Origin of the sequence: Burkholderia diffusa (assembly GCF_001718315.1) — a bacterium.
Lineage (GTDB): Bacteria > Pseudomonadota > Gammaproteobacteria > Burkholderiales > Burkholderiaceae > Burkholderia > Burkholderia diffusa_B.
On sequence record NZ_CP013363.1, the window covers coordinates 1598837 to 1713010 of the forward strand.

Sequence of the window (114174 nt, forward strand, 5' to 3'; positions counted from 1 at the left end):
GCGCCGCGACGAGCCACGCGCCGCGCACCCGCTGCTCGCCGTGACCGAGCGTGGCGAGCACCCACGCGCGCTTGATCGCGGCTTCGATGTGCCAGGAAAAATCGTTGATCGAACTTGCGCCTGCCGGCAGCTCGGCAAGTGCACGCGCGAAATCGCGTTCGAGCGCTTCGCGCTCGATGCCCGCGTGCCGCAAGATCCGGTGAAAATCGCCGTCGGGTTGCTGCAGCAATTGGTGCAGCCAGTGGACAAGCTCGACGAACGGATTGCCGCGCAACTTGCAATAGCTTGTCGCCGATTCGATGCCGCGGTAAAGGTGAACCCCGAGCTTGCCGAACAGCTTCTGGCGTGAAATGGTCATGATGGTCTTGGTTCTTCTTCGTTTCGGCGATGCATGGAATGCGATACCTTTTCAGGACTCCTATCACGCGACAGCGCCTGAATCGATCGAAAATTTCCCCGCATCATTCTCTCGCCAATTCAATTTATTCGGCAAATTCGAATTGGAGCCGAATTATCAGCACGAATACCAGCAATCGTCAATAACAAAAGACAGCAATCGACTATCTCAAATTAATCGGCGCTCGATACGCATCACCATTGCCGTCCGCGCGCCACCGCGCGGCCACCACATCGGAGGAGTTCATCACCAGACACTCGCGCACCCTCCACGCAACATGTTGTTTTTATTTGCAAAAATAGGATGCACACCTCGTCACCGCACAATCTCAAAAAGATAAGCCATTGATAACAATGAAATACAACGACTTACTACAAATAAAATTAAACAATTTAACACTTCGTATTTATCTCAAAACAGACCACTCCGCACACCCCCTTTTCACTAACAATGGACGAACCACTCAAACTCATGGTTAAAATGCGTCTTTATCGCCCGATTTCTTTTCCATGCGCTCAATTTCCCTGCCATGGCATCGCCAGACCAATAAGCCCGACAACGAGCCCGCGCTGCGTGGTCCGCCGAAGCGGGCCGCCGACCGCGAATCGACGATCGACGAATTGCTTCGTCCCACATCGATCAGCAGTCCGGATGGAATCTCGCCGATACTCGACCTGATCGGTGATGACGGCCTTCACGGGCGTCTTGCCTCGGCGACGAACCGCGGCGGCGAGTCGACGGATGCCGTAATTACAATGGGCAGTGTCGAACACGAACGCGACATCATAGGCGTGCTCCACGCCCAATACTGGCGCGCGCTCGCCGATCCCGAGACATCCCTCGCCGACGCGTGTGCGACACAAACGGACGAGGCGTCGCAGCAGCCGCCCACACTCGAGATGCTCGGTGAGCGGCACGCCGACACAGATCACGACGCGTCCGATTCGATCGAAGTCCTGCTTTCCGGAGAGCGCTCGCTCGAGGATCTGTTCGATCGTCTCGACGGCGGCGAACCCGAGTTCGGAGAAGAGCCGGTTCCGGAAATCCTGCGCCTTTTCGCGCCGCCCGAGTTTCATGCGGTCACCGCGCAACGGCCCCCGGCGCAGCCTCCCGCGCTCACCCGCCGCGAACATCACATGCTGTCCATGGACAGCCCGCTGCCCACCCCATCGCGCACGGATCAATGATGACCCGATCGACCGCCGCGGAAGTGCTCCCGGCCCATCGCCTGAGCCAGGCACCACTCGACGAACAGATTGCGCGAACGGAAGCGCGCGTACGTGCGCAGCCAACCACTCCGCCACACCGGTGGGCGCTGTTCCAGTCGATGTGCGTGACCGGGCAATGGGCCAGGGCCATCCAGCAATTGCAGGTCTGGGGCAGACTCGTGCCGGACCAGGCGCAGACCGCACAGGTCTTTCGCGATCTGATCCGCGCGGAGCGTCATCGCGCACGGGTGGTCCACGGACGCGCGCGGCCGGGGTTCGTGTTCGACCCGCCGCCGTGGATCGACGGCCTGCTCGGCGCGCTACGTGCCGCCGCTGAGGGACAGCTCGAGGTAGCCGACGGGCTGCGCTCGGCCGCATTCGACGCCGCGCCCGATGTCGCCACCAGCATTCCCGACGGGACAGCCGCGTGGATCGTCGACAGCGACTCGCGGCTCGGTCCCGTCTGCGAATTCATCAGTGCCGGCCACTATCGCTGGGTGCCGATTGCCGACTTGGCGGGTTGGCGTGTGTCGACACCGACGACGCTCGTCGACCTGGTTTGGGCGCCATGCACGCTCACACTCGTCGACGGCAATACCCTCCACGGTTTCATGCCGGCGCGGTACCCCGGCTCGGAAGCCGGCAGCGACGCCGTGCGCGTCGGCCGCGAAACCGTCTGGCGGCACGAAGGCCGTACCGCCGCCATCGCGCTCGGGCAAAAGACCTGGATGACGGAACAAGGCGACTTCAGCCTGTTCGAGTTGGCCGATGCCACATTCGGCTCGCATGTCGCACGACACGCGACCGACAGGAAGCAGCTCGATGACTGACCGCAAGACACCTCCGCGATCCGCTGGCGCACCGGGCCGACGCACGCCCCGACGCGCCAGCGCACATCTGATGCCGACTCTGCTGGACCGCCTGCGCGACGACGCGCCGCATCGTCAAACCGAGGCACCCGAGGAATACACGGTGACGCGCAAGCAGATGCGCGATATCGTGCAGCGCGATCTGGCCTATCTGCTCAACACGACGAGCATCGCCGACCGGATCGACCGCGAACGCTACCCGCAGGCGGCCGCCTCGACGGTCAATTTCGGCGTGCCGCCGCTTGCCGGCACGTTTCTCGCATCGCGCCAGTGGAATGACATCGAGCGGATGATTCGCCGCGCCATTACCGATTTCGAGCCGCGACTTATGCCCGATACGCTGACGGTGTCGCCGCGCCAGTCGATCGACGCGGGCGAGCATCACAACATCCTCGCGTTCGAAGTACGCGGGATGATCCACATGGATCCATATCCGCTCGAATTCATGGTTCAGAGCTCACTCGACCTCGAAACGAGCGAGATACACATTACCGGCATGCGGCGCAACTGAGCCTCCCGACGACAACGACAACGAGACTTTTCGATGGATCCGCGACTGCTCGACTACTACAACCAGGAACTCGTCTACATGCGCGAACTCGCCACCGAGTTCGCGCATATCCACCCGAAGATCGCGCGCCGGCTCGGCATGCAAGCGGGCGACGTGGCCGACCCGTACGTCGAACGACTGATCGAATCGTTCTGTTTCATGGCCGCGCGCATGCAGCTCAAACTCGACGCGGAGTTTCCGCGCTTCACCGGGCGGCTGCTCGAAGTGACCTATCCGAACTATGTCGCGCCGACGCCGTCGATATCCATCGCGCGTCTGTATCCGGGACGCTCGGAGGGCAATCTTGCCGAAGGGCATTGCATCCCGCGCGGCACGGCATTCACGGCACGCGTTCCCGATGGCGAGCAAACCGCGTGTCGGTTTACGAGCGGCCAGGACGTGACGCTGTGGCCACTCACGATCACCGACGCGCGCCTGACGGGCGTTCCTCCGGACATCCCGGCACTCGATCGCCATGTCCCGCCCGATACTCAGGTGCGCGGCGCGCTGCGCTTGCGGCTGGCGACCAACGGCGAGATACGGGTCGCCGATCTGAAAGGGCTCGACCGATTACCGGTCTATTTGCCGGGCGACGAGCAAGTCGCGTCGCACCTGTTCGAACTGCTGCACGCGTCGAACATCGCTACGGTGATCGCGGCGCCAGGCGAGTTCGGCGCGCCGGGCCGCCCATGCGCGGCCGTCACCCGCAACGCGGTCGAACACGAGGGGTTGCGGCCCGACCAGAACCTGCTGCCGCTCAACTGGACGAAATTCCACGGACACAACCTGCTGCACGAATACTTTGCATGCCCCGCGCGGTTCTGGTTCTTTGCACTGAACGGCCTGGCCGAAGGCTTCTCCCGCATACCCGGTCGCGAAGTCGAGATCGTCGTGCTGCTCGACCGGGCGCCGGGCTCGCTCGCCACCCTGGTCGACGCGTCGCGCTTCGCATTGTTCTGCACGCCCGTCGTCAATCTCTTCAGGAAGCACACTGACCGCATCGAGATCTCGCCGCGCGAAACCGAATTCCATCTGGTGCCGGCGCGTCTCGCACCGCTCGATTACGAAGTGTTCTCCGTCGAGACGGTCTACGGACAAGTGGCGGCCACGTCGGCCGAACTGGAATTTCGCCCGCTCTATCAAACGCTGAACAACGACGAAGGCAATCACGGTCGCTATTTCTCGGCACGCCGCGAACGGCGGCTCGTGTCCAATTCGGCGCGGCGCTATGGCACGCGCACGCCCTACGTCGGCACCGAAGTGTTCCTGTCGCTGGTCGACCAGAACGACGCACCTTACGGCGAGGACATGCGCTTCCTGTCGGTCGATGCGCTGCTGACGAACAGGGATCTCGCGACGCTCGTGCCGCGCGACGGCGTGCGCGACCTCGACACCGCGCGATCCGCACCCGTCGAGAGCATCGGTCTGATCCGGCCGCCGAGCCCACCGTTGCCCCCTATGCCGAGCGTGAGATGGCGTGGCGCCTGATCCGCCAGCTCAATTTCAACTACCTGCCTCTCGAGGAACTCGATCATCGCGAGGGCGGCCAGGGCCTGCGCGATCTGCTGCGCTTGTATGTGGCGAACGGCAACACCGAACACGGCCGACAGGTTGAAAGCCTCGTCGGCGTGCAGACGCGCCCCGTGACGCGCAAGCTGCCCGGCACCGGCCCGATGACATTCGGGCGCGGCATCGAATGCGCATTGACGATCGACGAGACTGGCTTCTCCGGCGTCAGCCCCTATCTGTTCGGCGCAATCCTCGAACACTGGCTGGCCCGACATGTGTCGCTCAATAGCTTTACGCAGACCGAACTGCACTCGATGCAGCGCGGGCGCATCGCGCGGTGGCCCGTGCGCACCGGCACACGCGGAGTGCTGTGATGAAGCACGCAACGCTTGACGCACGTGTGCGCGACCACACGCTGTCGCCTGAACTGCTCGACCGTCTGCATACCGAACCGTGGCGCTTCGGATTCCTGTCGCTGCTGCGGCGCATCGGCGCGGACGCGGAAATCGATCGGGTGGGCACCGCGCGCAGGCCGCGGGCGGAACCATTCCGGCTCGGACAACAGCCGACCCTCGCCTTCGCACCGCGTGAAATCGCGAGCGTGAATGAAACCGCGGGTCGTCTCAAGGTGCGCCTGTTCGGACTGGGCATGCTCGGGCCGAACGGACCGTTGCCGATCCACGTCACCGAGATGGCAAAGGATCGCGAAGACAGTCGTCGCGACACAACGACTGTCGATTTCCTCGATCTTTTTCATCACCGTTTCCTGGCGCTGTTCTACCGCGCGTGGGCGTCGGCACAGGCGACGGCAGGGCTCGACCGCCGGGACGACGAACACTTCTCTTTCTACGTCGCGACCCTCGCGGGGCGGGACACCGCGGAAATCGGCCGACGCCCGCTACCGTCGCATGCGCGACTCGCAGCCTCGGCGCACCTCGTACGCGAATCGCGCAATCCGGACGGATTGCGCGCCACGCTCGAACACTACTTCGGCGTGCCGGTCGCGATCGAGGAGAACGTATTCCACTGGATCGAAATTGATTCAGCCGATCGGGGAAGAATGGGACAGCCGGGGCCGGCCGCGACGATGGGTCACGGCGCGATCCTCGGCCGCGTCGCGCCGGACCGCCAGCACCGTTTCCGCATCGTGATCGGACCTGTCGATCTCGAGGCTTATCTACGCTTTACGCCACAGGGCGAGGATTTGCCGCAACTGATCGAATGGGTGCGCGCCTTCGTCGGTCATGAACTCGAATGGGAACTCGAACTGCGCATCAGGCCCGACAGTGCGCCACCGGCCGTGATGGGCGGTGCCCAGCGCATCGGGTGGTCGGGATGGCTCGGCTGCCCGGGTCCGCACGAACCGATTACCGGCATGCGGTTCGAACCGGAGCGGCACGCACGGCGTGCCACGCGCCAGCCCACCGACTCCCGAAATTGACCATGAGCAAGAAACAGAACGCAAAACAGACCGCACCCGACCATGCTTCCGCCAAGGGTGCCGCGCCCCACGACTGGCTCGCGCCGATCAGCGACGGCGCGCCCTGCGGCCCCGATCTCGAATACGACCACGATTTCGTCGTGATATTTGCCAGCGCCGCGCCGAAGCAGGACGTGCAGTACGGGGCATTCGTCGGCTCCCCCGATCCGGTCAACTGGAGTGAGATCGAGCGCGACTGCCTGCGACTGATGGCGCGCACGAAGGATATTCGCGTGGCCGTGCTTTACACGCGGTGCCGTACGCGGCTCGGCGGCGCGGCCGGCCTCGCGGAGGGTGTCGGATTGCTGGCCGCCTGGCTGCTGGCGTTCGCGGAACATATCCATCCGCAGTCCGATACCGGGAACGAACGCGACGCTGCGCTCGACATGCGAATGAATGCGCTGCAGGCGCTGGCCGATCCCGATGGGCTGCTCGCCGATGTACGGGAAATCGTCCTCGCGAAATCGACACTGGCCCGGCTGCAGGTTCGCGATGTCGAACGCGCATTTGCCGTTCCGCGGTCGGTCGACGCGCTTGCGCTCGAGTCCGTTGCGCAGCAGTTGCGGGATCTGCGTGCCCGGCAACCGGCTGTCATGTCGGGATTCGACAACGCAATCGCCAGCCTCGATGCGATCGACGCGTGGAGCGCCAGACATCTCGAAGCGTACCGTCCCGATCTGTCGCTGCTGACCGGGTTGCTCGCCAAGCTGGGCGTGCGGGCAGAGACAGCAGCGCCCGAACCCATTGGCGAACCCGTCGAAGCCGCCCCGCCAATGGAAACGGCAACGAAACACGATGCGACGGAGACGCCAGCCGCTGCAAGCCCCGACCCGGCCAGCGTGTTCGACGCCGCTCCGGCCCGGCCCACGTCAGAACCTGTCGACCGCGAGGCAGCGCTTGCGTTGATCCGCATGGCCCGGACCTGGTTCGACGCGCATGAACCGAGCAGCCCGATTCCCGTGTTGCTCAATCGCGCGGAACGGTTCGCGGGCAAACGTTACGCCGAAATCGTCAAAGCAATTCCTCACGACTTGCTCGTGCAATGGGAAGAAACAGACGACGCGTGATGGCGGTGCGATGTTCCTTCCAGTTGAATACCCGCATCCATGCGCCGAACGCTCAGCGGGCCTGAGACGGTAGCGAATGCGCATCATGCGCTCGGGCGCTGGCAGTGCGACTGGTGAGCCCGGATATTCGCGCGGTCATACGTGAAACTGACGTTTGTATCCGCTTAGAGTACGAAACCTGCGGCACTATCGTCCGTCGTCGATGCGTGCCCGCGCTCGACCGGCGCGTGGAGCCGTCGCATTCGTGCCGTCACGGCGTGCGCGCCGCCACGTCCGACGCCGGCGCACCGGCCGCCGCGTCCGGATTCGGCATCAACCTCAACCGCACCCGCAACGGCTGCAGCATGTCCGGCGGCGGGGCTTCGTTGATCGGACTCTCGGTCAGCAACTGTCGCAGCGTCGCATCGGCATCGGCCGAGCCGAGCGACGCGAATTCGACACGTGTCACCGCACCGTTTGCCCCGATCCACGCGCGCACGACGATCGCCGGCGGCGGCGCATCGGCACGCGCGCTCAGCACGCGCTCTTCCAGATACCGATGCAGCCGGTCGGCCGCGTCGCCGTCCGCTTCGAGCCACGCCTGGAACTGGCGGCCGACGAGCTGCGCATAGCTGATCCACGGCTGCGGCACGTCGGCTGTCTGTGCGGCAACCGGCACGCATACGGCCAGCACGCATGCGCAAAGGCAGACGCGCAGCCACCCGGATACTGCCCCTTCCCACCTTCGCGCCATCATGCCTCCCGTTTCCCGTGTGTCGCCCACGCTCCCGAACAAACCACGCGTGCCGCACCGTCGCGCATCGCGCCCGATCGCCCGCCATCGCTCATCCGATTTCGATCGGCACATACAGCCGCGAGCCGCCGCGTTGCACGAGCAGCGCGACGTTGCCGTGCGCGGCGTCGATCTCGGCCATCAGCGCACCGATGTTCGCGACCGGCGTGCCGTTGACCGACAGCACGATGTCGCCGGGCTGCAGGCCCGCACGCGCCGCCTGACCGCTCGCCTGTTCGACGACGAGCGCGTGGTTCACGCCAAGCCGCTGCCGTTCCTGCTCGGTCGCGGCGCGCAGCGCGAGCCCGAATCGCGCCGGCCCTTGCGCGCCGCCAGCCGACACCACCCCGCTGTCGAACGCGCCGACCGTCGCGTTGACGTGCATCGTCCGTCCCGCGCGCCACACGAGCAGGTCGGCCTGCCGCCCCGCACGCATGCCCGCGATCGTGCCGAGCAGGTCCGCCGATTCGGCGACCGGCTTGCCATCGACCGCAAGCACGACGTCGCCTGCCCGAAGCCCCGCATGCGCGGCCGGGCCATCGGGTTCGACCATCGTGATCAGCGCGCCGTCGGCGTTCTGGAGACCGAACGAACGCGCGAGCGCCTGGCTCACTTCCTGCACGGCCACGCCGAGCCGGCCGCGCGTGACCTTGCCGGTGCGCAGCAGCTGATCCTTCACGTCGAGCGCGATGTCGATCGGAATCGCGAACGCAAGCCCCTGATAGCCGCCCGTCTTGGAGAAGATCATCGAGTTGATCGCGATCACGCGGCCGTCGAGATCGAACAGCGGCCCGCCCGAGTTGCCGGGATTGATCGGCACGTCGGTCTGGATGAACGGAATCGCACGCTCGCCGGGCAACGAACGCGATTTCGCGCTGACGATGCCTTGCGTGACGGTGTTCGCGAACCCGTACGGCGAACCGATCGCCATCACCCAGTCCCCGACCTCGGTGCGCGCGGCGTCGCCCGTCGCGACGACCGGGAGGTTGCGCGCGTCGATGCGGATCACCGCGACGTCGGACACCGGATCGCTGCCGATCACGCGCCCCCTGAACTCGCGCTTGTCGGTGAGCTTCACGTCGACGGCGGCCGCGCCGCCGACCACGTGCCGGTTCGTCAGGATCACGCCGTCCTCGCTCACGATGAAGCCCGAGCCGAGGCTCACCTCCTCGCGGTTGCCGATCACGCGCCGCGCGAGAAACGGCGCGAGCGGATGATCGGGGGCAATGCCCGGCGGCAGCTGGATGCCCATCTGCGTGACTTCGCGCGTGACGCTGATGTTGACGACGGCCGGGCCCACACGCCGCACGAGCGCCGCAAAGTTCGGCAGCGCGACGGTTGCGGCAACGGGACGGTCCGCTGCCGATGCGGCCCGTTCGGCGGCCGATGTCGCGGCCGATGTGGCCGCCATCGCGGCCGTCGTCGCGATGCACGCGCATGCGATGACCAACGCGCTTATCGTCATTCGCGGCAGCACTGTCCGCCCGATGTTCATGCAGACGTTCACGTCGTGGCTCCTCGTCTGTTCCCGATGCCGCGCGCCATCATGGCTTCGGCGGCACCGCGACCGGTGCGTCAGGCCGTTGCGGCGTCACCGAGCGGCCCCAGTTCGAGCCGAAGCGGTTCCGCTCTGTCGACAAGTTGAACGTGCCGAGACGATTCGACGGCTGCTTCGACAACCGCTCCGAATCCGTCTGGGACGCCGCGCCGGGTTGCGCATCGGCGGTCGGTTTCAGTTGCTGGCTCAGGCAGTCGTACGACAGCGCGCGCTTGCCGTCGACTTCCGCGTCGACGCACACGGGCTTCGCAGCGGAACCGGGCTCGGCTGCCGCCGTGCGACCGCCCTGTGCAAGCGCGCCGGCAACCGGCAGCACGCAGGCGATCGTCACCAGCATCTTCAGTCGCATCTTCATCCACGCTTCCCCTCGAACACGGTCTGTTGATCCCCGTGCGTTCGTCCGTTCATGCGAGCGCGCCGTGCGCCCTCGGCCGCGCGAGAAAGCGCTCGAACGCAGCGCGCTCGGCCGCTTCGACCGCAGGCGCGAGCACGTCGGCGCTCCGCGCCCATGCGTCGCGCATCCCGTCGACCGGTTGCCACGCCTGCACCTGCGCGCCGGTCGGATACGGCGTGATGACCGGTTCCCGATAGTCGACGCGAAAGAGTCGCGGCGCATCGCTGCCCGCCTTCCACAGGTCGCCGACGTCGCGCACGCTCGCATCGAACCAGAACCGCACCCAGCGCACCGTCGGCGCGAGCACCGCAACCCCGGACGCGACAGCGGCCGGCTCGTCGCCGACGGGTGCATCCGGCACGCGCAGGAAGCCGGCCAGCACAAGCAGCACGGCCGCGAGATCGGCGTCGCGCAGCGTCCGGTACGACCAGAGATCCGCGACGTCCATGCACGCGATCACCGCGATGAAACGCTCGATCGTCAGCGACGGCCACGCATGTCGCATCAACGCGTAATGACGTGCCCATTGCACGACGAACCCCTCGCGATGACGTGCCGCCACCCGCGCGTCGCGCGAGCCGCGGATCGTGAGCTCGTCCGGCTGGTATTGCCGCGTCGTCAGCACGCACTGGGCCGAACAGCGCGCGCTGCGGTGCCGTGCGTGGCCGCCCGCGCCGGGCAGCGGTTCGAGCGCGCCGAAGCACAGCGGGCAATGCGTCGGCCATTCGCCGGGCCGCCCCGGCCACGGGTTCGCCTTCGGCAGACGCGGACGATCGGGCGCGGCAGCCGCGCGCCGCCGCCCCGGCTTGCGTGCATCGGGCGCCATGGCGCGCGGCGTCGAATGGACAGGTGCCATGGGCGCCTACCGCGCAGCCGCGAGCGCTTTCTTCAGCGCGTCTTCGTTGATCGGCGCATTCGCGGCGAGCTTCGCGAGATACGCCCGTGCGTTCTGTTGCGTGCGCTGCGCGCGCAGCATCGTGCGCACCTGTTCCTTCACGTCGGCGAGCGGGCGCGGCGCGGCCGCGCGCACCTCGAGCAGCTTCACGACATGGAAACCCGACGGGGTGCGGACAGGCGCCGACACCTGGCCCGGTTTCAGCGCATCGGCCGCCTGCCGCACGGCCGGCAGCATCACCGAATCCGGCACGAAGCCGAGATCGCCGCCGTTCGCCGCACTCGTCTTGTCCTGCGAATTCGCCTTCGCGAGCGCCGCGAAATCGCCGGTGCGTGCGCGGTTCGCGAGATCGGTCGCCTGCTTGCGTGCGGCATCGAGCGTCGCGGCATCGGCATCGGGCGGCACGGCAATGTAGATCTGCGCGACGTGCAGCGCGCGCGGTGCGGTGAATGCGGCACGATTGCGCTCGTAAGCCGACTGAATCTCGGCGTCCGACGGATAGTCGGCCGGCGGTGCGCTCACCGACGCGAGATAGCTGCGCGCGACGATGTCGCGCCGCGCCTGCTCGATCGCCGTCTGCACCTGCGCGTCTTTCTCCCAGCCCTTCGATTTCGCCTCGGCGAGCACCGCCTTCTGCGCGAGCGTCGAGCGCACGATCTGGTCCAGCGCCGCCGGATCGGCGGCGAGCCGCTCCCGCCCTTCGGGGCTCACCGCCTTCAGCAGGCTCGCGATATCGGACTGCGTGACCGACGCCTGCGCGGCGTTTGCAATCACGTCGTCCTGCGCGTGCGCGGCGAGCGGCGCGGCCAGCATCAGACCGCCGACCATCAGCGCCAGCGTCTTCATCTTCGTCATCATGGTTCGACTGCCCTCTCGATTGCGTTGAATCGCGCACGCCGCAGCTCGCGCGACCTACGCGTCGTTACGTTCGTCGCCGCATCTGCTAGCGCAGGCTCGACAGCGCCATGCGCAGCACGATCGGCTGGGTCATCCCGTGCGGCGGTGCCGTGCCGACCGCGCAGCCGACGAGCGCGTCGCGCAGCGCCGCATCGACCGCAGGATCGCCGGCTGGCGCGCTGTCCACGCGCATCACGTGACCGCGCCGGTCGAGCCACGCGCGCACCGGCAGCATCAGCCGGTCGTCACCGGTATCCGCCAGCCGGTCGGCCCAGCGCACGACGTCCGCGCGCAACCGGCATGCGGCCGCGTCGTCGCCGTCGATCGCAGCCTGCAACCGCCGCGCGACACCGTCCGCATACGCGAGCCATGCGGCCGGCGCGTCGGCGGCGGCCGTCGTGCGCGCGGCGGGTTGCGCGCGCTCCCGCAGCAGCGCGCGCAGCGCGGCGCCGATCCAATGGCCGGCGCGCCGGCTCGCTGCGATCATGACTGCGCCGCGACCTCGGGCGGTGCCGCGACCGCGGCCGGTACAGCCGTGTCGCCGCCCGTCGTCTCGCGGGCCGCCGCTTCCTGCTCGGCCATCGCCGGACGGTTGCGCAGGTGCAGCAGGAATTCCTGGATCAACCGGTCCCACAGCTCGACCGTCGAGCGCAGGTGGCGCTCCGACACGCCGCCCGCGACCACCACGTCCATCTCCAGCGCGAGAAACGCGCCGTGGCTCGCGAGGCGCGCGAAGCGCTTGGTGCGGTTCCAGTTCGCGACGAGTTCCGCCGGCAAGTCGCCCTGCACCTGCAGCACGCATGACAGCGTGTAGTCGATGTACGGGATCGCCGCGGCATCGGCGCCCTGCGGCGCGAGCGCGACGGCCGGATTGCCGAAGCGCACCGCAAAGCCGACACCCTGGCTCGCGCTCATCAACTGCATCGCGCCGTTCTGTTCGGCGATGGTCACGCGGTAGCCCGCGCGGCGCAGGATGTCGGCGAGGTGTTCCGCGCTGATCGCCTCGATCGGCGCATCATGTGCGGCGCGCGCGTCGGCGGTATTCGATTGCGTGTCTTGCATGTCTGTCTTCCCGGTGTTCAACGAATCGATCGGTTCAAGGCCTTGCTGCGGCCAGGTCACTGCGCACTGACGGATGCGGCCGATGCGGCGGCCGCCGATGCGGGCGTCGCGGCCGGCACGCGTGCGGCCGGATCGTACTTGCCCGCATACAGCGCATCGCCGTAGCGTTGCGCGATATCGTCGTACTTCACGCGCGCCGACTGCGCGAACGGCTGCCGCGACGCGAAGAACGTGCCGATCCCGACATGCTCGTATGCGTCGAGGATCTCGTGGCCGACGCGATACAGCTCCGCATTGTGTGCCTGGCAGGTTTTCAGTTGCGTGTCACGCGCGGCGATGTCCTTCTGCGCCTGTGCATGCTGCGCATCGCGCGCATGCGACACGGCAAGCAGGTCCTCGTACGACGCCTTGTATTTCGCCAGCGCGCGCGCATCCTGCTCGCGGCCCGCCCGCTCCGCCGCGAGCGCGCGTTTCGCGGCCGCTCCGGCGCCGGAATCGCCGCGCGCCGACGCGAGCTGCGCCTGCGCCGTCTTGAGCTGTGCGAGCGCGTCGTCGCGCTGCTTCTCCGCGGTGGTCTTGTCGGCCTGCAATTGCGCCTGGTTGTCCTGCAGCTGGCGCAGCTCCTGCACGGTCGAGCGCAACTGGCTGCGCAACTTTTCCTCGATGCTCTGCGCGTGCGCGCCGCCGGCCGCGAGCAGCAGCGCAGCCGCGAGCATCGTGCGATAGGTCGTGTTCATCCGCGGCTCCGGTCAGAAGCGAGCGTTGAGCTCGAGCTGCAGCACGTCGATCGAAACCGGCGGCCCGTACACTTCCTTCGAGCTCAGGTAGCGGGCCGATACCCACGTGTCGCGCGCGACCGCATACGCGGCGCCGATCACGTAGCCGCGCGCGTTGGTGCCGCCGAGGTGGAAGTCCGGATCGTTGAACGCGTCGAGCACGGCGTCCGGCTGCAGGTACTTGTAGGCGATCGAGAAATTCCACTGGCCCTTCTCGCGCGGCTCCGGCTCGCCGATCGTCGCCTTCGCGAGGAAGCCGTTCGGACCGCTGCGGTAATCGGCGCGCGTCGCATTCACCGACGTCGATTCGTAATTGTTGACCGGCAGCGACGCGGCCGCGAACGCCTTGTTGTCGTTGTACGCAAGGTTGCGCACGTATTCGCCGTCCAGACGCAGCTTGATGCGATCGGCGACGATGGTGTCCCACTGCGCCTTCAGGTCGAGCAGCCGGTAGTTGTACGCGAGGCCGAACAGTTGCGGCTGCGGCGTCATCCCCGGGGCGAGATTCGGGTTCTGCACGATGTTGCGCAGCGCGATCAGCGTGTTGCCGCCCTGCATGAACGCCGGCGCCTCGTTGTCCGTGCTGCAGCTGGTCGCGCCGAGGTACAGCGCGCACGGCGACGACAGCGTGCCGCGCATGTTCTGGAAGTCGTAATACGCGACCGCGCCGCGCAGCCGGTTCTTCGCGTCGATCTTCCAGTCGGCGCCGAACTGCGCGCCGAACATCCATTTCGTGTCGCTGCCGGCCTTGTCGGTGCTGTTGGACGGGAAGTTCTCGCTCGTGTACTGGATCGGAAACACGCCGAGCGTGCCGAACAGCGTGACGTCCGGATTCCACGGCAGCGCGTGACGCAGGTTCGCGGCCAGGCCGTCCATCATCAGGTCGTCGGAAAACACCAGGTCCGATTTGAAGAACGGGTTGTCGAAGCGGCCTGCCGTCAGGTTCAGCCACGGCGTCGCCCGATACGCGAAGAACGCCTTGTTCAGCCAGATGTTCTTCTTGCCCCAGCCGCCACCGGCCGTACCCGTGGTGGAAACCGGGCCATTGTCGTTGCCGCTCGCGAGCTGGAGACCGGCGATCATGTCGTCCGACAGCGTCGCCGTCACGCCGAGCCGCGCGCGATAGCGCAGCAGGTTGTTGCGGTTCTGCGTGGTGTTCTGCGTCGGCAGCTGCGTCGTGTTGGTGTTCGGATTGATGTCGAATCCGCCGCCCTGGTTGATCGCCGCGAAGTTCGTCACGTTGTTCGCGTTGCGGCTGCCATAGAAGTGGTATTCGTCGCGCACGCGCATGTCGCCGTCGAGCTTGATGCGCGACACCCAGTCGGGGAACGTGTTCGGCTGCGCCCAGTTCTCGGCCTTCGCCTGCGCGATCACCTCCTGCTTCACCTGGTCGCGAATCTGGTCGCGCACGAGCTGCGGCACGTACGGCACCGCGACGTCGCCCGGCTGCGTCGGCGGATTGACCACGCCCGCGCCGGCCACGACCGCCGCGCCCGAGCCGCGCGCGGCGCGCGCCTGCACGGCTTCGGTGCGCGCCTCGCTGATCAGCTCGTTCGCGTTCTGCTGCGTGAGCACGCCACGCTTGACGAGCAGGTTGATCAGGTTGATCACCACGCTCTCCGTCGGCGCGGCCTTGCCCGACGCGGCCTGCGCCTCGAGCGACTGGGCGTGCGCGGCGGACGCGCACGCGAGCCCGAGCGTCAGCACCGCCGCGCCGACGCGCGACAGGCGCGCGGGCAGCGCCCCGCTGCGGGGCAGCGCCCCCCGTCCGTTCATCTTGTGAATCATCGAAGCACTCCGAACAATTTCCGTTTCTTTTCCGGCAGCATCCGTGCGACGGACCTGCCCCGTGGATTCATTCGCCATTCGCGCGCGGTGCGTCATGCCGGCTTGCGACCCTGAAGCCTGACGAGCACCGGGTACGCGGTCGCGGGCGGCGGCGCCTCGTCGACCCGGCCGAGCGACTCGACCGCCGCGATCACCGCCGCATCGATCTTCGCGTCGCCGGTCGATTGCGCAACCGTCACCCTCGTGATGCGTCCGGACGCGTCCATCCACAGGTTCAGGCTGCCCACGAAACGCGCGCCGCCGGCTTCCTGCACGCCCTTGTCCTGCTCGATCGCGCGCTGCAGCACGTACACCATGTACTGCGCGTAGCTCGCATTGCCGAACTTGCCGCCTCCGCCGCTGCCGACCATCCCCGAGCCGTCGCCCGCGCCGATGTTGAAGCTGTCGGTGCCGGCCTGCGCCGGCGCGTTCATCGTCATCTGCTTCGGCTGGTTGTCCGACGGTTTCGGCGCTTCGGACGGCTTCGGTGCGATCGTCGGCCGCTCGACCGGCGTCTTGACCTCTTCCTTCACCTTCTCGGGCGGCGGCTTCCGCGGCGGCGGCGGAGGCGGCGGCGGCAGCGGAATCACCGTCGTCACCTGCGGCGCGCTCGCGCGCTTCACGCCCGCCGTATCGCCCGCGAAATGCCAGATCAGCGCGGCGAGCGCCGCCAGCACGAGCGCGATCGCGACGGGTTTCACGTAGCGGCCGGGCCCCTTGTCCGGCGGGCCGCCGTTGTAGGTCATTTCCATCGCGCTAGCCGCCCTGCTTCGCCTTGCCGGTCACGAGGCCGACTTGCGACAGATCGAGGCGGCGCAGCAGGTCGAGCACGTCCATGACCTTCTGGTACTGCACGGCCGCGTCGCCCTTCAGCACGATCGGGAATTCCGGGTTGGTCGCCTTCTCGGTGCGCAGCCGGCTCTCGAGTTCGTCCATCGTCACCGGGTACGCGTCGAGGAACACCTGGCCCGAATCGGCCACGGTGATCGCCTTCGTCTTCGGCTTCGCGAGGCTCGCGGACGAGCTCGCCTTCGGCAGATCGACCTTGATGCCCTGCACCGACGCGGTCGTCATGATGATGAAGATGATCAGCAACACGTACGCGAGGTCGAGCATTGGCGTGATGTTGATGTCGTCGTACGGCTTGTCGTCGTCCTGAACCTGCATGGTGGTCTCCTGCGTGCGTTCAGTCGGCCAGCACCGCGTGATCCGGCGTGCGATGCGCTTCGGCGAGGCGCGTGACGAATTCGTCGACGAACACCTGCATGTTCGCGGTCACGTTCTTGTTGCGGATCAGCAGGTAGTTGTAGCCGAACAGCGCGGGAATCGCGACGAACAGGCCGGTGACGGTCGCAAGCAGCGCGGCCGCGATACCCGGCGCGATCGCGTTCACGTTCACGTCGCCGGCCGCGGCGATCGCCGCGAACGTGATCATCACGCCGACCACGGTGCCGAGCAGGCCGAGGAACGGGCCGCCCGAGATCGCGATGGTCAGCAGCACCATCGATTTCGACAGGCGCTGGTTCTCGCGCACGAGCGTCGCGTCCATCGACGCGCGGATCGCCTCGATCGACTCGCTCGTGATCACGGTGCGGCCGTTTCCGTCCACGCGGCTGTGGATTTCATGCACGCCGGCCTTGTAGAGCCGGTAAAGCGACGACTCGTAAAGCCGGCGCCCTTCGGTGCTGGCCTCGTCGACGTGCGCGAGCCCGACCAGGTGGCGCCCCGCCACTTCGCGAAAGCGCTGCACGAAATACTGGTTCGCCTTGTCGACCGTGCCGACGTAGCGGGCCTTGGTCCACATCACGATCCACGACACGAGCGCCATGCCGAGCAGGATCGTGATCACGACCCACGCGTCGACGGTCACCGACTGCACGATCACGCCGAAGTAACCGAAGCCGAAGCCCGATTGCTTTTCGTCGGCGCCGTACGCGACCAGCTTCGATTCCGAGCCCTGGGCCAGCGCATCGACCGCGAGCGCGGCGGGCGAACGCGCGATCTTCGACAGCCGCAACTCGTCGAGCGTGCCCGTGTACGCGGCGAAGCCCGCCGGTGCGCCGGCCGCATCCGCGCCGACCGTCGCCACGCCATTCAGCGCGGGCAGTGCCGCCGCGACCTGCGCGGCCTGCTTGCCGTTTATGTAGACGGTCAGGTTCTTGCCGTCGGCCGTCACCGCGACGTACGTCCACTGGTTCGCCGCGACCGGTGACGTGGCCGGCGTGCGCACCGGCGCCGCGCTGCCGGCCGCGCCGTCGACTTGCGCGAACGGTACGCCGTTGTCGAGGCCGATCAGCAGCGCGTTCGCGCCGTCGCGGCGGCTGTAGAGCAGCGCATTCGGTGCGAGCACCGCAGGTTTGACCCACGCGCTGAACGTGAAGCCGCCGCCCGCCGGCAGGTTCAGCGACGGGCTCGCGGGCAGCGTCAGCGATGCATTGCCATCGAAGCGCGCGCCCTTGCCGACGATGCCGTCCTCGACCGTGCGGAACGTCGCGTTCTGAGCGTTGTTCGCATACGCGGTCACGTCCTTCGGCGGCGCGCCCGACGCGCCGTTGAAGTGATAGACGAGCGTGTAGTCTGGATCGAACGTTTCGGCCGGCTTGCCGCCGTCCGGCGCCTTCTTGTTGCCGTAATACATCCAGATCGATTCCGCTGCGCCCCCCGGCATCTTCGGCACGTCGACCCAGATCAGCGCGACGCCGAGCACCGGGTCGTACTGTTCGACGTGGTAGTTCAGCGGCGTTTTGTCATCCGCCGCGACGAAGCGGATATCGGCGCCGTTGTCGGCCAGCCCGTCGAACTGGAAGTTGCCCGAATGCAGGCGGATCAGCAGCGGCACGCGGCCAGCCGAATCCGCGAGGTTCGCGCCTTTCGGGCTCGCGTCGATCGTGATCGCCTTTCGGTACGACCAGTCGTTCTGCCACCATGCGTTCGCAATGCCGGGCAACACGCCCAGCATCACCGCCAACAGGAAAAACAAGACTCGCTTCACGATCCACTCCCCGAATGTGCGGGCGCGCCGCTCGTCGCATCGCCCCGGCACGGTCAAAAAAAATCCGTCAGAACCCCAGCCGTACGTAGAAATCGAAACGCGGGCTGTACTGCCGCGTATAGACACCCGCCTTCAGTGGCCAGCCGGCCTCGAAATCCGCGCTGGCGTACTTCATCAGCTGCAACCGCGTGCCGACGCCGACGCTCATCAGGTTGAAGCGCGACGTCTGCTCCGGCAGCGGGCTCAGCAGCCACAGGTGTGCTGCATCGAAGAACGCGTGGAAGCGCCACTCGTTCACGCGGCTGCCGACCGCGCCGCCGAGCCACTTCGACAGCGACGGGCTGCGCAGCTCGAGCGACGCGATCACGCCGCTGTCGGCCGTGTCTTCCGCCTGCATGTAGCCGCGCACGCTGTTCATCCCGCCAGCGGCGAACTGCTCGCTCGACACGAGCGGCGAGTTCGAGATCTGAGCGCTCACGTGCGCGTTGGCCTGCATGTCGTTCGCGAAACGCTGCGTATGGTTCACGTCGAACTTGCCGTACACGAAATCCGGCGTCGCGTTGTAGCGCTTGTTGTCCCAGGCGCCCCAGTCGCTGCCGAGGCCGCGGATGTTGGTGGTCAGCGACGCGGAGAACGACGTCTGCGAGTTTTTCAGGCTCAGCTGGCCGTTGTACGAGAACGTCACCGGCACGTAGGTCAGCGGCGCGGTGGACGTCTGGCCCACCAGGCTCACGTTCTCGTCGTAATGCTTGCGGTCGATCTCGATGCTGACCGAGTGCGCGTAGGTGTCCGACGCGGGCAGCGCGTAGATCGCGGTGAAGCCGTAGGTCGTGCCCTTGCCGAGCACGTTGGTGCCGCCGACCGACGCGACGTTGCTGTCCGAGTGCACGACGGTGGCGAGGAAGCTCCAGCGCGTGTCCTTGATCGGCGCGAGATACGAGAACGCGTACACGCGCGCATCGTTCGGATGCTGCGGCGCAATCACATAGGTGCCGGAAATCACGTGACCGAGCTGCCAGAGATTCGAATAGCTGAGGCTTGCGCTCGTGCGCAGCGTCGACGTGCCGGGGCTGTTGTCGTTGTTCAGTTCGAGCGTGCCGTGCAGCGGGCTGTGATCGTCGACCTTGAGATCGACGTCGACCGTCTGCGGCATCGCGCCCGGCTTGAGCACCGGAATCACCTGCCGGTCCGCCGAGCGGTTCAGGTCGGTAAGCTGCTGCTGCGCCTGGTTGAAGTCGGGCACCTTGCCTTCGGCGAGCGCGGGCACCGCGTCGCGGATGTTTTGCGGCGAGTTGTATTGCGCGCCCTCGACGCGCAGCCGGCCCACCTTCGCCTCGGTCACCTGCAGCAGGATCACGCCGTTCTTCACCTGTTGCTGCGGCAGCTCGACGACGACCGACTGGTAGCCGCGCTCCTGATAGGCCTTTTGCAGTGCATCGCGCGCGGCATTTACGTCGGCGAGCGTGCGGCCCGGCCCTTCGAACGGATAGACGGCCTTTTCGATCTCGAGCGTCGGCAGCGTCGTGTTGCCGCGCACGACGAAAGCGTTCAAGTCGAACGTCTGCGGCGCCGACGATCCCGACGCCGCGGTATTTGCGGCCGGCGTCGCGGAGGCTCCCTGCGCGCGAACGCCCGATGCGATACACAGCCCTCCGGCCAGCACGGCACCGGCCAGGCATCGGCATTTCAGCCGCCATCGTTCGCGTGACTTGCGGTCTACTCTCGGCGGCATGCGCCATTCCCCTTTGTTGTTCCGGATCGCCGAACGGCCGCGCTGCCCAAGCCGCCCGCCCCGCTATCAAATGCCTGTTTCACTTTGATGACTATTTATTCGCCATCCTTATCATGATCCGCGTGATGCATTGTTCGAATTTGCATCACCGGCATCCGTCGATACGATCGATGCACCGTTCGCGTGTTCGCCGTCATCCCGCGAGAGCAGGAGCCCTGTTCGAACGGGCCTGACCGTGCCTACCGGAAAGGACGAAACGTCGTCGGAAAACCCGCAACTGCCGACGCGGCCGTGTCGGACGCAAACACGCGGCAAATCGCGCGGCACACCAGCTTGCCGCTCTCACCTACCTAGACGGAACGAAGCACGCATTGCCGCAAACTTTTTACGCGGACCGTCCGGCGCGACGCCAAGGGCGTGCACCCGGCCGGTCGGCTCGCGTGTACACGCGGTCGGCGACGCCGACCGCGTACGGCCTGCAATGCGCGCACGGCGGAAACCCGCGCGCGCTCGCGCGGGATGCCGTACAGGAATGTGCGTGGCCCCCGTTTCGTATGGATCTCGCCTGCCCGGCCATAACGGCTCTACGACGTTGCGCTTGCGTGCGTCGCCGGCAAACGAGTTCGCCTCCGGACGGGTATCGCGCGAATCGCGATGCACTTGCGTGCGGCCCGACAATCGTCGGGTTTCTACCGGGAAGTTTTTGTGACATTCCGCTGAAGATATTCACGAAACCGAGCGCGACCGCGCGCCCGATATCGTTTACGCGGGACCACCGACACCTTGGCCGCACGGCACGCGCACGGACACCACGAAAATCTGCGGTTTCGCGCGGCCCGATCCGTCCTAACTAATGAGAAAAACACGTCGACGACGGGGTCCGATCCATGTCATTCGCCACGATGCTCGTACGCTGGCTCGCTGGAAGACTGTCCGGCGCCACCGTGCCGCCGAACCCGCTGCACGCCGCCGCCGGTCACGCCGTGCCGCGCCGCCCGTTGCGCTGGCGCGCGCCATGGCTCGGGTGGCAACTGCTGTCGTGGTGCGTGCTCACGCTGCTGGCGCCGCCGATCTGGATGATCGGCACGCTGCTGATGATCAATGCGTCGAGCGATCAGCCACTGTTCTGGACGCTCGCGATGGCAATCGTGCCGGTCGCGAACGGCGTGGCGATCGTCGCGACGAACCAGCGTCATCACCGCGTACCGTTCACGCGACGCTCGACGGTCGCGCTGTTCATGTTCTTCGTTGCGATGGCGATGGGCTGCACGCTGTTCGTGCTGCTGCTGTGGCGCTCGCATTCGATCGCCGCGCTGGTCGGCCCGCTCGCGGTCGACGGCGACGACGCACGCCCTGCGATGCTCGCGTTCTGGGTCGCGGGGCTCGCCGCGATGTTCGGCGTCACGTCATCCGCGCATGCGAGCATCGCGCATGCGTGGCTGGCGTTCGAGGCCTGAATGCGGCTGCGCCCACACAGCGGGGGCACACGAATGCATCGATACGGAAGATCCGGCGCGACACGGGCGCCACGCGCACGCGGCATCGCGATCGTGACGGTGCTGCTCGTCGTCGCGCTGGCGGCCACGCTTGCGGCCAGCGTGCTGTGGCGCCAGCAGGTCGCGACGCGCGACGTCGAGAACCAGCGGCTCGCAACGCAGACGATGTGGGTCGAGCGCGCCGCGGTCGAATGGGCGCGGGCGACGCTGCGCGCGCAGAACGCGACGTCCAACGTCACCTTCGTGGGCCAGCCGTGGTCGGCGCCGTTCGCCGACGTGCCGCTATCCGACCTGCTGCCGCCGGATGCGGTCGCGGTCAACGCGGAGCTTGCACGCGCATCGATCTCCGGAAACGTCGAGGACGCGCAAGCGCGCTTCAACCTGACGAACCTCGTGTCGCGCATCGCGCCGGGCAAGCCCTGGCAGGCGAACGCGGAAGGCGTGCTCGCCTACCGGCGCCTGCTCGGCGAACTCGCGCTGGACCCGGCGCTCGCTCAACAGACGGCCGACTACATGCTGCGCTCGCTACGCGAGACGAACGGCCCCGACGGCTGGCCGCTGCAGCTCGTGACAGTCGACGATCTCGCGCGTATTCCCGGCTACGACACGCGCGCAATCGAAGCACTCGCGCCATACGTGACGGTGCTGCCCGACCTCACGGTGGTGAACGCGAACACGGCGGCCGAGCCCGTGCTGGTCGCCGCGATTCCGACACTGTCGAAGAGCCAGGCGAAGCGGCTCGTCGATCGGCGCGGCGCCGCGTATTTCGTCAGCACGGGAGACATCGCCGAGTATCTGCTGCCCGCGCAGGGCGGCAATCCGACGCTGCCGGACGGCTCGGCGGTGGGCGTCAGCAGCGGCTATTTCATCGTGCATTGCCGCGTGCATTCGGCTCGAATCAACGCGCGCGTCGACACGCTCATCGCGCGCTACGGCAGCGGCAACTTCACGTGGACGTCGGTGATCTGGGCGCGGCGGCCGACGAGTTGAAGACTGGTACGCGCGGCGCCTGCGCGTTCACGTCGATGCAGCGCCGTGCGCATAGGCAATCTAGGCCAACGATGACTCGCTCAACCCGACCGCGCGCGTACTCTGCGGCGTCATCGCGCAATCGAACGTCAGCCGCGTGAGGCTCGTCTCGCGCACTTCACCGAGCAGCCGGTTCCAGTCGTCGATCGACACGAGCAGCGCGATCGGCCGGTTGTATTTCGTGACCATCACCAGCGCCTCGCCAGCGTGCCGCAGCGCCTTCGACGGATTGCTGCTGAAGTCGCGCGTTGCCATCGCGATCGTGCGCAGGCTGAACACGTTCGTGGCCGCATCGTCACCGTCGTCGTGCAGCAGCCGCTCGAGCGTCGCCGCGCGCAACAGCGCCTGTGATTTCGCGGACAGCCGGTTGTCGCGGCGCCTGCGCCGCTCGCTGCGCGGATCGACATGAACGGCCAAGAGCCGCACGATCTGTCCGAGGGTGGTTGCGGGCAACTGATCGTAGCGTCGCCACCAGTCGGGCGGCAGCGCGATCATCATCCCGGCGTAGATCGACGCGACGCCATCGGCGATATGCGAAGGAAGACGCTCGGCGTCGCGCACATCGAGATCGAGCGCCGCGCCGACCACCTGCATCATCACGCTGAACGCGTTATACGCGAGTGCCGCGATTCCGCACGCGAGCAGCGACGCACGCGCCGGCGCGTCGCCGAATGGCGCGCCTTCCAGCACCGGTTCGAGCGGCAACGACAATGCGTCGCGCCAGCGGCGGCACGACAGCTGCACGATCCGCACCGCGTCGAACTGCGCGGGCGGCAAGTCGGTCAGCAGCGTCACCGTGTCACCCGGTTCGCCGTCAATCGCCGCGCGGCGCCATTCGATCCGCCGCAACACGTCGTGCGTTCCGCCGTCGCCGGTCATGCCAACCGGTTGTTCACGCACGACCCCGCCGTCGAACATGCCTGCGCGATGCCATTCACCGAGCGGCCGGTACACGCTCGCGCGAGCGTACTCGCGCAGGATCAACGCACCGCCGCGACGCGGCCAGCTCGACAGCATCGCATCCGTATCGAAGCGCCCGTCGATGATCCACAGCTCGCCGGGCCGCACCGTTTCGAGCAGTGCAGCAACGAGTGCGCGCGCATGTTGCCGGCCGCGCTCGACCGGCAGCAGGTCGACGATCAAGCCGAGATCGGGATCGAAGACCGGCAACACGCGTGTGCCGGCACCGACGGCACCGACGCCCCCATCGCGCACCGGATCGTCGCAATCCCGCCCGCAATCGCAAGCCGCCAGCCCGGGCGCGCATGCATCGACCGCGCCGTCGAGCACGCGCAACCGCATCTCGCCGAGCCCGCGTTCGTCGGCACGCACCGTCGCGATCGGCAGCAGCAGTTCCGCGCTGTCCCTCACGAGCGCACGCCCCCAGCCGGCGCGAAGCCGGCTCATCCCGTCGTGCAGCGCGGCGACGGCGGCCCCGACGCCCGTCGGCGCGACGCCCGACGTGTCGGATCGTGTGCGCGCGCGTGCGGCAATCGCCGCGAGCGCATCGACCGCGAGCGCGAACAGCGCCTCGCGGATCGGCTCGTCGCCAGGTTCGCCGTCGGTGTCGACGGCCGTGTCGAGCCAGTCGTCGTGCAGCGCGCATTGCAGCACGAGTCGCGTCATGATCGCCATCGGACTCCGCTCGACGAAGCGTTCCACCACCGCGCGCATCATCGGGACACCCCGTACTGCTTGCAACGACCCGTCTGCAATCGGCCGTCACCGCGCGATCGCACTTGACGCGCCACGGTTGACGCCGCAGCATCGTGGGCAACCGGGCGCGCACGGCGGCATGCCGTCGCGGCGCTCCGTCCGCAATCGATGCACGAGGCCCCGGCATGTATGTAGATCCACGCGTGGCGCATGGCCGCGCCCGGTTCGATCTGAGCCGTTCGCCGCGCCTGCTCGCCGACGAACGCCGCTGGGAGATCAGCGACCTCGTCACGCGCAGCCTCGACGATTTCACCGGCATGCGCAACCGCCGCAATCTGATGCGGCTGCTTGCGCGCCAGATCGCGCCCAGGCTCGCACGCCTCGGCCTCGATCCGTTCGTCGGCGTGCTCGGCCGTGCCGAAGGCCTGTTCGTCAACTTCTCGACGATGAGCGCCGAGCACGGGCTGCGTGAATTCCAGTTGCAGCTGACGGTTCCCGACCTCGTGCTGCGCAGCTTCGCATCGAACGCGATCCGGCCGCATGCGGTCGCGCGCTGCATGCAGCGCAACGGCGTGATGACGCTGGCGGACATCGAGCACGAGACCCGCATCGCGTTCGTCACGGCGCGCGTGATGCGCTCGCTCGCGATCGCCGAACACTGGCAGCAGATCGGCGTACCGACACCCCGCGGGCTGTTCGTCGGCACGCTCACCGACGCGAACGACGTCGCGATGAACACCTATTTCCGGCCCGGCGACAACGATCGCCCGTCGCGCTGGAGCGGCTTCGCGGCCCTCTTCGCAACGATGCCGGACTGGCGCCCGGAACAGGTCCGGCACGGCGGCGAGCTGCTGCAATGGATGATCAACCATATCGTGGCCTTGCAAGAATCCGCACCGTTCTACGAACGCTTTCCGTTTCTGCGTGAACCGCTGCGCGACGCCGACGACCCGCTCGACGCCGCCTGGCGCGGCGCGCGTGCCGGCCGCGACAGCGACGCGACGCCCTGATCGCCGGCCGTCGCCGCACGCCGGCGGCAATCCGGAGGCCGGCTTCGGCCCCCGGTTCCGCTACACGGCCCCCTCGCTCTCTCGTATACAAGGTCGAAGCGGGCGCGCGTAACCCGCAGAATTTCTTGCGACACCGGATGCGCGCGGATGAAAACGATTTCGTCGCGCGCCGCGACGCCCGCGTCGTTCGGCCGCTCAATGCGTGCGCGGCGGCCCGCCCGGTTCCTGGCGCCCGACCGTCTCCAGCACCGCCCACATCCACATCAGCTCGCGGACGGTGCGCGCATGCTCGTCGCTCTGCGCGCGCCAGCACCGGAACGCGTCGAGTTCGCGCTCCGTCGTATCGCCGGCGCGCAGCCACAACAACCAGCGCACCGCGCCTTCGCGGATCGCGTCGGCGCGCGTGTTCGCGTCGCCGGAATCCGCATCCCGTTGCGATTCGTTCATGTCACGCCACCGCCCGAAGCTCCCTCGACACCCATCCCCCGCACCGCTGCGCGGCCGGGGCGCTTGCCACCCACGCCTCGGATCCGACGACGCTCCACCGGGCCGCCGCGAACGGCAGCCCGGTGTTTGCCGGCCCTCATTGATCAGGTCGTATCGGAGGGGCGTAACCCGCAGCGCGCGAGCAGCCCGCGGCCGCGCGAACGGATCGCCGGCGGGAAAAGGGAGAAGAAAGAGAGGAAAAAACCGGTCAGCTCAGCAGCACGATATTGCCGGGCAGGCGCGTGATGTGCGCGCCGTACAGGCGGCCGACCATGTCGATCACGTCGTCGAGCCGCGTGATCGGAAACTGCGCCTGCATCCGGTTCGCGCCGAGCGCGGCACGCCGCAGCACGACCCGGCCCGGACGATAGCGGTTGATCTCGTCGATGACGTCCGACAGCGGCACGCCGTTGAATACCAGCATCCCGCGCCGCCATGCGCTGATCGCGGCGGGATCGGTTCGCGTCACCGGCTGCACGCCGCGATCGTCGTAGACGACCTGATCGTCGGCCTTCAGCGTGCGTGCGCCGCGCGGATGCGCGAGCGCGACCGTGCCGGACAAGCAGGTCACGCACACCTGCGAGCCGGTACGCCGCACGTTGAAGCGCGCGACCGTCGCCTGCATGCGGCCGTCGCCCGCCACGACGGTAACGGGCTGGATCGGCGTCGCGCGGCCGGCCGGCGGCGTGGCCGCGTCGATTTCCGCCTCGCCGGCGACGACTTCGATGCCGTGCGCCGCATCGCTCGCGGGCAGCACGTCGACGCGTGTCTGCGTGTTCATCGCCACCGTCACGCGCGACGACAGCGCGACGCTGCGCTGCTCGCCGGTGCCCGTGTGGTAATCGGCGGCCAGGTCGCCGAGCGACGGCCACAGCTGCAGCGGCGGACGCACCGCGAGCCACGACGCGCCGGCCGCCACCGCGAAGCCGATGAACGCGCGGCGGCCCGTGCGCATCCTGCGCTCGCGCCTTGCCACGTCTGCCCAGGCAGCGGCCGTGCGCTCTTCGTGCGCGAGTTCGGTTGCCGCCGTGCGCAGCGAGCCCCAGGTGTCGCGCAACAGCGCGGCCGCCTGCGGACGGTCGGCGCACCAGCGCGCGAATGCGTCGGCCTCGGCCTGGCTTGCCTCGCCCGAGCGCAGACGCAGCAGCCACGCGCTCGCTTCGTCGAGTGCGTCGTGGGCGGGTTCTGCCTGGGCTTTCGTCATCGTCCGGGTACTCAAAATTTACGCGGCCCGCCTCGCGAGCCCGTGTACGCATCGCCATCTTCCTGCATGCGCTGCAGACAGTACTTCATCGCCGCGCTCAGCTCGCTTTCGACGAGCCGCAGCGAAATGCCGAACTGCTCGGCGATCTCGCGGTTCAGCAGGCCGTCCACGCGCGCGGCCAGCAGGATCGCGCGGCGCCGCGGCGGCAGGCCGCGCAGCACGTCCTTCAGCGTATCGACCTTGCGGCGCGCCGCGACGATCCGCTCGGGATCAGCCAGTTCGTCGGGCGTCTCGAGCAGCGTCTCGACATCGTCGTCGTGCAGATGGCGGCGCTCGCGGCGATGCTGGTCGATCGCGACATTGTTCGCCATCCCGAGTATATAGGCGTCCGCATTCGTCACCTGCGTGGACACGTTCGCGTTCTCGAGGCGCAGCCAGGTCTCGTGCAGCGCATCGGCCGCGCCGTCCTTCGACCCCGTCACGCGTTCGAGACGCCTGACCAGATACGCATAGCGCGTCGCCAGCAGCTTCCTGAGCCCGGTGCGGTTGGTGTCGGACATGGCGGGCTAGCCTCGCGACGCCGTCGGCGGACAGCGGAAGTGCACGCCGCTGCCGGCCGGCCGCAACAGGATCGTGACCGGCTGCGGCAGGTCCGCCGGCGGCGCATCGTCCAGCTTCAGCGCGCGCAGCGCGCGCATCACCGCCGCGTCGCGGGCGGCCGAACCGCTCGATGCCACCATGTTGACCGCCACCACCGCCCCCCTGTTGTCGATGCGCACCTGCGCGACGAGTCGATAGCTGCCCGGCACCGCCACCGGCTGCGCGCACAGCGCATCGATCAGATGCGCCTGCAGCACGCCCGCGAACGTGCGCCGCTCGCCGGAATCGCCGATCCCGTCGATCGGCAGCGCGGCGTCCGCCGGCGTGTCGGCCGTGGCGGGTGCCGCGTCGGCGGCCGGCTGCGCGACGATGATCGCTTCGTCCGGCCGCGAGAATTCCGCACGCAACCCCGTTCCGGCCAACATGTGCTCGAGCGCGTCGCGCGGCACGTAGTCGCCCTGCACGGGCGCGCTCGTGCGCGCGTCGAGCAGCGGCGCCGGCGCCAGCACGATCAGCTCGGTGAGCCGCGCGAAGTCCTGCAAGGCCTTCGCGAGCGGCTGCGCGGGCAGATCGAAATGCACGACGCTGCCCGGCGAGCGGCCGGTGGAACTGGTCTCCTGCGCGTATGCGTCGCGCATGCAGAGCACGACGAATACGAGCCACGCGACGAGCGCCAGGACACCAGTCGGCGCCCGTGAACGAGTCATGAATCCCTGATCGGAAGTGGAGTTGCACGCTGCGTGCCGGAACGCGCACCCCCGTGAGCGGTTCGGTCGCAAGCGAACGTCAGATTGTGAGCGGGCACTGTGACAGTCAGGTGAAGCATGCAGCGCTACGAATCAATGCACGGCCGAGGCATCGCATCGCTCACGGCCGGCGCACGACGAAGTTGCCGATGCCCGTGCCGACGACCGCCATCCGCACGTCGCCCGACCATAGCGTGATCGTCACCGGCACGTCGATGCTTTCATTGCCGAGCACGACGCGCGACGGTGCGTCGCCGCCGCCGGTGTAGCGCACCGACACGGCCGTCACTTCGGCGCCCCAGCGGCGCGCGCGATACAGGTCGTCGGTCATCGGCGCCCACGCGCCGTTCGCGGTGCGCTGCACGAACCGGTAGCCGCCGCCGACCGGCTGCCATGCGACCGGCATCGAGCGCACCTGCGCCTCGTCGCCGGCCGATTCGAGCAGGTTCGCGAGACGCTGCGCTTCCTCGGCGAGATCGGTGCGGCGATTGCGCGACGGCGCGAGCGTGACGACCGCGACCAGCAACCCGACGATCACGAGCACGACCAGCATCTCGAGCAGCGTGAAGCCGCGTTGCGGGCGACGATGCACGTTTTCCCGCACGCGTGCCGCATCCGATGTTCGTGTTTCCTCATGCCCCGTCATCATGCATTCACCCTTGCGTCGAAGAATGGAAAGCGTCTTCCGTCATCCGAACCGATCGATCGTCATGAAACTGCCCGCCCTGCTCCGCACCGTGGCGTCCCGCGCCGATCTCGTGCCGCTCGCCGAGACGCTCGCCGCCGCGGGCGCGCTCGTTGCCGTGTCGCTGTGGGCCGTGCGCGTGCTGACCGCGGCCGATACGCCCGTTGCGACACCCGCATCACCCGTGCCGATCGACGTCACCGCTGGCACGCGACTTTTCGGCGCGAAACCCGACAACGGCCACGACGCGATCCAGCTGCTCGGCGTGCTCGCGTTCGACGCGCGTCGCGCGGCCGCGATCGTCAGCGTCGGCGGCGATGCGTCGCGCGTGGTATCGCTTGGCGCCGCGATCGGCGAAGCCGCGAAGCTCGCCGAGGTGCGCGCGCGCTCGATCGTCGTCGACCGCAACGGGCTGCAACGCGAAATCGCGCTGCCCGCCACCGAGAAGGCCAACGCGTTCGTGCGCTGAAGCGCGCATCACTGCACCATGTTGTTCAGCTCGATGATCGGCATCATCACAGCCAGCACGATCACGAGCACCATGCCGCCCATCGCGAGGATCAGCAGCGGTTCGAGCAGGCTCGTCAGAAACATCGTGCGCCGCTCCAGCTCGCGCGACTCGCCGTCCGATGCACGATCCAGCATCGTCGTCACGTCGCCGGTGGCCTCGCCAGAGCGGATCAGGTGCACGAGCACCGGCGGGAACGTCTTCGTATGGGCGAGCGCGCGCGACAGCGCGGAGCCTTCCCGCACGCGCACGATCGCATCGTCGACGTTCGCGCGCATTGCGCGGTTCGACAGCGTCTCGCCGGCCGCCTGCAACGCGCGCAGGATCGGCACGCCGGCGGCAGTGAGAATGCCGAGCGTGCTCGCGAAGCGCACCGTGTTGTAGCCGCGCACCAGCTTGCCCGCGAGCGGCGCGCCCAGCAGCCATTGGTCGAAGCGCATGCGCGGCCCGTCGCGCGACAGCACCTTGCCGATCGCATAGCCGATCGCGATCGTCGCCGCGAGCGACGCCCACCACCAGTGACGCACGAAATCCGACAGCGCCATCATCACGACCGTCAGCGTCGGCAACTGCTGCTTCGTGCTGGTGAACACGTTCGCCACCTGCGGCACCACGTAGCTCAGCAGGAACGTGACGATGCCGAATGCGATCAGCGTGACGATGCCCGGGTACGTGAACGCGAGCAGGATCTTCTGCTTCAGCGCGTTGCTCTGCTCGATGTAATCGGCGAGGCGCGACAGCACGACGCCGAGCTTGCCCGTGTGCTCGCCGGCCGCGACGAGCGCGCGATAGATGTCGGGGAAATCGCGCGGATGCTGGGTCAGCGCGTTCGCGAACGAATGGCCGCCGACGACTTCCGCACGGATCGACGCCATCAGTTCGCGCACGTATTCGCGTTCTGCCTGTTCGCTCAGCACCGACAGCGATTCGTCGAGCGGCAGCCCCGCGACGAGCAGGCTCGCGAGCTGGCGCGTGATGATCGCCTGCTCGCGCTGCGACAGATTGCGGCCGAGCGACAGGCGCTGATGGCGCTCGCCGTGCAGCCGCTGCGCGGCCAGCTCGACGACGAGCGGCGTGAGTCCTTGCGTACGCAACTGACTGCGGCCGGAGCGCGCGCTGTCGGCTTCGAGCACGCCTTTCAGCGTGCGGCCGGTGGGATCGATCGCTTCGTAGCGGAATGCCGACATGCCGGAATTCTCCTGTCACGTGCGTGACTGCTTCCTTCGATGACTGCGCGCGGCGTGGCGGATGGAGTCGCCCGGGAAAGACTAAGGATCGAACCGGCGCAAATTTGTGACGGATGTTGGGCTACCTTTTTGCGCGGGCTTTATTACTCACGGATATTTCTCATACGACGCCGAAACGATTTCATCGTTGATGACATTTGCATCCGTTCAAACATTAACCGTTCGATAAACATTTCCTTGATTACCCGATGCGAATACACGACCCATTTCAACAAGGCGACAAAAACATCATCCAATGAATAACGTGCGAATGTTCCGTAGCATCCGCCACGAAACTGACTTGGAGTTGGGCTAGGACGATTCGCCTCGCACGGCCGGCCTGCTCCAGGCACCACCCATGGCTCCCGCTGCACCCAAGCACCATCCCAATATCCGGGATGCCCGATGAGCGTTGAATATTCCCCGAATATCGGATTTGCTAATTTCAATAACGCAATGACCGTTCCGATCGAAATGTTACGCACCATTCGTTATGAAAAATTCACACGCGTCATTCGGAATTCCACCTACATTTACCCGGCGGTCCAAAAGTATTCCAACCGCAGTAGCAGGGGTTCCCGTTTATCTTCGTCCAAGGAAATTTCTCATGAAATCCAGCAAGCGCAAGATCTGTCAGGTCCTGGCTCTCGTCGTTTCGGGCATGGGCGCATCGCTCGCGATGGCCGCAGGCCCGGTGATTCAAGGTGGCGGTTCGTCGCTCGTCGCGCCGACGATCGGTGCTGCTTCGCCGGCTTCCGGCGAAATCGGCCTGTATGGCACCGCGAACGGCACGTTCACGTACTACTCGGTCGGCTCGGGCGCCGGCCAGAACGCGTTCCTGAACAACCAGCCGACGTACTTCGGCTCGGGTGTCACGGGCACGGTCCACTTCGCGAACAGCGATGCCGCGCTCACGACCGCGCAAGTCACGTCGTATAACGCAAGCACGGTCGGCTCGAACAGCGGCCCGCTGATCCAGATCCCGTACATCGTGACCGCGATCACGGTGCCGGTCGTCAACGGCCCGGCCGTGACGAGCACGACCACGCCGCAAACGACGCCGGGGCAGGCACACAGCATCGCGCTGAACGACGACGATCTGTGCGGCATCTTCTCGGGCAAGCTGACGAACTGGAACCAGGTGACCAACCCCGAAACGAAGAGCTTCTATACGGCAAATGCGCCGATCAAGGTCGTCTATCGCGCAGACGGCAGCGGCACGACCGAACTGCTGACCCGCCACCTCGCCGCAGTCTGCACGACCACCAACACGGCTTCGGGTGTCAAGTTCATCGATTCGCTGACCTTCGCGAACACGTCGGCATTCCCGACCGGTGTGCCGTCGAACTTCATCGCGGCATCGGGCAGCGGCGGCGTCCGCGGTTCGCTCACGTCGCTGTCGTCGGCCGGCACGGCCGCCGTCGCGTACCTGAGCCCGGATTACACGAACACGTACATCGCATCGCAAAGCGCGGTCGTGACGTCGTCGGGCGCGCTGCAGCTTCCGCTCGCAAGCCTTTACAACACGAAGGCCAACGCGTACTACGCTCCGACGTACGCGAACGCGACGACGGCAATCGGCACGATCTCGGCACCGTCGACCTCGACCGCTGCAGCAGATCCGACGCAGTGGGTACCGGTTTCCGGCACTGCTTACACCGCCCTGGCCAACCCGTCTGCCGGCTACCCGGTTTCGGGCACGAGCCAGATCATCCTGAGCCAGTGCTATGCGAACGCCACGGTGGCATCGAACGTCCAGAGCTTCCTGAATAATCACTACACGAACGCCAGCTACGCATCGGTCGTGCACGGCAATGGTTTCGACACCGTCCCGTCGGGCTTCAAGACCGCGATTGTTGCCGATTTCCTGAGCAACAGCAGCGGGTATGGGCTCGATATCAACGACGCGTCGACCTGTGCCGTCGTCACCGGCCGATAGTCAGCAACAAACTCTCTGACTCGCAGCAATACCGCCCACCGGCCTCGAGCAATCGAGGCCGGTTTTTATGCAGCGCCACCATCGCGCGGCCCGTCGCCGACAATCGCAACACTATCCAGAACCTGTTCGATCCGGAAACCTGAAACGAAAATCCCCCGCTTCGTACACAAGAAAGCGAGGGATTTCCATTCGACGCAATCGAATCAGCCGCTTTCAGAACCTGTTCAACTTCCCAAGCTCCTCCTTGCTGAGCAACGTCCGCTGGGTCGGCCCCGCCGCGCCGAACCCCAGTAGCGACACCGAATTCGACGAGTCGTAGCCGACCTGTTCCGACTTGCGCCGCTTCGATCCACCGTCCGGGCCGCTATCCCCGAAACCCTCGACCTGCACGCTGATCGTCCAGCGACGTGGCGCGACGCCCGATGCGTTGTTCTTCGCGATATCCTGCGCGACCTGGCTCGCCGCCGATGCCGCCGAGCTCGCGGCCGTCAGCGCGCCGGTGTTCACCGCCTGCACGAGCGGAATGCCGGTTGCCTTGCCCGTCACCTGGATATTGTCCGCGTTCACGACACGCAACGCGGCAACGTTGAGGTTGCCGGCACGAATGCCGGCGTCCCCCGCATCGACGGTACCACGCGGCGCGATCAAATTGACCGTGCCTTTCGGCGCGCCCGGTATGCTCTGCAGCGTCGCGATGCCCGCCCCCGTCACTTGACCACGCGAATCGACCGTACAGTAATGGTTGGCATCGCAAACATACTGCGGCGCCGGCGTATCGGCCGACGTCTTTGCGCCCTTGCCGGCGTTGATGTCGCCGTTCGAACTCCAGATCGTCATGTCGCCGCCCTGCTCGGTGAAGATCCGGCTTTGCGCGAGCAGCACGCTTTGATCCGTGAATATGTCGACATTGCCTTTTTCGAGCGTCAGAATCCCCATCGTGCCCGGGCCTGCTACAACATTGCCGCTGCTGTCCACGATCTGCGGCGGCGCCGTCGTGCTGCCCACGAGCGCCTGCCCGCCCGGCCCGAGGATCGTGACATCGCCGCCCTGCTGCGTCTGAATCGTCGTGCTGCGGATGTCGAGATCACCCGTGCTGACCGACTTGTTCGCGCCGTTTGAACCGCCACCGAGATTGTTCGCGGTATAGCCGTAGGACGCGGGGAACAGCGTATCGAGTGCCTGATAGCCTCTTGCGTACTGGCCGCGGTACGGGCTCGATGCATCGTTGAAGTCCGCGCCCACTTGTGCCAGTACGCCGAACAGAACCTTTTCCGCAAAGCGTTGCTGGACGTAGGACGGCAACGCCTGGAATTGCTTCCATGCTTCATCGGCCGTCAACGGGCCGACCTTCGCCAGAGCGCTGTCCTTGTCCACTTGCAATCCGGTATCGACGCCAAGCCCCGCGTCGTACTGCTCCATGAACGCGATCAATGCAGGCGCCGCGCTCGGCACGCCGGCAACCGCACTGCCCGGCGCGATATAAGTCGCGATGAATCGCGGCAGATCGACACCCGGCCCGACACCGAACAGCACATTGACGTTCGCGCTCTCGTGCGGCAGGTTCGGATTGTTTGCGTTGCCAACTGCGTCGATGCCCGTGAAAACGTGTGCGATACCGCCGGTATTGGCTTGCTGGTTGTACAACTCGGCCTGGCTCGTCAGCGGGCCAATGTTGCGTCCCGCCTGCACGTCGAACCAGCCTGGGCCGCCGACCGACAACACCGGCACTGCACCACCTGCGGCGTGGGGAATCGGCGTGTCATAAATGTCTCGCCCCGCCACGATACGCGTTGCGTCCGAGCTGCGCAGGTTCTGCCCCCAGAACGCCAGGTTGACGATGTCCTGCCCGGCTTGCATGAACGCCGGCTTGTCGATCGACAGCGTGACAAGGCTCTGGTAAAAGCCGTCACTATCGACGGCGCCGTTGACGATGCTTCCGTTCAGGCTGTAGATGCGCGCGGGCTGCACGTCACCATCATGGAGCGCAGTTAGCGCATGTGCCGCGAGCGTCGTGTCCGTCAACGACGGAATCGTGGCTTGCGGATTCGTCGGCGAAGGCATCTGCGACGGATCGGCGTCGGACAGGCCAAATGTTTTTGGCAATGTGACGTTGGTCCCATTGGACGATACATTGGAAAGGGACACCGACTGATCCGCAACCAGATTCAACTGGCCGACGGCCGACGGATAGAGCACGCCTCCGGATGAAACATCAATTGCGCCGTTGAACGCGGTCAAATTGATGCTGGCGGGAAGCACGCCGTTCGCGCCGATCAACATGCCGCCGAGCGTGCCAATTCGGATGTCTCCAGTTGTGGATAGCACATTCACTGCGGAAGTCGATGAGTAGCCCTGACTGTCGGCGTACTGTCCGTAATTAAACAGGTTGACAGAGGTGGTAGGTTGCCCGCCGGGCGGCGCGAAACTGCTTGCATAAGACGGATTCAACACTGCGCCGATGTCCGCGCCTTGACGCGCCGTGACATCGAATATTCCATTCTGCGTCGCAAGCACCGTCGATACGGAAATCGGAGCCATCCCATTCTGTGGAGACGGCACGGCAATATCCGACCCGATGCTCCCGCCTGCCGATATGGTCCCCGTTCCCTTGGCGACGAAGTAGTCGCCGCTCAGAATATCGCCGCCGGCGTGCACCGTCAGATTTCCGCCGCCGACGGTGACGGGTTTGTTGTTTCCGTCCAGGTACCACGTGGTCGGCAACGACACGGCCAGATCCGAGATATTGCCGCCGGCACTGATCGACACGTTGCCGCCGACGCTCATCACACCTTGGTCAAACGCGCCGAAATCAATCGAAGACTGGGTCAACGGAGCAACGATGGTGCCAGTACCACCAACGTCGGCAGTTATTCCCGGCGTGATCTGCATCCACTGCCACCAATACTGGCTGATGCTGTTGCCTGCCCCTCCCGTCACGACGCCCGTCGCATCGGTCACACTCTGGACACCGTTGATATCGCCCTGCACGTGGAGCGAAATATCGCCGGCCGAATCAGGATTCACGGTCGGCGTAACCAGAATGTCTTGCCGTCCCGACCCGCCCCCCATGACCGCCGTGGCAAGACCCAACACAGGATTTCCCCGCGTGGGCGCACCCGCCGTATACACGACGCCCGGTGCAGTCGTATCCGCCAGCGTGAAGTTATTGCCGGCCGCGATATCGATCGACCCGGTGCCGGTTCGGATCGTTGTCGGTTGCAACAACGTCAATCCGTTCGAATCGACGTAAGCGGTGTGCTGGTTCAACGTCACGTTGCCGGCCGGCGCACTGCCGGCGGCGAATGCAGCGACAGGCTGCACGGCAAGCGGATTCGCGCTGGCGAGATCGGCGCCGCCGACGATGCGATACGACGAACTCTGGCCACCCAACAGTGCCGCAAAGCTGATCGGCAATGGATTATTTACCATGGCAATGTTAGCGGGCAGATTACCGGGCAACACCCCAATATTCACCCCGGAAAATGGAATCGACAACGGTGCCGTGGGTGCAAAGAAGAAACTGTAAACTCCCTGTGGTTGCAAGAGAGGAGAAGTCATGGTCGTCGTATGAGCTACCCGATCAAGGTAGCCGTTATATATGCTTATATAGGCGCTGTAGTCTTCCGCATGTGTCGATGCAATTGGCGGCGTCGGCGTTCCAAATTTTGGAATAACCGTCACACCATTTTTGACGAATCCAACGATAGAAAGTTTGGTATAGCCAGCCAACCACCCAGAAAAAGGAAGAGGCGTCAGATATGCATCAAGATATTGCTGATACGACGAATAGTCCGAAACAACTGGCGCAGACTTATTTAACGGACTGTAAGGCAAGACATGAGACGTGTAGGTTCCACTCGCCCAATCTCCGTAATACGTCCCCCACGAATTCGCATACTGAATATAGTTGGAATAATACTGAGCCGCCTGATTCGTCAACGGCGCACTCAACGAGACGTTGGGGTCATACAGCGGATCGTTTTGATCGCCGGCGGATGAGGCCAGCGGCCGACTCGTCCCGTTGTAGAACTGCACGGTTACCGATGCAGGATCATCAAGCGACATCAGGTTGTTATACAACGCCAGCGCGCCCGCATACGTCCCCGTAGCCGTCGCACTCCCCGCCGCCCCCAGAATCGTCGCGACCTGATTCTGGAAAAATCCGTCGGTAATACTCGCTTCCGCATCGAAATTGTTCGTCGACCTGAACGTCAGCATCGGCGCGACCGTGCCGTTGTACCGATACGAAGGCACGATCGTCCCGCTGTTGTTCGGCAGCCCCGCGCCGAGATTCCAGTTCGACAGGATCGAGATATTGCCGCCGTTGATCGCCGCGCTCGGGTTGTCGAATTCCACACCGGGCGCGACGCGGAAATTCGCGATGTTCGCCGTCGATCCCTGCAGCGTCGGCCCGTTTGCGCCGAGGCCGCTCTGGATGAATCCCATCAGCGTGCCCGGCGTCATCGACAGCGTGCCGTCGCTCGCCTTGACGACCTGGCCGCCGTAGAACGTCTGGTGATCGGCGTTCGCCGTGGTCGGCACGAAGTACGCGCTGTCCATGCCCGGGAAGCCGATCGATGAAATCCCCGTGTACAGCGAAGCAAGATCGCTCTGACTGCCCGTCAGCGTCGCCTGCTCGCCGGTCGCATTGTTCGTCAGCGTACCGCCGCCGTCGCCGTTTGCATCCGGCGCGAACGTGAAGGTCGGCGGATTGGTGCCTTGCGCGGTGAACGTGCCGGCCAGCAAATGCCCGTTGCCGTCGTACCAGCCGGCCGGATCGACGATGCCGTCGAAATGCTGCCCGCCCGGTGACGCGTCGGTCGTGCTCCACACCGCATACGCTTCGAGCATCGTCGCGCGCGAACCGACGATGCCCTTGCCGTTGTTGAATGCAGTCGGGAACTGGACGTCGACGCTGCCGTCCGCAAGCAGCGGCGCACGGAAATTCACCGTGCCGCCCGACAATCCGCCTGCCGTGCCGCCCGATACGTCGATCAGCGCATTCGCGCCGACCCGGATCGCGCCCGAACGCGACGGATCGATGTTCTCGTAGCCGTAGGTCGCGTTGTACGGATTCGCGACGGTCGGATCGAACACCGCGCTCGTGCCGATGTTCACCTTGCCGCCGCGCTGCGTCGTATCGGAGCCGCGCGCGAGCAGCGTGCCCTCCACGTCGACGCCGCTGCGGCCATACAGGTCGATCTCGCCGCCCGCCTTGCCCGACGCGTCGATCGTCCCCAGCACGTTCACGTTGCCGTTCGCCGTATCCCGCGCATTGCCCGCGCCGCCGTCGGCGGTCAGCGATACCGAGCGTGCGGTCAGCGCATTGCCGGCCGACAGCGTCAGGTTGCCCGACTTCGTATGAACCGCAATCGACTGGTTGACGCCGCTCGATGCGAGCGTCTTCGCGAGCGAATCCAGATCGGTCGCGCCGGCCGTGTCGAGCGACAGCGAACCGCCCGCGTAGCCGTTCGCCGCACCGCCCTTGATCGTGCCGTTCAGATTCACGACCTGCTTCGGCGCCGACAACGTCAGGCTGCCTGCCGCACCGCCACCGCTCGCGCCCGAGAAGTCGAGCGTCGTGCCCGGCTGCACATCGACCGTCCCCGCATCGGCGGTCAGGACGATCGAGCCGGCCGGCGCGTACTCCGTCACGTCGAAGAACTGCTTCGACACGCCGGCCGAGCTCACCGTCGAGCCGCTGCCGATCGTCAGGTTGCCTCCCTTCGCGTCGAGGCTCACGTTGCCGGCCGGTGCGGCGATCGTCGCGCCGTTGTCGGCCAGCGTGCCGCCGACGAATTTCCACGCGCCGCCGACCGCCGTTTTCGTCAATGCGGTGCCCGCTGCGCCGTTCAGCGTCAGCGTGCCGGTCGTCTTCACGGTCGATGCGGAACTCGTATCGGCGAGATACACGGGCGCACTCAGCGTCACCGGCAGCGCGCCGAAATCGAACGTCCCCGTACCCTGTCCGACGATGCCGCCGCTCGCGGTCAGGTTCACCGACGAGAATCCGTTCAGCGTCTTCGTGCCAGTGCCGAAGTCGATCTCCTGCGCGTTGACCGTCAGCGTGCCGTTGCCCGATGCGGACGGGCTGCTGGGCGCGCCCGTCTCGTTCGTCAACGCAATCTGCTGACCGCTCAGCACGACGTGGCCGCCATCGCTCGTGAACGTGCCCGCGCTCAGATCGACGCGCTTGCCGAACGTCGCATTCACGTCGCCGACGAAGCCGATCGCGCCGTAGCTGCGCAGCGTGACGAGGTCCGCATTGGCAAACTGCGCGAGGCCGGCAGGATCGATCACGAAGCCCGGCAGGTTCGCCGCGGCGGCGCCGCTCGCATTGGTGAACGTGATCGCCGAACCGTCGGCCGTGACCGCCTTGCCCGACAGCACCGCACTCGGGTCGACCTTCAGGTCGCCCGACGAATCAAGCATCAGCGCCTGGCCGCCCGTGAGCGTCGCACCGGCGCCGACCGTCAGCAACCCGGTACCGGTGCCGCCCGTGCGCGCGAGCGGCGCCACCGCGCCGTTCGACACGCGCAGCAGCGCGCCATCGCCGGCGATCGCGATCGGCTGGTCTTTCGCGGCCGGATAATCGCCCGCCGCCGCGATCGACGCGCCTGCGTCCACGCGCAGGCCGTTCGCCGCATTCGGATCGGTGCCGCTCGCGTCGGTCTTCGTCACGAGCAGGATCTCGGGCCCCTTGAGCGACGTGTTCGCGTCGTTCGACACCACCACACTGTTTGCGATGGGCGTGATCGTCACGCCCTTCGCCGTCGCCGCGCGCGTGCCGCCGATCAGCAGGCTGCCCGCGTTCAGCGAATCGAGTGCATCGCCGCCGATCTGCAGATAGCCGGGCAGTGCCGCGCTACCGTTTCCGGTGATCTGGATGTCCTGCGACGCGATGTCGACTTCGGCCGGCGCGCCGCCCGCACCCGCCGCCGCGTTCAGCGTCGCGCCCAGCGTGAGCGCCTTCGTCGCGGCCAGCACGAGCTGACCGCCGTCCACCGGCAGCGGCGGCGTCACGGCGCCCTGCTTCGCGGCCTGCGCGGTGAAGAAGTCGTTCGCGCCCTTCAGCGTGTATTGCGAGTATTGCTGCCACACCTTGCCCGACTGCACGTTGAAGAGCGTCGGCGTCGCGCTGCGGCCACCCGTCACCGCGTCGGCGAAGTAGCCGGCCGTCATCACCGTGCCGTCCGGCAGCACCTGCGACGCGCCCGGCACGACGTTGCCGCCCGTGCTCGACACCGTCACGCGATACGCGCCCGGCAGCGTCGCGTATTTGCCGGGCAGCAGCGTGTAGTAGCCGGCCGCGAGGCCGGGCACGCCGGACAGGTAGACGGCCTTGCCGATCGCGTCGATCATCCCGGCCTGGCCGACGCCGAGCGTCGCGGTCGTGGTGGTTGCCGTGCCGTTGCCCGCGACGGCCGGCTGCACCGTCTGCGCGAACGACGGGTCGTAAGCGGCGACCGGCGATTGCTTGCCCGGCACGATCGCGTAGACGCTGCCGGCCCCCGCATTGACCGGCACCGCCGTCGCACCCTTGCCGTTCGCGTAGCTCACGTTGTATTGCGACAGCACGTCGCGCGTGCCGCCCGTGCCCGGCACCCATTCGGCCGCCTGCAGGTCGCCGCCGCCGGACAGGTCGATCGTCGCGCCCGGGTTCAGCGCGACGCGCGTGCCGTTCACGCCAATGTATTTCGCCGGCGGCGCATTGAGGTTGGAAGCCGTCGCGCCCGCGAGCGGATTGAACTGCCATTGGACGCCATCGACCGTCGTGCCGTATGGAATGATCGAGCCGCCGTTCGAAACCGACGTCACGCTGCCGTTCGCGAACGTCACCGAGTCGGTCGCGACGAGCGGCAGGTTGCCGAACTGCTTCTGCGTCGCGCTGTTCGCCGGATCGCCGACGCCGAACACGAGCGAGCCGGACGGCGCACGCACGTTGCCGCCCTGCACGATGTTCGTCGCATCGACGAGCAGCGCGCCGCCGGCCGACAGCGGCGTGCCGGACGACCCGGTCGAACCGAACGTGACGGTGGTCGGAGCGAGTTTGCCCGTCACCGCATCGGCGGGGCCGACCGCGTCGATGATGAACGTGCTGCCGGTGGCAGGGTACAAGCTGGCCGCGTTGAACGTGACGTTGCCGGGCGTATACAGCACGCCCGGCGACAGCACATTGCTCGTCGGCGACACACTCGTCGAACTCAGGCGGATATCGCCTCGACTGTTCAGGTTTGCTTGACCGAAGTTGTTGAGCTGGAACTGATTGCGCAGATCAAGGAACGACGCATTCACGTTCAGCGTCGCGTCCGAGCGCGTCGCCACCGGCGCGAACGCGGGCGTCAACGTCGTTGCAACCGGTCCCGCCAGCGCGACATATGGCGCGTTGATCGTCACCTTCGTGCCGAGCGGATGGGCCGGCGGCTGCGACAGAAGGGTGTCGAGCGCGGAAGGGCCGCCGCTCGGCTGGGCGGGCGTCGACAGGAGCGTCGCCAACTGGTCCATGCCGATCGCGGCGATGCGTCCGGTATTCAGCGTTACCGACTCGGGCAGCGCGAGGTTCACGTTACCGGCGAATGCGATCGTCGGTACCGGCGCCGGAATCGGGGATGGCGTGCTGTCGCCGAGCACGAGATTCGCGATCCCCGAACCATTCAGGCGATCGGCGGAGAACTGGATCACGCCGGTCGGCTGACCGCTCGGCAACCCGGTGGCCGGATCGACCGGCGTCGGGAAATCCTCGCCCGGCGCAAGGCCGGCGGGCACGAGCGCACCGCTCTGCCGGACGACGAGCGCGGTCGCGCCGGACGCACTGCCGTTCTGATGCGGCAGAACCGTCAGCGTGCCGCCGCGCGCCTGCGATGCACCGCCATGGCCGCTGAGCGTCCCGTCCGCGAAAAGCCCGTACGCGGCCGACAGCGTGATCGAACCGGCGTCGCTCCATACCGGGTGCGATGCATACGTGCCGTTCGCCTGCAATCGATCGAAGTTCGCCGATGCGCCCGATACGTCGATCTTCGAGCCGGCTTGCGCGACCACGTAGCCCGTATCGCTCGACAGCGTCACCGAACCGCCCGGCAGCACCTTGCCGGTATTCGGCATGGCGGTCGTTGCGCCGATCTTCACCGGTGCGGCAAGCGGGTTGGCAAGCGCGACGCCCGATACGTCGAGCGTCGCGTCGGCCCCGAGCCATACCGAGCGGCTGTTGCTCGGCGTGAACACATTGAATTGCCCCGGCTGGGCGGTCGTGGCTCCGGTATCCGCACTCAGCACGATCGACCCGCCCGGCGCGACCACCGAGCCGAGCACGGTCACCTGTTTCGGCGACGCGAGCACGATACTTGCACCGGCGTCCGCATCGATCGACGCACCGGCCGAAAGCGTGACCGCGCCGGTCACGCCCGGATACGACGGAATCACGCCGTTACTCGCCGCCGTCAGCCACGATACGGCGTTACCGCCGGTCAGCTCGAGCCCTGCGGGTTGCCGGTGATATGCATCGAGCTGGCCAACCATCGTCAGACCGCCGGCAGACAGGTTCGCACCCGAGCTCGTCCGCTGAAGTGCCAGCACATCGGGAAGCAGGTTCTTCTGCGTGAGCGCAACCGTTGCGCCCGGCGCGATGGTCGAATCGTAGTACGCGTTCAACACGTATTTGCCGAAGCCCTGCTGCGAGAAGAAGCTTTCAGGCAGATACACATCCCACGGTGCCGCCGCCGCGCGATCTCCCCCGATCCGGAAGCCGAGCGCATTCAGCGTCAGCGTGCCGCCGCCCGAGAAGCCTTCGCTCAGGATCGTGCCGCCCATTGCAATCGTGCCGGCGGTCGGCTGAGTGCCGGGCAGGTTCGCACCACCGTCGGTCGTATGACCGAATTGCGCACCGCCCGCAGGTACCGCATAGGTCTGCAACGCCACGTTGCCCGCGCGCCCTGCCGGCACGCCGTTCTGCATCAGCAACTGGCCGTTCGCGAGCATTTCGCCGCCGCTCGATACATCGAGCACGCTTCCCGGTTGCAGCAGGATCGAACCCGTCGCGTCCACGGCGCTGCCGTCGACGAACGTCGATCCCTGCGTCGCAGACAGCGAAATGCTGCCGCCGTTGATGAACTGGCTGTTGCCGGGCGCCGTGCCCGGCGCGGCCTGCACGTCGTTGTTCACCCACTGGCCGGCCGCGCTCAGCGCGCCCTGCGGCCCGACGACGACATTGCCGCCGCTCGTGATCGAAATCGAACCCGACGGTGCGGACAACCGCCCCGCGACATTCACGTCGGCGCCGACGGCCGGGCTGTTCAGCGAGATCGCACCGCCCGGCTGAAGGTTCAGCTGCGTGCCCTGCGCGACCACGATGCCCTTGCCCGCGTTCTTGTCCTCGGTCACGTTCAGCTTCGCGAAGCCGCCGTTGTTCAGCGTCGCGACCGGCACGACCCGCGTCGTCAGCAGATTGTTCGGATCGTTGGCGGCAAGCGTCGCCGAAGCGTTCTTGTCCAGCGGCGTATCGATCGAGAAGCCCGGCATCAACGCGCCTAGCTGCGGTGCGTCGTCCTGCAGAATCGTCAGTCCCGAGATCGCGCTGATCGGAAGCAGCGGATTGGCGGCGGCATTCCAGGCCATCCCGGCCAGCGTGCCGCCGGCCAGCTTCGGGTCCGCGCCCAGGTTGAACGCGCCGCCCGACGGCAGGCTGTTGCCCTGCATCTGCTTCGCGCCGCCAAACGCCTGCGCACTGATATCGCCATCGAGCACCAGCGCCTGCGACGCGAACAGGTCGAGCGTGCCCGCATTGCCGCCGACGATGTAATCGGACTGGTAGGTGCCGCCCGTTTGCAGCGGGTTGTACCAGGACTTCGTCACGTTCCAGCGCGGATGGCTCTCGACGAACTGGCCGGCGATGCCGACATAGTTGTTGTACGGGCTCGCCTGCCCGATCGGCACGATCGCGCCGTTGGCATCGACGAGCCGCGTCGTGTTGACCATCCCGCCGTTGTAATGCACGTACCCGCCGTTCAGGTTCATCGACGAACCGGCCGCGGTCATCACCTCGTTGCCCGACAGCGTGATCGTGCCGCCGTTGGTCAGCAACTGGTCGACCGTGCGCGGGATCAGGTTCACGTAGCCCGACAGGTTCAGGATCGGGCTGCCGACCCACTGCACGCCGTCGCTGCGCGTGCCCGTCAGCGTGCTGTCGACGACGACGCCCTTCAGCCCGAACAGGAAACTGTTGCGCAGCAGCGGCGAATCGGCCAGTTCGTTCTGGCCGATCCGGTCGATCGTCACGAGCGTCTGCGAGATCGGCGTCTGGACATCCGCGAGCCCCGACACGTCGATCGTCGCGCCGTCATCCACGTAGATCCGGCCCGGCACCGCGGTCTGGCCGGCTGCCTGGTTCGTCACCACCGACGGCACGTAGGCCGTCACCGACACGTTCGAGCCCGGCGCCTCGATCAGCGAGCCGCCCTGGAACCAGACGGAGCCGGCCGTCATCGTGATGCCGCCCGGCGTGAAGGTCGTACCGGGCGTGGAGGTCGCGGTCTGGCCGTTGTTGTCGGGCAGCACCATCGTGACCGATCCCGGGCCAAAGCTCAGCAGGCCGGCACGATTGACGTTGTCGCCTCCGCCGCCGTTGCCCGTGACCGGCGTCGAGCCGGTATACGGATTGCCCAGCGGATTGTTCGACGCATACTCGTCGGCCGTCGAAATCGTGATCGTGCCCGGCGTGTTCACGCTCGTCGTGACGCCCACCACGCCGTTCTGCGCGACGCGGCTGCCGAGCAGGTTCACGTTGCCGCGCGCAGCCTGGACGATGCCGGTATTGGTCAGGGTGCCGGCCGGCGTGACGTCGATCGTTTTGCCGGTCTGCAGATCCGTCGTGACGATCTGCCCGCTCAGCTCCGGCAACAGCACCTGCGGATTGCCCGTCGCCCCGTTTCCGTTGGGTCGCAGGCTCACGCCCACGCCCGCCGCAAGCACCACCTGCCCCGCCGTCGCCGAAATGCTGCCCGCGTTCGTCACGTTCGGCGCCGCGACCAGCACGAATCCGCCGTCGCTCGCCGTGCCGTTCGTGTGCGTCGTGATCGATGCGCCTTGCTCGATCGTGACGTCGCCCGGCGCCTGGTACGAACCAGTCAGCAGCGCCGGGCTCCCTAGCCCGAGCACCTCGTTCGGGCGCCCGACCGCGCCCGCCACGCCGCCCGAACTCCCCGACTCCGGATAAGCCAGCCCGCCTGTCGTCCCCGCCCGCAGGCTCAGGAACTGCTGGTTGCTCGCGACGATGCCGTCCGCCGTCGGCACGAGCTGGTTCTTCATGTCGAGCAGGTTCAGCGACGACGCGACCAGCGAATGCACGTTGACCTGCGACCCCGCGCCGAACAGCACGCCGTTGCGGTTGATCACGTACACCGCGCCCTGCGCGGTGACGTTGCCGAGTATCTGGCTCGGCCGCCCGCTTGGATCGTTGATCCGGTTCAGCACGGCCCAGTTGTTCGCGCCGTTCGTCTGCGTGCCGGCCGACTGATCGAAGTTCAGCGTCGTCTGCCGGCCGACGTTCATCGTCTGCCACGTGAGCACCGCGTTCTGGCCGGTCTGCTTGACGTCGACGTTCACGCGGCCGCTGTTGTCGACCGTCTGCTGCGGCGCATTCGCGTTGACCCACAGCAGCGGATTGCCCGTGTCGGTATTCTGGCTGACGAGATTACCGTTGCCGTCCTTCGCGAAGGTGATGCCCGGCGCCACCTCCAGCCCGCCCGGCGCGATCCCGTTCGGCACGGTCGAAGGCAGCTTCGCCGCCGCCGCGGCCGCGTTCTGCTGCGCGGCGATCTGCGCGGCGATCGCATGGGCGGCGTAGCCGAGGTTGCGGATCGACGGCTGGCTCGCCTGCGCCGCCTGCTGCGGCGACACGCCGAGATTCGGCATGCCCGGCACACCGGCACCGCCCGCGCCGCCGCCGGACGCGCGCGCGGTGGCCGCACCGAGGTTCATGATGCCGGCCGCATGCGCATGCGCGGACGCCGCCGCGAGCAACATCAGCGCGACGGCACGCACCAGCGGCCGCAGTTCCGATTTCAGGACCGAGCGCGACCCCGTCGCGTCAGGTTGTCGTGCGATGCGTGCGCGTGCTGCCATTCTTCACCCCGAATCCTATGAAATGGCGTTCGGCGACGATCGCGCCGCAAGCGACGCCGATCCGTTGCCGCGCCTGATCGTTGCGCGTTGGCCGAAACCCGGCCACGGGAATCTCGAGAACATACGAAGGCCCGATGGCAGCGACGTGGCGAGTGTTACGGACCATTCCGGGCGCGTGCGAATGGTCCGTAGCTTTTGTCACAGTCGGCGGCTCACGCCGTCTCGCGGTGCGCGCGGATGCGAGCCGCGAGCGCCTGCGCGACGCGTTCGACCAACGCCGGCCAGTCGCCCGGCCGCCCTTGCCGGAACAGCGTCGCCGTCGGATACCACGGGCTGTCGTCGCGCTCGAGCAGCCAGCGCCAGTCCGGCACGCGCGGCAGCAGCACCCACACCGGCCGGCCGAGCGCGCCGGCCAGATGCACGACCGACGTATCGACGGCGATCACCAGATCCAGCGTGTCGACGAGCGCGGCCGTCTCCGCGAAATCGGTCAGCGCTGCCTCGAACGACAGCACGCCGCTGGCCGCGAACGCGTCGGCGTCGCGCGCACGCACGCCGACTTGCAGGCTGACGAACGTCGCGTCGAGCGCGACGAGCGGCGCGAGCGCGGCAAACGTCATCGACCGGTTCTCGTCGTTCGCGTGATGCGGGTTGCCGGACCACACGACGCCCACGCGCAGGCGCCCCGGCGGCGCAGCCGCATCGAGCCGTTCGAGCCATGCCGCGCGCCGCCGCGCGTCGGCATGCAGGTACGGCACGTCGGCCGGCACCGTATCGAGCGTCGTGCGGAACGCGAACGGCAGGCTCATCATCGGGCAATGCAGATCGAACGCCGGCAACGCCTGGCCGTCGGCGACGACCCGGCTCACACCGCGCAATGTGCCGAGCAGTTCGGCCAGCGGAGCAGGCGCGTCGATCGTCACGATCGCGCCGCGATCGTGCGCCAGGCTCGCGTAGCGGCAGAACTGCAGCGTGTCGCCGAAACCCTGCTCCGCATGCAGCAGCAGCGTGCGGCCCGCCAGCGGTTCGTCGCCGGTCCATTGCGGGCGGTCCGCATGACGGCGGTGCAGCATCACGTCGGCGGCATCCCAGCGCGCCTCGTGCTGCCGCCAGCCAGTGCCGAAGTCGCCCGTCAACAGGCGGCAGAACGCCTCGGAGCGGCGCGCGATGCCGTGATTCGCGTCGTGCCGGCAGGCCAGCGCGAAATCGGCGAGCGCGCCCGCGTAATCGCCGACCTGCTGGCGCGCGACCGCACGCGCGTAGATCTCCTGCGCGGTACCGCACGGCGCGACGGTGGCGGCCGCGTAGCTCGCGAGCGCGTCGTCGTAACGGCCGAGCAGTTGCTGCGCGATCGCGCGGTTGCACAGCACTTCCGCATGCGAGCCGCGCGCGGCGAGTGCCCGGTCGTAATCCGCAACGGCGTCGTCGCAGGCGCCGAGCGCCCGCAGCGCGCCGGCGCGATTGCGCAGCGCATCGAAATCGGCCGGCGCGCGCGCCAGCGCTTCGCCATAGGCGCGCACGGCTTCGTCGTGACGCCTCAGCCCCAGCAGCGCGTTGCCGCGACCGATCCATGCGCCGACGTTGTCGCGGTCGAGCGCGAGCAGGCGATCGGCGCGCTTCAGCAATTCGTCGCGCAGATGCAGCAGGTCGAGCGCGACGCAACTGACGAACAACAGTTGCGCATCGTCCGGCGTGCGCGCCAGCGCTTCGTCGATGCACGCGAGCGCTTCGGCCGGGCGGCCCAGCTCGATCAACGCATAGCCGCACGCATAGACGAGCTCGGGAGTCTTGCCGCGCACCACCATCGCGAGCCGGAAACAATGCACGGCCTCGTCGCCGCGCCCCAGCGCGCGCAGCGCATGGCCGCGTTCCGTGAGCGCGAGCGCATCGTTCGAATCGATCCGCAGTGCGCGCTCGATGCTGATCAACGCGTCGGCTGGCCGGCCCATCGCGCGCAGCGCAGCGCCGCGACGCGCCCACGTCGCGGCGCGCCCTGGCTCGCGCGCGAGCGCGAGATCGTACGCGCCGACCGCCTCGCCGTGCCGACCGAGCGCATGCAGCGCGTCGCCGCGCGCCGCATGCGCGGGCGCATGGCCGGAATCGCGTGCGAGCGCCTGCGCCGCCGCGTCGAGCGCCTCGCGATGGCGGCCCGTGCCGGTCAGCGCCGCCGCATGGTTGGCGAAATTCCACGGCTGATCGAGTCCGAACCGCATCGATCGCGCGATCAGCGGCTCCGCGCGCGACGCGTCGCCGCGCGCCAGATGCACGACGCCAAGCAGGTGCAGTGCTTCGACGTGATCGGGCATCATCGCCAGCACGCCTTCGTAGAGCCGCGCCGCGCCGGCAAAATCGCGCTGCTCGAGCTTCGCACGCGCCTGGCGCAGCGCATCGTCGACGGCCGCCCGCAGCGGCAGCGCATGCACCGTGCTCATCGCGACGCGCTCGCCACGAGCGCCGGCAGCGCGTCGCGCACGCGCTCGACCACCGGCGCCCACTGGCCGCCCTGCGGCTGGCGGAACAGCGTCGCCCGCGGATACCACGGGCTGTCGTCGCGATCGAGCAGCCAGCGGAAATCCGGCGTGTGCGGCAGCAGCACCGCGAGCGGACAACCGAGCGCACCGGCCAGGTGCGCGACCGACGTATCGACGCTGATCACCGCGTCCAGTGCGCCGATCAACGCGGCCGTCTCCGCGAAATCGGTCAGGTCGTCGCCGACGAAGCGGATCGGGCTCGCCTGGAGCGCCGCACGATCGTCGTCGCGGATCACCTTCTGCACGCTGATCCACTCGTAGCGATCGTCGAGCAGCGGCAACAGGTCGGTCAGCGTCATCGAACGGTTGCGGTCGTTCAGGTGCAGCGGATTGCCCGTCCAGACGAGGCCGATGCGCGGCCGGCCCGTCGCGCCGAGACGCGCGCGCCAGCGTTCGACCCGCTCGGGATCGGCACGCAGGTACGGCGCGCCCGCCGGAATCGACGACAGGTCCGTGCGGAATTCCAGCGGCAGGCTCAGCAGCGGGCAATGCAGGTCGAACGGCGGCAGCGGATCGCCGCGCGCGACGAGCACGTCCACGCCGTCGAGCGTCGCGAACAGCGACTTCAATTCGACGGGCGCCTCCAGCACGACGCGTGCGCCGAGCGCCTTGACCAGCGGCACGTAGCGGCAGAACTGCAGCGTGTCGCCAAGCCCCTGCTCCGGATACAGCAGGATCGTGCGACCGTCGAGCGGCGTGCCATGCGTCCAGCGCGGCTGCGCGAAATCGCGCCGGCTGCCGTCGAGCTGGCTGTCGCGCCAGCGCCATTCGTACTCGGCCCAGCCGGCTTCAAAATCGCCGGTCGACAGGCACAGGAAGGCGCGCATGCAGTGCGCGGGCGCGTCGTCCGGGTCGATGTCGAGCACGCGCGCATAGGCATCCAGCGCTTCGTCGTGGCGGCGCAGCGCGCGCAACGCGTTCCCCCGATGAAAGTGCGCAAGCTTGTCGCGCGGCGTTGTGTCGATCACGCGCGCAAGATCGGCGAGCGCGTCGTCGTAACGATGCGTTTCGAGCCTGACAACGGCACGCGTGAACGACGCCGCGGTGCAGTGCGCATCGACCGCAAGCGCCCGGTCGCACATCGCGTGCGCGTCGTCGTGGCGACCGACGTGCATCAGCGCACTTGCGAAGTTGCACAGCACGGCGGTGTTGTCCGGCTCGACGTCGAGCGCGCGCGCATAGCTGTCCACCGCCTCCGCGTAGCGCCCGACGTGGCTCGCCGCGTTGCCGCGATTCGCGAGCGCGCGCGCATGACGCGAATCGAGCGCGATCGCACGATCGCAGCGCACCAGCGCTTCGTCGTGCCGCCCAAGCTGCTCGAGCGCGATAGAGCTGTTGACGATCGCATCGACGAACGCCGGGCTTGCGGCGATCGCCGCATTGAAATCCGCGAGCGCGCGCTCGGGCTCGTGCAGATCGAGATACGCGACGCCGCGCAGGAACAGCACTTCGGCGCTGCCGGGCGCGAGCGCGAGCGCATGGTCGTAACTGAGTGCCGCGTCGCGGAAGCGGCCGAGCTCGCGCAGCGCGAGACCGCGAGCGCGCATCGCATCGAACGAGCGGCCCGCGAGCGCGACCGCCCTGTCGCAATCGGCGAGCGCCGCGTCGTGGCGACCGAGCGCGCGCTGCGTGTCGCTGCGCTTCACGTAGCCGTCGGCGAAACCCGGCGTCAGTTCGAGCAGCCGGTCGTAGGACGCGCACGCTTCGTCGTGCCGCCCGAGTTGCGCGAGCAGGCCGGCCCGCTGGAACAGCGCGCGCTGATGTGCGGGGTTGATCGCGAGCGCATCGTCGAGTCGAGCGAGCGCGTCGTGCGTGCGGCCGAGTCCGGCGAGCACCGCCGAGTAGTTCGCCAGCGCGAGCGGTACCGGCTGGCGCTCGATCGAGCGCCGCATCAGCGGCTCGGCATCGTCGAGACGGCCCTGCTGGAATCGCAATGCGCCGAGCAGGTGCAGCGCTTCCGGATGGTCGGGATCGAGTGCGAGCAGTTCCGCGTACGCGTGTTCCGCATCCTGCAGCGCGCCGTCGCGATGTGCGATGCGCGCACGCGCGAGCAGCCGCTCGAGCTGCGCGGCGTCGGGCGGACGGCGATCCGGCGATCTTGATGCGGCCGGCGTGCTCGCGAGCGTCGTCCCTTCCCCGTTCAATGTCATCGTGTGGCCCCTGGTTGGTCGTTCTGATTCGTTTCGTCGCGTCTAACGCGTCATCGCCGCGATCGCATCGCGCACCGCGTCGATCACGGGGGCCCAGTGCCCCGGCGACGACTGGCGAAACAGCCGCGCGGACGGATACCAGGGGCTGTCGCCGCGCGCCCGCATCCAGCGCCATTCCGGCGGGTCGGGCAACAATACCCAGACCGGGAAGCCAAGCGCGCCCGCGAGATGCGCGACCGCGGAATCGACCGCGATCACGACATCCAGTGTGCCCATCAACGCGGCCGTATCCGAGAAATCGCCGAGCGCGTCGTCCACGCGGCGCAGCGGCGAATCCGCCAGTTGGCCGAGGTCGCGTTCACGAACCGGCTTCTGCAGGCTGACCCAGTCGACGTCGAGATCGAACAGCGGCGCGAACCGCGCCAGATCGATCGACCGATGGTGGTCGTTGCGGTGTTCCGGATTGCCGGCCCACGCGAGCCCGATGCGCGGGCGGCCTCGTGTGCCGAGCAGCGCTTCCCATTCGCGCACGCGGTGCGGGTCCGCATGCAGATAGGCGGCAGCAGACGGAATCGTCCGCGCATCGGTGCGAAACGCATACGGCAGGCTCGGCAGCGGCACGTGACAGTCGAACGCGGGTAGCGGCTCGCCGCGCGAGACCACCGCGGCGGTGCCGTCGAGCGATGCCATCAGCGCGCGCAACGACGGCTGCACCTCCAGCACGACGCGTGCGCCGCGCGCGGCGACGAGCGGTACGTAGCGGCAGAACTGCAGCGTGTCGCCGAAACCCTGCTCCGCGTGAATCAGGATCGTCCTGCCGTCGAGCGGTTCGTCGCCACGCCAGGCCGGCTGCGTGAACTGACGCACCTGCCGCGCGAGTTGCGCGTCGCGCAGCCGCCATTCGTACGCGGGCCAGCCGCGCTCGAAATCGCCTTCCATCAGATGCAGCGATGCGCAGGCGACGTGTGCGTCGACATAGTCGGGACGCAGCGCGAGCGCACGCTCGTAAGCGGCGAGCGCGTCGTCCGCCTGAGCCTGGTCGGCATGCAGGTTGCCGCGATTGAGCCAGTTCGTCGCATGCTCCGGACGCAGTGCGAGCGCGCGATCGAGCGATGCGGCCGCTTCGTCGCGGCGGTGCAGGTCCTGCAGCACGCTGCTGCGATTCGTCCAGGCTTCGGCGAAATGCGGGTCGAGCGCAAGCGCCGCATCGTACGAGGACAGCGCTTCGTCGAAGCGCTTCAGGTGCCGGAGCGCGGTGCCGCGATTGCACAGGATGTCGGTGGACCGAGGCTCGATGGCGAGCGCACGCGCGTAGCTGTCGAGCGCGTCGTCGTAGCGGCGCAACTGCAGCAACGCGTTGCCGCGGCTCGCCAGCGCGGGCACGTGGTTCGCGTCGAGCGCCAGCACGCGTTCGCAGCGAAGCAGCGCTTCGTCCGCGCGGCCGAGCCGGTCGAGTGCGACCGCGCTGTCGTGAAGCACGTCGAGCCGTGCGGGATCGGCCGCGATCGCGTCGTTGAAGGCCGCGAGCGCTTCGTTCACGCGGTCGAGATCGGCGAGCGCGCGGCCGCGCTCGGCCTGGATCGTGGCCACGCCGGGCCGAAGGCCGTTCGCGCGGTCGAAGCAGTGCAGCGCATCGGTCGGCCGCTGAAGCGTGCGCAGCACGAGACCGCGGTTGAACCACGATTCGCACGATTGCGGATCGACCATCAGCGCGCGATCGTAGGTGTCGAGCGCTTCGTCGAGGCGGCCGAGCGCCCGCAGCGCACCGCCGCGATTGCACAGTGCATCGAGCACGAGCGGCGACACCGCGAGCGCGCGGTCGAACGACGCCAGCGCGTCGTCGTAGCGGTGCAGCGCGATCAGCGTGTTACCGCGACGCACGAGCGTCTGCACGTCGTCGGGCGCCGCACGCAGCGCCGCCCCGAAATGGTCGAGCGCCTCGTCGACGCGCCCGCGCTCGCCGACGACTGCACCGAGATCAGACAACGCCCGCACGCTCGCGTCGATCGAGATCGAACGACGCAGCAGCGCCTCGGCCTCACCGGCCGCGCCGCGCTGGAACTGCAGCACGCCGTACAGATGCAGCGCCTGCGGGTGATCGGGCTCGTTCGCGAGCACGGCGAGATAGTCGCGCGCCGCGTCGTCGAAGCGCCCGGCGCCATGCGATTGCTGCGCACGGCCGAGGATCGCCGCCGATTGCCATTGCCCGGGCGCGCCGTTCCCCGATGCGCCCGCGTGTGCATCATGCCGGTGCTCGACCGTCACGTTCGCCCCCTTCCCGTTTGCCGATGCGCCGCTGAGCAGGCCGAAGCGGCCCATCGCGGCACTCATGCTCGGCACGAGACTAACGGACGCCCAATAACAGACGTATGACGAAAGTTACGGACCATTTTGTGCCGGGCGGCAAAGCGCTTGTCTCGGCGAGACCGGGCCGGCTCGCCGGCGCCTGCGCGGGCCGCCGCCGTCACTGGCCGATCGGGATCGTCCGCACGTATTCGACCGGCGGTGCGCCGAGCGTCACCGCGAACCGTACCCCGCGCGGCAGCGGCATCCCGAGCGACGTCGAATTGCTGATGCCGTGCTGCGCGAGAAACTGCGCATAGGCCTGCTCGATCGCCGTCTGGCTGCTCGTCCAGCCTCCCGGCGCAATCCATACGGCAAGCTGCATCGACCGTGCATCGTTGCTGACGACCACGCGCGGGAACGCGTCCATCTGCTGCAGCGCCGCCTCGACCTCGGCCAGCGACGCGAGCGGCTGCGACGCGCTGCGTTCGAGCTCGCGCCCCTTCAGCCGGTAACGCACGACCTGCACGTGCGCCGGGCCGCCGCCGACGCCCAGATGCCGCACCATCACGAGATCGTTCGGCCGGATCCGCAGCGGCGGCCCGAACACTTCGTCGGCCGTCACCAGGTTCATCAGGTCGAACTGCAGCTGGGAAAAATAGCGGCCGAGCAGACGCGTTTGCGCCAGATTCGACGCGATATCGTCGCGGCCGCGGATCGTCGCATCGAGGCCGCGCCAAGACAGCAGCGCGATCACGGCCAGCAGCGTGATCGCGACCAGCATCTCGATCAGCGTGAAGCCCCGCGCGCGCGGCGGCGCGCGCCGGTCAGCGCCGCGCTTCATTCTGGATCACCGTCACGACTTCGGCGAGCACGTTGCGGCTCGATGCCGACGGGTAGACGCTGACCGTCACGCGCCGCACGAGCGGGCTCGGCAGCGCGGCCACGGACTGCCGGCACACGAACCGGTAACGCCCCTGCGGGCACGCGAACGTCTGCGTGCCGGCGTCCGGCCAGCTCGACGCGATGCGGATCTCGCCGAGCGCGTTGTCGGCGCTCCAGAGCGCGAGCAGGCGCATGCGGGCCGTATCGGTGTCCGACGCGAGCGCGCCGATCGCACGCATCACCGCGCCGAGCGCCACCGCGACGATCGCCAGCGCGATCAGCACCTCGATCAGCGTGAATCCCCGTAGCGGCGCCCGTGCGGCGCGGTGAGTGTCGGTTCTGTCGTCGCACATGAGCTGCGTTCTTGTCGATGAATCGGCGCCGTTCGTCGTGCGCCGGCCGCGCGACGCCATTGCGCATCGCCCACGGCGGACGCCGCGCATGCACGTTAAGCGGCGCGTATGGCAGGTGCGTGTCGAAAGGTACGGACCATTCGTCGCGATCGACGCATGGCGCGGCCACGCCGGTGCGTCACGCGATGCGCGACAGCGAGGCGGGGGAAACGGAGGAAAACGGGAAGGAAGAGGAAAAGCGATAGGGAACGGACGACCGCGCCGATCCGCGCACGGAATCGGCGCGACGCGACGTCAGGCCGTCACGGCGTCGTCATACTCGGCGCGGGCAAGCTGGCCGGCGGCATACGCGTCGGCTTCGCCGGGGAAGCCGTCCGTGCTGAATGCGACGACTTTCACACCGACGCCGGATGCCCGCTTCACCGTCAGCGCCCATTGCCATGCGCCGTCTTGTTCGAAGACGTGCAGCGAGGGTTCGAGGGATGAGTCCAGTACGGTCAAGGGTTATGCTCCTGCGCTACGCGTCGCATCGGCAACGCGTCGGGCATGTCGAAAAGATGCGCCGTTTCACGGCGCGTTTCAGCCATTCGACAGTCTAGTCAATGAATGTTGCGACGCACCATCAGGGCTTACACCTGCCTATCAGAACCGGGTGGTCGATGAAATCCACCTGAAACCCTGATGGCGCGGGCCTCGCGGGGCCATTCCCGCAGCACGCACACCGCATGTGCGGCAACGTGCCGCATGGACGACCGAACGACTGGATCGGGTCAGAAATCGGGGCGCGACCCCGGAATGGCGAACCATCCGACCGGAGCGGCTACGCGGCCGCCTCCGCCGTCATCACCCGCCGGAACGTCAGATTGATCCGCTCGCCCTGCACCGCCGGCGCCTTGGGCACGCGGTGCTGCCATTCGGCTTGCGTGCGGCCGCGCATCACAAGCAGGCTGCCGTGCGTCAGCCGGTACGCATGCACGACCCCGGTGGCACGATGACGCAAGTCGAACACGCGCATCGCGCCCAGGCTCACGGACGCGATCACCGGCGCGTCGCCGAGCTCCGGCTCGTTGTCCGCATGCCAGCCGAGACTGTCCTGCCCGTTGCGATAACGATTGAGCAGCACGCTGTTGAAACGCGCGCCGCAGGTCGCCTCGACCGCACGCTTCAGGCCGAGCACGGCCGGCGTCCACGGTGCGGGCACGTTGCGGATTCCCGAATACACATAGACGGCGTCGGGCTCGCCCTGCCATGCGGTGAGCCGCGGCAGCGGAATGCGCCCGCGTGGCGTGCGGATCGTGTCTTGCCGCCACGCAACCTCGTCGATCAGCGCGGCCAGCACACGATCGGCCTCGGCCGGCGCGAGCCAGTCCGGGTACCAGTCCACGTCGGGCGCGGGCGTATCGGCGAAAAGATCGGGCGTCGACATGTCGGAATCAGGCATGGGTGAACGATGCGGGCGAACCATGTCTGCATGGTAGCCAACGGCGACGCGCGCCGCCATGCGCTGTCATTCCGGCGCGTCACACGCCCGCGCGCCCGAATCGCCGGTCGCGAGGCCGGTGCGTTTTCGCGCGCCACGCTATCATCGCGGCGTGGCGCAGCGCGCCCTTATCCAGGGCGCGGCGTTCTTCCGCAATGCCGGCCGGCGCGACCCGGCCGCTTTCTTCCCGGACCCACCATGACGCTCTCCGATTCCGCCCTCGACCAGCTGTTCCTCACCGCGCGCACCCACAACGCATGGCAGGACAAACCCGTCGACGACGCGCTGTTGCACCGGCTGATCGACCTGGCGAAATTCGGCCCGACGTCGGCCAATTCGAGCCCCGCGCGCTTCGTGTTCGTCAAGTCGCCCGAAGCGAAGGCGCGCCTGAAACCGGCGCTGTCCGAAGGCAATCTCGCGAAGACGATGGCCGCGCCCGTCACCGTGATCGTCGGCATGGACTTCGCGTTCCACGAGCACCTGCCACGCCTGTTCCCGCACGCCGACGCGCGCAGCTGGTTCGCCGGCAACGACGCGCTGATCGAAGCCACGGCGTTCCGCAACTCGTCGCTGCAGGGCGCATACCTGATCCTCGCCGCGCGCGCGCTCGGCCTCGACGCGGGCCCGATGTCGGGCTTCGATGCCGCCAAGGTCGATGCCGAATTCTTCGCGGGCACCACGATCCGTGCGAACTTCCTCGTGAATCTCGGCTACGGTGATCCGGCAGGCCTGTTCCCGCGCAGCCCGCGCTTCGATTTCGACGATATCGCGCGCATCGTCTGACGCGCGCTAGCGGCCGCGTGCCAGCCGGATCAGCGTGATTTCGGACGGCACGCCGAAACGGTTCGGCGGCCCCCAGTAGCCGGTGCCGCGGCTGGTGTAGAGCCACATCGCGCCGAACCGGTTCAGCCCGCCGATCACCGGCTGCTGCAGGCGCACGAATGGCGGCCACGGCAGGAACTGGCCGCCGTGCGTATGGCCGGACAACTGCACCGTGAAACCGGCGCGGCTCGCCGCTTCCGCACTGCGCGGCTGGTGCGCGAGCAGGATCTTCGTGGCGACGTCGGGCGGCGCACCCGCCAGCGCCTGCTCGGGGTCGCTGCGATGCGCGGGATCGAACCCGCCCGCCGTGAAATCGGTGACGCCCGCGAGCACCGCGCGCGCGCCGTCGTGCTCGATCAGCACGTGCTCGTTGAGCAGCACCGTCAATCCGATCCGCCGGAACTCGTCGATCCATGCGTGCGCGCCGGCGTAGTACTCGTGGTTGCCCGTCACGAGGAAGCTGCCGTGCCGCGACTGCATGCGGCCGAGCGGCGCCGTGTGCTCGCGCAGCCGCTTGACCGAGCCGTCGACCACGTCGCCCGTCACGACGACGAGGTCGGCCTCGAGCGCATTGACCGCGCGCACGATCCGTTCGATATAAGGCCGCTTGATCGTCGGCCCGACGTGAATATCCGACAGTTGCACGATCGTCAGCCCGTCGAGCGCGGCCGGGAGCCCGTCGACCGGAATCGACACGCGCTTGACCGCCGCCGTGCGGCGCGCGCCGACGAATCCGATCGCGCTGATCAGCACGGCGCCCGCCAGCACGCCGAGCGCCGTGTCGGATGCCGCGCCGCTCCAGGCGCCGTCATGCCCCAGATGCCGCCATGCAACGACGCCGAGCAGTACCGGCTCGCGCAGGAACGTCAGCACCAGCAACGACGAAAAGAAACCCATCGCGAGCGAGCCGGCCCAGCCGGCCAGCGTCGCGGCCCAGCCTTCGTCGAAGCGGCGCGAGAACATGCCGACCGGAATCAGCACGACGAAGCTCGCCAGCACGAGGGCCGCGATCGTGCGCGCGAGCGGCGACGCGAAGGCGTCGGGAATGATTCGCAGCCCGACGTACAAGTGGAACAGCACGCCGATCGCAATGAACCGGACAAAGAAACTTCGCATGGAACATTCATCCTCGTTGCGGTACCGCTTGCGCACCGCGCAGCGGACGAAACCGGCCGTCGGGTCTCGTCACGCGTCGCGTTATTCGCACGATGGTACACAGATACCGGTCGGCGCGATGGATCGCGGCCACGGCAAACGCACGGCGCGACCGGAATGCGGATTCATCCACGTTTCCGCTGCAATCCGGCATTCGACTCGGCGATTCGCGTTGCATCGGCGTGCAAACGGCATCGCCCCGGATTCATCTGACGATGTTTTGCAGTCGGTCGACCACCCTGCGAGCGCAGGCGCTGGCAGAATCGCGATCGTCATCGACCATCCCGAAGCGCCGGCCGCGCGCCCGGTACGAGCCGCCCGCACGCGGGGCATCGCTGGCGGTCCGCATCACGCTGTTTTATGATCGGCTCCGTATCGCGGAATCGTCGTCGCGGCGACGGACCGCATTGCGCCGCGCCCGGCATTCACCTCCAACGTCGAGCTCGTCACACATGAGAAAAACAACGTCGCGCGCGCCCCTGCGTGCCGCCGCCACACTAGCGCCAGCCCTGCCGCTCGCGGGCTGCACGTCGCGCGGCGCACCGTCGTACGTCCTGTTCGGCGCGTATTTCCCGCTCTGGCTCGTCAGCGCGATCGTCGGCATCGTCGGCGCGATCGTCGCGCACCGCGTGTTCGTCGCGACCGGCTGGGCCGCCACCGTCCCCTACCAGCTCGCGGTCTGCACCGCGATCGGGCTCGTGGTGGCCGTGATCGTGTGGCTCGCCGGCACGGGGCCATTCGCATGAAGGCCGCCGGCATCGCCCGCCCCTCCACGAAAGGCCGCGTGATCGCGCTGGCGATCGTCGCGCTCGGCATCGCGGCGCTCGCGTACGCGTACCACCGCACGACGGCCTACCCGTCCACCGACGACGCGTCGATCGACGCCGACGTCGTGCACGTCGCGTCGCCCGTCGGCGGACGCATCGTGCGGCTCGCGGTCCACGAAAACCAGCGCGTCGCGAAAGGCGACCTGCTGTATGAAATCGATCCGGTGCCGTACCGGCTGACCGTCGCGCAAGCGCAGGCCGATCTCGAGCTCGCGCGCGCGTCGCTCGACACGCGGCGCCGGTCGCTGATCGGCGAGCGCTCGAATGCGGCCGTGGCCGCCGAGCAGGTCAAGCGTGCCTCGCAGAACTACGATCTCGCCACGCGCGACGTGAACCGGCTCGCGCCGCTCGCGGCGCAAGGCTACGTCAGCGCGCAGCAGTTCGACCAGGCGAAGGTTCGGCAGCGCGACGCGGCCGTGTCGCTCGCGCAGGCGCAGGAACAGCAGCGCGCGTCAGCGCAGACGATCGGCGACGACGCCGACGCGATCGCCACGCTCCATGCGCGCGAAGCCGCGCTGGCACGCGCGCAGCACGCGCTCGACGATACGGTCGTGCGCGCGCCGCACGACGGGCTCGTGACGGGCCTGACCGTGCTCGCGGGCGAAACGCTCACGCCGAACCAGTCGATCTTCACGCTGATCGATGCGAGCGAATGGTTCGCCGTCGGCAATTTCCGCGAGACGTCCTTGAACCGCATCGCGGTCGGCGACTGCGCGACGGTCTATTCGATGATCGACCGCAGCCGCCCGCTGACGGGCAAGGTCGTCGGCATCGGTGCCGGCATCGCGGACAGCGATCGCATCAACCTGCCGCGTGCGCTGCCGATCGTGCAGCGCTCGGTGAACTGGGTGCACGTCGCGCAGCGCTTTCCGGTGCGCGTGAAGCTCGACGAACCCGACGGCAAGCTCGTGCGAGTCGGCGCGAGCGCGATCGTCGAGGTCCGGCATGGCTCAGCCTGCCGCTGAAGTCCGCGCGCCCGGCCCGCGCGAAGTCCTGCGACTGCTCGCGCCGTTTCCTGGCCGAGCCGCGATGGCCGTGCGGGTCGCGCTGATCTGCGCGCTCGTCGTGCTTGTGACGAGCGGCTACGGCACGCCGGAAGCCGCGATCTCCGCCTACGTCGTGTTCTTCCTGAACCGCGCCGATCGCGCGACGAGCGTCGTGCTGGCGGCCGCGATGCTGCTGCTCGTCACGCTCGTGATCGCGCTCGTGGTCGGCGTCGCGATCTTCAGCATCGAGTATTCGGTGCTGCGCGTCGCGTGCATGGCCGTGCTGTCGGTCGGGCTGCTGTATCTCACGTCGGCCAGCAAGCTGCGTCCGATCGGCGCGATCCTCGCGATGATCGTCGGCTTCGGCCTCGACGAGCTCGGCCTCGCACCGGTCGGCGAAGCCGCGACGCGCGCGCTGCTCTACGCATGGCTGATGGTCGCGATTCCCGTCGGCGTCGCGATCGTCGTCAACCTGTTGATCGCGCCGTCGCCGCGCAAGCTCGCACTCGCGCAGCTCGCGAAACGGCTGCGGCTCGCCGCGCGGCGGCTGCGCGGCGACGAAAACGCACGCGCGGCCTTCGACGCGAGCCTGCGTGAAGGCGACAAGCAGATGCTCACGTGGCTCAAGCTGTCGACGCTCGAAGGATCGACTCGGGCCACCGACACGCCCGCGCTGCGACAAGCCATCGCATCGAGCACCGCGCTGCTCGTCGCGGTTGCGCTCGCCGACCGCGAGCCCGACGCACGCCTGCCCGCCGCATTTGCGGAACCGGCCGCGGCGACGCTCGACGAGATGGCCGGCATCCTCGAGCAAGGCGGCTATCCGGTCGACGTGGCGCTTGCACTGCCGCCGACCGATACGCTGGCGCCGCTCGCGCGCGTCGTCGCTACCGACCTGCACGCGGCCATCACGTATTTCGCGGAGCCGCCACCGCTGGCGACACCGGCTACACCAGCTGCACCGGCCGCGGCACCGACCGACGCAGCCGCTTCGCCGACGAAGACGCACGCCGCACCGCCCGCGCCAAGCAGCGGCTTCTTCCTGCCGGATGCCCGCACCAATCCAGACCACATCCGCTACGCGCTGAAGACGACCGTCGCGGCGATGTTCTGTTACCTGCTGTATTCGCAGCTCGACTGGTCGGGCATCCACACCTGCTTCATCACCTGCTACATGGTGTCGCTCGGCTCCACGGCCGAGACGGTCGAAAAACTCACGCTGCGGATCGCCGGCTGCATCGTCGGCGCGCTGATCGGCACCGCGGCGCTCGTGTTCGTCGTGCCGGCGCTGTCGTCGATCGGCGAGCTGATGGCGCTCGTGTTCGCCGGCGCATGGCTGTCCGCGTGGGTCGCATTCGGTTCGCCGCGCATCGCGTACGCGGGCTTCCAGGTCGCGTTCGCGTTCTTCCTGTGCGTGATCCAGGGCGCAGGCCCGGGCTTCGACCTGACGCTCGCGCGCGACCGCGCGATCGGCATCCTGCTCGGCAACATCGTCGTGTATCTCGTGTTCACGCGCATCTGGCCGGTCAGCATCGGCAAGCAGATCGACGTCGCGCTCGCCGCGCTGCGCGACCAGTGGCGCCGTATCGCGCAGGTCGCGCAGCCGGCCGAACGCCGCACGCTCGCCGCAGAAGCCTTTGCGCGCCACGGCGCGATCGCGCAGGAGCTCGGGCTGATCCATTACGAACCGTCCTGGGTCCGCCCGGCCGCCACGTGGCTCGCGACCCGGCGGCGCGCACTTGCGGAATTCGGCGCGCTCGAAGGCCCGCTGTTCCTGCTCGCCGAACGCACGCCGGGCGATGCGGCGATCGATGCGCGGCTCGCCCGCGTGGTCGAGCCGCACGATGGCGAGCCGGTTGCCGACGCCGCTTCGACGCCACCATCGTCGACTGCAGGCGCAGCGACCGTACCGGCCGTCACCCCCACCGATCCTGCACGCGACGCGCTGCTGAACCTGATCGACACGCGGCTCGCGCACATTGCCGAAGCCGCGCGTCAAGCCACACCGAAGGAGCCTGCCCCTCATGCGCGTCCCTGAACCGCCGGCCGCGTCGATCGCCGCCGCCGCGCTCGCGACCGCGATCGCGCTGACCGGTTGCGCCACGTCCTCGGTCGACCTCGCGCCAGAGGCGCCCGATCGTCCGTGGCAGCCGCAAACGTCGGCCGCCGGCGACATCGTGCCGGCCCCGCCGCTTGCGTCCGCGCAGCGCGCGCCGCACGACTACACGTTGCCGGCCTCGCCCGCGCTCGCGTCGGTGTCGCCGCCCGCCGCGCTCGATGCCACGCATCCGTACACGCTGCCCGAGTTGATCGATCTCGCCGAATCGACGAATCCGCTGACCCGCATCGCCTGGAACGACGCGCGCAACGCGGCGCTCGTGGTCGGCATCGCGAAGGCCGCGTACCTGCCGAACCTGTCTGCGACCGCGATGGGCGCATATCAGGCGAAGCACGGCTCGACGTCGACGATCCTCGGCGACTCGTCGAGCAACACGACCGCGCACGGCACGATCTCGGCGCTGTCGCTGCAATGGTTGCTGTTCGATTTCGGTGGCCGTGCGGCGCGTGTCGAGGCGGCCGAGCAGGCGTCCGTCGCGTCGAATGTCGCGTTCACGGCCGTGCACCAGCAGGTGATTCACGACGTGACCGTCGCGTACTACCGGTACGAAGCCGCCCGCTCGCGCGCGGCCAGCGCGCGGCAGGGCCTGGCGAACGCCGACGCGATCCTCGCGGCGTCGCGCGCGCGGCTCAGGCAAGGCGTCGGCACCGTCGTCGAACTCGCGCAGGCGACGCAGAATCGCGCGCAGGCGAATCTTGCACTCGTGCAGGCGAACGGCGCGGAAAGCGACGGCTACCTCGCGCTCGTCTCCGCACTGGGCATCTCGCCGCTGTCGAAGCCGTCGATCGCCCCGCTGCCCAAGCGCCCGCTGCCGCCCGCGCTCGCTTCGTCGGTGGACGCGATCGTGTCGGACGCGATCGCGCGCCGCCCCGACCTGCAGGGCGCGTATGCGCTCGAGCAAGCCAACCGCGCGAAGATCAAGGCCGCGGAAGCCGCGTTCATGCCGAAAATTTTCCTGTCGGCGTCGACGTCCTATGCCAGCGGCGGCACGGCGATCACCGCGCTGCCCGCGATCGGCGACCAGGCGGCGACCGTGAACCTGAACGGCAGCCGCTACGGCGGCGGCGTGTTCGTCGGCGTGACGATCCCGTTGTACGACGGCGGCTTGCGCTCGGCGGTGCTGATGCAGGCGCGCAACGATGCGCAAAGCGCATCCGCACGCCTCACGCGGACCAAGGAGGAAGCCGTCCGCCAGGTCGTGGCCGCGCAGAACGCGGTGCAGACGAGCCTCGCGTCGCACGACGCGGCGACGGCGCTCGTCGATGCCGCACAGACGAGCTACGACGCGGCGCTCACCGCATACCGCAACGGCGTCGGCTCGGTCACCGATGCGACGATCGCGCAAAGCCAGCTGCTCGCGGCCCGCAACGCGGAAGTCGACAGCTACGCGGGCGCGCTGTCGGCCGCCGCTGCGCTCGCGCTCGCGACAGGGACGATCGGCGCGTCGCAGTAACCGTCGCGGCGTCGCGCACCGACCGTTCGCGGCCGGCAACCGGACGGGTTGACGCCTGCGCGGGCGGCCCACTAGAATGCCGCCCATTCTTCCTTCAGGAACCATCGTGGACAGTTGCAGCACTCCGTTGCGTGCGCCGCTTGCCGCCTGAACGCCTGTCCGACGCAGTTCTCCTGCCGAGGCTCGCGTTCCGCGAGCCCGCACGCCCCCCGTTTCACACTGAATGACGCATTCGCGCGGTACAGTACCGCGCGATGACGGCCATCGTGCAGCGTTCGGCCTCGCGCCGCCGCGACGCGGGCCAGCATGCGCCCTTGGCACGGCAGGACAACCATGACTCTCGATTTCGCACTCCGTCTTTTCACTGCGTTCGCCTGCGGCGTCGCGATCGGCCTCGAACGCCAGATGCGGCAACGCACGGCGGGCCTGCGCACGATCACGCTCGTCGCGAGCGGCGCCTGCCTGTTCGTCACGCTCGGCGTGCTGACCGGCAACGGCGTGGCCGGTGTCACGCAGATCGCCGCTTACGTCGTGTCGGGCGTCGGCTTTCTCGGCGGCGGCGTGATCATGCGCGACAAGGGCTCGATCCAGGGCATCAACACGGCCGCGACGCTGTGGTGCTCGGCCGCCGTCGGCGTGCTGGCCGGCTCCGGCCATTACGTGCCGGCGCTCGCCGGCACGGGCGTCGTGTTGCTCACCAACACGGTGCTGCGCGGCGTCAGCCAGGCGATCAACGCGACCCCCGTGTCGAATGCCGACCTCGTGCGCGAATACCAGATCACCGTGATCTGCCTGGCCGCGGATGAAGTACACATCCGCACGCTCCTGTCGAACTCGATGTACGCGAAACCGCTGTCGTTCCAGAGCCTGACGAGCGAGGACGTGCCCGAGCAGCCGGACCGCCTGAAGGTGACCGCGACGCTGAAGCTGCACCCGAAGGATCAGCAGAAGCTCGAGCAGATCGCGAGCCGGATGAGCATGGAGAAAAGCATTTCCAGCGTGAGCTGGACCGCCCGGGAAGCCGAGCCGATGATGGAATGAGCGACGGCGGCCGGCGCGGCACGATCGCCCCGCCGTCAGCGCCGGATCAGGGTGTATCGATGAGTCCCGCCGCGATCGCCTTCACGACCGCCTGGACCTTGTTGGTCGCGCCGAGCTTCTCGAGGATGTTGTTCACGTGGAAGTTGACCGTGCGCTCCGAGATGCTGAGAATCTGGCCGATCTCGCACGCGGTCTTGCCTTCGGCCGTCCAGCACATCACCTCGCGCTCGCGCGCGGTCAGCGTGACGCTCGACTCGGGCGACAGCTTCGGCACCATGAAACGGCTCATCAACGAATGCGAGAGATTCGCGAGCCAGTTGGTCTGCAGCGTCAGCATGTTGATCTCGGCCGGCGTGAGCCGGTCCGCGTGACGCGCGATGCTCAACAGCCCGAACGCGCCGCGTGCCGCCCAGCTCGACTGCGCGACACCCACCGACAGCCCGTAGTCGCGCGCGTCCTGCCACAACGGGCATGGATCGATCCGGTCGACGTCCGGCCAGACGATCATGTTGGTGCTGAGCGCGCCGTCGCGAACCGTCGAGTCGATCTCGATGTAGTTCTGCGCCTGATAGTGCGCCATCCAGCCGTCCGGATAAGTATTGAAGATCGCGACGGCCGGCTTCGACACCGGCAGCGGCACGCGAATGCCGTAACAGCAATATTCGAAGCCGAGGCGTTTAGAATAAGCGGCGATCCGCTGGAAGAGCTGCTGCTCGTCTTCCGCGGCGCTGAATTGTTGGTAGGCATCCTGCCAGCGCAGTTCCATTCGTTCTCCGACAACGTTACGCTGTCATACCTGTCAGGTGCCAGCACCGGTTCGGGGCTGATACATTCCGCGCATGACTTCACCTTTGTTGCATCCGGTCCGCGGCCCGTCTCCGGACGGCTACGTGCGCCTGTCCGAAAGCGCACTGGCCGCGCTCGTGCTCGACCACGTCGCGAGCGGCCTCGATGCTTCGCTGCTCGCTGAACTCCGCGACAGCGCCATCGACGCGCGTCTGGCCGGCTACACCGAATGGCATCGCCCGGCCAGTGCCGGCGTCGCATACCTGACGGTCGGCTGGGACTGGTATCTCGAGCGCGCGACGGGCACGTTCGTGATCGCGGGCGGCGACGTTCGCAGCAACATCATGGCCGTCGACGCCGCCGGCGCCGATCTCGGCATGTTCCGCACTGCTGCCACGCTCGCTGCGCGGCTCGCACATATCGACTGGCCGGCCGCGGTCGCGTCGTCGCTGCTCGATCGCAACGACGCCTATCATGCCGGTCCCACGCTCCAGTGACAACCGGCCGCGCTTTCCTCTGACATTTCCGCAAGACTGGCGCTCTTTATAAGCAAAAGCCGCCCACATTTCAATCCCGCCGATCAAGAAACCGATACCACCGGTCAAATGGAATCGGGCCGCCCTCACCCTGTAAGAGTTACTAGTTACCGCCCCCTCGGGACGCGCGATGTAATGCGTGCATACCAAAGTACCGATCCGAGGACACCATGCGGACCTTCGTTCACGAGGAAGGGCGGTTGCCACACGAACTTGCAGCGGATCTCGGGCGCTATCGGCGCCGCGTTTTCGTCGAACAGCTCGGTTGGGCGCTCCCGTCGGCGAACGAAAGTTTCGAGCGCGACCAGTTCGATCGCGACGACACCGTCTACGTGTTCGCGAGAAACACTGGCGGCGAAGTGTGCGGATGTGCGCGCCTGTTGCCGACCACACGCCCGTATCTGCTGAAGTCGCTGTTCGCCGACCTGCTCGCCGAGGACGTCGCGCTGCCGCAATCGGCAGCTGTCTGGGAGCTGTCGCGGTTCGCGGCGACCGGCGACGAAAGCGGCGCAGGCAATGCCGAGTGGGCCGTCCGCCCGATGCTCGCTGCGGTCGTCGAATGCGCGGCGCAGCTGGGCGCGCGGCAGTTGATCGGCGTGACGTTCGCGAGCATGGAGAGGCTGTTCCGCCGGATCGGCGTGCACGCGCACCGGGCAGGCCCCCCGAAACAGGTGGATGGCCGTCTGGTTGTCGCGTGCTGGATCGACATCGATCCGCAAACGTTTGCTTCACTTGGAATTGAGCCGGGACGGGCCGCCCGGCAGGCCATCGCCGCCTGAGCCGGAACGCGCGTAGTCCGGCCGGGCGGCATCGTAACGAAGGAGAACCACCGTGGACCAGTCTCAGGTCTTTCGCGCGATGATGCCCGGGTTGACGGGTGACGGCAGCGCCCGCATTACAGTTACCTACCCGTCGTTTCCGCGGCCGCTGCCGCTCGTGCGGCTCGATCGCCACGGGCTCGTGTTCCGGGCGGCCGGCGCCGCACCGCTCGTGTGCGGGTTGCCGCGCGCGGCGACGCTGCTGGTTGCGGACGAGCCGCTCTGCTCGTTGCGCCTCGTGGTACGCGAGGTCGCCGCTGTCGGCGACGGCCGGCATGACCTGACGATGCAGCCGTCCGGAGCCGCCGGCGACGAACTGCTGTGGCACGCGCTGCGCGAGCGCGAACCATACCGGCAGATCGGGCAGCCGCTTGCCCCCGTCGATGCGGCCCTGGCGCCGACCGGCGAGCCGCAGGCCGTCGGCGGCGCCGTGCCGCGTCCGTCGCGCAGTGCGGCGTTCCGTCTGCGCTGCCACAGCGACGCGCTGTTCTTCGCCGATTGGCTCGAATATCACTTCGACGAGCTGCGCGCGCTGTCGCAACGGCACGGGCCGCAATTGCAGCTCAACCAGTTGCAGCGGCTAGTCGCTGACGACGAGGTGGGTGTGCGCTTCGTCTACGCCATCGACGGACACGCGACGCGGCACGCGCTGACCGACTGCGCGCGCGAGGCCTGCGCGTGGATCGAGACGGAAATGCGCGACAAGTACGCAGTACCCGTTGCGCAGGAGCGGTTCGGCGCGCTTGCCGCGCACGCGCGGGCGGGTGGAATGTGAAAGCGCCGGCGGCTCCCCGGTCACGCGACGGCCGCCGCCCCGGGGAACGCCGCTTTTTTGGCAGGACACTGTGAGGCGCCTGCGAGCGCTGGATGGCACGGTGCTTCACTTTTGTCAGGAAAGCGCCGGTTGCGCTGCGTTGCACAATTACAACTAGGGCTTGCCAGCCCTCGGGTTTTCCCTTAAAGTTACATCCGTCTCCTCCATGTCTCCAAACATGGATTCAGCCCGCTCCAGTAGCGGGCTTTTTCTTGCCTGCGTGATTTGTAAGGGCCGCATCAAGGCCCCTGCCATCCGTTCACAGCACGCGCGGCCTGTCTCGGTGGCTCATCATCGACGCACCGCTCACGCGTAGCCGATGGCGTCAATGCCCGGCCTGCGCATCGCGCGCCCCTTCGCCAGCCTCGCCAGAGCCGAACGTATCTACCAAGACGCATTCGAGCTTTCGCTACTCACACGCTTCCACGATCACGACGGTTTCTCCGGCGCGAGGCTGGAACCCGAAGGACCCGACCGTCACTTCGAATGCACGCACTGTCTGGCGGGTCCGGTCGCCCCGTCGCCGGCTGAAGATCTGATCGTCTGCTATCTATCCGACCGCCTGGCATCGAAAACCGCATGCGCACGCGCCGCCGCACACGGCTTCTTGCGTGTGACGTCGATCAATTCGTATGGGATGCATCCGGAGTGGCGTTGACTTGGCAAGCGTGGCCACGCCGTTACGTGCTGACGTGGCCGGGCAGCATACCGTCAGCATCCGCTCGCCAGCGACGCAACGTCGAACGTTCAGTTTCGATCTTCAATGGGGGGCAACCGTGACCATGACGCGCAGGGGCACGGGATACGCCGGGCCATGCGCACGCAATCTCGCAGCGAAGGAACAAGCCCGAAAGCGGCGCGCAGAGACGAGTCGATCGCGATCGCCAACTGCGCTGCCGAGAGGCGTCGATGGTCGCAAGAACCGACGACAGAAATTGAACACGGCGTGACGCGTCGGCCCGCCCGCCGCTCTCCAAAGGAGCGCACGGTGCCCGGACTCGGGCGCCGCGCGTCAAATGCGATTACTCGTTTTCCTCGAAGTAGGAGATTTCCCCACCACATATAGCCATTGAGAAAAAGCTACGCCAAAACTTACGCCCAGTCAGTCGACCGGCGCCCCACTATTGAGCTTCGGCCCAGTTCTCGTGGCACAATCGAAACGTCACCTGCGATCGTCAGGTTAACGTGATGATAGTCGGCTAGGTACGATACAAGGCGAACACAATTTGACGGGGTGCGAAATGGCGTGGGTCGAGCCGGAATTTTCACGTGAGCGAGTCAATGCTGCAGGTCGTCGGCTCGTCGAAGGTGTTGTATTTCGCGAAGATCGCGAACACATCCAATTCGCGGATCTCAATGAATACCTTGATGCAACCATGATCATGTCCAACTGGCGCGCCTCGCACCAGTTCCCCCTCAATACATTCAAGATAAATCTGCGAGATCGCGCAATTAGGATCGACGACGCAGCATTTGTCGCACAGCGCCTTAAGCGTGCAACGTCGATTATAGATAAATTGAAACGATTTCCTCGCATGCGACTCTCTCAAATGCAGGACATCGGTGGGTGCAGAGCCGTTTTATCATCACTGGAACAAGTCAATCAACTGCGCGCATCGATAAAAGGAAGCCGAATTAAGCATCGACTGGTGAATGAAAAAGACTACATAATCACACCAAAAGAAGACGGATATCGCGGAATACATTTGATTTATCGCTATGTCAGCGACAAGAAGGAGACATACAACAATCATTCGATTGAAATTTAGATCCGAACTAAGCGTCAGCATGCCTGGGCGACAGCTGTGGAGACGGTGGGATCCCTGATCAATCAAAAGCTGAAAGCAGATCAAGGGGAACAAGCATGGCTGGAATACTTCTCGTTAATTTCCGCCGCGTTCGCACATCGGGAAGGAGTTCCAGGCGATGGAGATTTTGAAGTAATTCGCGAAAGACTCAAAATATTCGAGATAGAGCTTCATGTAGTGGAACGACTAACCGCCTTTCAAGCCATGATGAAAGAAGTCATTGCTGACCCTGACCGGCGGAAGTCTGCCTACTTCTTAATGAAACTAGATCTCGCCAACAAAGAAACACTTGTTGTTTCATATTCTCAAGACCAATTCGCAGCGGCGACTTCCGATTATAAGAAAATCGAGGAAGAAAATAAACCGGGGGTTGATGCCGTCTTGGTCATGGCAGATTCCGTTCACGCCCTGAAAATCGCGTATCCCAACTATTTCGGCGACACCACGCTTTTCATTGCCGAATTAAAGGAAATATTAGAACTGGAGGCGTAGAAGTGGAGCGCGCCTCCCCCGATCGAGTGACGTTTCCTGTCGGGAGGACCAGCGACACCCAATCCCGCCCTATCCAGCAAGCCTCTGCGCCAAGTTTTGCGTAGCGCCGAATCACTTCGGCTCGGCCACCATCTAGCCGACTGGATAAAGCTGGAGCATCGCGTGCGCCACCTCGACATTCGGCGTCATCAGCCATTCCTCTTAGTCGTCCGACCGCTTCTCGTCGCCAGACTTGTGCATTCGAGAAACGATCGGGTGATGTGATTCGAACCCACGACGACAGGAATCACAATCCTTACACATTAGACCGAAAAATCAAGGAGATGCACGAAAACATTGGAAGATTGTGTGCTTTCCGAGCCTTGTGTACAGCCAAGCCGCGCCTCATGTTCCAGAGAAATTCCGGTCAAAGTGCACGCTCCCTACTTCTTCTCGTTCTGAGGATTTGGCTCATCAGCCGTAACCTTGAATTCTGGGAACTGATCCAAGAAAGCCTGAAATTGGGCAGACATTTGGTTGGAGCCCGACACAAGAGCGTCCCTCGATTCCGCAGCACCCTTCAGTATATTGAGGGCGAACTCAAGAAGACTGCCTGTCGGAATCACTAAGCGAACCACTGCCTCCCGGACCTCAACTGCGGGCTGCTCTTGCACTTCTGGCGGCCTGTTCGTATGGAGCATGACCTTGCTTAGCGGATACCCCATCGAGACATTGGAAATGCCATCCACATAAGTCTCAGTCAGAGTCTCCTCGATCAGCAAGTCAAAGGTGGCAGCAGGAGTGCGAACTTCCACTTTACGCGTCATGAATTGTCCTCAGGTATTGCAGTTATGCGTGACATGTCTGCTCAGGACGGGCAGGATGCATGTAAACATTGGAGCGAAAGCTCGAAGGGGCGGCAGACGCCGCCCACGTCGAATTTGTAGCCGTGGCGCTCGCCGTCCCGCGGACAGTGCCGACTCCACAACGAACAAACTTCGCTTCCGGTCGAGCAATCACGATATTGACCGTATGACGATCATTTGAGTGCTCGTGCGAAGCTAGCCAGCGCGAACATTGGAGGGACGCGGCCAGTGCCTCAGGAACTCTGGGGCTTGTGTTTCCGGCGAGTACGATTTCGACCCAAGGTTGCGGTTCAACTGTCGATTGCGGCTCACCCGTCGATTGCGGCAACTGGGCGACAAGCCGTAACGATCCTCCTAGTGCTGCAACATACTCACGAGCGGTCGAAACAAGCATGTCTCCCCGCTTCTCAAGTTTCGCAACAGCTGGCTGATTGACGCTCAGCGCGGCGGCAACGTCTTTTTGAGAAAGGCCGACTAGCTGCCGTGCTTCTGCAAGCCTGATTTCGCGCAGCATCTCACCCGCCCGCTTATCAGCGCGCGCCCTTGCAGCGGGCGACATCTTGGCGCGCAATTCATCAAATTTACGAGCCATGTTTCATACGTCCTTGTTTCATTTCAGGGGCAATCTCGGCCATATGAGTGTCGTACAGTTTGTCAGCCAACGGCACAAATTTGTTATACCAATCATCCTGGCCGGTCTTATCACCGCCGATAAGCAAAATTGCCGCTCGTCGCGTATCGAAGGCATATAAGATTCGCAGCGGCCGCCCCTGATGTTGCACTCGCAGCTCTCGCATGTGCCCGTGCCTAGACGTCTTAATCCCAGAGCAGTACGGAAACTTCAGATCTGTCCCCTGTTGCTCCAGCAACTTTACGTAGGCGGCCACGGACTCTTGCTCGTCCTCATCGAGGCCAAGCCACCATGCCTCAAACTCATCGGTGAACTCAACCTCGGTGGTCATTTGATGGTAGGAGTGGGAAGCGCATTCCGTCAAGGGAATATACCCGACGGATCATAACACGCATGTATCGAAAGTAACATTTACGGTCGGCTACTCTAAACCCGCCGGCTCCGCAGCCATGTCGTCCGCCGAGTACAGCTGCAGCATCGACCGTGCGGCCTCGACGTTCGGCGTCGTCAGCCATTCCTCCCAGTCGCCTGGCCGCAAGATCACAACGGCCCGCTTCTCGTCGCCGGGTTTGTGCATTCGGGAAAAGATCCGATGCCCTTCCCCGCTAACCGTGATCATAGACATTGTGTGATGCTCGGTGCCGTCTGGGCCCTGTAGAGTTCGCCAAATACCGGCGACGCACAGCTGGCGCCAACCGGCTAGGCCGATCCGATGCCACACGTTCGCCCCTGTCTCGTAACAAGGCTCATAGATCCAGTCAGCCGGAATCAGGCAGCGTCGGCCGGCGCGCCACGCCGGACCGTATAGCGGCGACTTGCCGAGGTTGTCGTCGCGCACGTTCATCGTGCTGCGGATGATTGGGGGCTTCTTGCCCTGCTCCTTCGCCTTCTCGACATTGGCCTTCTGCAGCGCGCGCGGCCAAAAGCCGAAGCCCGCGATCAGCGGCTTGAATTGCCCGCCGACGTAGCCGACGATCGGCGCGTCATAGTCTTGGTAGATCTCGGGCTTCCACGGAAAGCGACGATACAGGTCGCTGAATGGTTCGATATGGAGTTCGCGAATCTCGAAGTCCTCATGCGGTGCCCGGTCGTTCGTACACATTGCCCCATCCCCACTTTTTGAGACTTGACGAGCCTATCCTACCGCGAGATATACTGTATATCCATACAGCATTACATCACGTCATGAAACCGCGCTGGGCATACACGTGGGAGTACACACACCTCGAGTCAGGGGAGCGCCGTCGCACGTATGTCCCGGTCACCGCTAGCGAGTTCCAGTGCCTCGCCGGACAGTTTCTCGATGAGTCGGACGCACGTCCGATCGAGGAAACGAAAGTCGATCGTAACGTCGTGCCGCTTACGGATCCGTACCGAAACCACGTACCGGCGATGCCGGAGTTCGTAGCGCCGACCGAGACTGAACTGCGCGAACTCTGGCGGGCCAACCACGACCAGGAAATCCGACGCCTCATCCTCGAAATTGTGACGCTCCGGAAGTCACTTCAGAAGGTCATGGACTGGTGGGAAGGCGCAAATCGTGACTCCACGGATTATGGTGACCTCGGCGGTCCGTTCGGCCCCTTCCGCAGGCTCTACTTCTTGCTGCGCGATGAAATGCGACGTGCCGGGCTGATGTAGCAATGCAAGGCCGCAGATCGCAGTGGACTGCTATCGGCTACTAAGAGACCCTCATTTGCCCGACGGTGGAGACACTGCAACGGCGGCTGCGCTCTCGATACTGGTCGCTCGGCTAGACTAGCCATTCAGTCGACGTCCCTTTGCTGCCGCCACAGATTTGGCCCCCTAAGGTCAGCTTCGCGAATCGATTGGCGGATGGATGGCGGTATCCCGCCGTCCTTCAGTCCTCTTCATTTTCAACTAGCGTAGCGGCTGTGGCACTGACTGATCCGCTGCTTTTCGAACGACTGGCATTCAAGCCCGCAAGGCGTCGCAAGATCTCGCCCTCATTCATTTCCGGGCCATAATCCATCCACCCATAGGCCGAAGCGACAGCTTTGTCCAACGCTTCGTGCGCGCTCCTGAGCCAAGGCGGGTTCAGGTTGTACAGATTTGTCAATGTCCTCTTTGCGAGCTCCGTGGCACGATTCGGCGCAGCTACCACCCGCTCAGGATAGCCTTTCAAAATCTCAGGCTCGCGGACAACCCAATCGGTCGGATTGAGCCAGTTTTCGCGCAAGGAGTTCAAGCGTTGCGCGGCAAGCGCAATCGTCCGGGCAACCGGCAGAGCGTCCGCTGAGACCGGTGGAAGCCGCAGATCGCCTTCAACAGTGTCTTCTCCCTCTGTATCGGAAGGAGACAGGCCAGCGGGAAATGGAAAAGTCTCGAAGGTACTGCTCGGTGTGTACCGTGGTCGATCTTCCAAGGCAGTGCCAAGTCGTAACGACCATAGCTCATGAAAGCGGGAATGCAGAATCCCGAACATGGTGTCATCAGATCGAGCGATCGCGACGACTGCTGAGTCCGGAAGCACAATCGAAGAGAACCAGGCAAAGACGCGGTGCTTAGAAACCCGAGGCGTCAATATGCAGCGCGACAATTGAGCAATCTTGCGCTTCATCGCGGGCCGAGGGTCCCCGTGACACCACCAGTGTGTTCGGTGCCAGTCGCGCCGCAAATTCACGCGAGTCGGTTTGACGTGCTCCTCGACATATTCGAACGGCTTTTCGTAGAGACTTGCGTCCTCAAACGACATTTTGTCAAAGTCGATGACCCACGTATCCGAGGGGCGTCGGGTAATGTCCAAACCATTCGCCCATGGCCGGATCACATCAGTGTTGGGTTTGCCGTTTGGATTGGGCAATATCATCCACTCACGCGCGAGTTCGCCCGCAACATCGAACGGGCCATTCTTCTGCGTTCCTATGAAGGAGGCACCTTGATTTTCTGGCAGTCGCTTGACCCGCGTGAGGTCGAACGTCTCAGAATCTGCGCCGCCAGCAGTGAGATCCGAATTAATGCCTGAAACAGCTTCCCCATTCAACACTGAGCCGCCTTGGGGCGGGTTTTTCGCGAAGACGACCAGCGACACTCGCACCGCGGCGCCCTCATTAACCCAAGGCTCGTCACTCCACGCATTGAAAATGGTCAGGTTGGTAGCTATTGCATCCACAACCTTGCGATTGGCCCCGCCTCGGATCGAATTGGTTGCAACAAACCCAGCGAGTTTGGCGCGCCCTGTTTCAATCTGCTCTCGACCTTTGTAGAACCAGTAACACACGAGGTCCGCGCCACCGGGCACGTCGCCCGCATAAAGCTCCCGAAGTGCTAATGTGTACTTCTCCCCAAGCTCCCGGATCATCTTCCGGTCGCCTAGGAAGGGCGGATTCCCTAGGATGACATCCGCCTCGGGCCATTCAGCCCGCTGACCGGTGCTCGTCATGAGCGCGTCGCGATGCTGGATCCCATCGAGAGAGCGAAGGATCGGGTTTTCTGCGATTGGACGGCCGTTGGCCTTGCACCACTGGATATCGCCGATCCACACGGTTACCCTCGCCAGTTCGGCGGCGTACTCATTGATTTCGAATCCCAGTACGTTCGCAGGCCCAGCCTCAATCGCGATCTGACGACCAAATCCCATGAGTTCGGCGTCGATCTGCGCGGTGTGCTCAAGATCTTTGAGCGCCCTCATGGCTAGATACAGGAAGTTTCCCGAGCCACACGCTGGATCAAGCACACGGAAGTTCCGAAGCCGTTCAAGGTAGCCTTGATATGTAGCGACGGCAGCCTTGTAGGATTCGCTTCGCTTTCCCTTCCCTTTTCCTTTCGCAAGGGTGACTTTCGCGGCTTCCCACTCGTCTGTCAGCGGTTTGGTCACCAACGGACGGACGAGCTTTTCAATAGTTGCGACGTCTGTGTAATGGGCACCCAGCGGAGCCCGTGAGGACGGGTCGAGGCCACGTTCAAACAGCGTGCCAAAAATCGTCGGGTCAATGGCGCGCCAGTCCAGGTCTTCCGAGGCTTTGAGCAGCGCAGTCAGGTCCTCCGGCTGCAGCTCGGGGACATCAATGACCTTGAAAAGGCCGCCGTTGAACCAGGCGATGTCGTCGTTTCCGTACTGCCCGTTCGGCTTCTGCATGGCCGTGAACAGCGATGCGATTCGCGTGCGTGCGCGATCCGTGTTGCCGTGTGCGCTCTTTAGAAGTCCGGCAAAGATCTTCGGGTTGTCGCTCTCTCCCCTATGCAGTAGCCATTCATCTTCTGCGTACATGCAGAAAATGCATTGAATCAGAAAGTGTGCGACCTGCTGGTTATCCAGACCGCGCCGGCGCATTGATGCTGCTACCTTCGCAAACTCCGCTGCTGCGTCGGCGGTGATTGCAGCGTTGGACTTCAGTGGGCGTAGCTTGTAAACGTCCGTCGGGGAAAACAGCCAGCGCAAGGCCTGCATGTTTGCGGGATTGCCGATGTCCTCAAGCTGAATGACGCGAGGCGTGCTTGGGTATCCCGTAAAGCAAGGGTGAATCTCGATTCGCTCCCGGTTGCAGACAATTAGAACCGGTGGGTTGTCAAGCGCCCCAGAATAGTTCTTAAGTTGCATTAGCGCGGGGCCGAGGTCCTTCCGCGGGCCCTTATTTTCCCACGCAAAACAGCCGCGTTTCCAAACGTCAGCGAAACCCTTGCCACCGAGCATTTTTTCAAGGTCCTGCTCGTAGCAGTATTCTCCATATTCCCGTGGCGGATCGACCGACAGCAGCCGACAAAGGTCTTCAAAGTGAGGTTGTGCGCCTCCCTTCTCGCTCAGGGAATTGTCCTTCCAAGTCTCGATGAACTTCTCTGGTGTCATTGTGCTCGACGAAGGCATGGTTTTACGTGAGTTTCGTAGCGTGTGTTGCGGTGGTCGGCAGTAGCGGCGCCGAATTAGCGATTGGCGTGTTGGGCCGATTCTACCCGAGGTGCTTGATGCGACCACGTCGTGGAACCAAATACACAGCTCCTAGCGACGACCGGTGGAACGCTTCGATGGCCGATGCGAACAACCGCTGGTATCCAAGAAGCAGCCGTTAAGTTAGTGCGGTGCCAACGGCGGGTGTGGGTCGATCTGCGCCGGTCCCGCGTCGCAGGGCCGGCGGCCGGCCGCGATCGGCCATGAACCGCGCCATCTCCAGCTCGATTGACAATAGTTGACCGACTGCACAATCGCCAGCGCGACGGCTGAGCTCCCGGAAATGGTAAATTCATACGAAAACCACACCTACGAGAGAACATATGGCCCGAGCCATGATCTGCGTCGGCGACACGACGACGCACGGCGGTCGCGTGCTGGAGGGCAGCGCGAACGCGACGATTGACGGAAAGCCCATTGCAGGCGTCGGCCACAAGGTACTTTGCCCGCAATGCAAGGGCGTCTTCCCAATCCTGCCCGCCACCGGACGACGCTACCCGCATCAAATCGCAGGCCGGGAAACGGCGATCGAAGGCATGAAAACCGCATGCGGCGCAACGCTGATTGCCTCGCAGTCGTCTGCGACGCTCGACGACGTCGGAGCAGGCGAGGCATCGACCGGCAGCGCAGTGGCAACTGCCGCTTCCGCGTTGGCCCCTTCGCCGACGCTCTGCCTCGAATGCCTGAAGTCGGCAGCCGAGAATGCCGCAACGATGATCGCTCGCGGGTAGAACCATGACCGGCAATTCGATCGAAGCGTTCTACTTAATGCGGCAACAACAGTTGACCATGCAGGCGCACTTGTACGCCCTCGTCGACGGCCTCCTGTTCGAGGACGCTGCCGGCGGATCGCCCCCCCAGCGATCGCAGGCAGCCGTAGCGCTATTCGACGGCACACCGGACGCATCGCTGGCCGATGCGGGTCCGTGGCTGCTCGACTACGAGCGTGCGACCGGCAACGTGCGACGCTCGCTATCCGTGATGGCGGGCGGCTCGGCGGGTGTGTCCTGGCTGATCAGCGCATATCCAATTGAATCGCTCGCCGACGAGCTGCGTGGCCGGCTCGACGCGCGCTTGCCTGATGGCCGAACAGCCCTCCTCCGGTTCTACGATGCCCGTGTCATGGCCGACATTGCATCGCTGATGGAGTTCACGCAGCGCATGCAGTTCTTTGTCCCGACATTCAATTGGCTTATCGAAGTGAATGGAAAACTGAAGGGAGTGCACCCGCATGCTTGAGTTGACAGGCGAACAGGTCGCCGGCCTTGCCGAGATCGATGCACGCGGATATGTCGAACGCACCCGGCTCGATCTCATCAAAGCGGATCCGAAGCTGGCCGATGACGGCACGCTGCCGACGCGGCTTTGGAACGCGTACGTCGCCGCTCGGCGACTTGGCATCCAGTCCGACGAGAATGTCGCTGCGTTTCTTCGTATCGAGGCATACGCTCCGAACTTCTACGAGAAGCCCGCAACACGCACGTGGCTTACTCGGCCCGGCCGCTCGGCCGACGAACGTTTTCACGATTACCTTCGCGTCATCAAGTGGCGCATCGAACATCCGCAATATAACGGGGGATCTCGAGATGGCGGGATTGGTGGTACCGATAATCGAAGCGGCGGCAGTGGAGCTTGGGCCGCTATTGGCGCGCGCTGGCGTAGCCTTGTTGGGCGGGGCGGCAGTAGCGGGAACGGGGAGTCTGTCGGGTGACACGCCGAAGGAAGAAAGCAAGGCAAAACCAGACGTCCGCGCGATTCCGCGCACGGGCGAGAGCTGTAAGAAGTGCCCGCCAGAGGAAAGTGGCCGGGCGGAAAATAAGACGCACCATATGTCCGACCACTCGCGCGAGTATCAAGGCCGCATCACGGGCCGGCCGTACAGTAACGCGGGAAAATGGAATGAGGAATGGGTGTGGCAAGGCATCGCATTCGACGGCTTCCTGCCGGCCGCGTGCATGCTGCAAGAGGCAAAGTCCCGCTATGCGCAGTTCCTTCAGCGAGACGACGATGGCGAACTGGAACCAGTCTCTTGGTTCAAAGGCTTCCCCGGAATGGTCTCCGATATTGAGCGGCAAGGCGGCAAAGTGAAGCTGTTTCCCCCGGCACGTTTGACGTGGTACTTTGAAGAAGCGGAGGTGCGTGAGTACCTGCTCAAAGATCTGCGACGCAATGCGGTTCTTTCCGTCGTACAACCGTAAACCGAGAACAAGATGGACTTCAGCCTTCAGTTCAGGGACGAGACACTTGCCCCTACAGACTTCGAGAAGATACTGTCACGCATTCACATCGTCGTGTCGACGATGGGTGCAATCGATTCGACGCTAAGCACTTGGTTCGCTCAAGGTGACACCTTGGACGAAGCGCTCCTGTACCCAGCGTTCGAAGATGGCCAGCCATCGACGGCACTACTCGCCGTCCTACAGCATCAGTTTTCGGACGATCCATCGCGATCCTACGTTGCACTGTGGAACGGGAATCAGAACAAGGGGGAAGGTGCGACGATCGTATGTCACGTAGGCGAAAACTCCGTCCCGCATTCCTTCGAGATCAAAATTTCGAGTTCGGCGGTGCTGGGGAACCTCGAATCAGTTCAACGAATTGTGAACGCGACCGTGACCGCATTTCGACCCGCCTACGTTACGGTCTCTCCACGGAGTTACGCGGCAAAGCAGGTATTCGACGACAAGCCCGGGGTTGGCTGGATGATTTACTTGCCAAAGGTGATCACGCAACAGCAGGTTCCGGAGGCGCGTGAGATTGTGCCGATCCCGGATGCAGGAAAGGCACAGACCGGCACGATCGTCGTCAGCACAACCGACGCCCCTTTCTCGATGAAGAATCCCGAACACATCGAGACGGCAAATCGCATCGAGATTAGGTTAGTCGACCAAGATCTCCTTCCCGCCTTCGCTGATCTATAGGCCCTATGCCGGCGCGTCACCGCGCCGGCAACGTCCGGTTAGAAAAGTCCGACAGGCTGCGCCGCATCATCCCAACTAAAGATGATCAGCTCGTTCCGCTCGACGCCCTTCCCGCCCCCGACCGTGTACTGGATCGGCACGGTCTCGATATGAAACCCGTCGAACGCACGCCGAATATCCGGATGATCATTCAGGCTGACGATCGCCCGGCCCTTCAGCGATCGCAGACGCTGCGCCATCTTCTCGTACTCGCCGAACGGGAATGCCACGCCGTACCCCTCCGTCTCGTAATACGGAGGATCGAGGTAGAAGAGCGTATGCGGCCGATCGTAACGATCGATACATGCAGCCCAATCCAGCCGCTCCACGAACGTATTCGCGAGCCGAAGGTGGGCCGCCGACAGTTCCTCCTCGATCCGCAACAGATTCAGGCCGGGCGGCGTCGTCGTCGCCGTTCCGAACGTCTGCCCTTCCAGCTTCGCCCCAAAGCAACTTTTCTGCAGGTAGTAGAACCGAGCCGCCCGCTGGATATCAGTGAGCGTTTCCGGGACCGTCTGCTTCAACCATTCGAACACCTGCCGGCTCGTCAACGCCCATTTGAACTGCCGCACGAACTCCTCCAGGTGATGCTGCACAACGCGATACAGGTTGATCAGTTCGCCGTTCACATCGTTGATGACCTCGACCTTGGCCGGCGGACGCAGGAAATACAGCGCCGCTCCACCCGCGAATACCTCGACATAGCAGTCGTGCGCAGGGAAACGCGGAATGATGTGGTCTGCCAGACGACGTTTGCCGCCGATCCAAGGAATGATGGGATTTGCCATTGTGAAAGCCGTTTTTAAACTTGGTGTAGAATCCGGCCCGCCTACCGGTAGGTAGCAGGGCCTTGGCCGATTCACTGGCATGCTCAGTGGAAAGGCGACCGGGGGCGTGTTGCTGCACGCTTCCCGGTCGCCCTGTTTCTTTCGAGACCGCCCGGCCTCGATCGCCGCGCTACTGCGGCAAATTGGATTGCGCGTCGCCGATCAACGCGTCGTAACTACGCTCGCACTGCTGGCCGGCGATGCCCCGCTCGTCAGCGATCTTCGCCAGCTCTCCCGCGCGCTCGTCAGCCCGGCCGAACAAGTCGGCAAGCAGATTGAGGGCGTCGCCGGTTGCCGGGCTTCCGGCCGCAGCGCCGGCACGTCGAGCGTCGGCAACGAGCGCGGCGACCTGCTTGCGCAGCCCATCAGCAACACCATCGGCAACAGCAGCATCAGCGCGTGCCTGATCACGTTCTTTTGCAGCATCGGTTGCAACCTCCTGTTGCGCCGCCAATCGGCGGCCATATTCATCCCGTTCATCGCGGAGATGGTCGATCTGCCGTGCCTGATCGGCGACCGTCGTGGACTGATCCGCATCCCGGTGCCCTTTCGAATAGCCAGCAGCAGCGCCGACCACGACGGCCGCGATAAGCGCGAGCCAGAGTCGAGGATCGAACCACGTCATGCGCCGCTCCGCATCATCGATGCGAGGCGCTTCGCGCGATCGCCGACCTGTCGCGCCCACAGGCTGTCGAGCATCTCGGCTGCCGCTGCGTTCCAGTCGCCCCGCTGCGTCGCCGCGAGAAACTTGCGGAACCCGAGCAACTTGCCCTGCATGTTGAACGCCATATTCATCATCACGCGCTGACGCACTGGATCGAGCGACGACCACCACGACAGATGGCGATCGAGCCATGCCTCGGTTTCGGCGATGTCGTTCTGGTACATCAGGTCGATCTCGTTATCGCGAAACCCCTTGTCCGTCAGATTGCGGCCGATCCCGCCCGACACCTTGCCGACCGTGTCGGTATAGATCCGATACCGCCGGTCCTCATCGTGCGTCAGTTCGGCCTTCAGCTTCAACCCGTCGTACTTAGCCATTCTTGCTTCCTCCAAAAAGTTGCTTTGCCTTCTTACGCAGCAGTACCTCCAGGTACTGCGATCCGACGATGCCGAGCGTGCTCCCGATTCCGAGCAGCGCAATCGGCGGGAGGTCCGGGATCTGCAACAGCGCGATGCCCGCGACCATCGACGTCGCCGATCCCAGCACGGCCCGGCCAGCGACGAGCCGAAACGTCAAATGCTCGCTACCCACCAACACCTTCGCGATCCCGATCAATCCGCCCATAACGATCAGCTCCAGAATCGTCTTTTCATGCTCTTGCATCGGTTCCCCTTGTCCCGATAAAAAGAAAGGCCGCTCCGGTTGCCCGTGAGCGGCCTTCAATACGATGCGCGACGTTCTACTTCGGCGCCGGCACCACCAGATCGATCTTCTTGCCCTTCTTCTTCCCATGCCCGACCTTCGCTTTCCCCTTGTTCCCTCCGTTCAAAGTGACCACCGTGATCCATCCGCGTGATGCGTATGTGTGCTCGACCGACTCAATCAGAAACTCACCGTCTACGCCGGCCTTGAAACCCTTGAGCGCGATTGTCTTCTCCGCCGACAGATCTGCCCGGCCGCGCATCGTGAGCCGGCTCGTCGACGTGTGCCGATTGAGCGTCGTCAGTCGCGACGTCGCACCCGCTTTCGCGGCCTCCGGACTCGCGAATGCATGCCGTTCCGTATGCACCGCGGACGCACCTGGCGGAGCATCCGGATTCGGAATCGTCAGGTCGATCTTCTTCCCGGTCTTGCGGTCGTGCACCTTCGTGCGCACGGCCGCAAAGCTCGCGCGATCCGGGAAATTGATGTCGTAATCGAGCAGATCGCCCGGCGTGAGCGTGACGACCGGCAGCGGCTTGCCGCTCGCGCTCTTGCCGCCGCCACGCGGCAACACGATCAGCTTCCCTGCTTTGACCGTCGCCGTCGCACCATACTGGCGAGCCACGCGCGTGATGAAATGCAGGTCGCTTTCGCCGAACTGGTCGATACGCGGCACGACGACGTCGACGTCGCACGCGGCCGACCATTTGTTGCGACGCGCGACGTCGCCGACGATGTCGGCCAGCTTCGCATTCGACCAACTGCCGTAGCGCTGCGTCTTCGACGTCGCACGCATGTTCGCTGGCTTCCCACGGATCACGACGCTGGCCGGCGGGCCGCGCACGCCGACCTCGTCGACGGCGTACTCGCCGAGCATCGATAGTCCCTGCTCGTCCCATCCGATCGACACCTTCAACGTCGCGCCCTTCGGCGGAAATTCGATGCGGCCGTCGCGATCGTCGAGCGTGATCGTGCACTCGTCGGCGTCTAGACCGGGTTTGTCGACCGCCCGGATCTCCAGCACGCGATCCTGTATCACCTTGGTCACGTCCGAGCCGTTCGCGACCACCTGAAAAATCGCTTCCATCGCACCTCGCTATGTCCAGAGCTGGACCGATTCAACACGCGGCGCATCGAGATCCGGCAGCAAGATCTCGACGCCGGCCGGGAACGGCTGCGGCCGAGCCGCCAGCCCCGGATTCGCGTCGTACACGGCCTCGACCGTGCCCTGCAACGTCCCGTAGTACCGAAAGCAGAGCGTGTCGAGCACGTCGCCGTCAGACGTTCTTAAAGTCTTCGCCATAGCGGCCGAACTCCACCGAGAATGTTTGCTTGCGCGGCAAGCCGTCCACGAGCAGCGCATCCTGCTCCTCCTCAATCGACTGCAGCAGCCACCGGCCGAGCACGTCGCCGTCGCCCGTCGTGAGCTGCACGGGCTTCATGCGCCCGCCAATCTCGCGCAGGCGGTGGATCTGCTTCGTGCCGGCCCCGAGCGCCGGAAACACGACGCCCGACAGCGTGATCGTCTCGCCGCCTTCGCTGACTGGCTGCAGCGCCTCCTGCCGATTCAGACGCTCCTGCGACGCAACGCGATAACGCGTCGCCCGCCGGAGCTTGTCGTATGCGGCCGTCGACAAGTTGAAGTGGAACGCATCACCCGCTTCGCTCGTCATCGACATCAGGTGCGGCGTGCTCGACGTCGCCCCGCCGACCAACCCGGACAGCATCGAACCGACGCCCGTCGACTGAATCACATTGAGCACCGCCGAGTCCTTGATACCGACCGCCGCGTTGAACTGATTCCACGCCCCGCCGAGCGCCGACTTCACGCTGTCGGCGGCAGCCCGCACAAGGGGGAAATTCGACCCGTCGACGGCCTTCAGAATCGAGCCGATCGACGCCTGCGTCGCGTTGAAGCTGCGCAGCACCGTGCCGACCTGCGGAAACAGATCGCCGGCCAGCGAGATCGCACCGCTCGCGCCGGTCAGCAGCTCGGCCGCGCTGCTCAGATTGCCGGTCGCGAGTCGCTGCAGCGCGTCGACCGTCGACATGCTCGCCGCGCGATTCCGGTCGAAAATGCGGACCATCTGGCGCACGCGTTCGGTCGCAATCCCCGCCTGCGTCGCCGCGCCTGTGATCTGTCGAATCACATCCATTGCACCTCCCTTACATGTGTGGTGAATCGAACATGGCCGTTCGCGCGTTCGCCTTGCGTTGATGCTCGTCCATCATCCGGGTCAGCGCCGGACTGACCTGCGCGAGGAACTTGTTCGCCATGTCGGCATCGCTCGCTTCGATCTTCACGTGAAAGACCGGCGCGAACGTGTTCTGCTGCTCGATGCGCGGCCCTGGTCGAGCGCCGACACCCGCGCCGTCGGACGCGATCGTCTTCGCTTTCACGAGCGCCGCGACGTTCGGCGGCGTCTCGTCCGTCTTGCGCCCCAATACCCTGCGCGATACAGCGCTGAACAGCTTGTCGCCTGCAAACGTACCGACAGCGCCACCGATCACGCCCAGCACCGCAGCACCGATTGGCCCGACAAACGCACCAGCCATCGCGCCGAGCTTCGCTCCCGCCGCACCACCGGCAAGACTGCCCGCGATGCCCGCAAAGCGGTTCGCTTTCTGCGTGTTCGTATCGGTACTCGACGCGACGGCATACGCGTCACGCGCCGCGAATCCGAGCTTCAGCACCGTGCCGGCCACGGCGAGCTTGCCGGCATACGGGGCGACCCGACCGAACAGCGCCCTGCCGGCACTGAAGACTCGCCCGATCCGGCCTGCCCGCGCCGCGCCGCGAGCAGCACGACCGGCCCGCCCACCGCCGAGCAGATCGCCAAGGCCGCCCCCGCCCCCTGCCACTCCACCGCCGGGCAAGTTGACGACGAACACCCGCTGCACCCCGCCGGCAGCACCAGCAGCCCCGCCGAGTGCATCGAGCGCGCGGCCCACGATACCGCCGGCACCGGCAGCACGTCCCGCCGCAGCGCGACCGCCTCGCGCGAGCACCGTGCCGCGCGCGATATCGACTGCGCCCCGGCCGATATTCCAAAGTGCCTTTGCACCACGGAACGCAAGCGCCGCGCCTGCGATGCCAACGACGGCGGCTGTCGCCTTCGGTGCAGCATCCGCAACGGACTGGATACCCCTCCCGAGTCCCTTCGCGCCCTCGCCGACGCGATCCGTGATCGGACGCAGCGCGTCGCCGATGCTGCGCATCGCGTCGTCCCAGCGCTGCCCGACCTCGCTCCAGATCTGCTTGGACGTCTCGCGACGCGCCTCCAGATCCTTCTGGATCTCGCCGCTCGCCTGCGCCGCATTACGCTTCAACTGCGCATACAGCTCATCGTTCTGCATGTATGCCGTCAGCGCCGCCTTGACCTGCATGTCGTTGAACAGGTCGCCGGTCTTCATCGTCTCGGCGAACGCGGCCATCTGCGCCTGACGCTTGGCGGGGTCCATCTCCGAATTGAACTGCTTCGCCGCCGTTGCGAGCTGCTTCGCCTTGGCCGGATCGACGCGCTCGATATATGCCTTGGCGAGCACGAACGACGCTTCCAGCGGCGACCATCCCTTGTTGATCGCCTCGCGCATCTTCGCCTGATAGTCGACGCCGGCCTTCGCGTAATTGCGCTCGGTCTCCCCGGAGCCGATCTTCGAAAACCAGTTCTTGAGGTTGTTCGCCGCTTCGTCGGAGCTGCCCGCCGTCTTCATCTGCACCTGGAGCATCGCGCCGAGCTGGTTCACCGAGTCCTGCCCCGTGATGCCGAGCTTCTTCATCTCGGCGAGCAACACCGGGAACCATCGCGCCATGTCGACGGACTCGAACGACCCCTCCTTGCCAAGATACGCAATCGATTCGAGCGCCTTCCCCATCTCCTTCCGGTCGACGATATCCGCGTTCTGCTGCAGCGCCTGAATCATCTTCGCAGTCTCAACCGAGGTCGCGCCCTGTCCGATCGCGAACTGCGCAACCAGCGGAGCAAAATCCAGCGCCCGATTCAGATCCATCCCGCCCGCAACCATCTGGTTGACGGCGTCGGCCAGCTCATTGCGGCCGATGCCGTTCGCCGCAGCGTCGCGCCGGATACGCGAGCCCATCGCGGCCTCTTCCTGCGTGCGCGCGATGCCGGCCTTGATCGCGATGTCGCGAATGATCGCCTGATAGTTCGCAGCAATCGTCGCAGGCACCGCGACCGCCGCCGTCAGCTTCACTGCGTCACCGATCACGCCGCGCCCGGCCTCCTGACCGGCTGCCAGCCGCTCGTGTCCCGCGACCTTCAGATCCAGCCCCCGCGTCGTCCGGCCGAGCCGCGCATACGCGCGATCGAGCCGGTCGACCTCGATGCCGGCATCCCGCAGCGACTTCAGATTGCTATCGAGCTTGCGGCGGATGCCGTCCGCCGCGCTGTCGCCAGCCAGTTGCAGCCGGCGGAACTCATCCTGCAGGCGCATCGTCTCGCCGATCTGGCGCTGCCAGAGCCGCGAATCGTTCGCCCGCTTCTTCATCGCGTCGATCTTCGACGACGTGTCGGTGATCGCCTTGCCGAACGTCGCCGACACCGCCCCGCCGATCACGATGCCAAGTGCCAGGTCTTTCGCCATATCGGCCCCTTCAGTCCCTTCAGTCGGTGAGCCACCAGAGCATGTCGTCGATCGTCATCTCGTCGATCGACGTCGGCGACATGCCGTATTCATGCACCAGCCGATTCGCCAGCGCCTTGAGGGTCTTTCGGTCCAGCTTTGCGTACGGATCGAAAGGAGTAGTAGGCGTCCTGCACGCGCTCGTAGTCAGCCATATCCATCGCATCGAGATCGCTCGGCGCGATCTCGGCGAGCGACGCGAACAGGATCAGCTCCTGTTCTTCGGCATCGTTCGGCGCGAGCTTCTGCGCGCCACGCATGTCGCGCACCTTCGGCCGGCGCATCGTGAAGGTGTCGCATTCGACACCGTTGAGCTTGATCGGATAGTCGAGCTTGACCGTAACCTTGTCCATTGCGGTTCCTGAAATGAAAAATGGCGAGCCGCCGGCTCGCCATTGATTGAATAAAGTAACTTTGCTGCTTGATGTGCAACGTGAGCGTCGAATGACGGTTACGCCATGCCGAGCTTCTTGCGAATGTCAGCGAGCTGATCCACGCCGTTGATCACGCGCTTGCACGCGAAGATGTCGATCTCGTGCACGATCGCGCCGTCGATCTCCAGCTTGTAGTAGTCGCACGATACGTTGAACTTCGCGTCGACCTTGTCGCCCGGCTTCCACTCGCCCGGATCGACTTCGTAGAGCATGCCGCGCAGATACACAACGACACTCTTCGAGTTGCCGCTGCGATCCTTGAACACCGCGCGAAACACGCCGTTGAACGCGCCCTGATCCACCAGCCCGAAGAACTTCAGCACGTCGTACTCCATCGTCGCCATCGCGAACGACGCTTCGAGTGCTTCCATGCCTTGATCGACCTTGACCGCCGCATCCATGCCGGCCGCGCGGAAGTCGTCCGTCTTGAGTTTCAGCTTCGGCGGCGTCATGCTCGTCGCACGACCGGCATAGCTACGCCCGTCGACGAACGTATTGCAGTTGTACAGAGTTTCCGGAATCATCGCTCCCCCTTAGATCTGGTTATCGAGCACTTCGGTCAGCCACTGGTTCGTGACCTCGAAGCGGAAAATCGGGTTCTCGGCCGGCGGGACATCCGTGAATCGGATGTTCCAGTACACCTTGCCGTCTTCGAGCTGGCTCGCCGTGTTCAGCTGCGGGTCCGGGTAGACCTCGAAATTGATCACTGCGCCCTGACGTTTCAGGTCACGCATGAATGCCTGCAGACCCTCGGTCACGTCACTGACGTACGTCGCCGTGATGCCACGGTCGACCGCCCACTTGTGGCCGGCCTGCACCGCATCCATGACGATGTCGAGCGTGCGCACGCGCGTGACGAACTTCCATTTCGGATCGGCCGACAGCGTGCGGTTGCCCCACAGGCGAAAGCCGCCGTCACGAATGATCGTCGCGATGTTCGCGTTGTTGAGCAGGTTCGCGCGGCACGTCTCGTCGCCGTCGAGATATTCGATCGGCCGGCCCGTGCCCGTGATCTCGACGACCTCCTTGTTCGACGGCGACGCCCAGAAACCGATCTTCGCGTCGGTCTGGCAGAACAGCCCCGCTGCGTACGTCGACGCCGGCAGCGAGATCTCGCCGTTCGTCGCGTTGTCCCACGCCTTCGCGCCGGGGTCAACCATGTACAGGCGCTTGCTGCCGAAATTCTTCGCGTACGCAATCGCCGCAGCATCGTCGCTGTTCGGGCCATCGATCACCGCGACCGCGCGCAGCTTGCCGGCCAGCGAATCAGCGGCTGTTGCGACCGGTTGCTTCGACGTATGACCCGGCGCGATCAGCAGACGCGGCTGCGTGTTGAAAAGCGACTTTGCGTCGAGCAGCGCTTGCATGCCGGTGCGGGCACCGCCAGCGGTGACACCGCCCACAATCGCGGACGTGAGCTGCGCCGCGTCGGTGACGGATGCGACGCCGACCGCAACGACGACCGCACTGCTCTGCGCGTAGATCGCACGCGCCGAGCGGGCGATCGCGCTCTTTTCGCCGAACGCCCGCACCGCGTCGCCGTAGCTCGTCAGTTGAACCGGCACATTCGGCTGCGCCAGACCCGCGCCAGGCGTGTAGGTGTCGGTCAGGCCGACGACCGACGACGACGGCACCGCAATCGTGCGCGGGCCGCTGTCGACGATGGTCGTCGTGATACCGTGAAAAAACGAAGTCGCTGCCATGCGGATCTCCAGAAATGAAAAAAGCCGCTCGAGTGAGCGGCTTACGAAACAGGACGGCGCACGCACGCGCCGGGAAAGTTACTTTGCGTCGACCTCGGTGGGCGGCTCGCTATCGCTCGCGCTGTCACCGTCAGCGGGCACCGCGGATTCCGCCTCAGGAGGTGTCTCGCCCGCCTCATTGCGATGCGCGGCCTCCTCCTCGCGCCGAGCGGCTTCCTCGGCCTCACGTGCAGCCTTCTCCGCCCGCTGCGCCTCGACCTTGGCGAGCAACGCTGCAGGGTCCGGCTCGGCCGGCCATACAACGTCGTTCGGAAAAGTCGGCGAATCGACCACGCCGACAAGGGCCACCTGATACGCGGCCCACGCGTCGAACGTCGCCGACTCGAGATCCGACAGCAAACCCGTCACACGCGCGTCCGACTTCCCGAGATTCTGCTGACGCGCTTTTTCCATGCGCGCGTAGAAGTCCGCCATCGCTGCTTCACGTACGCGTTCCGCGACGACTTCCTCGTCGAGCACCCAAGCGCCATCTTTCCAGAAGTATTCGTCGGACGGACGCGGTACATCCGTCAATCCCGCGTCGTCGGGCGTAACACCCGCGACCGTGATCTCACCCGGCTCACCCGTATCGGTTCGATACAGTCGGACACCGCGATAGTCCGGCTGCATCTTCCATTTGCCGTCCTGCCAGAACGGCCAGGAACGCGTCGGCACTTCCGGCAGAGGCGTGAGCGTGCAGAATGCCGGCACGAGATAGCGACTCGCGTCCATCGGGTCGCGTTCCGCGAGAAAGCTCGCGATGTAGCGCCCGGTTTGATTGTCGTATTGATTGCAAAGCATGTTTGTCCTCGAATTCTTAGTAAGCCCGAATCATCGCGAGTAGCGCGATGTTGCGCGGACGGCTTTCGTTGCCACCGTCAGCCGCGACGCTGATCGTGTGCGAGTGGGCGCCGGCCCCGCCGATTCCGACGTTGTGGCCGTGCGCACCGGACCCTTCAATGCCAATCGCGATCGTCGCGCCATCGGTGCCGAGATTGTTGGCGCGACCGTTATCCATCCCGTAGCCACGGCCGGTCGAGGTCGAATACGCTCCGTTCGATCCAAGACCGAAGCCGTGCGCGTGCGGCTGCTGACTGACGTTGTGACCGTGCCAACCCTGTGAATCGGTCCATGCGCTGTGGGAGTGATCGCCCACGGCGGCGGCAGATGCGCCGTGCGCATGCGAGCGGTTCAAGCTGTCCTGCCAGCTCCCGATCTGGCGCTGCGCATCGGCACCGCGCGCGTCATCCCAGCAGCGGATAAACTCGCCGCGAAGATCCGGCAGTCGGAACGTTGTATTGCCGTCTCCGGTTGAAAAGCAACCGTGCCGCCCCTTGCCCCAGTCCGCATCTGCGACGATTGCTCCGCTCGCCTGCGCGTACGCCCACAGCAGCGGGTAGTCCGTCCGCTTCAGCTCGGTGCCGTTCAGCTTCAGGAATCCCGCACGCGGCGCAGTTCGGGCCTCCCACACGATCTGCCCGATCTGGACATTGGCGACGGCCGCCGCAAACCACGCCGACGTGATCAGCTTGTCCGAGTTGTCGCCAGCGGGAGGTGCAGTCGCCGTCACCGTGCCACCGACCCGAAGCATCGACGAGCCGTCGTCAGCGACCTCACCGATCAGCAACCGCCCAGCCTGATTCAGCATCATCTTCGTCTTACCGAGGATGTTGAATCCGATCCCGAGTCGTCCGCCGGTCGGCGCGGTGTTATTCGCGTCGGTCGTCGAGTTCAAATACAAGATCTTGCCGGCCGCCGTCTGCGAGTACGCATCGATGTAGTTGTCGATCACGCCACCGGGTCCATCCGGTGCAGCGCCGATACCGATGTACTGAGCTGCATTTCCGGTTCGATACGCCACAACGGCGTAACCGGTCGCATCCGCGACCACCTGAAGCCGTCCCGTCTCCCGATCTGCCGCCGACGTGCCGACGATCATGTTCCCCGTTTGCCCGATCTGCGCTCGCGTGATGTCGAGAATCGTGAACCGAATACCGAGCGCACCGTTCGTCGGAGCCGTGTTTGCGGCGTCTGTCGACGCAGCAATGATCAGCGACTTGGCCGCCCCCGGATCGGAATAGCTCGCGAGCGTGTTGTCTTTCGGGTTGTTGCCGACACCCGCAGCCGCACCGAGCGCCAGATACTGCGCACCGATATCAGGCCGCCTCGCGGCGATGGCATAGCCTGTCGCGGGATTCTGGACGAGCATTGTGCTGGAACCGTCATCCGCCGCTTCGCCGATCAACCATCGCCCCTCCGCCGTGATGCGGCCGCGCTCGGTCTTGCCGGCGATGAACGACAGCCACCCGGCCGCGCCGAGCGTCAGATTGTTGGACAGCATCACGACGTACGGTACGCCCTGCGCACCGAGCTGCAGGTGTCCGTCTGCCGGCGAAAACATCCCCGTGTCGGGATCTCCGTCAAACGCGAAGCCTGCATTGTTGGTGTTGTGCGGTGTGATTGCACCGACCTTCCCGAGCAGCTTACCCTTCAGTGCATCGCCGGCCTTGGAAACCTTGTCGTTGCCGAGATCACCGATCTTCTTGTCAGCCGCATCAGCGCGCGTGCCGAGGTCTGCGACCTTCTTGTCGGCCACATCGGCGCGCGTCCCGAGATCGGCGACCTTCTTGTCCGTCGCATCCGCACGCGTCCCGAGGTCGGCGACCTTCCTGTCCGTCGCGTCCGCCCGCGTCCCAAGTCCCAAAGCAACTTTGTCGGCCGCATCCGCTCGGTCCTTGAGGTAGCGCGTGCGGTTTCCAAGCTGCCTGATTGCGATGTTGTCGACCCCGTCCGGGCCACCCAGCACTTGATCCGACGTCTCGAACTGTCGAATTCCCGGCTCCCACTTACTCTCTTCCTTCAAATCGGCCATGTTCCGATTACCCCTCGCGTATATTGACCGTTGCGCGTCGCGACGCCGTTGTGCCGGATCGCAACCTCAGAAAAATCGAGCCATGCGAGCAAGCTGCGCGCCGGCGCGTAGCGCTCAATCGCGCGCTTCAGGTTTTCGCCTTGATCGCGCGTCACCGGCTGCTTCAATGTGACGATGTATTCGGCCCAGGCGGCGGACCCGCCATACAGATATCGACCATTGCGCTTCACCGATCCGTCGCGGCGCTTGACCTGCCGCCCCTCCTGAATATCGATCTCGCCGAAGCCGAGCCGCCGCACGATCTCGCGGATTGCCCACGGCGTGCCCTTCTTCTGGTAGATCGCCAGCGACGATTTGATCAGCGCTCGGCGTGCGTCTTCGGACTCGGCCAGTTCCCACCCGTCGACCGCGAGCGACCATGCGAGCCACGGCAGGAACGCAGCCGGGCAGCGATCCGCATCCCAGAGCGTCCTGATCACGTCCGGGTCGACGCTCGGGCGCATTACCTGCGCGAGCGCGGCTTCGAGACTCGTCTGGTTTGTTGGCAACAACGCTTCAATCGTCATCGGCCACCTTTGGATTGAGTACGATCGACGTGCAACGCGCGAACTGGTCGATCGCGCATACGACGTCGGCGGCAGGTGCCTTCAAATCGACGCGCACGACACCCGACGCTTTGGGATGCAGCGCTCCCGTCACCGCCGATCGGGGCATGCCGACGCGCAACGCTTCGCCTGCGGCGACCGCGATATCCAGATCCTGCCGACGTGCGGCGATCACGACACCCGGATCCGGTCCCCGCCCGACATACACGTCGGCGACGATCGAGTAATTGACGGGGCGGGCCGCGACGACCAGCAGCGTGTCGTTCAGCGGTCGACGGTCTTCCGGCGAGAGTGCGCGGCGCACCGTGTCGAGCAATGCCGCACTCGCCACGCCACCGTTCGAATACGATTTCACGACCACGCGCACCACACCGCCCTCAGGGCGATCGACGCGCACGTCGGCAACGTCCGGCGACGCGTCCATCGCGAGCGATCGATACGCGCCAAACGGGCCGGCCGTCGACGATCGCTCGATCCCCATCTGGGTGCGCAATCGCAGGCGATCGTCGCGCTCGCGCGTCGCTGGAACCGGCGGATGTGCTTCCGGGTCGCCGGGATCGATGACTTCGCGCTGCAAATTCCAGAGCACCGCGAGGTGTTCCAGATCAGCACCCGTTGCGTAGGCCAGCAACACCGCTCTACCGGCGTCATTCACGCGCGCCTGAAACCGCATTTCTTCGTACGCGGCCAATTCCAGCAGTTTCACGACCGGATCGGATTCAAGCGCAGCCGACCAATCCGGATAGATGCGCTTGAAGTGCGCGAGCTTGCGCTGATACGCTTCCTCGAAATCCAGCGTTTCGACGAGATCAGGCGGATCAAGCGCCGACAGATCGATTACTGTCATGTCGTCACCTCGAATACAACGTCGTCGCCGTTGTACTGCCCGGCGATTCGAAAAGTTACTTTGCCGTCCACGACAGACAGCACGTTCACGCGATCCAGCTCGAGGCGCGGCTCCCAGCGGACGATTGCGCGCGCAGATTCAGCCTGCGCCGCCGAGATCCAGCCGCGCGTGATAGGCATGTCGACCATCGCCGGGAGATCCGAACCGTACTCGGGACGCTCGCGCCGCGTTCCTTTGCGCGTGCCGAGAATGTCCGCAACGCTCTGCACAAGATGCTCGATGCCGCCGATCAATCGGCCTGTGCGGCGACACATACCGACCAGCGCGACCATCACTGCACCTGCACATCAACGCGCTTGAAGTCCGCGCGAGAGTCGAGATATTTGATGTGCTGCGGCTCCGTTACAGTTGCCTTGCCCGCCAGCACGGCGATGTGCGAACCATCGGGAAACACAACGATTCGGCTGTGAAACTCGGTATCGATGAACGTCACGGGGACCGTGCCGCTACCTTGCCGTGCGTCTTTCGCCATAACCACCTCCACAAACGAAAGACCCCGCACGCGCGGGGTCCAAAGTCACTTTGAATTGATCAAACCGGCGGCCCGACCAGCTCGCCGTCGCCTTGCTCGCGGTGCCGGTGTCTAATAAGCGACTTACCGTCCGCAACGACGTCGTCGGTATATTCAGCACCGCCCGCGATTTTCATCGCGACACCGCCGCCCTTACCCGGCCTGCCCTGCATGCCGCCGTTGAACGTCAACAGTTGCTCGGTCGTCGTGTTGCCGGTGAACGTCGAGTCCGGCACATCGGCGAGCAGCTTCGCGCTGCGCAGCATCGCGCCGTCCGCCTTCAGCTCGAACTCGGTTTCGCCGATACGGAACACGATCCGGCCACCGGCCGGCACCGACAGCACGTATTCATGGCTCGCATGGTTGTACTGTTCGAATGCGCCATCAGGGAAGTCGGTTGCAGTCTCGTCGGGATTCGACCGGCCAGACCCGCCATGCTGCTCGGTGTAGTAACCGGGCGCGACGAATGCGCCCGCGAGATCACCGGACGGTGCCCACAGCGCGACCTCTTCGTCGACGGACGGCGGACGCCACTGTCGAACCTTGCCAGCGGCACCCGCCTGCCATTTGAGCCAGTCGCTCACCCAATCGCCGATGCGCACCTTCACGCGCGGCGGATCGTACGTGACCGCCTCGACGACCGCGGACTGCGTCAGGCAGGCCATGCGCCGATCCATCTCGCCAAGCTCGAAGGCGCTCACCGGTCACCTCGCATCCTGATGGGCCGCACTCCAGTACTGGTCTTCGTGTCCCGGACCCGTCTCCGGATCGAGACCCCACAGCACCGAGCGGCCTTTCGTCGGCGGCTCGAACACGTCGCCCAGGTCGAATTCGTGCACCCATTCAACGAGCCAGACGAGATACGTGTCCAGCTCCGGGCGAAACGGATCAACGCCCGCCGACCCGACCTGCTTACCCGGCGTCACGGGCAGCCCCCACGTCGCCCCGTGCACCGTTTGCAGCACGCGAGCGGACAGCTCGCGCACCTGCAGCTCGGCATCAGGCACCAGAGGGTCGACGATCACGCGGGCCTGCATACGCGCGATTAGCGGCACGCGGCCCGTGCCGTCGTCGTGTCCCGGCTCCAGCTCCCCCAGCTCGATCGCGACGAACGGCGTTTCGATCGCCTTGCCGATCTTCGGATACGCATGAATGCGTTCGAGGTCCGGGAGGCGTTCCCGCAGCCCGGCCTCGATCCCGTCATGCAGTTGCTTCAGGTTATCGAGCACGATTCATCGCCTTCTGCAGTTCATAGTTGACCTCCTGCCGCAGCACCCTCATCAGCCGGGCCTCACATGCCTGCGCGGCCCGGCGAAACGCCGGATCGCCCGTCTGCGACCATTCGACCTTCACCACCTCGAACGGCGTCCGCTCTTTCCCGATACGTCGGTAGATCGGCCCGTCCGGATGTCGATTCGTTTTGCGCCACGCGCTCTCGAACAGCGATTTGCCGGCCCGCATGCCCTTCTTCGTGCGTCGCACCGAACCTAGGCGGTGCGCCTCGATCGGATTCAAACCGAGCCACACTTTCCCGGTATCGGCCGAGCGTAGGAAGAAGTACATCCGCTGCCGCAGCAGCTTCTGCTGGATGCCCGTCGCATTACCGACCTCCTTCGCCGTCTGGCTCCGGATCCACGCGCCCGTCTTGCGAAGCGTGCGCCGCCATGCCGCCTGCATCGCGGCAGGCGGCAGGCCCGCGAGCGCTTCGAGCGCCCCCTTCACGTCGATCTCGACCTTCAGCAAATCCATCGTCACCTCAGAATCAGGATCGTCCAGCCCGTCCCATCGGGGTGCAGCTCGAACACGCGGTAACGCCCGCTCGGCGTCACGACGATGCTGCCCTCGGTCACGTCGACCGCATCGGCATCGGTGATATGCAGGACGGGCGCCACGAGCTGCGTGCGCTGCGTTCCGAGATCCGGACCGAGCCACGGCGACGTGAACATCCCGTCGACGGGCCGGCCGTCGATCGTGATGTCCGCGTCACCGAGATCGCGCAGCACTGCCGCATCGACGTCCGCGATCAGATCCCGGAACGCCATATCACGCCTTCAGCTTGACGATCGCCTTCGGGCGCGTGCACAGGTGCACCGGGTTCGATTGCGCCTCGAGGTCAACGCCCTTGCCGAACTGCGCCAGTTCCTGCTTCGCGTAGTACGGCAGGCCCGTCGTGTTCACTGCTTCGACGTAGTCAGCCGGCGCGAAGCGCGTAATGAACAGCTCCGGCACGCCTTCGGGCACCGCATACGCTTCGTCGTCCGCCACATAGCCGATGTCGCCGACGCGACCGCGATAGCGCTCGAACGTGCAACCGCCGAAGTCGAATGCATCGCGCGCGTCGCCCCGGAGAGACGCCGCCATCGCGGTCGCGAGATACGTCTCCTTCACTGTCTTCGCGACGATCAGCTTGTTCCAGAATGCCCGGCCGCAAAGCACGCGCACGCCCGTGTACGTCGTCGCGCCCAGCGCATCTTCGATCGCGTCCTGCACGTCGACGCACTTCACGCGGATCTCCGTGTCAGCCTTGCCCAGCTCGAACGGAATCACGGTCTGCTCGATGCCGAAGTACTGCAGAAGATCGATCAGCACCGTCTTGCCGTCTGCGTCGAGCACCGCGCCCTTGATCGCGCCGATGCGGTGAAACTCGTGCGTCGCGTCGAGCTGGCGACGCAGTTTCGCGAGCCGCCGGTTCACGACCGTCTGCAACGCTTCCAGCTCCGTTTCGGAGCCGAACGCGCGCAGGTTCTGGATCTCGTCGGCCTTCACGAATGCACGCTGCGGCAAGTGCACCGTATTGAACGGAATCATGCTGCGCTTGCTGCCGACCACGATCGCCGACGGCGAGCCGCGCTCACCGGCCGAGACGAGGGACAGTGTGTCGCCGTCGCGCTCGATCTGGATCGTCGTCGTGGTGATGCCGTCCTCTTCGAACAGGCCGAGCGCACCGACGCGGCCCGGCACGTGCGGCTGGTCGTTGATCGCTGCGGTGAGCGACGACAGCGAGAACGCGTCATCTTGAAACAGGGCGATGTCCGCCATACAACCTCCAACAGGGAAATGGATACAAAAAAGGCCACGCGCGATGCGTGGCCTTCGGATTCGGTGTTGCTGCGATCAGCGGACGATCACATGGCGTTCCGCGAGATCGGTGCGCGCTGCGGCATTCAGACCAGTCAGGCGTGCGGCGGCGACCTCGGCGAGTCGCACAATGCCGGTCGCCGAGCGCGGTGCCTCGGACGCTGCCAGCGGTGCATACAGCACCGCCGCAGCGACTTCGGCCCCGTCGTTCGCCGCGTTGTCGTACGGCGCATACTCGCCGGTGCTCGTCACCCCGAGCACCTGGCCGGCCGACAGCGCCGGCCCGGCCTTCACGATGATGTGCTCGCGCGAGATCTGCCCGTTGCCTTCCGACACCAGAAATTCCGCCGTCTGGCTGCCCTGTACCTTCACGTTCGACATGAGTTTTCCCCTCCTCGGGTATCGTCAAAGTTACTTGCCGCTCTTGCGAGCCGCGTAGATGGACGCCGCGCGCGGCGCATTCGCCACCACCGGCGGCTCGTTTTGCACTACCGGCTGCGCACGCGGATTGATGCGCGATTGCGACGCCGTCACGCGCTCGAACAGTCGCGCGCGTACGTGATCCGGCGTCAGACCGTCAGCGACGAATTGCGCGGTCAGCTCCGGCACGTTCGCCGCAAGGCAAATCCCGGCGATGTCGGCGGCTTGCCGGATCGCCGCATCGACCGTTGCCCGGTCCTTTAGGCCGGTCGCCGTCACGATCGCCTCCGCGCAGTGCGACAGGCGCGCGTCACGGCAGGCCGCGAATACGTGCGACGCCAGCGCCGAGACATCCGGGGCTGGCGGCACCAGCTGCGGGTCGGGTTTGGTTTCCGGTTCGGGATCGGGCCGCGGCTCGGGCGGTGTATCCGGTGGCGTGTCGGGCTGCGGCGGGTCGGTCGGCTCCGTTTCGTCGACCAGCGCCCGCACAACGTCGGGTACCGCCGAGAAGCGCGCGAGCAGCGCCGTCGAGCTGGCCGACGCGGACAGCTTCACTGCTGCCTCGATCGTGTCGCAGAAACCCTTTTCCTTCGCCTGCGCGGCCGTCAGCCACGTCTCGGCGTCCATCAATGCCCGGATCTCGTCGACCGACTGGCCACTCTTCGCCGCGTACGCGGCGAGAATCCCGTCGCCTGCGTTGTCGAGCAAATCGGCAATGCGCCGCAGGTCTTTCGCCTCGCCCGCCGTCACCGTTTGCGCGTTGTGGATCATCAACATCGCGTTTTCCGGCATCACGATCTCGTCGCCGGCCATCGCGATCAGCGATGCGGCCGATGCCGCAATGCCGTCGACCCGCACCTTCACCTTGCCCGCATGCCGACGCAACGCGTTGTAGATCGCGAACGCATCGAACACATCACCGCCCATCGAGTTGATCGCGACCACGATCGCCGATGCGTTGGCCGCTGCGGCATCGAGCTGCGTCACGAACGTCTGTGCGTCGGTGCCCCAGAAGCCGATCTCGTTGTAGATCCGGATCTCGACCTCGCCGGCCGCGTTCGCCTGCGCCCGGATATCCCACCACTTACGATTGCGTTTCATCTCACTCCCCATTCGTGTGCGCGAGCGGATCGGTGTCGTCCGTCGCGTGCGTGTCGTACTGCAACCCGAGCCGTTGCGCGCGCTGCTGATCGGCCGCGTTCTCGTCGTCGACCTGCTCCGGATCCTCGCCCTTCGCGAGAATCGCGCCGGTGCGACTGGTCAGCCCCGCCCGAATCTCCGCGCGCTTGGCCGACACGTCCTGCACCGGATGGATATACGGCCAGCCCTGCGGCACCCACCGCACGCGCACGTACTCGCGCCGGGCGCGGTGATAGTTCGGCATCGGCATCGCACCGGACAGCGCACAGGCGTCGACCCACCAGGACCAGATCCGCCGACAGAACTGATGGATGAACACGTTCTGCTGCAGCTGCTCGATCGAGCGCCGGAACTCGTTCAGCAGTACGCGCAGGACACGGTCGCTGACATCGCGCAGATCGCCCGTCAGCACCTCATAGGGCATGCCGACCGACGCGGCTGCGGCCATCAGCTGCTGTCGCATGAACGGCGCGTAATCGGCTCCCGCGCCGGGCGGCGTTGCGAACTTCACGTCCTCACCGGGCGCCAGTTCCTGCATTGCGCCCGGTTCCAGCGACACCACCGGTGAGAACCCGTCGACGTCGAATTCGATCGTCGCCCCGGAGACCGGATCGCCGAGCGGGCCGACCTCCGCCTGCGGCTTCACGATGAAGCCGGCAAAAAGGTTGCTCACCTCCTGCCGGAACAGCACCGCGTCGTCGAAGTTGTCGAGCGAATGCAGCCGCAGCAGCACCGTCGACAGCTCCGGCACGCCACGCACCTGACCGGGCCGCAGCGCGTGGAAGACGTGCGCGATCTCGTCGGCCGGCACGCGCACCGTCTGCACCGCATCGCCAGCGAACCGGTTGTACTCACCCGGATGCCGGCGCAGCAGGTGATACGCGACGCGCTCGCCGTCTTCGTTGAACTCGACACCGTTGATGATCTCGCCGCCTGGAATCGGCTCGTTCTTCGTGACCGGCAGCATGTCGCCCTCGAAGAGCTGGATCTGCATCGGCACCGCCAGCCCGGTATGCAGCGGGAGTAGACGGCGACGCACCAGCACCTCGCCGTCGCTGAAGAACGCCCGCGCTGCGAGCGTCTGCAAGCCGTACAAATCATGGTCGCCGTTCGGGTCCAGCTCGCCCGAGCTGTCGTCCCAAAGTTGCTTTTGCGCGCGACGCACGTCCGCGTCTGGATGCTGCGGATGCGCCTGAATACCGGTACCGATGGTGTTCGACACCAGGCGCGCGATCGCCGTCTTCGCCCACGGGTCGTTACGGATCGCGTCCCGTGCACGGTGACGCATCAGCGGCAGGTTCTGCACGACCGAAGCGTTCGGCCCCGCGCTCGATGCCTGCCACGACTTTGCCCGCGCCCCGCGCGTGCCGGCCGATTCGTACGCCGCTGCTTTCAGCCGCGTGGGGACGACAAAGCCGCGCTGCGCGAGAACCGGATACGCGCGACTCATCGCACCCCCTTGCCGGCGTGGCGCAGGCGAATGAGCCGCGAGCGGCCGGTCGCGCCGTCCAGCGCCCGGATGATCTCGGTTTGTGCATCGCGCAGCTCCGCAATCGACCGGTAACGCACCTTGCGATCTGCGTACTGGACCTCCAGCTCGCCCTTCGCGATCGCCGACTGGATGCGTTGCAGGTCCGCCATCGTGTATGCCATGTGTTTCTCCTATCGGCGTTTCAGGTACGTCGAGCGACCGACACGCCGGCCCTGAATGCGCGAAACCCCGCTCGGTGGCGGGGTTTCGATTGGTTTCGGTGCCGTCGTGACGACCGAGGTCGGCTCGGCGGGCGATTCGTCCGGTGGATCCGGCGGCTGCTCGAACGGTCGTGCGAGCGGCAACGCCTCGATCACCGGTGCCGCGTCGAACAACGTCACCTGCGATATGCGGTGCTGTTCCAGCAACCAGTGCTGCTCGGTGAGGAGGTGCGTCTTGAGGCTACGCGCCGCATGCAGCGCGTACGCTTCGCAGTCGAGCGCTTCGTTACGTGCGCCGGCCTTCTTCTGCCAGACGCGCTTGCCGCCGACGCGCCCCGGCACCTTCACTTCGGCCGTGACCTGCGTGAGGTAGTCGGAACGTACGCCGACGTACCAGTGCATCCGCCCCGGCCCGTCGCCGTCCAGCTTCAGCCGGTTGTCGAGAATCAGGTCTTTCGCCTTGCTGACACCAACCATGAATGGACGCAGGCCGTATTTCGCGGCCTTGCTGTTGTTGCGCGTCGAGTCGATCGACGCCTTCGGCACGCTGAAAATCTCCGCACCGACATCGGTACTGCCCTTGATCGCCATCACGTTCAGTCCGGCCCGCTGAGCGGCCCGCACATATTTGTACACGGCGTCCGACGTCGAGCCGTCCGACGAGTCGATCGATGCCGCACGAATCCGGGCAAGCCCGCCGGATTCGTGTCGGTATGCCTGCGTCAGCAGTTCGGTCAGAGCGCCCCATACGCCGCCGGTCAGCGGATTCTCGCCCTGCTCCAGTACGTTGCCGTGCAACTCGTCCCACAACACCAGCCAGCTTTCCTCGCCCCGGCCCCACGCACGGATGACGACCGCGATGCGATCGTGCTGGACGTCGACGCCGATCGTGAGCAGCAGGCCACGCGATGGCACGCTGAACGGCGCATACGGCAGCGCCCGCTCGGCCAGCAGGTCCAGCTCCGGCAGATCCGACTTGTACTTGTACGGTCGGCCCTGCGTGTTGTTCACGAACGAGCGCATCTTCGTGTCGTCACCCGCACGCAGCGCCCGCTCTGCGGTCAGCCACTTCTTGACCAGTTCGCCCATGCGCGATCCGGGAAACGGCGACACCAGCTCGTTCAGCCGGAAGCCGGCCACACCGTAGAACGGCGCGGTCGCGACCCACCGGCCGCGTCGCACTGCGCGAATACGGGCGTTGTCGTCCCATAGGCTGCCGCAGTGCGGACACGTGTAACGCGCGGTCTCGGGCTGCGCCCGGCCGAACACCTCGTGCTCGACCTCGGCCCCCTCCGACCAGGTCACGTTCTCCCACGCAAGCTCATGCTCTTCACCGCAGTCCGGACACGGCACCAGATAGACGCGCTGATCCGACGACTCGAACGCCTGCTGGATCCGCGAGAAGCCGTCGACTGTCGGCGTGCCGCCGAAAATCACCTTGCGGCGGCTGTCCGAATAACTCTTGTTGCGCTCCTCGAGCAGCGTGATCGAATCGCCCTGATCGCGCACGTTGGTGTTCGCGTCGTCCGGCTCCTCGACCGCGACGACCGGGGCCGGTGTCGACTTCACATCGTCCGGCGCGTTCGACGTGATGAACTTCAGAAAGCCGCGTGGGAATGTCTTGTGATCCCACAGGTTGTTCTTGTCGCGGCCGGCGTGCACCGGCACCTTCGAAGCGAGGCGCGGTGTAACCTCGACCATCGGCTCGAACTTCTCCAGGTTGAACTTCTTCGCGGACTTCTCTTTCGCGAACATCACAATCATCGGGCATGGATCGACGTCGATGCGCCGGCCGATGTAGTTCAACAGTACGCCGTCGGTCCACGCGACCTGCGCCGACTTCATGCAGACGACCTTCTGCACGCGAGGATCGTCGAGCGCAGCATGCATGCCGAACACCCACGGCGTGATGTTCGGGTTATAGCGGCCGGGACTCGCGGTCGCCTTCGCACTCATGCGCCGGTACTGACGCGCCCAATCCGTCGTGCCAATCCTCTCCGGCGGGCGCAGCAGCTGCGCGATCCGTCGGATCACCGCGTGGACGGTCTGGATCGTATTGAGATAGCTGCTCAAGGCATCCATACATATGCTCGTTCAACCACTCGACGTCGACCTCGACGTCGTAGAGTGCGCGCAGCTCCTGCACCAGCTTGTCGGGCAGCGCCAGCAGTTCCGTTTGAAATGCGCCGACCATCTGGCCGAACGCCTGTTCCAGCTGCGCGACGTTCACGAGCTGGCCTTTCTTCTCGGCCAGCGTCAGCAGCTTGATCTCGCGCTCGACGATCTCGGTCTTCGCGCGTTCAGCAACCAGATCGATGCCGGTGCCGCTCGCGCGGCCCGCAGCCATCTCCCGCAGGTGCCGGATATACGCGATGCGGATCGCATCGAGCGTCGCCTCGCGATAGTCGAGCTGGACCTTGTCGACGAACCGCGAAACGGCCGACTGGTCGAGGTCGAGATGCTCGGCGATCTGTTGTTGGGTCGGCATGAATATGACCCCCTATGGAGATTCGACAGTAGAGAAAAAGCGCGGGTCTGAGCCCCCGCATGTCGGGTCGCCTACAGGGTCCCCGTCTGCTCAAAAAATGGGCAGGCCCGCGCCCGTCGCGACATCCGCGATAGCCCTGTCACCGGCCCGGTCCATCGCCCACACGACACGGTCCATCGCATCGTCAAACACGAAGCACCGCGCGGTAACGCGCCCCATGCTTCGATCTTCATCCCACGTTGACCAGACTTCGCTCGGCCCAGCGCTCGTCGACTCGATTCGCATTTCAGCGCCTCAAAGCAAAAAGCCCCGAGGGCTTTCGCACTCAGGGCTTTGGATTCGTACATAGACCGCGCCGGTGACCACGGTTGCCCGTGCCGACTGTCATATTGCGCGATGGAGGACGAACGGCATATTCGCGGTTCGTCGTCGCTCGATTAACTTGCTACTAGTCGGATACGCAATCGATGCGTATTCCGGCTTACTGATTCGCAACCAATTTAAGGAGCTGCTATGCCACAGATCAAACTCGTTCTCGCGGGCGGCGATGACAAAGAGAACTTCAAATCAGCAACCGTCGCCACTCGCCGATGGGGTGACAACGGTGATGCACTTGGCACCGAACTGGACGTACCGGTCGGCACGCACACCATCACCATCACAAAATACCAAGGTGCATCGGCCACCGACACCATCGATATCGCGGCAACGGACTCCGTCATCGAACTCACGGTGGACAAGACTGGCTGTACTGTCGAAGTTTCGTGATTGTTCAGCAAGCAAAAAGCCCCGAGGGCTTTCGCGCTCAGGGCTTCGTGATTCTTCCGGGCGAGCAGCGGTCCGGCAAAGGCCGCACGCACTCGGTAAAACTCACCGGATCAAATTGTGGAACGAAGTGTAGAGCAGCTATTTCGATTCCGCAATACCTTCCGCAATCGTATCGATGATCGTCTGAACGGAAACGTAGCGCGGAGGCGGCTGCACCAGCTTTTCCTCGACTGCACGTTTCGCATGAGCCAGAGCGAAATCGAAGATAGTCGTCGGCCGCACCTTGAGCCCGAGCCGCCGGCAGATCACGAACGGCGGCTTACGCCAGACGTAGTGCATCTGCAGCACCTTGCGGTCGAGCGGCATGAGCTTGCGCACCGCAGCCTCAACACGGTTCGCATCTTCGAGATCAATCGTCGTGTCCACCGAGCGGCCCGGTACCGTTGGAAAGTAGATGGTCGCGATGAGTGAATCCCGACCTCCGTCCCCACCCGCACCATTGCGCTGCGCCCGAGCCCAATTCTCCAATCTCTTTTCGATCGCCATGGTTTCCCCGCCTCAATCTTCGTAGTAGCCGACGTGGTGCCGGCAATATCCTCGGCGTGCCGCGCCGATACCGAGAATCGTCGCGACATGAATGCAGCGACTGCCGTTCGCATCGACGTGTGCGCAAAGCCGATCATCAACTGCAGGCGTCGCAGAGCCGACGCTGGTCGTCGACGCAGTCTGCTCGAGCGCCGCGTTGCGACGTCGCCGCACCTCGGCCCAATGCTTGCGCAGCCGATGCGGCGACGTGATGATCCGCTTCCAAAACTTGTCCCGGAGCGCCCACGCAAACAACCGAACCATCGCCCGTTCGTCACGCCCGTCGTCCGCGCGCATGCGCTTAATCTCGCAGACCCAGCTGCGCAGGTTCGGCTCGTCGCACTCCGGATCGATCGCCTTCACGCGATCGCGCATCCAGGCAGCCAACTCTGCTGCATCGCTCTCCTGCAAATCCTCACCTCTCTCGCTCGCTGCTCCCGGGTATACCTCCGAGGTATGAGAGAGAGATGTATCTTTTGTTTCTCCATTCATTGGGTTATTAGTTGGCGTCTCGTGCCAGTAACTTTCCGACTCGTCTCGGTACCCGCTTTCGGCCTGGACGCCGGCGCTTACATCGGCACCCGGTGCCGACGATGCCGGAACATCAGTGGCATTACGTGCCATCAACTCGTCCGCGTTGCCGTGCGATTCGCCAAGGCAATTCTCTGGCACCATCAGCCGATAATGGCTGTGTGCCCAACGCCGATCCGGCCGGCGAGACTTCCAGCTATCCAGCCAGCCTTCAAGCCGCGCGATTTGGAGGTGCTTGCTCGCGGTCCGAACCGCGATGCCGGCACGTTCGGCGATTGTGTCCAACGCTGGCCAGCACGCTTGGCCGAACTCGTTCGTGAAATCAGCCAGGGTGTGCAGCACAAGCTTGGTCAGGCCCGGCAATTCGCTTTTTGCCATTGCGCGGCGCCACTGGTACATCGTGACTGCTGTCGACATGATTAATGCTCTGCAATGAAGTTTTCGAAGCGAGTCGCGCTCGCATTGAAAGTCAGTCGGATAGTGCCAAGCGGGCCGTTGCGCTGCTTCGCGATGATTGCCTCGGCCGTACCGCGATCTGCGGTGTCGGGGTTATAGACCTCATCGCGGTAGACAAACATGATCACGTCCGCGTCCTGCTCGATCGAGCCGGACTCGCGCAAATCGGCCATGACGGGGCGCTTGTTCGGACGGTTTTCGAGGCCTCGATTGAGCTGCGAGAGCGCGAGGACAGGCACCTTAAAATCCGTCGCGATATTTTTCAGCGCTCGGGATATTTCGGCTACCTCAACGGCGCGCACTTCATTTCCAGCTCGGTCCGAGTACATCAACTGAAGGTAATCGACCACTATCAAGCCAAACTCCCCACCGACCTCACGCTGCGCCCGCCGCAAATGCGTGCGCAAGGCACTCGGCGTGAGCATCGACTCCTCGAGCAAATAGATTGGCGTGCTCGACAGCTGCGTCACTGCATGGGTGACTCGCGGCCACTCTTCGTCCGAAATCTTTCCGACGCGGAAGCGATGCTGGTTCAATCGCCCCGTCGACGCGACCAGGCGGACGCCGAGTTGTTCGTTCGGCATTTCGAGCGAGACGACCATTGCAGGCTTCTCGGACAAACGTGCCGCATTCTCCGCAATGTTCATCGCCAGCGAGGTTTTCCCCATCGACGGGCGTCCGCCGACAATCCACAGTTCACCAGGCTGCATTCCAGTCGTGCGCGCGTCGAGATCCGTGAATCCGGTCGGGATTCCCGTGACTTCGGAGCTGTCCTCGCGTTGACTCAATTCGTCGACTCGCTCCATTACGCGAAACAGCACCGAATTTAGCGGAACAAACCCGGCATCGTTTCGCCTCGCGTTGTCCGACAGCGCGAGGATTGACTGCTGAGCTTCGTCGACCAGTGTCGCGATATCACGGCCACCGGTGTTATGGGCGAGATCGATCAGCTTGGCACCTACCCTCGACAATGCGCGTCGAATCGATCGGCCGCGCACAATCTCCGCGTACCGAGCTACGTTTGACGCGCCCGGCGTAGACTGCGCCAACTCGTTAAGGTATCGAAGCGGCTCTTTGATCTTCGCGCCAGCCGTCTGCAAATGATCGAAGACCGTAACGACGTCGACGGCAATGCCTGCGGACAGCATCGCGCCGAACGCCTCGAAAATCAGACGGTTTTCGCGCGTCGTAAAATCATCCGGCGATATAATCGATGCCGCGATGTCATAGGCCTCGCTATCCAGCAGAATCGCGCCGAGCACGGATTGCTCGGCTTCGATCGAGCTGATTGAGGCAACGTTTTCGGAAGGAGTTTGATTACCCATGTCTGAATTCCGGGGAAAAAGCGAGCCCCTCACCGACATCGATTTCGATGTTGATGATGTTTTCTCTTCTCAAGATTTCGAGGAAAGGGATGGCGTCCCGGAGAAGTTGCGCGGTATTTGGGTAGTTGCGATTGACAACTTCAAATCTCGCGCGGAATTCACTATCTCCGTCGACCGTCTTTCGCGCACGATCGCATACACGCAGTCGGCGTTTGCAAACAACCGCCTCTTCGGGAACGGTCAAATACTCGGGGCATTCGATAACGAAGAAGAAGCCCGTCAATTTGCTCAGGCACTCGACGTGTATCGAGCGCGCGCCCAAAGTGCAGGTGATGCAATCCAGTAACGCGGCGGGCCGCGCGATCGAGCAATCAGGCGGCACTGATCAGTCACGACGCCGCCTGGCGCGAAATTGGCCTGCCCGCCGCGCAATCTGAATCGTTTCTTCGATACGGCGCTGCGCTGCGCGCCCAACCTTTTCGATTGACTCCGCTTCTCGCCGCTCAATCACGCCATCACTGACCGCGCGCCGGACCTCATCGGCCAGTCCGCCAGCCTTTGTATTTACGGAGAGCACCGATTCGACCAGTGCATTGATGCAGCTCGGCACTTCACCACGGTCTGCGCTCACCGCCACCAAACCGAACCGACCGTTAAATGCGTGGACAGCATCCATCGCGTGCGGCTGGTTCTTTTCGAGCATCCATTCGACGAGCAGCTCGAACATTTCGCCCGACAGCCGTGCACCCTCGACTTCGCGCAATTTCAATCGGAGCGCCTCTCCCGTGATTCGCACACCACGCCGCTCGGTCAAGTACCGTGCGGCATCTTCGACCTTACCCGGCGTATTCAGCACCGATGTGTACAGCACGTCGATCCATGCGGTTTGACTGTATTGGTGAGCCATTTTTTCCCTTGAATTTCACCGTTTTTCATGCTGTTAACCACACGACGGATCGAATACCATTCCCGTCACTCAATCAACGAAGTCGAAAATTATGGAAACGAACCACCCCTACGACTTCCGCTGCAAAAAATGCGGATTCGTGCGGCAGGAGACTATTGAAAGAGCGCTCAGCGGTCGCCTGGATCCTCCTGTTTGGTGCCCGGAGTGCCGTCGGCCGATGAAACTTGACTATTACGACGTCGATAAGCAAGCCAAGAAGGTGGGATTGCTACCTCTTGATGACGGGGATTAACGCGCCCGTCTGGACCGATTTCCCAGTCGGGTTCGCGGTCAGTGTGAACCAGCCGGCGCATGTACGCCTCTTGCAGCCAATCAACCCATCGCACGTTATGCCGGTACGCCAGTCGCGCGATCGGGCTACGGCAATGCATGAGCACGTACCGAAGCAGAGACCATTTATTCATTTTTTCAACCGATTAATGTCACATCGGCCTGTTGAGCGAGCTCCGGCCAGATGTCGGGAATCACCTCCGCTGGGAACAGATCGACCCTCCGGACGAGTCCAGCGGTTTCTCGCTCAATCGGCCACCCAAAAGGAATCGGCACCGGCCTCTTCTTGTTCGCCCACGCGCTGACGTCCGACGCATGTGCGTCAATGGCGGTGGCCAATTTGACGAGCCGGCCGCGCTCGGCATCGAGATAGGTTCTGAGGTCCATGGCATGACTTTAGCGAAACGCAAAAGACTTGTCTATAGCGTTTCGCGCATATACGCCTTTAGCGTTTTGCTATTGAATTGAGCACATGAAGGACATAGACCAAATTCGCCGCGACAACCTGAAGCTCATCGAGGCTGAGCACGGTGGACCAGCTGCCGCCGCTGCCGCGATCGGCATGTCCCACTCTCAATTCACCAACCTCCGAGACGGCGCCAAAGACTCGAAGACTGGCAAGGCTCGCGGCATGCGTGCGCAGACCGCGCGCAAAATCGAGAAAAACGTTGGAAAGCCGACTGGCTGGCTAGATACAGACCACGCGGCAACAGCATCAGCAAACTCGTCGACCGCGGCCCCTGCCGGATGGGATCAACTGAATCAGAGCCAGCGTACGCAGGTTGAGTCATTTATTGGATGGCTCCTGACGCAACCGGTTGCCGCCTCCGCCGTTCCCTCAGGCAACAAACGCTTCGGTAAGGGCGGATAGCGCCTCGCGCTGATATTTGGGCCGCGGCTCAAGGCAACAGTCGGGAAACAGCCAGTCACGGGTAAGAATCAAGCCAGCACCATCGTCGGCAAAACCAATTACCGGCGCCCCCACGAGCTCGCACTCCCACCTCCCATCGCGATATAACCGCACCACCTCAACGATACGCCCGACCAAGGCCTCGTTCGGCGAGCGCACGACTCGCGCCACATCCCCCGGCCTGCACCGCAGGCACTTCGTCGATTCGTCATTCATCAGCCGCCCTCATCTGCACCAGCATCGAAATACTGTATGTTCATACAGTAGTTTAGCCAACAATACCGACGCCTTTCAACAACTGTCAGTTTTGTCAGGAACTCTCCAACGACGACGCACCCTTTTGCGTCGCCCCGAGGATTGACATGAAGCGGCGTCGAGCGCGTTACAAATTCGCCGCGAATTTTCGCGTTACGCTATAGACATTCATTTTGCGTTTCGCTAAAGTCCATTCCATCGCAGTTGGATTGACTGCACCACCCGATGGATTTGCCGGAGGCGTTATGCGCACTTATCGCTGCTACTACCTGATGAAAGGCGACGAACCGTCGCCTCTCGCGCCGTTCGTTCAACTCTTTGCAGCCAACGCTGCATCTGCTGCGCAACTTGCGCGGCACATCACCGGCTGCGCATGCGTCACAGACGTGCAGCGCGTCCAGGACTGACGCCATGACGACGCTCACCGCTCTCGGTCAACGCATCCTGATCCACAAACGGGACTGGCACCCATTGGTTGCGCTCGCAGCGCTCTATCTGATAGCCAGCGCTATCGCCCCGGATTCCCGTCTTTGAGGTGAGCATGAATAACCCCATGCCCCTCTGGAAAATCGTGCTGCTCTGGCTCGCTGTCGGCATCGGTTGTGTTGCGTGGACCTACGCCGGCGAACCGACCGACGCACCGAGCACGGGCACCTATCAAACGTGAGCCAATCATGCGGAAAGCTCACCTGCCTGCGCACTTGCTCCGTGTCGAATGGCAATTGCTTCACATGCGCGGCGATTTCGACACCGCGATCCGACTCGAAAGCGTCCGCAAGATGCTGGAGTCGTCGGCGCGAGCCCGCGAGTCACGAGAGCAACGCCGCGCAGTTGCTCGCGTGGACATTAAGCGCCTGCGAGCCGGCGACGCTGAGGACTGATCGATGCCCCACTGCCACGTCCTCTGCACGCATTGCGCGACATGCCAATGCCTACGGCGACACCCCGACCGTTACGAGCGCTTGCCTGGTCGTCGCGCGCGCGACTGACGCCGATACCTCGTGAGCCACTAGATCAATCGCGGGAACACGACACTCATGCTCAGTGACTGCGCCGGCTACTGGTTCTCAATAGTCGCGGCAGCACCGGTCCCGAACACCACGAATTCCACCAATCCTAGAATCGATAAATAACCATGGCGAAAAATTCACTCGATGCCTATGGCGCTGCCGGCAAAACGAATCTGCTGTATTTCGATCCGGAAAACTTGGTACTGGTAACGGACAAGACGTCCCCGCTTTACGACGATCGAGTTCATCTGCCTGCCGACGAAATGATGGCGCACAACATCGATTATCAAGGCATCACAACCCCGATCGAGATTTCGAAGAATCCCGAGACCGGCGAAGTTGAAGTCGTACTCGGCCGGCAGCGTGTCAAAGCCTGTCGACTCGCGAATACATGGCGCAAAGAGCGTGGCGCCCCGCCTCGCCAGGTTCCGGCGGTCGTTTTCAAAGGCAAGCGCGAGCATGCCCTCGATGCAATCGTCAGCGAAAACGAACACCGCCGCGCAGACACGCCGCTCGGCCGCGCCGAGAAGATGCGGCAGCTGATGGCACTCGGCCGTGGTGAAGATCAGGTCGCGATGATTTTCAACTGCAAAGTTGCAACCGTGCGCTCGACACTCGCCTTACTCGAGTGCTGCGCGGACGTACAGAAAGCCGTCGATTGCGGCAAGGTTCCCGTGACGCACGCGGTCAAATTGGCGCGCCTCAAGCCGGATGCACAGCGAGAAAAGGTACGCGAGCTCGTCAACGTAGCCGACACGAAGAAGGGGCACGAAAAGTCTCGCGCTCAGCGCGAATTGATGGGACACGAAGGGCCGCGAATGAAAACCCGCAAACAGATCAGTACCGAGCTGCAGAACAGTACCGGCGAACGTGCTGCCGCCCTTCGCTGGGTTCTTGGCATTGAAAGCGACCGCGAGGCGGCTGATCGCGTTATGCCGATACTTGACTGAGCGGTGCACCAGCCAGGAGGATCAATGAAACCGATTTATCTCGACCTGCCTGCCGTTGCCACCGCAGTGTCGTTATCCGAAGCCACTATCCAGAAACTCGTGCGCGAGCACAAATTCCCAAAGCCGCGCCTCCTGTCCGATCGGCGCGTCGCGTGGTTGACGCGCGAGATCGAAACATGGGCGGAGGCGTGTCCGGTGTCAGATCTGCCACCTCCGCCCAATACCGGTCACGGCAACAGACGTCGCAAGATTTGCGTAAGCTAAGACCTGATCTGTCAGCCAGCGTCAGATCAGGCCTGAGGTGGCGTCACCGTCACTTTATCAAGGGCCGTCATCGAACTGCGGATTCAACCCGTCAACGCTACGAATTGTGATTCGAGAAGCGGTCGCTCAACGCTCAAAATTGGCAGCGCCGCGAGGCATCCGCTGGAATACAGGGTTAGTTAACTGGAGCGAAGCCGACGTCCGATTGTCGGACCTGCGGCTCAAGCGAATGTCGCTTGCTGGCCGCCAACCGCCGGGGGCGGCCGGCGGATGCCGACCCACTACGGTCGATTGTCTACGACCTCACACGATGTCCGTTTCCAAGGGCACAGCAGTCGTTCGTATGTTAGTTTCGTCGGCGGACGTAGGTTATCGCGTCCGTTCCAAGGCGCAGTCTGACTTGCGTCGGTTAACCATTATTGCCCAAGCGGGATCGATACGATAACCCCTGGGCCAGCGGGAGCCGCGCATCCACATATAGCATCCTGCTCATGGCCGCTCTCGCATTTGAACGGTGAGCAGAAACCGTGCTGCCCAGCGGGACAATTGGTTTTGCAGTAGGCCTTCCTGTCGGTCACCCAGGCCCCCCCCAGATCACAGGCACCGGTCAAGCCGGGCGTTCCAACTTGACAATTGTTGTTGACCACACCATTGCTTGGGTTGGCCTTTTGTGGAGGTGGAGGTGGAGGTGGAGGTGGAGGCGGCCGGCAAGTGCTGCAATCCGCGAGAAAGACCTCAAAGTGGATAGCTCCGCGATTGTCGTCGACGTTGTTGTCATTTACTTGAAAGGTGATATTCCCGGGCCCTGGCACAACCATCTGGAAGATCGGTGGTTTCTCCCATGGGTGACGGGAGACTGAATCAGCGAGCTGGTCCTTTGCAGTAGGACACCCGAAGTTTTTGCTATCCACACGCACAATAACGCAGCCCTCAGCAGCGTGAGGAGCAGGCCAGTCGCCTGCCGCCGGCACGCCGATCTGACCGCCAGCACCGCTCGGACGATTATCGCTAGGGCCGTAGATGTACCACACCCCAAAGAAACGAATAACAGCTGATTTATAGTTAGGAATTCTCGCCTGAACGCTCCAGATGCCATGCGTAGTGGCATTGATGTCACCGCCCGATATTGAGGGGAGGTTAGATACGTCCTGCGCGAAGGTCGGCTGCAACTCCAAAAAGACCAATGCGGCAATGCAGCATCTGAGAAGTTTTGACGGAGAGATCACATTCGCCTCCTCTTTTCTGGCTCTTTGGCCAAGTGAATGCGATTTTCCACCAAGTTTCAAGGTCATACGTGTACCAGGCCGCACTCCGTATTTCTCTGAACGATTAAAGAAGTGACGATCGCCTAAGCTAGGTCATAGGTGCCACTCCAGCCGCCACAACTCATGATATGGAGGAAATCGCCATGTTTGCACTACTACCGGAGAGTAAAACGAACGATACGATTTACGACGATGAGAAGGCTGAGGAAGAGACGCGTCTGGGAGCGCATCCATGCACGCAATGCAACTGCCAAGATTTCTGTGCCTCGAGTTGGAACGACACCGTGTGCACTTGCACGCACGTCATGCAGGATCACGTCGGAATGCCTTGATACCGCCTGCGTGACTAGCCTCCGCCCTGAGTAGATAGCTTTCAGCCCGAAAGTCCGCAGTTTGATGCGTGGCCGCCACCGGACTGACAATGTGAGCGCGATGTCGAGCTATCGTTTCTGGCCGAACGCGGCCGGCCGCCGCCCTGCGACGCGCGACCGGCGTAGATCGACGGTGGATTCAACCGGTCGATGCAACAGCCACTCGGGCGAGCTTTTCTTTTGCACGACGGTGCGAAGTGGCGCTATCTGTAAGGCGAGTGCTTAGGTGTGTAGGCGAATTTCCCGCACCTCTCGAGCAGCGGATCAAGTAGCGCTAGCGCGTCGTCGGTGTGTAATATCAATGTTGCCGAAAGCTGTTCGAGATGCTTCAGATATTCTTGTTCGATTTCCGAACCCTTGGCTCCGTCCGGGCTGTCGATGAGATCAATAACGCTTTTGAGCGGCACAGCGTCGCCGCTGCATATTTTCAGTTGCAACGACAGTAGATGCAGTCGTTCGGCGAAATTTTGTTCGATTGGTGCAAGCATCACCAGATCATCGAACGGTACGTCGAGTTGCAAAGCCGCGAGGCGGTGGATCACCGTACCGTCGCTTACTCTATCAACGACGAGCCGTAGGCCCGCACACTTGGTTGCGGCCCAAGTCTTAAAGAAGATCAGCTCAGACTTGACCTCGACAAGTTTTCCAATATAACGCAGCGCGGTCATTCGGCCGCGCAGATAGTCCTTGCTATCTGCCTTTCGGTCAGAGCGCCTGGCAAGGTACAGCGAGACAACGACGGCCATTAACGTGCCAACGCCGGCGAACCATGTGCCTATGGCCTCAATTGCGCTCCAGCTCCACGCATCTCTGTTGCCAGTCTCAGCGAGAACCTTGAGCGCCCACGCCACGAATAGCACCGACACCGAAAACATCGCGAAAGCACCGACCAAATCCGCAACGCTTACTCTCCGCATCTTGGAATCTCTCATGTTCTAAGCTTGCTGCTGGTGTGTGCCAAGAAAGTTTCGACGGTTGAGCAGGCTGATTTCTTGGTCAAGAACCTGAAACTCCAGTTGGATGCGGTCAATATGTGTCTCAACATTCTTCCGCAACACGGCGCGTTTAGTTGAGATCAGATCGTCGCTGTACTTTTCGTCGTAGGCGTACTTCTTCAGTTCCGCAATCTTCTTGTTGATCTCGTCTGTGTACGGGCCGGCCAGATATTCGGCCATTGCGCCTTTCAAGAATGTGAACTGGCCGCTGTAGATGACAAACGCAGAAATCGCTCGCTCAGAGCCGAGTGTGTGAATCGGGAGCCTCGACAGTAGCTCGATCATCGAGTCAATGATCGAGGGGTGGTAAATCGAGTACATCTTGATGTTGAACTCGTCGCTTAACGCCTCTTTGATTTGCACGGTGTGGGTGTGCGCCGCAAGAATTACCGCATACATTCCTTGTCGCCGTTCGCGTTCTTCTAACGCCTCCACTGCTTGCCGAGTCTCTTCGGCAAGCTGGTGTGCCTTCTGCGTTGCAGCCAGCGAGGCTTTCGCCTGGCGCTCCCCGATGAAGTAGGAGCCGACGATCGCGGCGATTGAGCCCACCGCCTGCACCCACGAAGCAACATTCCCCGAATTCCAACCCCAAGCATGGATGGTCACGACCACGACGGCAAGCGTAACGAGAAATGTCGCGGTGACGAAAAAAGATCCCTCGGCAATCGTGCGAAATGATTTCATCTTGTCCTCTGATCCGGGTGGATCGTAGCACGATGGAGTGCCAGCATGCCCGGCTGCAAGGGAGCGGTGGGTTGGGAACATCCAGATCTGAAGCAACAGTATTCAACACTTGAGTCCGTACTTCCATGTTCACTCTATGCAAGCGTCCCCGATTGTTGCGATCATCTACGTGTTCCTTTGTACTTTCCTCGCAACCCAATGCCAACGCAGATTGAAAAATTACAAGCCTACGCTGCCCACTTGCTCGACGCCTTCATTGGTCTAAAAGAGCGGTATGCAATGCTCGAACCTATGCTGTTCGATCATGGCACGATCGAGCTTCGCGGCACACGAGAACGCGGGCGCGGGTTCCTTATCCTTCGACACTCGCTGTTTTTGTCGTGCGCGCAGGACATTGCAAAGCTCACTTTGGACAACGACCAACGCACGCCAAGCATACGAAACATCGTGGCAAAACTCGAAGACGAGTATTTGCGAAAAAAGCTCGAGGACCAGTATTCGATATGGGTACTCCCGTTGGTTGAGGAGGAGACCGACCCCGAGATTGTCGCCGCACTGAGGCGCATGGAAAAACAAGAGCGGTTGGAGCGGCGGGACCAGTTCTCCGAACATTACACGGAACTGCGATCTGGATGGACCACGCTTTCGACCAGTGAATCGATGAATGGCTTTCTTACCGTGCGCGACAAATTGTCGGCTCACACCGAAGTGCGTTGTGTCGCAGACAAATACCAGCTTCTCGACATCTCGGCTTTAGGAATAAAATGGGGACAGCTGCGCGAAACAATCGAAAGCATGCAAAGACTTGTTGAGCTCATCGGTTTTATCGTTCGCAATGCTGGCTTCGCATGGGATTCGCTCGATCATCAACTATCACAGGCAGCCGAAAATTTTTGGAGTGCCGCGAGCAAGCAGAAATAAGTCAGGCGAGAACAATTGCTGGCAGGAGACCGCTTTCTCGGCGAAGAGGTCAGCTGAATGACACGGTTTCGGTGGGAGCGAACGTCGGCTCCTGGCCGAATTGAGTCAGTTCATCTGACGCGTTCTGTTTGGTCTAGTTTCGCCTTATACGCAAGATTACTTCGCCGGATATCGGAGCGCGAGTTCTTCAAGAAACTGGGACAGACGCGAGAGCCACTCTCGGCGCTCGCGATCATAGTGGTGCCGGTTATACACGCCGGCGACACCGGGTTGAATATGGCCAAGTACCGCCTCCGCGACATCATGCGGGCACCCAAGTGCGGCAAGCATAGTTCGGGCGGTCCTCCGCAAATCGTGAGGCGACCAGTGCGTGACAGGTAGCCGCGGCCGATTATGGTTCGGCGCCTGCTTACAGTACGGCTGATGATAGTAAATGCCGTGCGAAATGACGGTCTGCTTCATCATCTCGCCGGTCGACGTCGGGAACAGAAAGCCGTTCACGGCTTGATCCTTGCGTCGACGGACAACGGCTTCGGCTCGACCGACGAGCGGCA

Annotated in this window: 108 protein-coding genes and 2 pseudogenes (2 of these 110 only partly in view); 37 read left to right on the top strand and 73 right to left on the bottom strand. The window is 64.8% G+C overall.

Annotated features, from left to right (window positions below; all coding sequences use genetic code 11):
• On the bottom strand, positions 1 to 358 hold the 5' end (the start) of the coding sequence (gene tssH / locus WI26_RS22385) for a type VI secretion system ATPase TssH (protein WP_069227227.1). It extends 2336 nt beyond the left edge of the window; the window shows 358 of its 2694 coding nt (coding positions 1-358); the start codon lies at positions 356 to 358; its stop codon lies off the left edge, out of view.
• Here tssH and WI26_RS32360 point away from each other — a divergent pair.
• The 7 genes and pseudogenes from WI26_RS32360 to WI26_RS22415 all read left to right on the top strand — a co-directional run bounded on the left by WI26_RS32360 (position 357) and on the right by WI26_RS22415 (position 7080).
• Positions 357 to 737: a hypothetical protein gene (locus tag WI26_RS32360; RefSeq protein ID WP_155768803.1), complete on the top strand. Its 381-nt coding sequence runs from the start codon at positions 357 to 359 to the stop codon at positions 735 to 737. The genes tssH and WI26_RS32360 overlap by 2 nt on opposite strands.
• 169 nt (positions 738 to 906) lie before the next feature.
• A complete protein-coding gene (locus WI26_RS22390) occupies positions 907 to 1584 on the top strand; it encodes a TagK domain-containing protein (protein WP_069227228.1) in 678 nt (225 codons plus the stop codon).
• Complete coding sequence (locus WI26_RS22395; protein WP_059594836.1) at positions 1584 to 2435, top strand: type VI secretion system accessory protein TagJ; 852 nt, start codon at positions 1584 to 1586, stop codon at positions 2433 to 2435. Before WI26_RS22390 ends, WI26_RS22395 begins: the two co-directional genes overlap by 1 nt.
• 70 nt (positions 2436 to 2505) lie before the next feature.
• A complete protein-coding gene (gene tssE / locus WI26_RS22400; protein WP_155624450.1) occupies positions 2506 to 2985 on the top strand; it encodes a type VI secretion system baseplate subunit TssE in 480 nt (159 codons plus the stop codon).
• Between the two features lie 33 nt (positions 2986 to 3018).
• Positions 3019 to 4907: pseudogene (gene tssF, locus WI26_RS22405) on the top strand (type VI secretion system baseplate subunit TssF).
• On the top strand, positions 4907 to 5974 hold the full coding sequence (gene tssG, locus WI26_RS22410) for a type VI secretion system baseplate subunit TssG (protein ID WP_069227229.1): 1068 nt from the start codon (positions 4907 to 4909) through the stop codon (positions 5972 to 5974). The pseudogene tssF and the gene tssG overlap by 1 nt, the downstream one beginning before the upstream one ends.
• A gap of 2 nt (positions 5975 to 5976) precedes the next feature.
• The gene (locus tag WI26_RS22415) at positions 5977 to 7080 is read left to right on the top strand and encodes an ImpA family type VI secretion system protein (RefSeq protein ID WP_069227230.1); all 1104 of its coding nucleotides are present in this window, start codon (positions 5977 to 5979) and stop codon (positions 7078 to 7080) included.
• 250 nt (positions 7081 to 7330) lie between these two features.
• Here WI26_RS22415 and WI26_RS22420 read toward each other — a convergent pair whose 3' ends face one another.
• From WI26_RS22420 to WI26_RS22480, 13 genes are all read right to left on the bottom strand, one after another.
• The gene (locus tag WI26_RS22420) at positions 7331 to 7813 is read right to left on the bottom strand and encodes a hypothetical protein (RefSeq protein ID WP_069227828.1); all 483 of its coding nucleotides are present in this window, start codon (positions 7811 to 7813) and stop codon (positions 7331 to 7333) included.
• Positions 7814 to 7904: 91 nt separating this feature from the next.
• A complete protein-coding gene (locus WI26_RS22425) occupies positions 7905 to 9263 on the bottom strand; it encodes a Do family serine endopeptidase (protein WP_236849364.1) in 1359 nt (452 codons plus the stop codon).
• A 133-nt stretch (positions 9264 to 9396) separates the two neighbouring features.
• Positions 9397 to 9765: a hypothetical protein gene (locus tag WI26_RS22430; protein WP_196480752.1), complete on the bottom strand. Its 369-nt coding sequence runs from the start codon at positions 9763 to 9765 to the stop codon at positions 9397 to 9399.
• Positions 9766 to 9814: 49 nt separating this feature from the next.
• Positions 9815 to 10660 (bottom strand): hypothetical protein, encoded by an 846-nt coding sequence (locus WI26_RS22435; RefSeq protein WP_069227231.1) that lies wholly within the window; start codon positions 10658 to 10660, stop codon positions 9815 to 9817.
• 6 nt (positions 10661 to 10666) lie between these two features.
• Positions 10667 to 11557, bottom strand: coding sequence for a peptidylprolyl isomerase (locus WI26_RS22440; RefSeq protein WP_069227232.1), 891 nt, complete (start codon positions 11555 to 11557; stop codon positions 10667 to 10669).
• 85 nt (positions 11558 to 11642) lie between these two features.
• Complete coding sequence (locus tag WI26_RS22445) at positions 11643 to 12083, bottom strand: hypothetical protein (protein WP_059464597.1); 441 nt, start codon at positions 12081 to 12083, stop codon at positions 11643 to 11645.
• A complete protein-coding gene (locus WI26_RS22450; protein WP_059464596.1) occupies positions 12080 to 12658 on the bottom strand; it encodes a YbjN domain-containing protein in 579 nt (192 codons plus the stop codon). Before WI26_RS22450 ends, WI26_RS22445 begins: the two co-directional genes overlap by 4 nt.
• A 56-nt stretch (positions 12659 to 12714) precedes the next feature.
• Positions 12715 to 13395 carry a hypothetical protein gene (locus WI26_RS22455; RefSeq protein WP_069227233.1) on the bottom strand — a complete coding sequence of 227 codons (681 nt, stop codon included), beginning with the start codon at positions 13393 to 13395 and terminating at the stop codon, positions 12715 to 12717.
• Between the two features lie 12 nt (positions 13396 to 13407).
• Complete coding sequence (locus WI26_RS22460; RefSeq protein WP_069227234.1) at positions 13408 to 15222, bottom strand: putative porin; 1815 nt, start codon at positions 15220 to 15222, stop codon at positions 13408 to 13410.
• A 92-nt stretch (positions 15223 to 15314) separates the two neighbouring features.
• Positions 15315 to 16013 carry an energy transducer TonB family protein gene (locus tag WI26_RS22465; RefSeq protein ID WP_081334318.1) on the bottom strand — a complete coding sequence of 233 codons (699 nt, stop codon included), beginning with the start codon at positions 16011 to 16013 and terminating at the stop codon, positions 15315 to 15317.
• 4 nt (positions 16014 to 16017) lie between these two features.
• Positions 16018 to 16428 (bottom strand): ExbD/TolR family protein, encoded by a 411-nt coding sequence (locus WI26_RS22470; RefSeq protein WP_027780971.1) that lies wholly within the window; start codon positions 16426 to 16428, stop codon positions 16018 to 16020.
• A gap of 19 nt (positions 16429 to 16447) precedes the next feature.
• On the bottom strand, positions 16448 to 18253 hold the full coding sequence (locus WI26_RS22475; protein ID WP_069227831.1) for a DUF2341 domain-containing protein: 1806 nt from the start codon (positions 18251 to 18253) through the stop codon (positions 16448 to 16450).
• 67 nt (positions 18254 to 18320) lie between these two features.
• Positions 18321 to 19985: a ShlB/FhaC/HecB family hemolysin secretion/activation protein gene (locus tag WI26_RS22480; protein WP_236849316.1), complete on the bottom strand. Its 1665-nt coding sequence runs from the start codon at positions 19983 to 19985 to the stop codon at positions 18321 to 18323.
• A gap of 887 nt (positions 19986 to 20872) precedes the next feature.
• Between WI26_RS22480 and WI26_RS22485 the strand changes: the two genes are divergently transcribed.
• Positions 20873 to 21442: a hypothetical protein gene (locus WI26_RS22485; protein ID WP_069227235.1), complete on the top strand. Its 570-nt coding sequence runs from the start codon at positions 20873 to 20875 to the stop codon at positions 21440 to 21442.
• Between the two features lie 33 nt (positions 21443 to 21475).
• Positions 21476 to 22471, top strand: coding sequence for a type II secretion system minor pseudopilin GspK (gene gspK, locus WI26_RS22490; protein ID WP_069227236.1), 996 nt, complete (start codon positions 21476 to 21478; stop codon positions 22469 to 22471).
• A 60-nt stretch (positions 22472 to 22531) separates the two neighbouring features.
• Here the strand turns inward: gspK and WI26_RS22495 are convergent, their stop codons facing one another.
• Positions 22532 to 24136, bottom strand: coding sequence for a type II toxin-antitoxin system Phd/YefM family antitoxin (locus WI26_RS22495; RefSeq protein WP_236849317.1), 1605 nt, complete (start codon positions 24134 to 24136; stop codon positions 22532 to 22534).
• 215 nt (positions 24137 to 24351) lie between these two features.
• Here WI26_RS22495 and WI26_RS22500 point away from each other — a divergent pair, with 215 nt between their 5' ends.
• Positions 24352 to 25176 (top strand): hypothetical protein, encoded by an 825-nt coding sequence (locus WI26_RS22500; RefSeq protein ID WP_059464589.1) that lies wholly within the window; start codon positions 24352 to 24354, stop codon positions 25174 to 25176.
• Positions 25177 to 25371: 195 nt separating this feature from the next.
• Here WI26_RS22500 and WI26_RS22505 read toward each other — a convergent pair whose 3' ends face one another.
• The 5 genes from WI26_RS22505 to gspH form a co-directional block, all read right to left on the bottom strand.
• A complete protein-coding gene (locus tag WI26_RS22505; protein WP_059539067.1) occupies positions 25372 to 25623 on the bottom strand; it encodes a FecR/PupR family sigma factor regulator in 252 nt (83 codons plus the stop codon).
• Positions 25624 to 25870: 247 nt separating this feature from the next.
• Positions 25871 to 26866 (bottom strand): FecR family protein, encoded by a 996-nt coding sequence (locus tag WI26_RS22510; RefSeq protein ID WP_059539066.1) that lies wholly within the window; start codon positions 26864 to 26866, stop codon positions 25871 to 25873.
• Between the two features lie 11 nt (positions 26867 to 26877).
• Positions 26878 to 27426: an RNA polymerase sigma factor gene (locus WI26_RS22515; protein ID WP_069227238.1), complete on the bottom strand. Its 549-nt coding sequence runs from the start codon at positions 27424 to 27426 to the stop codon at positions 26878 to 26880.
• A gap of 6 nt (positions 27427 to 27432) precedes the next feature.
• A complete protein-coding gene (locus tag WI26_RS22520) occupies positions 27433 to 28173 on the bottom strand; it encodes a TonB C-terminal domain-containing protein (protein WP_069227239.1) in 741 nt (246 codons plus the stop codon).
• A gap of 160 nt (positions 28174 to 28333) precedes the next feature.
• Positions 28334 to 28861, bottom strand: coding sequence for a type II secretion system minor pseudopilin GspH (gene gspH, locus WI26_RS22525; protein WP_081334319.1), 528 nt, complete (start codon positions 28859 to 28861; stop codon positions 28334 to 28336).
• Positions 28862 to 28922: 61 nt separating this feature from the next.
• Between gspH and WI26_RS22530 the strand changes: the two genes are divergently transcribed.
• Positions 28923 to 29366, top strand: coding sequence for a type II secretion system protein N (locus WI26_RS22530; RefSeq protein WP_069227833.1), 444 nt, complete (start codon positions 28923 to 28925; stop codon positions 29364 to 29366).
• A gap of 8 nt (positions 29367 to 29374) precedes the next feature.
• Here the strand turns inward: WI26_RS22530 and gspF are convergent, their stop codons facing one another.
• A complete protein-coding gene (gene gspF / locus WI26_RS22535) occupies positions 29375 to 30592 on the bottom strand; it encodes a type II secretion system inner membrane protein GspF (RefSeq protein WP_069227240.1) in 1218 nt (405 codons plus the stop codon).
• Between the two features lie 646 nt (positions 30593 to 31238).
• Between gspF and WI26_RS22540 the strand changes: the two genes are divergently transcribed.
• On the top strand, positions 31239 to 32570 hold the full coding sequence (locus WI26_RS22540; protein WP_069227241.1) for a substrate-binding domain-containing protein: 1332 nt from the start codon (positions 31239 to 31241) through the stop codon (positions 32568 to 32570).
• 213 nt (positions 32571 to 32783) lie between these two features.
• Here the strand turns inward: WI26_RS22540 and WI26_RS22545 are convergent, their stop codons facing one another.
• From WI26_RS22545 to WI26_RS22580, 8 genes are all read right to left on the bottom strand, one after another.
• Positions 32784 to 45587 carry a filamentous haemagglutinin family protein gene (locus tag WI26_RS22545; protein ID WP_069227834.1) on the bottom strand — a complete coding sequence of 4268 codons (12804 nt, stop codon included), beginning with the start codon at positions 45585 to 45587 and terminating at the stop codon, positions 32784 to 32786.
• Between the two features lie 311 nt (positions 45588 to 45898).
• Entirely contained in the window at positions 45899 to 48118 is a 2220-nt protein-coding gene (locus tag WI26_RS22550) for a tetratricopeptide repeat protein (protein ID WP_069227835.1), read from the bottom strand.
• Positions 48115 to 50367, bottom strand: a complete 2253-nt coding sequence (locus WI26_RS22555; RefSeq protein ID WP_069227242.1) for a tetratricopeptide repeat protein — start codon at positions 50365 to 50367, stop codon at positions 48115 to 48117. The genes WI26_RS22550 and WI26_RS22555 overlap by 4 nt, the downstream gene beginning before the upstream one ends.
• A gap of 42 nt (positions 50368 to 50409) precedes the next feature.
• Entirely contained in the window at positions 50410 to 52686 is a 2277-nt protein-coding gene (locus tag WI26_RS22560) for a tetratricopeptide repeat protein (protein ID WP_236849365.1), read from the bottom strand.
• A 145-nt stretch (positions 52687 to 52831) separates the two neighbouring features.
• Positions 52832 to 53494, bottom strand: a complete 663-nt coding sequence (locus WI26_RS22565) for a PulJ/GspJ family protein (protein ID WP_069227243.1) — start codon at positions 53492 to 53494, stop codon at positions 52832 to 52834.
• Positions 53478 to 53888 (bottom strand): type II secretion system minor pseudopilin GspI, encoded by a 411-nt coding sequence (gene gspI / locus WI26_RS22570; protein ID WP_069227837.1) that lies wholly within the window; start codon positions 53886 to 53888, stop codon positions 53478 to 53480. The genes WI26_RS22565 and gspI overlap by 17 nt, the downstream gene beginning before the upstream one ends.
• A 294-nt stretch (positions 53889 to 54182) precedes the next feature.
• Entirely contained in the window at positions 54183 to 54389 is a 207-nt protein-coding gene (locus tag WI26_RS22575; protein ID WP_059464582.1) for a hypothetical protein, read from the bottom strand.
• A gap of 319 nt (positions 54390 to 54708) precedes the next feature.
• On the bottom strand, positions 54709 to 55314 hold the full coding sequence (locus WI26_RS22580) for an alpha-ketoglutarate-dependent dioxygenase AlkB family protein (protein WP_069227244.1): 606 nt from the start codon (positions 55312 to 55314) through the stop codon (positions 54709 to 54711).
• Between the two features lie 252 nt (positions 55315 to 55566).
• On the opposite strand from WI26_RS22580, the gene WI26_RS22585 reads away from it, so the two are divergent.
• The gene (locus WI26_RS22585; protein WP_059464580.1) at positions 55567 to 56151 is read left to right on the top strand and encodes a malonic semialdehyde reductase; all 585 of its coding nucleotides are present in this window, start codon (positions 55567 to 55569) and stop codon (positions 56149 to 56151) included.
• 6 nt (positions 56152 to 56157) lie between these two features.
• Here WI26_RS22585 and WI26_RS22590 read toward each other — a convergent pair whose 3' ends face one another.
• A complete protein-coding gene (locus WI26_RS22590) occupies positions 56158 to 57306 on the bottom strand; it encodes a metallophosphoesterase (RefSeq protein WP_060188016.1) in 1149 nt (382 codons plus the stop codon).
• Between the two features lie 491 nt (positions 57307 to 57797).
• On the opposite strand from WI26_RS22590, the gene WI26_RS22595 reads away from it, so the two are divergent.
• The 5 genes from WI26_RS22595 (at position 57798) to WI26_RS22615 (ending at position 63771) form a co-directional block, all read left to right on the top strand.
• On the top strand, positions 57798 to 58091 hold the full coding sequence (locus WI26_RS22595; RefSeq protein WP_059464578.1) for a hypothetical protein: 294 nt from the start codon (positions 57798 to 57800) through the stop codon (positions 58089 to 58091).
• Positions 58088 to 59137 (top strand): multidrug transporter subunit MdtN, encoded by a 1050-nt coding sequence (gene mdtN / locus WI26_RS22600; RefSeq protein ID WP_059509072.1) that lies wholly within the window; start codon positions 58088 to 58090, stop codon positions 59135 to 59137. The genes WI26_RS22595 and mdtN overlap by 4 nt, the downstream gene beginning before the upstream one ends.
• Positions 59118 to 61196: an FUSC family protein gene (locus WI26_RS22605; protein ID WP_069227245.1), complete on the top strand. Its 2079-nt coding sequence runs from the start codon at positions 59118 to 59120 to the stop codon at positions 61194 to 61196. Before mdtN ends, WI26_RS22605 begins: the two co-directional genes overlap by 20 nt.
• Positions 61183 to 62730 carry a TolC family protein gene (locus WI26_RS22610; protein ID WP_069227246.1) on the top strand — a complete coding sequence of 516 codons (1548 nt, stop codon included), beginning with the start codon at positions 61183 to 61185 and terminating at the stop codon, positions 62728 to 62730. The genes WI26_RS22605 and WI26_RS22610 overlap by 14 nt, the downstream gene beginning before the upstream one ends.
• 333 nt (positions 62731 to 63063) lie before the next feature.
• On the top strand, positions 63064 to 63771 hold the full coding sequence (locus tag WI26_RS22615; RefSeq protein WP_069227247.1) for an MgtC/SapB family protein: 708 nt from the start codon (positions 63064 to 63066) through the stop codon (positions 63769 to 63771).
• 46 nt (positions 63772 to 63817) lie between these two features.
• On the opposite strand, the gene WI26_RS22620 is transcribed toward WI26_RS22615, so the two are convergent.
• Positions 63818 to 64537: an autoinducer binding domain-containing protein gene (locus WI26_RS22620; protein WP_059509075.1), complete on the bottom strand. Its 720-nt coding sequence runs from the start codon at positions 64535 to 64537 to the stop codon at positions 63818 to 63820.
• 73 nt (positions 64538 to 64610) lie between these two features.
• Between WI26_RS22620 and WI26_RS22625 the strand changes: the two genes are divergently transcribed.
• The 6 genes from WI26_RS22625 to WI26_RS32365 all read left to right on the top strand — a co-directional run bounded on the left by WI26_RS22625 (position 64611) and on the right by WI26_RS32365 (position 69025).
• Positions 64611 to 65054, top strand: a complete 444-nt coding sequence (locus WI26_RS22625) for a DUF4902 domain-containing protein (RefSeq protein WP_069227248.1) — start codon at positions 64611 to 64613, stop codon at positions 65052 to 65054.
• A 209-nt stretch (positions 65055 to 65263) separates the two neighbouring features.
• Complete coding sequence (locus WI26_RS22630) at positions 65264 to 65872, top strand: acyl-homoserine-lactone synthase (protein ID WP_059539057.1); 609 nt, start codon at positions 65264 to 65266, stop codon at positions 65870 to 65872.
• Between the two features lie 52 nt (positions 65873 to 65924).
• Positions 65925 to 66686, top strand: coding sequence for a hypothetical protein (locus tag WI26_RS22635; RefSeq protein WP_208604137.1), 762 nt, complete (start codon positions 65925 to 65927; stop codon positions 66684 to 66686).
• Positions 66687 to 67053: 367 nt separating this feature from the next.
• Complete coding sequence (locus tag WI26_RS22640; RefSeq protein WP_155768804.1) at positions 67054 to 67383, top strand: VOC family protein; 330 nt, start codon at positions 67054 to 67056, stop codon at positions 67381 to 67383.
• A 583-nt stretch (positions 67384 to 67966) separates the two neighbouring features.
• Positions 67967 to 68494 (top strand): RelA/SpoT domain-containing protein, encoded by a 528-nt coding sequence (locus WI26_RS31605; RefSeq protein ID WP_081334323.1) that lies wholly within the window; start codon positions 67967 to 67969, stop codon positions 68492 to 68494.
• 45 nt (positions 68495 to 68539) lie between these two features.
• A complete protein-coding gene (locus WI26_RS32365; protein WP_155768805.1) occupies positions 68540 to 69025 on the top strand; it encodes a hypothetical protein in 486 nt (161 codons plus the stop codon).
• Between the two features lie 132 nt (positions 69026 to 69157).
• On the opposite strand, the pseudogene WI26_RS33085 reads toward WI26_RS32365, so the two are convergent.
• The 5 genes and pseudogenes from WI26_RS33085 to WI26_RS22660 form a co-directional block, all read right to left on the bottom strand.
• Positions 69158 to 69280 (bottom strand): annotated as a pseudogene (locus WI26_RS33085) (DUF159 family protein); the annotation flags it as partial.
• Positions 69281 to 69447: 167 nt separating this feature from the next.
• Positions 69448 to 69831: a hypothetical protein gene (locus tag WI26_RS22650; RefSeq protein WP_069227251.1), complete on the bottom strand. Its 384-nt coding sequence runs from the start codon at positions 69829 to 69831 to the stop codon at positions 69448 to 69450.
• Positions 69832 to 69853: 22 nt separating this feature from the next.
• Positions 69854 to 70462, bottom strand: a complete 609-nt coding sequence (locus WI26_RS32370; protein WP_155768806.1) for a helix-turn-helix domain-containing protein — start codon at positions 70460 to 70462, stop codon at positions 69854 to 69856.
• A complete protein-coding gene (locus WI26_RS22655; protein WP_069227252.1) occupies positions 70452 to 70832 on the bottom strand; it encodes a type II toxin-antitoxin system RelE/ParE family toxin in 381 nt (126 codons plus the stop codon). Before WI26_RS22655 ends, WI26_RS32370 begins: the two co-directional genes overlap by 11 nt.
• Before the next feature lie 90 nt (positions 70833 to 70922).
• Positions 70923 to 71603, bottom strand: a complete 681-nt coding sequence (locus WI26_RS22660; RefSeq protein ID WP_069227253.1) for an SOS response-associated peptidase family protein — start codon at positions 71601 to 71603, stop codon at positions 70923 to 70925.
• A gap of 83 nt (positions 71604 to 71686) precedes the next feature.
• Between WI26_RS22660 and WI26_RS33090 the strand changes: the two genes are divergently transcribed.
• Entirely contained in the window at positions 71687 to 72142 is a 456-nt protein-coding gene (locus WI26_RS33090) for a hypothetical protein (RefSeq protein ID WP_069227254.1), read from the top strand.
• Between the two features lie 220 nt (positions 72143 to 72362).
• Here WI26_RS33090 and WI26_RS22670 read toward each other — a convergent pair whose 3' ends face one another.
• Positions 72363 to 75308, bottom strand: coding sequence for a class I SAM-dependent DNA methyltransferase (locus WI26_RS22670; RefSeq protein ID WP_069227255.1), 2946 nt, complete (start codon positions 75306 to 75308; stop codon positions 72363 to 72365).
• Between the two features lie 422 nt (positions 75309 to 75730).
• Here WI26_RS22670 and WI26_RS22675 point away from each other — a divergent pair, with 422 nt between their 5' ends.
• From WI26_RS22675 to WI26_RS22690, 5 genes are all read left to right on the top strand, one after another.
• A complete protein-coding gene (locus tag WI26_RS22675; RefSeq protein ID WP_059464567.1) occupies positions 75731 to 76138 on the top strand; it encodes a PAAR domain-containing protein in 408 nt (135 codons plus the stop codon).
• 4 nt (positions 76139 to 76142) lie between these two features.
• Positions 76143 to 76646 (top strand): DUF4123 domain-containing protein, encoded by a 504-nt coding sequence (locus WI26_RS22680; RefSeq protein WP_059464566.1) that lies wholly within the window; start codon positions 76143 to 76145, stop codon positions 76644 to 76646.
• Positions 76639 to 77118: a hypothetical protein gene (locus WI26_RS31625; protein ID WP_230941275.1), complete on the top strand. Its 480-nt coding sequence runs from the start codon at positions 76639 to 76641 to the stop codon at positions 77116 to 77118. The genes WI26_RS22680 and WI26_RS31625 overlap by 8 nt, the downstream gene beginning before the upstream one ends.
• A 118-nt stretch (positions 77119 to 77236) precedes the next feature.
• Complete coding sequence (locus WI26_RS33450) at positions 77237 to 77605, top strand: restriction endonuclease fold toxin 5 domain-containing protein (protein WP_338084137.1); 369 nt, start codon at positions 77237 to 77239, stop codon at positions 77603 to 77605.
• 12 nt (positions 77606 to 77617) lie between these two features.
• The gene (locus WI26_RS22690) at positions 77618 to 78328 is read left to right on the top strand and encodes an immunity 52 family protein (protein WP_069227256.1); all 711 of its coding nucleotides are present in this window, start codon (positions 77618 to 77620) and stop codon (positions 78326 to 78328) included.
• 38 nt (positions 78329 to 78366) lie between these two features.
• Here WI26_RS22690 and WI26_RS22695 read toward each other — a convergent pair whose 3' ends face one another.
• The 28 genes from WI26_RS22695 to WI26_RS32380 all read right to left on the bottom strand — a co-directional run bounded on the left by WI26_RS22695 (position 78367) and on the right by WI26_RS32380 (position 101093).
• The gene (locus WI26_RS22695) at positions 78367 to 79155 is read right to left on the bottom strand and encodes a DNA adenine methylase (RefSeq protein ID WP_069227257.1); all 789 of its coding nucleotides are present in this window, start codon (positions 79153 to 79155) and stop codon (positions 78367 to 78369) included.
• Between the two features lie 169 nt (positions 79156 to 79324).
• A complete protein-coding gene (locus tag WI26_RS22700) occupies positions 79325 to 79819 on the bottom strand; it encodes a DUF2514 family protein (RefSeq protein ID WP_069227258.1) in 495 nt (164 codons plus the stop codon).
• Positions 79816 to 80235, bottom strand: coding sequence for a glycoside hydrolase family protein (locus WI26_RS22705; RefSeq protein ID WP_069227259.1), 420 nt, complete (start codon positions 80233 to 80235; stop codon positions 79816 to 79818). Before WI26_RS22705 ends, WI26_RS22700 begins: the two co-directional genes overlap by 4 nt.
• Positions 80228 to 80521, bottom strand: a complete 294-nt coding sequence (locus tag WI26_RS22710) for a phage holin family protein (RefSeq protein WP_069227260.1) — start codon at positions 80519 to 80521, stop codon at positions 80228 to 80230. The genes WI26_RS22705 and WI26_RS22710 overlap by 8 nt, the downstream gene beginning before the upstream one ends.
• A gap of 76 nt (positions 80522 to 80597) precedes the next feature.
• On the bottom strand, positions 80598 to 81647 hold the full coding sequence (locus WI26_RS22715) for a phage late control D family protein (RefSeq protein WP_069227261.1): 1050 nt from the start codon (positions 81645 to 81647) through the stop codon (positions 80598 to 80600).
• Between the two features lie 9 nt (positions 81648 to 81656).
• The gene (locus WI26_RS22720; RefSeq protein WP_069227262.1) at positions 81657 to 81863 is read right to left on the bottom strand and encodes a tail protein X; all 207 of its coding nucleotides are present in this window, start codon (positions 81861 to 81863) and stop codon (positions 81657 to 81659) included.
• The gene (locus WI26_RS22725) at positions 81838 to 82716 is read right to left on the bottom strand and encodes a phage tail protein (RefSeq protein WP_069227263.1); all 879 of its coding nucleotides are present in this window, start codon (positions 82714 to 82716) and stop codon (positions 81838 to 81840) included. Before WI26_RS22725 ends, WI26_RS22720 begins: the two co-directional genes overlap by 26 nt.
• A gap of 10 nt (positions 82717 to 82726) precedes the next feature.
• The gene (locus WI26_RS22730) at positions 82727 to 85165 is read right to left on the bottom strand and encodes a phage tail tape measure protein (protein ID WP_069227264.1); all 2439 of its coding nucleotides are present in this window, start codon (positions 85163 to 85165) and stop codon (positions 82727 to 82729) included.
• 89 nt (positions 85166 to 85254) lie between these two features.
• Positions 85255 to 85557 (bottom strand): phage tail assembly protein, encoded by a 303-nt coding sequence (locus WI26_RS22735; protein WP_069227265.1) that lies wholly within the window; start codon positions 85555 to 85557, stop codon positions 85255 to 85257.
• Between the two features lie 98 nt (positions 85558 to 85655).
• A complete protein-coding gene (locus WI26_RS22740) occupies positions 85656 to 86162 on the bottom strand; it encodes a phage major tail tube protein (protein ID WP_069227266.1) in 507 nt (168 codons plus the stop codon).
• A gap of 9 nt (positions 86163 to 86171) precedes the next feature.
• Entirely contained in the window at positions 86172 to 87341 is a 1170-nt protein-coding gene (locus tag WI26_RS22745) for a phage tail sheath family protein (RefSeq protein WP_069227267.1), read from the bottom strand.
• 78 nt (positions 87342 to 87419) lie between these two features.
• Complete coding sequence (locus tag WI26_RS22750) at positions 87420 to 88091, bottom strand: tail fiber assembly protein (RefSeq protein WP_236849319.1); 672 nt, start codon at positions 88089 to 88091, stop codon at positions 87420 to 87422.
• A 106-nt stretch (positions 88092 to 88197) separates the two neighbouring features.
• Positions 88198 to 90252, bottom strand: a complete 2055-nt coding sequence (locus tag WI26_RS32870) for a phage tail protein (RefSeq protein ID WP_069227269.1) — start codon at positions 90250 to 90252, stop codon at positions 88198 to 88200.
• A complete protein-coding gene (locus WI26_RS22760; protein WP_059542506.1) occupies positions 90240 to 90818 on the bottom strand; it encodes a phage tail protein I in 579 nt (192 codons plus the stop codon). The genes WI26_RS32870 and WI26_RS22760 overlap by 13 nt, the downstream gene beginning before the upstream one ends.
• Positions 90808 to 91704, bottom strand: coding sequence for a baseplate assembly protein (locus WI26_RS22765; protein ID WP_069227270.1), 897 nt, complete (start codon positions 91702 to 91704; stop codon positions 90808 to 90810). Before WI26_RS22765 ends, WI26_RS22760 begins: the two co-directional genes overlap by 11 nt.
• Entirely contained in the window at positions 91701 to 92036 is a 336-nt protein-coding gene (locus tag WI26_RS22770; protein WP_069227271.1) for a GPW/gp25 family protein, read from the bottom strand. The genes WI26_RS22765 and WI26_RS22770 overlap by 4 nt, the downstream gene beginning before the upstream one ends.
• The gene (locus tag WI26_RS22775; protein WP_069227272.1) at positions 92036 to 92236 is read right to left on the bottom strand and encodes a hypothetical protein; all 201 of its coding nucleotides are present in this window, start codon (positions 92234 to 92236) and stop codon (positions 92036 to 92038) included. Before WI26_RS22775 ends, WI26_RS22770 begins: the two co-directional genes overlap by 1 nt.
• 59 nt (positions 92237 to 92295) lie before the next feature.
• A complete protein-coding gene (locus tag WI26_RS22780; RefSeq protein WP_069227273.1) occupies positions 92296 to 92976 on the bottom strand; it encodes a phage baseplate assembly protein V in 681 nt (226 codons plus the stop codon).
• A 3-nt stretch (positions 92977 to 92979) separates the two neighbouring features.
• A complete protein-coding gene (locus WI26_RS22785; protein ID WP_069227274.1) occupies positions 92980 to 93504 on the bottom strand; it encodes a hypothetical protein in 525 nt (174 codons plus the stop codon).
• A complete protein-coding gene (locus WI26_RS22790) occupies positions 93494 to 94024 on the bottom strand; it encodes a phage tail protein (RefSeq protein ID WP_069227275.1) in 531 nt (176 codons plus the stop codon). Before WI26_RS22790 ends, WI26_RS22785 begins: the two co-directional genes overlap by 11 nt.
• A 2-nt stretch (positions 94025 to 94026) precedes the next feature.
• Complete coding sequence (locus WI26_RS22795) at positions 94027 to 94317, bottom strand: head-tail joining protein (RefSeq protein WP_059546359.1); 291 nt, start codon at positions 94315 to 94317, stop codon at positions 94027 to 94029.
• Between the two features lies 1 nt (position 94318).
• Positions 94319 to 95314: a major capsid protein gene (locus WI26_RS22800; protein WP_069227276.1), complete on the bottom strand. Its 996-nt coding sequence runs from the start codon at positions 95312 to 95314 to the stop codon at positions 94319 to 94321.
• Between the two features lie 75 nt (positions 95315 to 95389).
• Positions 95390 to 95734 carry a head decoration protein gene (locus tag WI26_RS22805; RefSeq protein WP_069227277.1) on the bottom strand — a complete coding sequence of 115 codons (345 nt, stop codon included), beginning with the start codon at positions 95732 to 95734 and terminating at the stop codon, positions 95390 to 95392.
• A 30-nt stretch (positions 95735 to 95764) separates the two neighbouring features.
• Positions 95765 to 96874: a head maturation protease, ClpP-related gene (locus tag WI26_RS22810; RefSeq protein ID WP_069227278.1), complete on the bottom strand. Its 1110-nt coding sequence runs from the start codon at positions 96872 to 96874 to the stop codon at positions 95765 to 95767.
• A gap of 1 nt (position 96875) precedes the next feature.
• On the bottom strand, positions 96876 to 98363 hold the full coding sequence (locus WI26_RS22815) for a phage portal protein (RefSeq protein WP_069227279.1): 1488 nt from the start codon (positions 98361 to 98363) through the stop codon (positions 96876 to 96878).
• Positions 98360 to 98566: a phage head-tail joining protein gene (locus WI26_RS22820; RefSeq protein WP_011657129.1), complete on the bottom strand. Its 207-nt coding sequence runs from the start codon at positions 98564 to 98566 to the stop codon at positions 98360 to 98362. Before WI26_RS22820 ends, WI26_RS22815 begins: the two co-directional genes overlap by 4 nt.
• Positions 98567 to 98575: 9 nt before the next feature.
• Positions 98576 to 100561, bottom strand: a complete 1986-nt coding sequence (locus tag WI26_RS22825; RefSeq protein ID WP_208604138.1) for a phage terminase large subunit family protein — start codon at positions 100559 to 100561, stop codon at positions 98576 to 98578.
• Positions 100524 to 101093: a MarR family transcriptional regulator gene (locus tag WI26_RS32380; RefSeq protein WP_208604139.1), complete on the bottom strand. Its 570-nt coding sequence runs from the start codon at positions 101091 to 101093 to the stop codon at positions 100524 to 100526. The genes WI26_RS22825 and WI26_RS32380 overlap by 38 nt, the downstream gene beginning before the upstream one ends.
• A gap of 513 nt (positions 101094 to 101606) precedes the next feature.
• On the opposite strand from WI26_RS32380, the gene WI26_RS22840 reads away from it, so the two are divergent.
• A complete protein-coding gene (locus WI26_RS22840) occupies positions 101607 to 101861 on the top strand; it encodes a hypothetical protein (RefSeq protein ID WP_059540501.1) in 255 nt (84 codons plus the stop codon).
• A 138-nt stretch (positions 101862 to 101999) separates the two neighbouring features.
• Here the strand turns inward: WI26_RS22840 and WI26_RS22845 are convergent, their stop codons facing one another.
• The 3 genes from WI26_RS22845 to dnaB are packed head-to-tail and all read right to left on the bottom strand — an operon-like array spanning position 102000 to position 104758.
• Positions 102000 to 102407, bottom strand: coding sequence for a hypothetical protein (locus WI26_RS22845; protein ID WP_069227282.1), 408 nt, complete (start codon positions 102405 to 102407; stop codon positions 102000 to 102002).
• A 12-nt stretch (positions 102408 to 102419) separates the two neighbouring features.
• Positions 102420 to 103394, bottom strand: coding sequence for a helix-turn-helix domain-containing protein (locus tag WI26_RS22850; protein ID WP_081334326.1), 975 nt, complete (start codon positions 103392 to 103394; stop codon positions 102420 to 102422).
• Between the two features lie 2 nt (positions 103395 to 103396).
• Positions 103397 to 104758 carry a replicative DNA helicase gene (gene dnaB, locus WI26_RS22855; protein WP_069227283.1) on the bottom strand — a complete coding sequence of 454 codons (1362 nt, stop codon included), beginning with the start codon at positions 104756 to 104758 and terminating at the stop codon, positions 103397 to 103399.
• Between dnaB and WI26_RS22860 the strand changes: the two genes are divergently transcribed.
• Positions 104757 to 105104: a hypothetical protein gene (locus WI26_RS22860; RefSeq protein WP_069227284.1), complete on the top strand. Its 348-nt coding sequence runs from the start codon at positions 104757 to 104759 to the stop codon at positions 105102 to 105104. The genes dnaB and WI26_RS22860 overlap by 2 nt on opposite strands.
• A 39-nt stretch (positions 105105 to 105143) precedes the next feature.
• On the opposite strand, the gene WI26_RS22865 is transcribed toward WI26_RS22860, so the two are convergent.
• Together WI26_RS22865 and WI26_RS22870 are read right to left on the bottom strand one after the other, a co-directional pair.
• The gene (locus tag WI26_RS22865; RefSeq protein WP_069227285.1) at positions 105144 to 105665 is read right to left on the bottom strand and encodes a phage regulatory CII family protein; all 522 of its coding nucleotides are present in this window, start codon (positions 105663 to 105665) and stop codon (positions 105144 to 105146) included.
• Between the two features lie 468 nt (positions 105666 to 106133).
• A complete protein-coding gene (locus WI26_RS22870; protein WP_069227286.1) occupies positions 106134 to 106382 on the bottom strand; it encodes a YdaS family helix-turn-helix protein in 249 nt (82 codons plus the stop codon).
• An 85-nt stretch (positions 106383 to 106467) separates the two neighbouring features.
• On the opposite strand from WI26_RS22870, the gene WI26_RS31635 reads away from it, so the two are divergent.
• The 4 genes from WI26_RS31635 (at position 106468) to WI26_RS31640 (ending at position 109384) form a co-directional block, all read left to right on the top strand.
• Entirely contained in the window at positions 106468 to 106866 is a 399-nt protein-coding gene (locus tag WI26_RS31635; RefSeq protein ID WP_081334328.1) for a hypothetical protein, read from the top strand.
• Positions 106867 to 107571: 705 nt separating this feature from the next.
• Positions 107572 to 107694 (top strand): hypothetical protein, encoded by a 123-nt coding sequence (locus WI26_RS33265; protein WP_257785595.1) that lies wholly within the window; start codon positions 107572 to 107574, stop codon positions 107692 to 107694.
• 601 nt (positions 107695 to 108295) lie between these two features.
• Complete coding sequence (locus tag WI26_RS22885; protein WP_069227289.1) at positions 108296 to 109120, top strand: ParB/RepB/Spo0J family partition protein; 825 nt, start codon at positions 108296 to 108298, stop codon at positions 109118 to 109120.
• 24 nt (positions 109121 to 109144) lie between these two features.
• The gene (locus WI26_RS31640) at positions 109145 to 109384 is read left to right on the top strand and encodes a helix-turn-helix transcriptional regulator (RefSeq protein ID WP_081334329.1); all 240 of its coding nucleotides are present in this window, start codon (positions 109145 to 109147) and stop codon (positions 109382 to 109384) included.
• Positions 109385 to 111223: 1839 nt separating this feature from the next.
• Here the strand turns inward: WI26_RS31640 and WI26_RS22890 are convergent.
• Both WI26_RS22890 and WI26_RS22895 read right to left on the bottom strand, forming a co-directional pair.
• On the bottom strand, positions 111224 to 111952 hold the full coding sequence (locus WI26_RS22890) for a hypothetical protein (protein WP_155768807.1): 729 nt from the start codon (positions 111950 to 111952) through the stop codon (positions 111224 to 111226).
• Between the two features lie 3 nt (positions 111953 to 111955).
• On the bottom strand, positions 111956 to 112699 hold the full coding sequence (locus WI26_RS22895; protein WP_069227291.1) for a hypothetical protein: 744 nt from the start codon (positions 112697 to 112699) through the stop codon (positions 111956 to 111958).
• Positions 112700 to 112744: 45 nt separating this feature from the next.
• On the opposite strand from WI26_RS22895, the gene WI26_RS22900 reads away from it, so the two are divergent.
• Entirely contained in the window at positions 112745 to 113620 is an 876-nt protein-coding gene (locus tag WI26_RS22900; protein WP_236849320.1) for a hypothetical protein, read from the top strand.
• 156 nt (positions 113621 to 113776) lie between these two features.
• On the opposite strand, the gene WI26_RS22905 is transcribed toward WI26_RS22900, so the two are convergent.
• Positions 113777 to 114174 carry the end of a tyrosine-type recombinase/integrase gene (locus WI26_RS22905; protein WP_069227293.1) on the bottom strand. Its footprint extends 877 nt past the window's final position, so the window shows 398 of its 1275 coding nt (coding positions 878-1275); the start codon falls outside the window, past its right edge; it ends in the stop codon at positions 113777 to 113779.

Bases quoted from the DNA above. Each gene is read 5' to 3' on its own strand.
- WI26_RS22690 (WP_069227256.1), top strand. From the start codon at position 77,618: ATGGACTTCAGCCTTCAGTTCAGGGACGAGACACTTGCCCCTACAGAC.
- WI26_RS22630 (WP_059539057.1), top strand. From the start codon at position 65,264: ATGCGGACCTTCGTTCACGAGGAAGGGCGGTTGCCACACGAACTTGCA.
- WI26_RS22745 (WP_069227267.1), bottom strand. From the start codon at position 87,341: ATGGCAGCGACTTCGTTTTTTCACGGTATCACGACGACCATCGTCGAC.
- WI26_RS31625 (WP_230941275.1), top strand. From the start codon at position 76,639: ATGCTTGAGTTGACAGGCGAACAGGTCGCCGGCCTTGCCGAGATCGAT.
- WI26_RS22555 (WP_069227242.1), bottom strand. From the start codon at position 50,367: ATGACATTGAACGGGGAAGGGACGACGCTCGCGAGCACGCCGGCCGCA.
- WI26_RS22720 (WP_069227262.1), bottom strand. From the start codon at position 81,863: ATGGCGAAGACTTTAAGAACGTCTGACGGCGACGTGCTCGACACGCTC.
- WI26_RS31635 (WP_081334328.1), top strand. From the start codon at position 106,468: ATGAAGGACATAGACCAAATTCGCCGCGACAACCTGAAGCTCATCGAG.
- WI26_RS22545 (WP_069227834.1), bottom strand. From the start codon at position 45,587: ATGTTGCTCGCGGCGGCGTCCGCGCATGCGCATGCGGCCGGCATCATG.
- WI26_RS22695 (WP_069227257.1), bottom strand. From the start codon at position 79,155: ATGGCAAATCCCATCATTCCTTGGATCGGCGGCAAACGTCGTCTGGCA.
- WI26_RS22395 (WP_059594836.1), top strand. From the start codon at position 1,584: ATGACCCGATCGACCGCCGCGGAAGTGCTCCCGGCCCATCGCCTGAGC.
- WI26_RS31640 (WP_081334329.1), top strand. From the start codon at position 109,145: ATGAAACCGATTTATCTCGACCTGCCTGCCGTTGCCACCGCAGTGTCG.
- WI26_RS22480 (WP_236849316.1), bottom strand. From the start codon at position 19,985: ATGCCGCCGAGAGTAGACCGCAAGTCACGCGAACGATGGCGGCTGAAA.
- WI26_RS22885 (WP_069227289.1), top strand. From the start codon at position 108,296: ATGGCGAAAAATTCACTCGATGCCTATGGCGCTGCCGGCAAAACGAAT.
- WI26_RS22770 (WP_069227271.1), bottom strand. From the start codon at position 92,036: ATGGTCGCGCTGGTCGGTATGTGTCGCCGCACAGGCCGATTGATCGGC.
- WI26_RS22440 (WP_069227232.1), bottom strand. From the start codon at position 11,557: ATGATGACGAAGATGAAGACGCTGGCGCTGATGGTCGGCGGTCTGATG.
- WI26_RS22470 (WP_027780971.1), bottom strand. From the start codon at position 16,428: ATGCAGGTTCAGGACGACGACAAGCCGTACGACGACATCAACATCACG.
- WI26_RS22425 (WP_236849364.1), bottom strand. From the start codon at position 9,263: ATGGCGGCCACATCGGCCGCGACATCGGCCGCCGAACGGGCCGCATCG.
- WI26_RS33265 (WP_257785595.1), top strand. From the start codon at position 107,572: ATGACGACGCTCACCGCTCTCGGTCAACGCATCCTGATCCACAAACGG.
- WI26_RS22725 (WP_069227263.1), bottom strand. From the start codon at position 82,716: ATGGATGTGATTCGACAGATCACAGGCGCGGCGACGCAGGCGGGGATT.
- WI26_RS22420 (WP_069227828.1), bottom strand. From the start codon at position 7,813: ATGGCGCGAAGGTGGGAAGGGGCAGTATCCGGGTGGCTGCGCGTCTGC.
- WI26_RS22455 (WP_069227233.1), bottom strand. From the start codon at position 13,395: ATGAACACGACCTATCGCACGATGCTCGCGGCTGCGCTGCTGCTCGCG.
- WI26_RS22795 (WP_059546359.1), bottom strand. From the start codon at position 94,317: ATGGCGTTCCGGGATCTGATCGCGGACGTCGATGCGGCAGTGCTGCGC.
- WI26_RS22670 (WP_069227255.1), bottom strand. From the start codon at position 75,308: ATGACACCAGAGAAGTTCATCGAGACTTGGAAGGACAATTCCCTGAGC.
- WI26_RS22850 (WP_081334326.1), bottom strand. From the start codon at position 103,394: ATGTCGACAGCAGTCACGATGTACCAGTGGCGCCGCGCAATGGCAAAA.
- WI26_RS22765 (WP_069227270.1), bottom strand. From the start codon at position 91,704: ATGACAGTAATCGATCTGTCGGCGCTTGATCCGCCTGATCTCGTCGAA.
- WI26_RS22735 (WP_069227265.1), bottom strand. From the start codon at position 85,557: ATGGACAAGGTTACGGTCAAGCTCGACTATCCGATCAAGCTCAACGGT.
- WI26_RS22485 (WP_069227235.1), top strand. From the start codon at position 20,873: ATGTCATTCGCCACGATGCTCGTACGCTGGCTCGCTGGAAGACTGTCC.
- WI26_RS22900 (WP_236849320.1), top strand. From the start codon at position 112,745: ATGCCCGGCTGCAAGGGAGCGGTGGGTTGGGAACATCCAGATCTGAAG.
- WI26_RS22845 (WP_069227282.1), bottom strand. From the start codon at position 102,407: ATGGCGATCGAAAAGAGATTGGAGAATTGGGCTCGGGCGCAGCGCAAT.
- WI26_RS22655 (WP_069227252.1), bottom strand. From the start codon at position 70,832: ATGACCACCGAGGTTGAGTTCACCGATGAGTTTGAGGCATGGTGGCTT.
- WI26_RS22465 (WP_081334318.1), bottom strand. From the start codon at position 16,013: ATGGAAATGACCTACAACGGCGGCCCGCCGGACAAGGGGCCCGGCCGC.
- WI26_RS22870 (WP_069227286.1), bottom strand. From the start codon at position 106,382: ATGGACCTCAGAACCTATCTCGATGCCGAGCGCGGCCGGCTCGTCAAA.
- WI26_RS22530 (WP_069227833.1), top strand. From the start codon at position 28,923: ATGAAACTGCCCGCCCTGCTCCGCACCGTGGCGTCCCGCGCCGATCTC.
- tssE (WP_155624450.1), top strand. From the start codon at position 2,506: ATGCCGACTCTGCTGGACCGCCTGCGCGACGACGCGCCGCATCGTCAA.
- WI26_RS22560 (WP_236849365.1), bottom strand. From the start codon at position 52,686: ATGGGCCGCTTCGGCCTGCTCAGCGGCGCATCGGCAAACGGGAAGGGG.
- WI26_RS32370 (WP_155768806.1), bottom strand. From the start codon at position 70,462: ATGGCTCGTAAATTTGATGAATTGCGCGCCAAGATGTCGCCCGCTGCA.
- WI26_RS22680 (WP_059464566.1), top strand. From the start codon at position 76,143: ATGACCGGCAATTCGATCGAAGCGTTCTACTTAATGCGGCAACAACAG.
- WI26_RS22550 (WP_069227835.1), bottom strand. From the start codon at position 48,118: ATGAGCACGGTGCATGCGCTGCCGCTGCGGGCGGCCGTCGACGATGCG.
- WI26_RS22840 (WP_059540501.1), top strand. From the start codon at position 101,607: ATGCCACAGATCAAACTCGTTCTCGCGGGCGGCGATGACAAAGAGAAC.
- WI26_RS22510 (WP_059539066.1), bottom strand. From the start codon at position 26,866: ATGACGAAAGCCCAGGCAGAACCCGCCCACGACGCACTCGACGAAGCG.
- gspF (WP_069227240.1), bottom strand. From the start codon at position 30,592: ATGTCGGCATTCCGCTACGAAGCGATCGATCCCACCGGCCGCACGCTG.
- dnaB (WP_069227283.1), bottom strand. From the start codon at position 104,758: ATGGGTAATCAAACTCCTTCCGAAAACGTTGCCTCAATCAGCTCGATC.
- WI26_RS22895 (WP_069227291.1), bottom strand. From the start codon at position 112,699: ATGAAATCATTTCGCACGATTGCCGAGGGATCTTTTTTCGTCACCGCG.
- WI26_RS22625 (WP_069227248.1), top strand. From the start codon at position 64,611: ATGACTTCACCTTTGTTGCATCCGGTCCGCGGCCCGTCTCCGGACGGC.
- WI26_RS32380 (WP_208604139.1), bottom strand. From the start codon at position 101,093: ATGCCGACCCAACAACAGATCGCCGAGCATCTCGACCTCGACCAGTCG.
- WI26_RS22435 (WP_069227231.1), bottom strand. From the start codon at position 10,660: ATGGCACCTGTCCATTCGACGCCGCGCGCCATGGCGCCCGATGCACGC.
- WI26_RS22460 (WP_069227234.1), bottom strand. From the start codon at position 15,222: ATGATTCACAAGATGAACGGACGGGGGGCGCTGCCCCGCAGCGGGGCG.
- WI26_RS22800 (WP_069227276.1), bottom strand. From the start codon at position 95,314: ATGGCGGACATCGCCCTGTTTCAAGATGACGCGTTCTCGCTGTCGTCG.
- WI26_RS22610 (WP_069227246.1), top strand. From the start codon at position 61,183: ATGCGCGTCCCTGAACCGCCGGCCGCGTCGATCGCCGCCGCCGCGCTC.
- WI26_RS22865 (WP_069227285.1), bottom strand. From the start codon at position 105,665: ATGGCTCACCAATACAGTCAAACCGCATGGATCGACGTGCTGTACACA.
- WI26_RS22660 (WP_069227253.1), bottom strand. From the start codon at position 71,603: ATGTGTACGAACGACCGGGCACCGCATGAGGACTTCGAGATTCGCGAA.
- WI26_RS22710 (WP_069227260.1), bottom strand. From the start codon at position 80,521: ATGCAAGAGCATGAAAAGACGATTCTGGAGCTGATCGTTATGGGCGGA.
- WI26_RS22805 (WP_069227277.1), bottom strand. From the start codon at position 95,734: ATGTCGAACGTGAAGGTACAGGGCAGCCAGACGGCGGAATTTCTGGTG.
- WI26_RS22790 (WP_069227275.1), bottom strand. From the start codon at position 94,024: ATGGATTTGCTGAAGGTCGAGATCGACGTGAAGGGGGCGCTCGAAGCG.
- WI26_RS32870 (WP_069227269.1), bottom strand. From the start codon at position 90,252: ATGGCCGATTTGAAGGAAGAGAGTAAGTGGGAGCCGGGAATTCGACAG.
- WI26_RS22890 (WP_155768807.1), bottom strand. From the start codon at position 111,952: ATGAGAGATTCCAAGATGCGGAGAGTAAGCGTTGCGGATTTGGTCGGT.
- WI26_RS22640 (WP_155768804.1), top strand. From the start codon at position 67,054: ATGCCCGGCCTGCGCATCGCGCGCCCCTTCGCCAGCCTCGCCAGAGCC.
- gspI (WP_069227837.1), bottom strand. From the start codon at position 53,888: ATGTGCGACGACAGAACCGACACTCACCGCGCCGCACGGGCGCCGCTA.
- WI26_RS22520 (WP_069227239.1), bottom strand. From the start codon at position 28,173: ATGACTCGTTCACGGGCGCCGACTGGTGTCCTGGCGCTCGTCGCGTGG.
- WI26_RS22580 (WP_069227244.1), bottom strand. From the start codon at position 55,314: ATGTCGACGCCCGATCTTTTCGCCGATACGCCCGCGCCCGACGTGGAC.
- WI26_RS22700 (WP_069227258.1), bottom strand. From the start codon at position 79,819: ATGACGTGGTTCGATCCTCGACTCTGGCTCGCGCTTATCGCGGCCGTC.
- WI26_RS22815 (WP_069227279.1), bottom strand. From the start codon at position 98,363: ATGAGTCGCGCGTATCCGGTTCTCGCGCAGCGCGGCTTTGTCGTCCCC.
- WI26_RS22565 (WP_069227243.1), bottom strand. From the start codon at position 53,494: ATGAAGCGCGGCGCTGACCGGCGCGCGCCGCCGCGCGCGCGGGGCTTC.
- WI26_RS22820 (WP_011657129.1), bottom strand. From the start codon at position 98,566: ATGGCATACACGATGGCGGACCTGCAACGCATCCAGTCGGCGATCGCG.
- WI26_RS22615 (WP_069227247.1), top strand. From the start codon at position 63,064: ATGACTCTCGATTTCGCACTCCGTCTTTTCACTGCGTTCGCCTGCGGC.
- WI26_RS22430 (WP_196480752.1), bottom strand. From the start codon at position 9,765: ATGAAGATGCGACTGAAGATGCTGGTGACGATCGCCTGCGTGCTGCCG.
- WI26_RS22760 (WP_059542506.1), bottom strand. From the start codon at position 90,818: ATGACGATTGAAGCGTTGTTGCCAACAAACCAGACGAGTCTCGAAGCC.
- WI26_RS22740 (WP_069227266.1), bottom strand. From the start codon at position 86,162: ATGATTCCGGAAACTCTGTACAACTGCAATACGTTCGTCGACGGGCGT.
- WI26_RS22705 (WP_069227259.1), bottom strand. From the start codon at position 80,235: ATGGCTAAGTACGACGGGTTGAAGCTGAAGGCCGAACTGACGCACGAT.
- WI26_RS22825 (WP_208604138.1), bottom strand. From the start codon at position 100,561: ATGAGTGCGAAGGCGACCGCGAGTCCCGGCCGCTATAACCCGAACATC.
- WI26_RS22775 (WP_069227272.1), bottom strand. From the start codon at position 92,236: ATGGCGAAAGACGCACGGCAAGGTAGCGGCACGGTCCCCGTGACGTTC.
- WI26_RS22620 (WP_059509075.1), bottom strand. From the start codon at position 64,537: ATGGAACTGCGCTGGCAGGATGCCTACCAACAATTCAGCGCCGCGGAA.
- WI26_RS22500 (WP_059464589.1), top strand. From the start codon at position 24,352: ATGTATGTAGATCCACGCGTGGCGCATGGCCGCGCCCGGTTCGATCTG.
- tssG (WP_069227229.1), top strand. From the start codon at position 4,907: ATGAAGCACGCAACGCTTGACGCACGTGTGCGCGACCACACGCTGTCG.
- WI26_RS22515 (WP_069227238.1), bottom strand. From the start codon at position 27,426: ATGTCCGACACCAACCGCACCGGGCTCAGGAAGCTGCTGGCGACGCGC.
- WI26_RS22810 (WP_069227278.1), bottom strand. From the start codon at position 96,874: ATGAAACGCAATCGTAAGTGGTGGGATATCCGGGCGCAGGCGAACGCG.
- WI26_RS31605 (WP_081334323.1), top strand. From the start codon at position 67,967: ATGGCGTGGGTCGAGCCGGAATTTTCACGTGAGCGAGTCAATGCTGCA.
- mdtN (WP_059509072.1), top strand. From the start codon at position 58,088: ATGAAGGCCGCCGGCATCGCCCGCCCCTCCACGAAAGGCCGCGTGATC.
- gspK (WP_069227236.1), top strand. From the start codon at position 21,476: ATGCATCGATACGGAAGATCCGGCGCGACACGGGCGCCACGCGCACGC.
- WI26_RS22590 (WP_060188016.1), bottom strand. From the start codon at position 57,306: ATGCGAAGTTTCTTTGTCCGGTTCATTGCGATCGGCGTGCTGTTCCAC.
- WI26_RS22650 (WP_069227251.1), bottom strand. From the start codon at position 69,831: ATGACGCGTAAAGTGGAAGTTCGCACTCCTGCTGCCACCTTTGACTTG.
- WI26_RS22605 (WP_069227245.1), top strand. From the start codon at position 59,118: ATGGCTCAGCCTGCCGCTGAAGTCCGCGCGCCCGGCCCGCGCGAAGTC.
- WI26_RS22730 (WP_069227264.1), bottom strand. From the start codon at position 85,165: ATGGCGAAAGACCTGGCACTTGGCATCGTGATCGGCGGGGCGGTGTCG.
- WI26_RS22415 (WP_069227230.1), top strand. From the start codon at position 5,977: ATGAGCAAGAAACAGAACGCAAAACAGACCGCACCCGACCATGCTTCC.
- WI26_RS22540 (WP_069227241.1), top strand. From the start codon at position 31,239: ATGAAATCCAGCAAGCGCAAGATCTGTCAGGTCCTGGCTCTCGTCGTT.
- WI26_RS22495 (WP_236849317.1), bottom strand. From the start codon at position 24,136: ATGACGCGACTCGTGCTGCAATGCGCGCTGCACGACGACTGGCTCGAC.
- WI26_RS33090 (WP_069227254.1), top strand. From the start codon at position 71,687: ATGAAACCGCGCTGGGCATACACGTGGGAGTACACACACCTCGAGTCA.
- WI26_RS22585 (WP_059464580.1), top strand. From the start codon at position 55,567: ATGACGCTCTCCGATTCCGCCCTCGACCAGCTGTTCCTCACCGCGCGC.
- gspH (WP_081334319.1), bottom strand. From the start codon at position 28,861: ATGATGACGGGGCATGAGGAAACACGAACATCGGATGCGGCACGCGTG.
- WI26_RS22715 (WP_069227261.1), bottom strand. From the start codon at position 81,647: ATGGAAGCGATTTTTCAGGTGGTCGCGAACGGCTCGGACGTGACCAAG.
- WI26_RS33450 (WP_338084137.1), top strand. From the start codon at position 77,237: ATGTCCGACCACTCGCGCGAGTATCAAGGCCGCATCACGGGCCGGCCG.
- WI26_RS22595 (WP_059464578.1), top strand. From the start codon at position 57,798: ATGAGAAAAACAACGTCGCGCGCGCCCCTGCGTGCCGCCGCCACACTA.
- WI26_RS22505 (WP_059539067.1), bottom strand. From the start codon at position 25,623: ATGAACGAATCGCAACGGGATGCGGATTCCGGCGACGCGAACACGCGC.
- WI26_RS22675 (WP_059464567.1), top strand. From the start codon at position 75,731: ATGGCCCGAGCCATGATCTGCGTCGGCGACACGACGACGCACGGCGGT.
- WI26_RS32360 (WP_155768803.1), top strand. From the start codon at position 357: ATGATGGTCTTGGTTCTTCTTCGTTTCGGCGATGCATGGAATGCGATA.
- WI26_RS22445 (WP_059464597.1), bottom strand. From the start codon at position 12,083: ATGATCGCAGCGAGCCGGCGCGCCGGCCATTGGATCGGCGCCGCGCTG.
- WI26_RS22450 (WP_059464596.1), bottom strand. From the start codon at position 12,658: ATGCAAGACACGCAATCGAATACCGCCGACGCGCGCGCCGCACATGAT.
- WI26_RS22390 (WP_069227228.1), top strand. From the start codon at position 907: ATGCGCTCAATTTCCCTGCCATGGCATCGCCAGACCAATAAGCCCGAC.
- WI26_RS22860 (WP_069227284.1), top strand. From the start codon at position 104,757: ATGTCTGAATTCCGGGGAAAAAGCGAGCCCCTCACCGACATCGATTTC.